Source organism: Aquibium pacificum, from assembly GCF_040839445.1.
Lineage (GTDB): Bacteria > Pseudomonadota > Alphaproteobacteria > Rhizobiales > Rhizobiaceae > Aquibium > Aquibium pacificus.
Window position 1 is genome coordinate 55,274 of the sequence record NZ_JBDPGJ010000003.1, and the last position, 114,887, is coordinate 170,160.

The 114,887-nt window shown below is 65.7% G+C and carries 100 protein-coding genes and 1 tRNA gene (2 of these 101 running past the window's edge); 61 read left to right on the top strand and 40 right to left on the bottom strand.

Annotation, left to right across the window (positions count from 1 at the left end; all coding sequences use genetic code 11):
* The 5 genes from ABGN05_RS12790 to ABGN05_RS12810 form a co-directional block, all read left to right on the top strand.
* On the top strand, positions 1–785 hold the 3' portion of the coding sequence (locus ABGN05_RS12790) for an aspartate carbamoyltransferase catalytic subunit (protein WP_367954437.1). 178 nt of this gene lie to the left of the window's left edge; only the last 785 of its 963 coding nucleotides appear in the window; its start codon lies beyond the left edge, outside the window; the stop codon is at positions 783–785.
* Positions 782–2,086: a dihydroorotase gene (locus ABGN05_RS12795; RefSeq protein ID WP_367954438.1), complete on the top strand. Its 1,305-nt coding sequence runs from the start codon at positions 782–784 to the stop codon at positions 2,084–2,086. Before ABGN05_RS12790 ends, ABGN05_RS12795 begins: the two co-directional genes overlap by 4 nt.
* Before the next feature lie 26 nt (positions 2,087–2,112).
* Complete coding sequence (plsY, locus tag ABGN05_RS12800; RefSeq protein ID WP_367954439.1) at positions 2,113–2,727, top strand: glycerol-3-phosphate 1-O-acyltransferase PlsY; 615 nt, start codon at positions 2,113–2,115, stop codon at positions 2,725–2,727.
* Positions 2,724–3,863, top strand: coding sequence for a DNA-processing protein DprA (gene dprA / locus ABGN05_RS12805; RefSeq protein ID WP_367954440.1), 1,140 nt, complete (start codon positions 2,724–2,726; stop codon positions 3,861–3,863). The genes plsY and dprA overlap by 4 nt, the downstream gene beginning before the upstream one ends.
* Positions 3,864–4,010: 147 nt before the next feature.
* A complete protein-coding gene (locus ABGN05_RS12810; RefSeq protein WP_367954441.1) occupies positions 4,011–4,508 on the top strand; it encodes a BA14K family protein in 498 nt (165 codons plus the stop codon).
* A 76-nt stretch (positions 4,509–4,584) separates the two neighbouring features.
* On the opposite strand, the gene ABGN05_RS12815 is transcribed toward ABGN05_RS12810, so the two are convergent.
* The gene (locus ABGN05_RS12815) at positions 4,585–5,631 is read right to left on the bottom strand and encodes a glutamine synthetase beta-grasp domain-containing protein (RefSeq protein WP_367954442.1); all 1,047 of its coding nucleotides are present in this window, start codon (positions 5,629–5,631) and stop codon (positions 4,585–4,587) included.
* Between the two features lie 472 nt (positions 5,632–6,103).
* On the opposite strand from ABGN05_RS12815, the gene ABGN05_RS12820 reads away from it, so the two are divergent.
* A complete protein-coding gene (locus ABGN05_RS12820; RefSeq protein WP_367954443.1) occupies positions 6,104–6,298 on the top strand; it encodes a DUF2735 domain-containing protein in 195 nt (64 codons plus the stop codon).
* 108 nt (positions 6,299–6,406) lie between these two features.
* Here the strand turns inward: ABGN05_RS12820 and ABGN05_RS12825 are convergent, their stop codons facing one another.
* Both ABGN05_RS12825 and ABGN05_RS12830 read right to left on the bottom strand, forming a co-directional pair.
* Positions 6,407–7,183: a GGDEF domain-containing protein gene (locus ABGN05_RS12825; protein ID WP_367954444.1), complete on the bottom strand. Its 777-nt coding sequence runs from the start codon at positions 7,181–7,183 to the stop codon at positions 6,407–6,409.
* Positions 7,184–7,408: 225 nt separating this feature from the next.
* Positions 7,409–7,855 carry a MarR family winged helix-turn-helix transcriptional regulator gene (locus tag ABGN05_RS12830; RefSeq protein ID WP_367954445.1) on the bottom strand — a complete coding sequence of 149 codons (447 nt, stop codon included), beginning with the start codon at positions 7,853–7,855 and terminating at the stop codon, positions 7,409–7,411.
* A gap of 146 nt (positions 7,856–8,001) precedes the next feature.
* Between ABGN05_RS12830 and ABGN05_RS12835 the strand changes: the two genes are divergently transcribed.
* The 8 genes from ABGN05_RS12835 (at position 8,002) to ABGN05_RS12870 (ending at position 19,456) form a co-directional block, all read left to right on the top strand.
* Positions 8,002–9,126, top strand: coding sequence for a substrate-binding domain-containing protein (locus ABGN05_RS12835; protein WP_367954446.1), 1,125 nt, complete (start codon positions 8,002–8,004; stop codon positions 9,124–9,126).
* A 166-nt stretch (positions 9,127–9,292) separates the two neighbouring features.
* On the top strand, positions 9,293–10,897 hold the full coding sequence (locus ABGN05_RS12840) for a flotillin family protein (RefSeq protein WP_367954447.1): 1,605 nt from the start codon (positions 9,293–9,295) through the stop codon (positions 10,895–10,897).
* 61 nt (positions 10,898–10,958) lie between these two features.
* On the top strand, positions 10,959–12,197 hold the full coding sequence (locus tag ABGN05_RS12845; protein ID WP_367954448.1) for an urea ABC transporter substrate-binding protein: 1,239 nt from the start codon (positions 10,959–10,961) through the stop codon (positions 12,195–12,197).
* Positions 12,198–12,453: 256 nt separating this feature from the next.
* Entirely contained in the window at positions 12,454–13,320 is an 867-nt protein-coding gene (locus ABGN05_RS12850; RefSeq protein WP_367954449.1) for an ABC transporter permease subunit, read from the top strand.
* Entirely contained in the window at positions 13,321–14,352 is a 1,032-nt protein-coding gene (locus ABGN05_RS12855; protein WP_367954450.1) for a branched-chain amino acid ABC transporter permease, read from the top strand.
* A complete protein-coding gene (locus ABGN05_RS12860; protein WP_367954451.1) occupies positions 14,345–15,061 on the top strand; it encodes an ABC transporter ATP-binding protein in 717 nt (238 codons plus the stop codon). The genes ABGN05_RS12855 and ABGN05_RS12860 overlap by 8 nt, the downstream gene beginning before the upstream one ends.
* Positions 15,061–17,589, top strand: a complete 2,529-nt coding sequence (locus ABGN05_RS12865; protein ID WP_367954452.1) for an amidase — start codon at positions 15,061–15,063, stop codon at positions 17,587–17,589. The genes ABGN05_RS12860 and ABGN05_RS12865 overlap by 1 nt, the downstream gene beginning before the upstream one ends.
* A gap of 82 nt (positions 17,590–17,671) precedes the next feature.
* Positions 17,672–19,456 carry an AMP-binding protein gene (locus tag ABGN05_RS12870; protein ID WP_367954453.1) on the top strand — a complete coding sequence of 595 codons (1,785 nt, stop codon included), beginning with the start codon at positions 17,672–17,674 and terminating at the stop codon, positions 19,454–19,456.
* A 38-nt stretch (positions 19,457–19,494) separates the two neighbouring features.
* On the opposite strand, the gene ABGN05_RS12875 is transcribed toward ABGN05_RS12870, so the two are convergent.
* On the bottom strand, positions 19,495–20,433 hold the full coding sequence (locus ABGN05_RS12875) for a LysR substrate-binding domain-containing protein (protein ID WP_367954454.1): 939 nt from the start codon (positions 20,431–20,433) through the stop codon (positions 19,495–19,497).
* 451 nt (positions 20,434–20,884) lie between these two features.
* On the bottom strand, positions 20,885–21,793 hold the full coding sequence (locus tag ABGN05_RS12880) for a TauD/TfdA dioxygenase family protein (protein WP_367954455.1): 909 nt from the start codon (positions 21,791–21,793) through the stop codon (positions 20,885–20,887).
* A 313-nt stretch (positions 21,794–22,106) separates the two neighbouring features.
* On the opposite strand from ABGN05_RS12880, the gene ABGN05_RS12885 reads away from it, so the two are divergent.
* The 4 genes from ABGN05_RS12885 to ABGN05_RS12900 all read left to right on the top strand — a co-directional run bounded on the left by ABGN05_RS12885 (position 22,107) and on the right by ABGN05_RS12900 (position 26,747).
* The gene (locus ABGN05_RS12885) at positions 22,107–23,102 is read left to right on the top strand and encodes a Bug family tripartite tricarboxylate transporter substrate binding protein (RefSeq protein ID WP_367954456.1); all 996 of its coding nucleotides are present in this window, start codon (positions 22,107–22,109) and stop codon (positions 23,100–23,102) included.
* Positions 23,103–23,187: 85 nt separating this feature from the next.
* Complete coding sequence (locus ABGN05_RS12890) at positions 23,188–24,786, top strand: thiamine pyrophosphate-binding protein (RefSeq protein ID WP_367954457.1); 1,599 nt, start codon at positions 23,188–23,190, stop codon at positions 24,784–24,786.
* 18 nt (positions 24,787–24,804) lie between these two features.
* Positions 24,805–26,307: a tripartite tricarboxylate transporter permease gene (locus ABGN05_RS12895; protein ID WP_367954458.1), complete on the top strand. Its 1,503-nt coding sequence runs from the start codon at positions 24,805–24,807 to the stop codon at positions 26,305–26,307.
* Positions 26,304–26,747: a tripartite tricarboxylate transporter TctB family protein gene (locus tag ABGN05_RS12900; RefSeq protein WP_367954459.1), complete on the top strand. Its 444-nt coding sequence runs from the start codon at positions 26,304–26,306 to the stop codon at positions 26,745–26,747. Before ABGN05_RS12895 ends, ABGN05_RS12900 begins: the two co-directional genes overlap by 4 nt.
* A gap of 190 nt (positions 26,748–26,937) precedes the next feature.
* Here ABGN05_RS12900 and ABGN05_RS12905 read toward each other — a convergent pair.
* Together ABGN05_RS12905 and ABGN05_RS12910 are read right to left on the bottom strand one after the other, a co-directional pair.
* Positions 26,938–27,013: transfer RNA gene (locus ABGN05_RS12905), tRNA-Lys, on the bottom strand.
* 104 nt (positions 27,014–27,117) lie between these two features.
* On the bottom strand, positions 27,118–28,038 hold the full coding sequence (locus ABGN05_RS12910; RefSeq protein WP_367954460.1) for a PhzF family phenazine biosynthesis protein: 921 nt from the start codon (positions 28,036–28,038) through the stop codon (positions 27,118–27,120).
* A 167-nt stretch (positions 28,039–28,205) separates the two neighbouring features.
* Between ABGN05_RS12910 and ABGN05_RS12915 the strand changes: the two genes are divergently transcribed.
* The 3 genes from ABGN05_RS12915 to ABGN05_RS12925 are packed head-to-tail and all read left to right on the top strand — an operon-like array spanning position 28,206 to position 31,425.
* The gene (locus tag ABGN05_RS12915) at positions 28,206–29,516 is read left to right on the top strand and encodes an efflux RND transporter periplasmic adaptor subunit (RefSeq protein ID WP_367954461.1); all 1,311 of its coding nucleotides are present in this window, start codon (positions 28,206–28,208) and stop codon (positions 29,514–29,516) included.
* Positions 29,516–30,217 carry an ABC transporter ATP-binding protein gene (locus ABGN05_RS12920; protein WP_367954462.1) on the top strand — a complete coding sequence of 234 codons (702 nt, stop codon included), beginning with the start codon at positions 29,516–29,518 and terminating at the stop codon, positions 30,215–30,217. Before ABGN05_RS12915 ends, ABGN05_RS12920 begins: the two co-directional genes overlap by 1 nt.
* Positions 30,217–31,425: an ABC transporter permease gene (locus tag ABGN05_RS12925; RefSeq protein WP_367954463.1), complete on the top strand. Its 1,209-nt coding sequence runs from the start codon at positions 30,217–30,219 to the stop codon at positions 31,423–31,425. Before ABGN05_RS12920 ends, ABGN05_RS12925 begins: the two co-directional genes overlap by 1 nt.
* A gap of 2 nt (positions 31,426–31,427) precedes the next feature.
* Here ABGN05_RS12925 and aztB read toward each other — a convergent pair whose 3' ends face one another.
* The 3 genes from aztB to ABGN05_RS12940 form a co-directional block, all read right to left on the bottom strand.
* Complete coding sequence (gene aztB, locus ABGN05_RS12930; RefSeq protein ID WP_367954464.1) at positions 31,428–32,291, bottom strand: zinc ABC transporter permease AztB; 864 nt, start codon at positions 32,289–32,291, stop codon at positions 31,428–31,430.
* Positions 32,292–32,299: 8 nt separating this feature from the next.
* Complete coding sequence (gene aztA, locus ABGN05_RS12935; RefSeq protein ID WP_367954465.1) at positions 32,300–33,148, bottom strand: zinc ABC transporter ATP-binding protein AztA; 849 nt, start codon at positions 33,146–33,148, stop codon at positions 32,300–32,302.
* A 555-nt stretch (positions 33,149–33,703) separates the two neighbouring features.
* Entirely contained in the window at positions 33,704–35,035 is a 1,332-nt protein-coding gene (locus ABGN05_RS12940) for a DNA polymerase IV (RefSeq protein ID WP_367954466.1), read from the bottom strand.
* A 66-nt stretch (positions 35,036–35,101) separates the two neighbouring features.
* On the opposite strand from ABGN05_RS12940, the gene ABGN05_RS12945 reads away from it, so the two are divergent.
* Positions 35,102–35,695, top strand: a complete 594-nt coding sequence (locus tag ABGN05_RS12945; RefSeq protein ID WP_367954467.1) for a GNAT family N-acetyltransferase — start codon at positions 35,102–35,104, stop codon at positions 35,693–35,695.
* A 15-nt stretch (positions 35,696–35,710) separates the two neighbouring features.
* On the opposite strand, the gene ABGN05_RS12950 is transcribed toward ABGN05_RS12945, so the two are convergent.
* Genes ABGN05_RS12950 through ABGN05_RS12960 form a run of 3 tightly spaced genes read right to left on the bottom strand, consistent with a single transcriptional unit; the run spans position 35,711 to position 38,934 of the window.
* Positions 35,711–36,364: a hypothetical protein gene (locus ABGN05_RS12950; protein WP_367954468.1), complete on the bottom strand. Its 654-nt coding sequence runs from the start codon at positions 36,362–36,364 to the stop codon at positions 35,711–35,713.
* A 58-nt stretch (positions 36,365–36,422) separates the two neighbouring features.
* On the bottom strand, positions 36,423–37,103 hold the full coding sequence (locus tag ABGN05_RS12955; RefSeq protein WP_367954469.1) for a DsbA family oxidoreductase: 681 nt from the start codon (positions 37,101–37,103) through the stop codon (positions 36,423–36,425).
* 25 nt (positions 37,104–37,128) lie between these two features.
* Positions 37,129–38,934, bottom strand: coding sequence for an extracellular solute-binding protein (locus ABGN05_RS12960; protein ID WP_367954470.1), 1,806 nt, complete (start codon positions 38,932–38,934; stop codon positions 37,129–37,131).
* 248 nt (positions 38,935–39,182) lie between these two features.
* Between ABGN05_RS12960 and ABGN05_RS12965 the strand changes: the two genes are divergently transcribed.
* Complete coding sequence (locus tag ABGN05_RS12965) at positions 39,183–39,818, top strand: invasion associated locus B family protein (protein ID WP_367954471.1); 636 nt, start codon at positions 39,183–39,185, stop codon at positions 39,816–39,818.
* Positions 39,819–39,845: 27 nt separating this feature from the next.
* On the opposite strand, the gene ABGN05_RS12970 is transcribed toward ABGN05_RS12965, so the two are convergent.
* The 5 genes from ABGN05_RS12970 to erpA all read right to left on the bottom strand — a co-directional run bounded on the left by ABGN05_RS12970 (position 39,846) and on the right by erpA (position 54,026).
* Positions 39,846–41,564 carry an adenylate/guanylate cyclase domain-containing protein gene (locus ABGN05_RS12970; RefSeq protein WP_367954472.1) on the bottom strand — a complete coding sequence of 573 codons (1,719 nt, stop codon included), beginning with the start codon at positions 41,562–41,564 and terminating at the stop codon, positions 39,846–39,848.
* 121 nt (positions 41,565–41,685) lie between these two features.
* The gene (locus ABGN05_RS12975) at positions 41,686–48,078 is read right to left on the bottom strand and encodes a PKD domain-containing protein (protein WP_367954473.1); all 6,393 of its coding nucleotides are present in this window, start codon (positions 48,076–48,078) and stop codon (positions 41,686–41,688) included.
* Positions 48,075–50,906, bottom strand: coding sequence for a PKD domain-containing protein (locus ABGN05_RS12980; protein ID WP_367954474.1), 2,832 nt, complete (start codon positions 50,904–50,906; stop codon positions 48,075–48,077). The genes ABGN05_RS12975 and ABGN05_RS12980 overlap by 4 nt, the downstream gene beginning before the upstream one ends.
* 26 nt (positions 50,907–50,932) lie before the next feature.
* Complete coding sequence (locus tag ABGN05_RS12985; protein WP_367954475.1) at positions 50,933–53,200, bottom strand: FecR domain-containing protein; 2,268 nt, start codon at positions 53,198–53,200, stop codon at positions 50,933–50,935.
* Between the two features lie 475 nt (positions 53,201–53,675).
* On the bottom strand, positions 53,676–54,026 hold the full coding sequence (gene erpA, locus ABGN05_RS12990) for an iron-sulfur cluster insertion protein ErpA (protein WP_367954476.1): 351 nt from the start codon (positions 54,024–54,026) through the stop codon (positions 53,676–53,678).
* A 69-nt stretch (positions 54,027–54,095) separates the two neighbouring features.
* On the opposite strand from erpA, the gene ABGN05_RS12995 reads away from it, so the two are divergent.
* The 10 genes from ABGN05_RS12995 (at position 54,096) to tatC (ending at position 66,182) form a co-directional block, all read left to right on the top strand.
* Entirely contained in the window at positions 54,096–55,316 is a 1,221-nt protein-coding gene (locus tag ABGN05_RS12995; RefSeq protein WP_367954477.1) for a deoxyguanosinetriphosphate triphosphohydrolase, read from the top strand.
* Between the two features lie 58 nt (positions 55,317–55,374).
* The gene (gene argS / locus ABGN05_RS13000) at positions 55,375–57,132 is read left to right on the top strand and encodes an arginine--tRNA ligase (RefSeq protein WP_367954478.1); all 1,758 of its coding nucleotides are present in this window, start codon (positions 55,375–55,377) and stop codon (positions 57,130–57,132) included.
* Between the two features lie 102 nt (positions 57,133–57,234).
* Positions 57,235–60,429, top strand: coding sequence for an SPOR domain-containing protein (locus ABGN05_RS13005; RefSeq protein WP_367954479.1), 3,195 nt, complete (start codon positions 57,235–57,237; stop codon positions 60,427–60,429).
* A gap of 142 nt (positions 60,430–60,571) precedes the next feature.
* A complete protein-coding gene (gene nagZ, locus ABGN05_RS13010; RefSeq protein ID WP_367954480.1) occupies positions 60,572–61,591 on the top strand; it encodes a beta-N-acetylhexosaminidase in 1,020 nt (339 codons plus the stop codon).
* A gap of 54 nt (positions 61,592–61,645) precedes the next feature.
* On the top strand, positions 61,646–62,443 hold the full coding sequence (locus ABGN05_RS13015; protein ID WP_367955126.1) for a segregation and condensation protein A: 798 nt from the start codon (positions 61,646–61,648) through the stop codon (positions 62,441–62,443).
* On the top strand, positions 62,436–63,194 hold the full coding sequence (scpB, locus tag ABGN05_RS13020; protein WP_367954481.1) for an SMC-Scp complex subunit ScpB: 759 nt from the start codon (positions 62,436–62,438) through the stop codon (positions 63,192–63,194). The genes ABGN05_RS13015 and scpB overlap by 8 nt, the downstream gene beginning before the upstream one ends.
* 57 nt (positions 63,195–63,251) lie before the next feature.
* Complete coding sequence (locus ABGN05_RS13025; RefSeq protein ID WP_367954482.1) at positions 63,252–64,379, top strand: ABC transporter ATP-binding protein; 1,128 nt, start codon at positions 63,252–63,254, stop codon at positions 64,377–64,379.
* Between the two features lie 35 nt (positions 64,380–64,414).
* Positions 64,415–64,636, top strand: a complete 222-nt coding sequence (locus ABGN05_RS13030; protein ID WP_367954483.1) for a twin-arginine translocase TatA/TatE family subunit — start codon at positions 64,415–64,417, stop codon at positions 64,634–64,636.
* Between the two features lie 44 nt (positions 64,637–64,680).
* Entirely contained in the window at positions 64,681–65,352 is a 672-nt protein-coding gene (tatB, locus tag ABGN05_RS13035) for a Sec-independent protein translocase protein TatB (RefSeq protein ID WP_367954484.1), read from the top strand.
* A complete protein-coding gene (gene tatC / locus ABGN05_RS13040; RefSeq protein WP_367954485.1) occupies positions 65,349–66,182 on the top strand; it encodes a twin-arginine translocase subunit TatC in 834 nt (277 codons plus the stop codon). Before tatB ends, tatC begins: the two co-directional genes overlap by 4 nt.
* A 214-nt stretch (positions 66,183–66,396) precedes the next feature.
* On the opposite strand, the gene ABGN05_RS13045 is transcribed toward tatC, so the two are convergent.
* Positions 66,397–66,729 carry a GIY-YIG nuclease family protein gene (locus ABGN05_RS13045; protein ID WP_367954486.1) on the bottom strand — a complete coding sequence of 111 codons (333 nt, stop codon included), beginning with the start codon at positions 66,727–66,729 and terminating at the stop codon, positions 66,397–66,399.
* Positions 66,730–67,312: 583 nt separating this feature from the next.
* Here ABGN05_RS13045 and serS point away from each other — a divergent pair.
* The 4 genes from serS (at position 67,313) to ABGN05_RS13065 (ending at position 71,919) form a co-directional block, all read left to right on the top strand.
* Positions 67,313–68,881: a serine--tRNA ligase gene (gene serS / locus ABGN05_RS13050; RefSeq protein ID WP_367954487.1), complete on the top strand. Its 1,569-nt coding sequence runs from the start codon at positions 67,313–67,315 to the stop codon at positions 68,879–68,881.
* Positions 68,881–69,639: a 5'/3'-nucleotidase SurE gene (surE, locus tag ABGN05_RS13055; protein ID WP_367954488.1), complete on the top strand. Its 759-nt coding sequence runs from the start codon at positions 68,881–68,883 to the stop codon at positions 69,637–69,639. The genes serS and surE overlap by 1 nt, the downstream gene beginning before the upstream one ends.
* Complete coding sequence (locus ABGN05_RS13060) at positions 69,636–70,289, top strand: protein-L-isoaspartate(D-aspartate) O-methyltransferase (protein WP_367954489.1); 654 nt, start codon at positions 69,636–69,638, stop codon at positions 70,287–70,289. The genes surE and ABGN05_RS13060 overlap by 4 nt, the downstream gene beginning before the upstream one ends.
* Before the next feature lie 106 nt (positions 70,290–70,395).
* Positions 70,396–71,919 (top strand): peptidoglycan DD-metalloendopeptidase family protein, encoded by a 1,524-nt coding sequence (locus ABGN05_RS13065; RefSeq protein WP_367954490.1) that lies wholly within the window; start codon positions 70,396–70,398, stop codon positions 71,917–71,919.
* Between the two features lie 25 nt (positions 71,920–71,944).
* Here the strand turns inward: ABGN05_RS13065 and ABGN05_RS13070 are convergent, their stop codons facing one another.
* On the bottom strand, positions 71,945–72,814 hold the full coding sequence (locus ABGN05_RS13070) for an ATP-binding protein (protein WP_367954491.1): 870 nt from the start codon (positions 72,812–72,814) through the stop codon (positions 71,945–71,947).
* 164 nt (positions 72,815–72,978) lie between these two features.
* Between ABGN05_RS13070 and yajC the strand changes: the two genes are divergently transcribed.
* The 6 genes from yajC to ABGN05_RS13100 all read left to right on the top strand — a co-directional run bounded on the left by yajC (position 72,979) and on the right by ABGN05_RS13100 (position 78,640).
* Positions 72,979–73,317 carry a preprotein translocase subunit YajC gene (gene yajC, locus ABGN05_RS13075; RefSeq protein ID WP_367954492.1) on the top strand — a complete coding sequence of 113 codons (339 nt, stop codon included), beginning with the start codon at positions 72,979–72,981 and terminating at the stop codon, positions 73,315–73,317.
* A 47-nt stretch (positions 73,318–73,364) separates the two neighbouring features.
* Complete coding sequence (secDF, locus tag ABGN05_RS13080) at positions 73,365–75,926, top strand: protein translocase subunit SecDF (protein ID WP_367954493.1); 2,562 nt, start codon at positions 73,365–73,367, stop codon at positions 75,924–75,926.
* 7 nt (positions 75,927–75,933) lie between these two features.
* Positions 75,934–76,323, top strand: a complete 390-nt coding sequence (locus ABGN05_RS13085) for an Mth938-like domain-containing protein (protein ID WP_367954494.1) — start codon at positions 75,934–75,936, stop codon at positions 76,321–76,323.
* A 1-nt stretch (position 76,324) separates the two neighbouring features.
* Entirely contained in the window at positions 76,325–77,149 is an 825-nt protein-coding gene (locus tag ABGN05_RS13090; protein ID WP_367954495.1) for a phytoene/squalene synthase family protein, read from the top strand.
* Between the two features lie 88 nt (positions 77,150–77,237).
* Positions 77,238–77,672, top strand: coding sequence for a hypothetical protein (locus ABGN05_RS13095; protein WP_367954496.1), 435 nt, complete (start codon positions 77,238–77,240; stop codon positions 77,670–77,672).
* The gene (locus tag ABGN05_RS13100; protein ID WP_367954497.1) at positions 77,672–78,640 is read left to right on the top strand and encodes a sterol desaturase family protein; all 969 of its coding nucleotides are present in this window, start codon (positions 77,672–77,674) and stop codon (positions 78,638–78,640) included. The genes ABGN05_RS13095 and ABGN05_RS13100 overlap by 1 nt, the downstream gene beginning before the upstream one ends.
* Before the next feature lie 76 nt (positions 78,641–78,716).
* On the opposite strand, the gene ABGN05_RS13105 is transcribed toward ABGN05_RS13100, so the two are convergent.
* The gene (locus ABGN05_RS13105) at positions 78,717–79,550 is read right to left on the bottom strand and encodes a crotonase/enoyl-CoA hydratase family protein (RefSeq protein ID WP_367954498.1); all 834 of its coding nucleotides are present in this window, start codon (positions 79,548–79,550) and stop codon (positions 78,717–78,719) included.
* Between the two features lie 100 nt (positions 79,551–79,650).
* On the opposite strand from ABGN05_RS13105, the gene ABGN05_RS13110 reads away from it, so the two are divergent.
* Positions 79,651–81,084, top strand: a complete 1,434-nt coding sequence (locus ABGN05_RS13110; RefSeq protein ID WP_367954499.1) for an HD-GYP domain-containing protein — start codon at positions 79,651–79,653, stop codon at positions 81,082–81,084.
* A gap of 16 nt (positions 81,085–81,100) precedes the next feature.
* On the opposite strand, the gene trmFO is transcribed toward ABGN05_RS13110, so the two are convergent.
* Complete coding sequence (trmFO, locus tag ABGN05_RS13115) at positions 81,101–82,522, bottom strand: methylenetetrahydrofolate--tRNA-(uracil(54)-C(5))-methyltransferase (FADH(2)-oxidizing) TrmFO (RefSeq protein ID WP_367954500.1); 1,422 nt, start codon at positions 82,520–82,522, stop codon at positions 81,101–81,103.
* 188 nt (positions 82,523–82,710) lie between these two features.
* Here trmFO and ABGN05_RS13120 point away from each other — a divergent pair, with 188 nt between their 5' ends.
* The 3 genes from ABGN05_RS13120 to ABGN05_RS13130 all read left to right on the top strand — a co-directional run bounded on the left by ABGN05_RS13120 (position 82,711) and on the right by ABGN05_RS13130 (position 86,711).
* Entirely contained in the window at positions 82,711–82,947 is a 237-nt protein-coding gene (locus tag ABGN05_RS13120; protein ID WP_367954501.1) for a hypothetical protein, read from the top strand.
* A gap of 174 nt (positions 82,948–83,121) precedes the next feature.
* Positions 83,122–84,387: a methionine adenosyltransferase gene (metK, locus tag ABGN05_RS13125; protein WP_367954502.1), complete on the top strand. Its 1,266-nt coding sequence runs from the start codon at positions 83,122–83,124 to the stop codon at positions 84,385–84,387.
* A gap of 203 nt (positions 84,388–84,590) precedes the next feature.
* On the top strand, positions 84,591–86,711 hold the full coding sequence (locus tag ABGN05_RS13130) for a UDP-N-acetylglucosamine 4,6-dehydratase (protein WP_367954503.1): 2,121 nt from the start codon (positions 84,591–84,593) through the stop codon (positions 86,709–86,711).
* A 4-nt stretch (positions 86,712–86,715) separates the two neighbouring features.
* Here ABGN05_RS13130 and ABGN05_RS13135 read toward each other — a convergent pair whose 3' ends face one another.
* The 4 genes from ABGN05_RS13135 to ABGN05_RS13150 all read right to left on the bottom strand — a co-directional run bounded on the left by ABGN05_RS13135 (position 86,716) and on the right by ABGN05_RS13150 (position 91,697).
* Complete coding sequence (locus tag ABGN05_RS13135) at positions 86,716–87,957, bottom strand: O-antigen ligase family protein (protein WP_367954504.1); 1,242 nt, start codon at positions 87,955–87,957, stop codon at positions 86,716–86,718.
* Positions 87,958–88,035: 78 nt separating this feature from the next.
* Complete coding sequence (locus tag ABGN05_RS13140; RefSeq protein WP_367954505.1) at positions 88,036–88,956, bottom strand: NAD-dependent epimerase/dehydratase family protein; 921 nt, start codon at positions 88,954–88,956, stop codon at positions 88,036–88,038.
* 45 nt (positions 88,957–89,001) lie between these two features.
* On the bottom strand, positions 89,002–90,135 hold the full coding sequence (locus ABGN05_RS13145; protein ID WP_367954506.1) for a DegT/DnrJ/EryC1/StrS family aminotransferase: 1,134 nt from the start codon (positions 90,133–90,135) through the stop codon (positions 89,002–89,004).
* 215 nt (positions 90,136–90,350) lie between these two features.
* On the bottom strand, positions 90,351–91,697 hold the full coding sequence (locus ABGN05_RS13150) for a nucleotide sugar dehydrogenase (RefSeq protein ID WP_367954507.1): 1,347 nt from the start codon (positions 91,695–91,697) through the stop codon (positions 90,351–90,353).
* Positions 91,698–91,890: 193 nt separating this feature from the next.
* On the opposite strand from ABGN05_RS13150, the gene ABGN05_RS13155 reads away from it, so the two are divergent.
* Positions 91,891–92,445, top strand: coding sequence for a sugar transferase (locus ABGN05_RS13155; RefSeq protein ID WP_367954508.1), 555 nt, complete (start codon positions 91,891–91,893; stop codon positions 92,443–92,445).
* 40 nt (positions 92,446–92,485) lie between these two features.
* Here ABGN05_RS13155 and ABGN05_RS13160 read toward each other — a convergent pair whose 3' ends face one another.
* From ABGN05_RS13160 to purC, 5 genes are all read right to left on the bottom strand, one after another.
* Complete coding sequence (locus ABGN05_RS13160; protein WP_367954509.1) at positions 92,486–93,238, bottom strand: ABC transporter ATP-binding protein; 753 nt, start codon at positions 93,236–93,238, stop codon at positions 92,486–92,488.
* Between the two features lie 20 nt (positions 93,239–93,258).
* Positions 93,259–94,155, bottom strand: a complete 897-nt coding sequence (locus ABGN05_RS13165; protein ID WP_367954510.1) for an ABC transporter permease — start codon at positions 94,153–94,155, stop codon at positions 93,259–93,261.
* Positions 94,156–94,178: 23 nt separating this feature from the next.
* Entirely contained in the window at positions 94,179–94,847 is a 669-nt protein-coding gene (gene purQ / locus ABGN05_RS13170; protein ID WP_367954511.1) for a phosphoribosylformylglycinamidine synthase subunit PurQ, read from the bottom strand.
* Between the two features lie 203 nt (positions 94,848–95,050).
* Positions 95,051–95,296, bottom strand: coding sequence for a phosphoribosylformylglycinamidine synthase subunit PurS (gene purS, locus ABGN05_RS13175; RefSeq protein WP_367954512.1), 246 nt, complete (start codon positions 95,294–95,296; stop codon positions 95,051–95,053).
* Positions 95,297–95,337: 41 nt separating this feature from the next.
* Positions 95,338–96,153 carry a phosphoribosylaminoimidazolesuccinocarboxamide synthase gene (gene purC / locus ABGN05_RS13180; protein ID WP_367954513.1) on the bottom strand — a complete coding sequence of 272 codons (816 nt, stop codon included), beginning with the start codon at positions 96,151–96,153 and terminating at the stop codon, positions 95,338–95,340.
* Between the two features lie 283 nt (positions 96,154–96,436).
* Between purC and ABGN05_RS13185 the strand changes: the two genes are divergently transcribed.
* Together ABGN05_RS13185 and ABGN05_RS13190 are read left to right on the top strand one after the other, a co-directional pair.
* Positions 96,437–96,757, top strand: a complete 321-nt coding sequence (locus ABGN05_RS13185) for a DUF1476 domain-containing protein (protein ID WP_367954514.1) — start codon at positions 96,437–96,439, stop codon at positions 96,755–96,757.
* Between the two features lie 110 nt (positions 96,758–96,867).
* Positions 96,868–97,641 carry an HpcH/HpaI aldolase family protein gene (locus ABGN05_RS13190; protein ID WP_367954515.1) on the top strand — a complete coding sequence of 258 codons (774 nt, stop codon included), beginning with the start codon at positions 96,868–96,870 and terminating at the stop codon, positions 97,639–97,641.
* 14 nt (positions 97,642–97,655) lie between these two features.
* Here ABGN05_RS13190 and ABGN05_RS13195 read toward each other — a convergent pair whose 3' ends face one another.
* From ABGN05_RS13195 to ABGN05_RS13225, 7 genes are all read right to left on the bottom strand, one after another.
* Positions 97,656–98,204, bottom strand: a complete 549-nt coding sequence (locus ABGN05_RS13195; protein ID WP_367954516.1) for an RBBP9/YdeN family alpha/beta hydrolase — start codon at positions 98,202–98,204, stop codon at positions 97,656–97,658.
* A gap of 59 nt (positions 98,205–98,263) precedes the next feature.
* Complete coding sequence (locus ABGN05_RS13200; RefSeq protein ID WP_367954517.1) at positions 98,264–98,437, bottom strand: hypothetical protein; 174 nt, start codon at positions 98,435–98,437, stop codon at positions 98,264–98,266.
* 65 nt (positions 98,438–98,502) lie between these two features.
* Entirely contained in the window at positions 98,503–99,810 is a 1,308-nt protein-coding gene (gene purB / locus ABGN05_RS13205; RefSeq protein WP_367954518.1) for an adenylosuccinate lyase, read from the bottom strand.
* Between the two features lie 59 nt (positions 99,811–99,869).
* Positions 99,870–100,358, bottom strand: coding sequence for a hypothetical protein (locus ABGN05_RS13210; RefSeq protein WP_367954519.1), 489 nt, complete (start codon positions 100,356–100,358; stop codon positions 99,870–99,872).
* A gap of 41 nt (positions 100,359–100,399) precedes the next feature.
* The gene (locus tag ABGN05_RS13215) at positions 100,400–101,122 is read right to left on the bottom strand and encodes a DUF2259 domain-containing protein (RefSeq protein WP_367954520.1); all 723 of its coding nucleotides are present in this window, start codon (positions 101,120–101,122) and stop codon (positions 100,400–100,402) included.
* Positions 101,123–101,170: 48 nt separating this feature from the next.
* The gene (locus tag ABGN05_RS13220) at positions 101,171–102,202 is read right to left on the bottom strand and encodes a P1 family peptidase (RefSeq protein ID WP_367954521.1); all 1,032 of its coding nucleotides are present in this window, start codon (positions 102,200–102,202) and stop codon (positions 101,171–101,173) included.
* 8 nt (positions 102,203–102,210) lie between these two features.
* Positions 102,211–103,269 carry a branched-chain amino acid ABC transporter substrate-binding protein gene (locus ABGN05_RS13225; RefSeq protein ID WP_367954522.1) on the bottom strand — a complete coding sequence of 353 codons (1,059 nt, stop codon included), beginning with the start codon at positions 103,267–103,269 and terminating at the stop codon, positions 102,211–102,213.
* A gap of 153 nt (positions 103,270–103,422) precedes the next feature.
* On the opposite strand from ABGN05_RS13225, the gene ABGN05_RS13230 reads away from it, so the two are divergent.
* From ABGN05_RS13230 to ABGN05_RS13265, 8 genes are read left to right on the top strand one after another with little or no spacing between them, the layout of a single operon-like run.
* The gene (locus ABGN05_RS13230; RefSeq protein WP_367954523.1) at positions 103,423–103,917 is read left to right on the top strand and encodes a flavin reductase; all 495 of its coding nucleotides are present in this window, start codon (positions 103,423–103,425) and stop codon (positions 103,915–103,917) included.
* Positions 103,918–103,941: 24 nt separating this feature from the next.
* Positions 103,942–104,871, top strand: a complete 930-nt coding sequence (locus ABGN05_RS13235) for an AAA family ATPase (protein WP_367954524.1) — start codon at positions 103,942–103,944, stop codon at positions 104,869–104,871.
* The gene (locus ABGN05_RS13240) at positions 104,861–106,126 is read left to right on the top strand and encodes a vWA domain-containing protein (RefSeq protein ID WP_373695942.1); all 1,266 of its coding nucleotides are present in this window, start codon (positions 104,861–104,863) and stop codon (positions 106,124–106,126) included. Before ABGN05_RS13235 ends, ABGN05_RS13240 begins: the two co-directional genes overlap by 11 nt.
* A gap of 25 nt (positions 106,127–106,151) precedes the next feature.
* The gene (locus ABGN05_RS13245) at positions 106,152–106,490 is read left to right on the top strand and encodes an XdhC family protein (protein ID WP_367954526.1); all 339 of its coding nucleotides are present in this window, start codon (positions 106,152–106,154) and stop codon (positions 106,488–106,490) included.
* A gap of 12 nt (positions 106,491–106,502) precedes the next feature.
* Positions 106,503–107,213, top strand: coding sequence for an XdhC family protein (locus ABGN05_RS13250; RefSeq protein WP_367954527.1), 711 nt, complete (start codon positions 106,503–106,505; stop codon positions 107,211–107,213).
* Positions 107,210–108,820 (top strand): NTP transferase domain-containing protein, encoded by a 1,611-nt coding sequence (locus tag ABGN05_RS13255; protein ID WP_367954528.1) that lies wholly within the window; start codon positions 107,210–107,212, stop codon positions 108,818–108,820. Before ABGN05_RS13250 ends, ABGN05_RS13255 begins: the two co-directional genes overlap by 4 nt.
* 60 nt (positions 108,821–108,880) lie before the next feature.
* Entirely contained in the window at positions 108,881–109,735 is an 855-nt protein-coding gene (locus ABGN05_RS13260) for an alpha/beta fold hydrolase (RefSeq protein WP_367954529.1), read from the top strand.
* Between the two features lie 22 nt (positions 109,736–109,757).
* Positions 109,758–110,177: a DUF1330 domain-containing protein gene (locus ABGN05_RS13265; RefSeq protein ID WP_367954530.1), complete on the top strand. Its 420-nt coding sequence runs from the start codon at positions 109,758–109,760 to the stop codon at positions 110,175–110,177.
* Positions 110,178–110,183: 6 nt separating this feature from the next.
* On the opposite strand, the gene ABGN05_RS13270 is transcribed toward ABGN05_RS13265, so the two are convergent.
* Entirely contained in the window at positions 110,184–111,236 is a 1,053-nt protein-coding gene (locus ABGN05_RS13270; RefSeq protein ID WP_367954531.1) for a DUF1176 domain-containing protein, read from the bottom strand.
* A 122-nt stretch (positions 111,237–111,358) separates the two neighbouring features.
* Positions 111,359–111,523, bottom strand: a complete 165-nt coding sequence (locus tag ABGN05_RS13275; RefSeq protein ID WP_367954532.1) for a hypothetical protein — start codon at positions 111,521–111,523, stop codon at positions 111,359–111,361.
* Between the two features lie 239 nt (positions 111,524–111,762).
* Between ABGN05_RS13275 and ABGN05_RS13280 the strand changes: the two genes are divergently transcribed.
* The 3 genes from ABGN05_RS13280 to ABGN05_RS13290 all read left to right on the top strand — a co-directional run.
* Positions 111,763–112,224: a hypothetical protein gene (locus ABGN05_RS13280; RefSeq protein WP_367954533.1), complete on the top strand. Its 462-nt coding sequence runs from the start codon at positions 111,763–111,765 to the stop codon at positions 112,222–112,224.
* A 166-nt stretch (positions 112,225–112,390) separates the two neighbouring features.
* On the top strand, positions 112,391–113,443 hold the full coding sequence (locus ABGN05_RS13285; RefSeq protein ID WP_367954534.1) for an aldo/keto reductase: 1,053 nt from the start codon (positions 112,391–112,393) through the stop codon (positions 113,441–113,443).
* 40 nt (positions 113,444–113,483) lie between these two features.
* Positions 113,484–114,887, top strand: the 5' portion of a protein-coding gene (locus ABGN05_RS13290) for an amidase (protein WP_367955127.1). It continues 42 nt past the right edge of the window; the window shows 1,404 of its 1,446 coding nt (coding positions 1–1,404); the start codon lies at positions 113,484–113,486; the stop codon falls past the right edge of the window.

Sequence of the window (114,887 nt, forward strand, 5' to 3'; positions counted from 1 at the left end):
ACGAAGCCTCGACCCGCACGCAGTCGTCCTTCGAGCTTGCGGGAAAGCGCCTCGGCGCCGACGTCATGAACATGTCGGTCGCGAGTTCGTCGGTGAAGAAGGGCGAGACGCTGATCGACACGGCGATGACGCTGAACGCCATGCGGCCGGATATCCTGATCATCCGGCATTCCTCGGCCGGCGCGGCGGCATTGCTGGCGCAGAAGGTCGGCTGTTCGGTGGTCAATGCAGGCGACGGCGCGCACGAGCATCCGACCCAGGCGCTGCTCGACGCGCTGACGATCCGCCGGGCGCGCGGCACCATCGCCGGCCTGACGGTGGCGATCTGCGGCGACATCCTGCATTCGCGCGTGGCGCGGTCCAACATCATTCTCCTCAACGCGCTCGGCGCGAGGGTGCGCGTCATAGCGCCTTCGACGCTGTTTCCCGCCGGGATCCGCGACATGGGGGTGGAGGTGTCCAACTCGATGACCGAGGGGCTGAAAGGCGTCGACGTCGTCATGATGCTGAGGCTGCAGCGCGAGCGCATGGAAGGCGCCATGGTGCCTTCGGTGCGCGAGTATTTCCGCTATTTCGGCCTCGACGCCGAGAAGCTGAAGCTCGCGAGGGAGGGCGCGCTGGTCATGCATCCCGGCCCGATGAACCGGGGCGTCGAGATCGCGTCCGAGATTGCGGACGGACCGCAGAGCGTCATCCAGGAACAGGTGGAAATGGGCGTGGCGGTGCGCATGGCCGTCATGGAGGCGTTGCTCGATCCTCGCCGAAACGAGGATCGCGCTGCATGAGGACGCCAGCGACCGGCACGACCGTCTTTGCCAATGCGCGCATCCTCGACCCCTCGCGTGGCCTGGACGAGCGCGGAGCGGTGATCGTGAAGGGCGGCCGGATCGCCGCGGCGGGCGCCGGCGCTTCGAACCAGGGCGTGCCGGACGGCGCCGAAGTGATCGACTGCGGGGGCAGGGCGATAATGCCCGGTCTGGTCGACGGACGGGTTTTCATCGGCGAGCCAGGCGCGGAACACCGCGAGACCATTGCGTCGGCCAGCGCCGCGGCGGCGGCGGGCGGTGTCACGTCGCTGGTAATGATGCCCGACACCAGCCCGGTGATCGACGAGGTGTCGCTTGTCGAGTTCGTGCTGCGCACCGCGCGCGATACGGCCGAAATCAACATCCACCCGGCCGCCGCGATCACCCGACGTCTAGAAGGGCATGAACTGACTGAGTTCGGGCTCTTGCGCGAGGCGGGCGCTGTCGCGTTCACGGAGGGGCGGCGCAGCGTGCGCAGCGCGCTCGTGATGCGCCGGGCGCTCACCTACGCCCGCGATTTCGGCGCCCTGGTGATGCACGAGACGCAGGATCCGGACCTCGCCTCCTCCGGCGTCATGAACGAAGGCCTGTTCGCGAGCTGGCTCGGATTGCCCGGCATCCCGCGCGAGGCTGAAGCGATCCCGCTCGAGCGCGACCTTCTTCTCGCCCGCCTCACGGGCAGCGCCTACCATGCCGCCAAGATTTCCACTGCGATATCCGCCTCGGCAATCGCCCGTGCCAAGAACGACGGCGCGAAGGTCTCGGCGGGCGTGTCTATCAACCACCTCTCTCTCAACGAGAACGATGTCGGCGAGTACCGCACCTTCTTCCGGCTGTCGCCGCCGCTGCGCTCCGAAGAGGACCGCCTGGCGATGGTGGAAGCGGTGCGCGACGGCACGATCGACATCATCGTCTCCTCGCATGACCCGCAGGACGTGGACACCAAGCGGCTTCCCTTCGCCGATGCCGCCGACGGCGCGATCGGGCTGGAAACGCTGCTCGGAGCCGCGTTGCGCCTTCATCATAACGGCGACCTGCCGCTCCTGCGCATCGTGGAACTGCTTTCCACGGCACCGGCCCGACTCTTCGGCCTGCCCGGCGGGACGCTCGCACCGGGAAGCCCGGCCGATCTGATCCTCGTCGATCTGGACGAGCCCTGGGTCGTGCGCGAGGCTGACATCCGCTCGCGTTCCAAGAACACCTGTTTCGAGGGCGCGCGCCTGCAGGGCCGGGTCTTGCAAACCATGGTAGCGGGCCGCACAATATTTTCGACCCGATAGCCGGTCGCGCTCGCACAGGACTTCAGATGCCCGATCCGATCAGCTGGCAGCTCGCTCTGCCATATCTCGTCGCCGCCCTGGTCTTCGGCTACCTTCTGGGTTCCATTCCCTTCGGGCTCCTGATCACCCGGGCCGCGGGCCTCGGCGATGTCCGCAAGATCGGCTCAGGCAACATCGGTGCGACCAATGTTCTGAGAACCGGAAACAAGAAGCTCGCCGCGCTGACGCTGCTCCTCGATGCTCTGAAAGGCACGGCGGCGGTGCTGATCGCTGGGCTCTACGGCCCGGACCAGGCCTTCGTCGCGGGGCTGGGGGCGTTTCTCGGACATCTCTTCCCCGTCTGGCTCGGCTTCAGGGGCGGGAAGGGCGTCGCCACCTATCTCGGCGTGCTGATCGCGGTCGCATGGCAGGCGGCGCTGGTTTTCGCGGTCGCCTGGCTGGCGGTCGCCTACCTCACGCGGTACTCCTCGCTTGCAGCACTGGTCTCCGCGGTCGCCGTTCCCGTGGCCCTCTATCTGCTCGGCCACGTGCAGGCAGCGGAACTCTTCGTGCTGATGAGCGTTATCGTCTTCGTCAAGCATCGGGCCAACATCGCGCGGCTGGTCGCCGGAACGGAATCCCGCATCGGGGCCAAGGGATGAACCCGCGGCCGGGCGCCGGCCCGCGGACGCTGAGCGACCGCCAGCGTCTGAACTGGCTGCGCCTCATCCGCACCGACAATGTCGGACCGGCAACCTTCCGCGACCTCGTCAACCGGTTCGGCTCGGCCGAGGCCGCACTCGCGCGGCTTCCCGAACTCGTTCGGGCCGGCGGCGCGGCGCGGCCCCCGAAGGTCTGTTCGGTCGAGGAGGCGCAGGGAGAACTCGACGGGATCGCCCGCGCAGGTGCGAGGCTGGTCGCACTTGGCGAGGTGGACTATCCTCCGCTCCTCAGAATGATGGACCAGCCGCCGCCGTTGGTGACCGTGCTTGGCGAGCCGGCCGTCTTCGCTCTGCCGCCGGTCGCGATCGTGGGCGCGCGAAACGCCTCGCTGTCGGGCATCAAGATCGCGCGATCCATTGCCGCCGAACTTGGGCGGGAGGGCTATGCTGTGGTTTCGGGCCTCGCGCGCGGCATCGATGCCGCGGCGCATGAGGGGAGCCTCTCCACCGGGACCGTCGCGGTCCTTGCCGGCGGGATCGACCGGCCCTATCCGCCCGAGAACGTCGAACTCTATCGCGCGATCGCCGGCAGTGCCGGTGCGGTCGTCACGGAAATGCCGCTGGGCTGGGAACCGCGGGCCCGCGACTTCCCGCGCCGGAACCGCATCATCGCCGGCCTGTCGCATGGACTTCTGGTCGTGGAGGCGGCCATGCGCTCCGGGTCGCTGATATCCGCGAGGCTTGCAGGCGAAATGGGTCGGCTGGTCTTTGCCGTTCCTGGCTCTCCCCTCGATCCGCGCTCGGCCGGTACCAACGGGCTCCTAAAGGACGGCGCGATCCTCGTGACGGAAGCCCGCGATATCCTGGAGCAGGTGGCGCCGCTCATAGGGGCGCCACTGCCGCCGGCGAGAACCCTGGAGGAACCCCCGGATTTTTCCGCCACGCCGCAGCCGGACGACAGCGACCGCTCGCGGGTCGTCGAGGCGCTGGGAGCGACGCCGACTGCGGTCGACGAGATCATCCGTCACACCGGCCTGCATCCGGCGCAGGTCTTCATGGTACTGCTCGAACTCGATCTTGCAGGTCGGCTTGAGCGCCATCCGGGCGGAATGGTTTCGCTTCTGTTCCTCGACTGATCCGCACTTGGGGCGTTCGTATTGGGCATCGGCCCGCCGACCCACGTTCACGGAAATGTTCCGGGTGCGTGGAGTTTGTGCGGAACCGCATGCTGCCGTGGTCGTTCCACCGCCAGAGGGACAGGACTGTCCAATCAGGAGGCAACCATGAAGAAGTTTTTGACAACGCTGTGTGCGGCGGCGATCAGCGTATCCTTCGCAGGAACGGCAGTGGCGCAGACCGCGGCTGGAGGCGTTCAGTTCGTGGCACCGCCGGCCTCTCAGGAGGCCCGCGCGATCCAAGTTCAGGGTCCAGGCGAAGGACCCCGATGGAAACGAGGTGGGGGCCGTCATTTCGATGGCCGTCGACACTTTCGTGACGACCGTCACTTCCGGGGCAGAATCCCGCACTATCGCGGTCATCGCGGTTATCACAGCCACCGGCCGGGTTATCGCCGCCACGGCGAGTTCTGGTATCCTGCGGCGGCTTTCATTGCCGGCGCGCTGATCACTGGTGCGATCAACAACAACCGCGGCAGTGTCTATCGCGGTGGAAGCGCGCATATCCAGTGGTGCTACGACCGCTACCGTTCGTATCGCTCGTCGGACAACACTTTCCAGCCGTACAACGGCCCGCGCCAGCAGTGCTATTCGCCCTACAGCTGATCGCGAAGCAGGCTGAACAAAGAAGAACCCCGCCGGACCGCCGGCGGGGTTCTTTGCATTCGACGTTGGGAGAACGTTAGGCTGCAGCAGAGACGGACCCTTCCGCGTCCGTGGGCACGGAGGCGATCGTCTTCAGCACTTGGCTGGCGATCTGGTAGGGGTCGCCCTGCGAGTTCGGCCGGCGATCCTCCAGATAGCCCCTATAATCGTTGCGGATGAACGAGTGCGGGACCCGGATCGAGGCACCACGGTCGGCGACGCCATATGAGAACTTGTTCCACGGCGCCGTCTCGTGCTTGCCGGTCAGGCGCTTGTCGTTGTCCGGACCGTAGACGGAAATGTGATCCATCAGGTTCTTCTCGAATGCCGCCATCAGCGCCTCGAAATACTCTTTGCCGCCCACTTCGCGCATATAGGTGGTCGAGAAGTTGCAGTGCATGCCGGAGCCGTTCCAGTCGGTGTCGCCAAGCGGCTTGCAGTGGTACTCGATGTCGATGCCGTATTTCTCGGTCAGCCGCTCCAGCAGGTAGCGGGCCATCCAGATCTGGTCGGCGGCCTTCTTGGAACCCTTTCCGAAGATCTGGAATTCCCACTGGCCCTTGGCCACCTCGGCGTTGATTCCTTCGTGGTTGATGCCGGCGGCGATGCACAGGTCGAGATGCTCCTCGACGATCTGGCGGGCGATGTCGCCGACGTTCTTGTAGCCGACGCCCGTGTAGTAGGGACCCTGAGGCGCCGGATAGCCGGCGGTCGGGAAGCCGAGCGGGCGGCCGTCCTTGTAGAAGAAGTACTCCTGCTCGAAACCGAACCAGGCGCCGTCGTCGTCCAGGATCGTGGCGCGCATGTTGCTCGGATGCGGCGTCTCGCCGTCGGGCATCATGACCTCGCACATGACGAGCACGCCATTGGCGCGCGCCGGATCCGGGTAGAGCGCCACCGGCTTCAGCACGCAGTCGGAATTGCGGCCTTCCGCCTGCATGGTTGAGCTTCCGTCGAAACCCCACAGCGGGAGCTCTTCCAGGGTCGGGAAGCCACTGAATTCTCTGACCTGCGTCTTGCCACGGAGGTTGGGAACCGGGGTGTAGCCGTCGAGCCAGATGTACTCCAGTTTATACTTGGTCATTTCGTTCTCTCTAGAATGTTGCGTCGGCCGAGACCCGGTCACCGCCGGCCTCGAAGGTCCGCGTTAACCCAAGCAATTCACATGCCAGACCTCGAAAAAAGCCCAGAACGCAACGAAGAGCCCGCCAAATCATTGATTCATGAGTGTTTCGGAGCGTGAGATCTCGGCATCGCGATGCGAGAAGACGACTGCGCGGTTAAGGAATCGGCGAACTGCCGAAAAATTGGGCGATGAGTTCGGATGCCGCGCCGGGACCAAATCTTCTCCGGACGAGATGGAAGCCGGGACCACAACCGGCCGGTCAGAAAGAGAATAAGCTGGTTGCTGCCAGCGCGAAGAGCAAGCGAAGCTGCTGCTTAACAGTTAAGCAAAGACAGATATTTTTTTAGGCACATTGCAAAAAATGCATGCAAGTATTAGATTCCCTTTCCCTGTCGCACGATGAGAGATCATCGAAGGAGAACAGAAAGCAATGGTTACGGATTTCGCACGGCCCTCGGCACGGATTTACCAGTTTCCGGTCAGCGCAGAGGCGCGGCGGGAGGTGAGGGAACGTCGCTCCGAGCGGAGCAAACCCCTTGCTGCGTCGCCCGCAGCACCGGCGTTCGGTGGAAGCTGGTATCACGAAGAAGCCATCCGCGAGACCGACGGCGCCACGAAGCGCTGATCCACCCATCCGTCCCGTTCGTCGGGGAGGATGGCGAATCAGGCTGATGAAACCCGTGCGGCCCCCGGTCTCTGATAGACCCAAACGCGAGCCCCACTCGAAGATCGCTCAGGATGCCAGCGCGGCCGGTGGCCTTTCGTATAGGGAGAGGTCGAATTCGAGCTGATTGCGGCCGTTCCGTTTGGCCTCGTACAGTCGCTTGTCAGCCCGTCGGTAGAGATCGGCGAACGTCGTCTTGAAGCGGAAGGCCGCGCCCCCGACGCTCACGCTCAAGGCATGCGGCTTGCCTTCCGGCACGAACTCCAGTTCGGTCACAGCGAGCCTTATGCGTTCCGCTACCAGTTTCATCAGCCCTGGTGGCGTCGCCGGCAGGAAGACGGAAAACTCCTCCCCGCCCATGCGGCCGACGATGTCGGTGTCCCTTACCGCCCCCTTGATGCCATCGGCGATGAGCTTTAGCGCTTCGTCGCCGCGGTCGTGTCCGTAGGTGTCGTTGACGGACTTGAAGTGGTCGACGTCGATGACGAGCAGGGCGCCCTCGCGCTCACGTCCTTCCAGCTTTTCGAGATAGCCGTCCACCAATGCCGTGAACGCCCGGCGATTGAAGCACGACGTCAGGCTGTCGGTGGCCGAGATCAACAGAAGCTCTTGGTGGGCGATCGCCAGTTCCCGCAGTTTGCTCAGGAGGACGAAGAACAGCGGTGGCGCCAGAACGAGCGGGATGATCACGTTGTTGATCGGGTTGCCGCCCCAGCGCCAGCCCTCTTCGAATGAATAGCTGTCGAATGCGAAGGCGACCGCTATGCAGACCAGCGTGCCGATGCTGGTAAGGAGGAACACCCGCGCGCGCCCCCGCGGCGAGAAGTCCGGTCTGCCGTTGAACATGTAGAAGTCGCTCCTTCCGCCCGCAGGGTAGAGGACCTTCGTTAAGGGGGGCTTTCGGAAATTTCGCCGATTCGATCGCGAGATCGTGGCGGTCGCTCTCCCATTGGAGTCCCGATGATCGTGGCGGGTGACCTGTTGCCGCACGACCATCGGGTCGATCGGCGACCACCGGTTCCGACGTTTATCATCGAGGCTGCCGCGGTGCGCGGCAAGGACCGGTCTTCCCTAGCGGCCCTGTTGGTCTACGCCGCCGGCCTCGATCACGCTTCCAAGCAGCTTGCGCAGCGCGGCGGAGCCCTTGTGGCCGAGATGCTCTTCCAGTGCCGAGTTCTGCTCCTCGACATGGCCGCGCACGCGGTCAAACAGGTCTTGCCCGCGGTTCGTCATATGGACGAGCACGCGCCGCTGGTCATGCGGGTCCGGCGCCCGATGGACAAGGCCGCGCGCTACCATCCTGTCCGTCATCTTCGTCAGCGCGGGATGGTTCATCAGCACGAGGTCCGCGATCTCACCCATGGATCGGCCGCTGCGGTCGCTCAGCACCTCCAGCATTCGCCACTGCTCTACGCTGACGCCCTCCGACTGCAGTTCGCGCTCGAGGTCGCCATGCAGCTTCCTGTGGGTCTGTGCCACCAGATAGGCGAGGTAATCGCTCAGCGATCGTACGGTCACGTTCCTCTCCCGGGAGGGTGGTCGGCTCTGATCCGCCACGAATCGCCGCGGCGCTGGCCGATTGCCATCATTGCCCGCTTCAGATACTTAATTCGGAAAGCAAAAACAACAATGCGGGAATGCAAATCACGGGAGATCGGGGTCTTATGATCCAGCGATCGATGTTGAGTGGCGGGGCGACCGGAGGCGGGTACGGACGTTCGTTCGGCATCGGCATGTCCGATCGACCGCATTTCGAGAGGTCGGGTCGAAGCCGCATCGCAATCATGGTGCCCATGAGCGGATCGGCCGGAATATGGGGTCCCTCCTGCATCTCCTGTGCCCAACTCGCTGCCGAGGAGATCAACCGGCATCGCGGTATAGGCGACCGGGAAGTCGAACTGGTCTTCCTCGACGCGGACGATTCGGTGGTCGACAGCGCCGTAGAGACGATCGGCGATCTGGTCGACGACGGCAGCGTCAGCGCCGTGGTCGGCATGCATGTCAGCTCGGTCCGGCAGCGGTTGAACGAAGTGCTGCGCGGGCGCATCCCCTACGTCTATACGCCGCTATACGAGGGCAACGAGCGCGCGCCGGGCTGCTTTGCGATCGGAGAGACGCCGGCCGAACAGCTCGCGCCGGCGATCCGCCGTCTCGCGGACACGCTCAGCGTCCGCCGCTGGGCGCTCGTCGGAAACGACTACGTATGGCCGCGCGCGTCCCACCGGTTCGCCAAGAACAGTATCGTGGAAGCGGGCGGGCAGGTGGTGTTCGAAACCTACGTTCCCTTCGGCCTCGAGGAGCCCGTCGAACTCGTCGAGAAGGTCGCGGCGGCCAAGCCCGACATCGTGCTCCTCTCGCTGATCGGCCAGGAGGCCGTCGAGTTCAACCGGGTCTTCGGCGCGATGCGGCTGGACCGCTCGATCGTGCGGTTCTCCACCGCGATCGAGGAAAACGTGCTCCTCGCGACCGGAGCCGACGGCACGCGCAGGCTCTATGGAGCGTCGGCGTACTTCTCGAGCTTGCGGAGCGACGCGAACCTCTCTTTCGTGGAGCGATACCGCACCCTCCACGGCGATCAGGCCCCGGTGCTCAACGCCCTGGGCCAGTCCATATACGAAGGTATGCATTTCTACGCTGCCCTCAAGGACGGCAAGCGCGCGCGACGTGCGCCGATTGTCTACCGCAGTGCCCGCGGCGGCACTTACTTCGGCAACGACCGCAAGGAAAACCCGATTTACCTCGCGCGCGCCGACGGCCACCTGTTCTCCGTCGTGGAACGCCTCGCCTGAGCGGCCGAGCGTCACTCCGCGGCGCGGATGCCCCTTTCGAAAAAGCTTAACTCGGAAAATAAAAAGCTTGAAAAGGAAAATGCCGTCGCGCTAGCTTCCTCTCCAAATCCAGGAGTCGGCGCGCCAGGCGTTCCGGTTCCGCTCCATCGGAAACGGAGGTTGCCGCGTGGCCTGGTTTCTCGCCCTCGTCGTGCTGGTCGTGGTCGTCGTGCTCGGCGTGCTGTTCCTCAACCGGTTCTATGCCAAGTCGACGCGAGAGACGGCGCTGGTACGCACCGGACTCGGGGGGCGGCGCATCCTGATGGACGGAGGCGCGGTGGCGCTGCCGATCCTGCACCGCATCGAGCGCATCAACATGCGCACGACGAGGCTCAGGATCGATCGCCAGGGACCCCAGGCGCTGATCTCGGAAGACCGGCTGCGCGTCGACGTGTCGATGGAATTCCACGTCCGGGTCGAGCCCACCGACGAGGGCATTGCGACCGCAGCGCAGGCGTTCGGCTCAAAGACCTTCCGCGAGGAGGAGATGCAGGGGCTGATCGAGGGCAAGCTGGTCGATGCGATCCAGTCCGCCGTTGCCAGCCGCTCCATGGACGAACTGCACGAGAAGCGTGACGTCTTCGTGGAAGCGGTCGCGCAGCGGCTTTCGGCCAATCTCGCCCGCTCGGGCCTGATGCTTGATTCGGCGTCGCTGGTGCGGCTCGACCAGACCCCGTTCAACGCTCTCGACGAGAACAACGCCTTCAATGCGGTGGGCATGCGCAAGCTTGCCGAACTGGTCAGCCACAACAAGAAGGCCCGCGTGCAGGTCGAGACCGAGACCGATATCGAGGTGCGGCGCAGGCATCTGGAGCAGACAAAGCAGCGGCTGATGATCGAGCGCGAGCAGGAGGAGGCCGAACTTGCCAAGCGGCTCGACCTCGAACGGCGGCGTATCGGCCTCGACACCGAGATCCACAACGCAAGGACGGAAGCCGAGCGCATCGCGGAAGAAGCCCGCATCGCCAAGGCCGGCGAAGTCAAGCGCGCGGAGATCGAACGCGACCTCGTGCTGCGCAAGCAGGAGATCGAGGCGCTTCTGGCGGTGGAGACCGCCAAGATCGACAATTCCATCCGCATCGCCGCCAAGCGCGGCGAGGAGCAGGCGGCGGAAGCCGGTTTCGAGACCGCGCGGACGAAGCTGGTCAAGGCCCAGGAAGCGGTGCAGACCGAGCGCGACATGGCCGCAGCCGAGCGCACGCGGCAGCTCGCGCTTCTGAAGGCGCGCGAGAATGCCGAAGTCGAGGACCAGAAGGTCAAGGCGCAGGTCGACACCATCCTCGAGCTCGCCAAGGCCGAGGGCAACGCCGTCCAGGTCAGGGCGGAGGCCGAGCGCCACCGCCTGATCTCCGAATCGGAAGGCAAGGCCGCCATGATCGAGGCGGAGAACGCGCAGAGCGAACAGATCCTGCGGCTGCGGCTCGAGATGCACAAGCTCGACATGCTGCCCGAGATCGCCGCCCAGATGGTGAAGCCGGCGGAAAAGATCGATTCGATCCGCATCAACCACATCTCTGGCCTCGGTTCCTTCGGCGGAGGCAATGGTTCCGGCGAGGGGGGTGGCGGCGGTGGCGGCGGCTTCCAGTCGGCGCTCGATTCCATCATGGGCATGGCGATCGGCTTTCCCGCGCTGAAGAAGCTCGGCGAGGAGATCGGCGTGGAGATGGACGCGAACCTCGGCGCGCGGGCGCTGGATGCGATCAACCGCACGCCGGTGCGCAAGAAGGACTGACCAGACGCAACCGATTTCGGCGCGCCGGGAGACGCGTCGCAGCAACGAAAGGGGAATTTCGATGACGATTACCAGACGCACCATTCTCAAGGCAGCCGCTGCCGCGGGCACCTCGGCGCTCGCAAGCCCGGCTTTCATCCGCAACGCCTTCGCCGAGGATCCGATCAAGCTCGGCACCGTCTTCGACATCTCGGGCATCTTCGACGCATACGGCAAGCCGATCGACATGGCCGTGAAGCTCGCGGTGAAGCAGCTCAACGACGGCGGCGGGCTTCTTGGCCGGCAGATCGAGCATATCGGCTACGATACGCAGTCGAACATGGCTCTCTATACGCAGTACGCCCAGCAGCTGACGCGCCAGGACAAGGTCGACGTCGTGCACGGCGGCATCCTGTCCGCCTCGCGCGAGGCGATCCGCCAGACGCTGCGCCGCGCCAACACGCTCTATTTCTACAACATCCAGTACGAGGGCGGCGTCTGCGACAGGAACTGCTTCGTCACCGGCGTCACGCCGGCGCAGACCACCGAGGTACAGATCCCCTACACCATGGAGAAGTGGGGCAAGAAGGTCTACATCCTCGCCGCCGATTACAATTACGGCCAGCTGATGGCCCGCTGGATCCAGAAGTATTTCAAGGACGGCGGCGGCGAGACCGTTGCGGTCGACTTTTTCCCGCTCGACGTCGCCGATTTCGGCTCGACCATCACCAAGATCCAGACTGCGGCGCCGGACATGGTTTATTCGGCGCTGGTCGGCGGCGCGCACCTGTCCTTCTACCGCCAGTGGGCGGCGGCGGGCATGAAGAGCCGCATTCCGCTCGCCTCCACCACGCTCGGCGTCGGCTCCGAACATCTCGTGCTGACGCCCGAGGAAGGCGACGGCATCGTGGTCTGCTACAATTATTCGCCGGAGCTCGACACGCCGGCCAATAAGGCCTTCACCACGGCCTGGGGCGAGATGCACGGCGCGGAAACCATCCCCAACATCCACGAACTCGCCGTATCCAACTACCAGGGCATCATGTTGTGGGCGGAGGCCGTCAAGCTGGCGGGTTCGGTCGAGCAAGCCAAGGTGATCGAGGCGCTGGATGGCGGTCTGGCCTACGAGGGCCCGGCCGGCATGGTGACCATCGACCCGAAGACGCACCACGCCACGCTCGACGTCCACCTGATGGAGATGCGCGGCCAGAAGCTCAACGTGTTGCAGAGCTTCGGCGCGCGCGCGCCGATCGACACGCAGCTCGTCTGCGACCTCGTCGCAAATCCCGACGACAACCAGCAGTACGAGATCAAGATCTGAGACCAGAAGGTGAGGCGGCGAGAAGCCTCCTCGCCGTCACGCTTCGCGTGCCACCTCTCCCCCTGCCCGGGGGAGAGGAACACAGGCTGGATTGGCGCAGCAGTTCTCCAGAAGCCGCAGCCCCAGCGGCAGCGGCTTTCCTCTCCCCCGGGCACGGGGAGAGGCGGCCCGAAGGGTCGGTGAGGGGGGTGTTTCCGCGCTGGCGCAATGAACTCGCACTGCATTCCGATTGGACATCTCCGCTCACAGGACCGGCATGGACCTCGCAGCCGTCTTCATCCTCGAAATCCTCTATTCCATCGCGCTCCTGGTGCTGATCAGCGCCGGGCTGGCGGTCGTCTTCGGGATGATGCGCGTCATCAATCTCGCCCATGGCGAGTTCATGATGATGGGCGGCTACGCGACCATCGTCGCTGTGCAGGCCGGGGTTAACGTCTATGTGGCGATGCTGATCGTGGCGCCGCTCGCCGTCGGCCTGATCGGGCTCGTCGTGGAACGGCTGGTGATCCGCTTCCTGTACGGGCGGCTTGTCGACACCATGCTCGCCACCTGGGGGCTGAGCCTCGCCTTTACCGGCGCGGCGGTCATGATCTTCGGCAACACGACCACCGGCGTCTCGACGCCGATCGCGGGTTTCACCCTCGGCGCCTACCAGATCAATGGCTACAACTTCTTCATCATCATCGTCTCGATCCTGCTTCTGGTCGCCTCCTATCTGGTTCTGCGCGGCACCCGGCTCGGCCTAGTAGCCCGTGGAACCATGCAGAGCGCCGACATGGCCGCGGCACTCGGCTACAGCCCGGACCGGGTCTACATGACGACCTTCTTCGTCGGCTCGGCGCTGACGGGACTTGCCGGCGGGGTGCTCGCGCCGCTGGTCGGCCTCGTGCCCACCTGGGGCACGCTCTACATCGCCAAGGCCTTCATCACGGTCATTTCCGGCGGCGCCTCGATCGTGCTCGGCCTTTTGTCGAGCGCGACCGTCTTCGGCCTCGTGTCGCAGACCTTCACCTTCCTTTCCGGACCGGTCATCGGCGAAGTGGCGCTGCTGGTCGCCGCCATCGTGCTGTTGCGCCTCCTGCCGCAGGGCATTACCGGACGCTTTTTCAAGGGACGCCTCTGAATGGACCGCAGCGCCCTTCGAGACGCGCCCTGGGTCGTGGCGGCGGGCATCGTCGTGATGTTCGCGGCACCGCTGATCCTGAACTTCTACACGCTCACGCTGCTGGTGATCTACGGAATGCTTGCGCTGAGCCTCGGCCTGATCTGGGGTTTCGGCGGCATCCTGTGTTTCGGCCAGGCGGCGTTCTACGGGCTGGGGGCCTATGCCTATGCCATCTCGGCCGCCAACATCGGCGAGAGCACGGTGCCGATGCTCCTGGCGATCGCCATTCCCTTCGTCTTTGCGTTCCTGCTCGGCGCGATGATGTTCTACGGCAGGCTGACCGACGTCTACATGGGCGTCATCACGCTGGTGGTGACGCTGATCTTCTTCCGCTTCATGAACACGACGGCGGGGCCGGAATACCAGATCGGGCAGGCCCGCCTCGGCGGCTACAACGGCATCCCCGGCTACCAGACCCTCAACGTCCCGGGCGACGCCTCCGCCTACATCTGGGACGAGAGCCTCTACTACACCTGCTTCGTCATCCTGCTCGTCGTCTACGTGCTGGTGCGGCTCTTGCTGGCGAGCCCGTTCGGCCGCATCGCCGTGGCGATCCGGGAGAACGAGAACCGCGTCGAGCTGATGGGCTACGACGCGCGGCTGCGCAAGAGCGTGCTCTTCGCGATCGGCGGCGCCATAGCGGGCCTGGCCGGCGCGCTCTATGCCTCCTGGGCCGAGATCGTGACGCCCGGCCTCTTCTCGCTCGGCCAGTCGGCCGAGATCATCATCTGGTGCATCGTCGGGGGCCTCGGAACGCTGGTCGGGCCGGTGCTCGGAGCGGCCGTTCTCGGCTACCTTAAATTCGCGCTCGGCCAGCAGACTGCGGTCGACAACGTGCTGGTCATGGGCCTGATCCTCGTCGTCGTCGTGCTCGTGCTGCCGCGCGGCGTGGTGCCCTCGCTGATCAGCGCCTTCAGGCACTCGTCGCGCCGCAGGGGGCCAGGGGGCCGCCGCCGTCGCGGGCCCAGGGGAGTGCGCGCGGATGGCTGACGTCGTCCTGGAGACCCGCAACCTCACCATGCGGTTCGGCGGCGTCACCGCCGTCGACAACGTCAACTTCAAGCTTCGCCGCGGCGAGCTCCGCTGCCTGATCGGGCCGAACGGCGCGGGCAAGACGACCTTCTTCCGCTGCCTGACCGGGATCCTGAAGCCGACCCACGGCGAAGTCTTCATCGACGACGTCGAGACCACCGGCTGGGACCCGCAGTTCGTCGCGCGCATGGGCATCGGCATCAAGACGCAGGTGCCGAGCGTGATGGACGGGCTATCGGTGCGCGAGAACGTCTGGCTGTCGGCCTATCGCCTGAGCGGCGCCCGGGAGGCGGATCGCATTGCCACCGAGGTGATCGAGCGGCTCGGCCTCGGCGACATCGCCCGTTCCACCGTCGGCCGGCTCGCCCACGGCGAACGACAGCGCGTCGAACTCGGCATCGTGGTCGCCGCGCGCCCCTGGCTCGTGCTTCTGGACGAGCCGGCCGCGGGCATGACGGGCGAGGAGGTGGAGCGCATGGTCGACATCATCCACGAGATCAATCGCGACGCGGCTCTGATCATCGTCGAGCATGACATGCAGTTCATCCGCTCCATCGCCGCGCAGATCACGGTCTTCTCGCAAGGGGCGGTGCTGATGGAGGACACCGTCGAGGCCGTCATGAGCGACCAGCGCGTCCGCGACGTCTACCTGGGCAAGAGAGGCTGATGACCGACACCCGCGCAGCCCTCGACATCCGCGGCCTGACGGCCGGCTACGGGCGCATCCCCGTCCTTCACGGCATCGATCTGACGGTCGCGGCGAACGAGTTCGTCGGCATCCTCGGCCACAACGGCATGGGCAAGTCGACGCTCCTGAAGACCGTCATGGGGTTCATTCCCGCGACGGGCGGCACGGTCAGGCTCGACGGCGAGGACGTTACGGGGCTTCCCCCGCACGAGCGTTCACGGCGCGGCATCGGTTACGTGCCGCAGGGCAGGGGCATTTTCCCGAAACTCTCGGTGCGCGACAACCTGCGCATGGCCTGGCATGCCGACACGGGGCTGGACGAGGGCGAAGCCGTCGACCGCGTGCTCGCCGATTTCCCCCGCGTGGAGCGCCTTCTCGAACGCGACGGCGGTGCGCTTTCGGGCGGCGAGCAGCAACTGCTGGCGCTCGCCCGCTGCCTCATGGCCAATCCCTGGCTCCTGCTTCTCGACGAACCGACCGAGGGTATCCAGCCCTCGATCATCGAGGAGATCGAGGACACTCTGACGAGACTGCGCAAAAGCCGCGGCCTGACCGTCGTGCTGGTCGAGCAGAACTTCGAGTTCATCGCTACGCTGTCCGACCGGGTCGTCGTCCTGGAGCGCGGCCGCGTCACCGGCGAGATCCATGCCGAGGCCCTGAAGGACCCCCGCCAGGTGGAGGAGTTCCTCGGCTTCGGTTCAGTCCGCCGCACCCGTGCCGGCGGCGGCCATGGCGCGACAGCACACTCGCCCGCGCGGCCCGCCGGCTCCGGCGCACCGGCGCAGACCCTGCCGGGCGTGCCGACCTTCGGGCCGGCCGGCAATCCCGCCATGCCCGCGCATGCGGTGCTCTCGCCCGCATCGGTGCGCCCCGCGCCGGCCGCGATGGCTGCGTCTTATCCATCATCCACTCATGCCGCGCCTCCCGCCGCAGCGCCTGCGATACCGCGCGGCCCGGAGCGTGCGCAAACCGATCTTCCGAGGGAGTATCCAATGAGCGTCAGGCGACCCACGCTGGAGCAGATGCGCAGTCTGGTCGGCGGCCTCCACATGTCCATGGGCGACCGCGAGATCATGGACTACATGGCCCTGATGGAAGCGACGTTCGAGGCCTACGATGTCGTCGCAGCCATGCCCGACAATCTTCCGCAGGTGAAGTATCCGCGCACGCCGGGCTATCGGCCGTCCGCTGCCGAGAACCCGATGAACGCCTGGTACGTGAAGTCGGAAGTGCGCGGCGCGCATTCGGGACCGCTCGCCGGGCGAAAGATCGTGCTCAAGGACAATGTCTGCCTGGCAGGCGTGCCGATGATGAACGGCGCCTCTACGCTGGAAGGCTACACGCCCGACGTCGACGCCACCGTCGTCACCCGCATCCTCGACGCGGGCGGCACCATCGTGGGCAAGGCGCATTGCGAATATTTCTGCCTTTCGGGCGGCAGCCACACCAACGCGACCGGGCCCGTCCATAACCCCTGGAAGAGGGGCTACATCGCCGGCGGCTCGTCCTCCGGCTCCGGGGCGCTGGTCGGGGCGGGCGAGGTCGACATGGCGATCGGCGGCGACCAGGGCGGCTCGATCCGCATGCCGGCCTCCTTCTCCGGCGCCTACGGCATGAAGGCCACCCACGGGCTGGTGCCCTATACCGGGATCATGCCGATCGAGCCGACGATCGACCATGCCGGACCGATCACCCAGAACGTGCGTGACAACGCGCTGCTGCTGGAAGTCATCGCCGGAGAGGACGGCCTCGACCCACGCCAGTACGCGCCGCGCATCGACCGCTATACCGATGCGCTCGGGCAGGGGGTTTCCGGAATGCGCATCGGCATCGTGCGCGAGGGGTTCGGCCGCCCTGAATCGGAAGCGGACGTTGACGAGAAGGTCCGCGTCGCCGCCCGGCGCTTTCGCGATCTCGGCGCGACCGTCGAGGACATCTCGGTGCCGATGCACACGCAGGGTCAGGCGATCTGGACGCCGATCGCTCTCGAAGGCCTGACCGACATCATGATGCACGGCAATGGCTTCGCCACCGGCTGGCGCGGACTCTACGTCACCAGCCTGCTCGACTATCATTCCAATTGGCGCGCACGCGCCGACGAACTGTCGAAGAGCCTGAAGATCTCGATGTTCGTGGGCGAGTACATGCTCAAGCACCATCGCGGGCACTACTACGCCAAGGCGCAGAACCTGTCGCGCCGGCTGCGCGCCGCCTACGACGCCGCGCTCGGCCAGTACGATCTGCTACTGATGCCGACCATGCCCATGAAGGCGCAGCCGATCCCGCCGGCCGACGCGCCGCTCGCCCTCTACATCCAGCGCGCCTTCGAGATGATCGGCAACACCTGTCCGTTCGACACGACAGGGCATCCGGCGATGACCATCCCCTGCGGCCTGTCGGAAGGGCTTCCGATCGGCATGATGCTGATCGGCCGGCACTACCAGGAGAGCACGATCTACCGGGCCGCCGCCGCCTTCGAACGGATCGGAGACTGGCGGGCGATGTGAGGGCGAGCGGCAGGCTTGGCCGCACGCGCCATTCCTGCCATCTTCACGCCGCGAGCAACGCATGCTCATCGGGAGGAGCATCATGAACCGATTGTCGGAACCTCTGGGAGGGGTGCTTTCAAAAAGCCTGCTGACGCGGGAGGCGGAGCCGGTAGTCGATCCTGCGGCGCTGAAACCGCGCGAAGACAAGTCCTGGGTCGTGGGCGACCGATCGGTTCCGCTCTTGCGCCAGACGATCCCGCAAGCGCTTGCGCAGACCGTGGCGCGGCTCGGGTACCGCCAGGCGGCGATCTTCTGCGAGGCGGGGCGGCGCTACACCTGGAGCGAGTTCGCACGCGAGGTGGATGCCGTGGCGGCGGGGCTCCTCGCGCTCGGGCTGGAGAAGGGGGACCGGATCGGCATCTGGTCGCCGAACCGGCCCGAATGGCTGGTCACGCAGTTCGCCACCGCGCGCGTCGGGCTGGTGCTGGTCACGATCAATCCGGCCTACCGCCTCTCCGAACTCGAATACGTGCTGAACAAAGTCGGCTGCAAGGCGCTGGTTACCGCGGCGCGCTTCAAGTCGAGCGACTATCTCGAAATGATCCGTTCGCTCGCGCCGGAACTGGAGACGGCGGAGCCGGGACGGCTGCAGGCCAGGCGCGTGCCTTCGCTTCGGGCAGTCATCCGCATGGGCGCGGAAAAATCCCCCGGCATGCTCTCCTTCGATGATCTCGCGCACCTCGCCGGCCCCGCGCAGATGCGCAGGGTCGATGCCGTCTCGGCCACGCTCGATCCCGACGAGGCGATCAACATCCAGTTCACAAGCGGCACCACCGGCGCGCCTAAGGGCGCGACGCTGACGCATGCCAACATCCTGAACAATGCCGACATGGTCACCCGCACGATCCGGCTGACCGAGGCCGACCGGCTGTGCATCCCCGTGCCGCTCTACCATTGCTTCGGCATGGTGATGGGTACTCTCGGATGCGTGACCAAGGGCGCGGCCATGGTCTTTCCGGGCGAGGGCTTCGACGCGACCTCCGCCCTGAAGGCCGTGGCGGGCGAGCGCTGCACCGGTTTCTACGGCGTGCCGACCATGTTCGTCGCCATGCTCGACCACCCCGACTTCAGGCGCTCCGACGTGACGTCGCTGCGCACCGGCATCATGGCCGGCGCCCCCTGTCCGATCGAGGTGATGAAGCGGGTCGTCTCGGATCTGCACATGCCTGAGGTGACGATCGCCTACGGGATGACGGAGACGAGCCCCGTCTCCTTCCAGAGCCATGTCGACGATCCCTTGGAAAAGCGCGTCTCGACCGTCGGGCGCATCCATCCGCATGTCGAGGTCAAGGTGATCGACGAGACCGGGCAGACCGTGCCGGTCGGCGTCTCCGGCGAACTCTGCACGCGCGGCTATTCCGTCATGAAGGGCTACTGGGACGACGCAGACAAGACGGCCGAGGCGATCGATGCGGACGGCTGGATGCACACCGGCGATCTGGCGACGATCGATGGCGACGGATACTGCAACATCGTCGGGCGCGTGAAGGACATGGTGATCCGCGGCGGCGAGAACGTCTATCCGCGCGAGGTCGAGGAGTTCCTCTACCGGCACCCCAAGGTCGCGCAGGTGCAGGTGTTCGGCGTGCCGGACGAGCGCTACGGCGAGGAACTGGCCGCCTGGATCGTGCTTCACCCGCACGAGGAAGCGACCGAGGAGGAGATCCGCGCCTTCTGCCGCGGCCAGATTGCGCACTACAAGGTGCCGCGCCACGTCCGCTTCAAGGATGCCCTGCCTATGACCGTCACCGGCAAGCCGCAGAAGTTCATCATGCGCGACGAGATGGTGGCCGAACTCGGGCTCACCGAGTCGAAGACCGCATGAATGGGCCGTAGCTTGCTGGGTGCAATCAAGTTTCCCGGCTACGAGGGATAGCCGCGATTCTTTTCTCGGCTTTCGTGAATTTTCTGCCGGGTCAGTCCGGGCGACAACTGCTTCATGAAATCGATCTCGATCTTGCGGAGGAACGAGCTCTTGCGAAACGTCACGTACGCGGTGGTGGACGGAAAGAGATCGCTCACGTCGCGCGAGACGAGGTTCCTGTCCCGTTCGGGATCGTAGACGATGGACGCCGTGATCGCGATCCCGAGTCCGATGCCGACATAGGTCTTTGCAACGTCGGAATGGATACCGGCAAACGGTAGGAGCGGCGTCAGCCCTTCCTTCGTGAAAGTGTCGATGATCGTCCGGCTGCCACTGCGATAGCTGTCGTGGCCGATCAGGGGGAATTTCGCGAGCTCTTCGAGCGTTATGGTTTCGAGCTTGGCGATCGGGTGATCTCTTGGAGCGATTACGACGCGCTTGATCTGCAGGATCGGCAGCCAGACCAGCCCCAGGAAGCTCTTTGGCGGTTGGGTGGTCACACCCAGTTCCGCGCGACCTTCCTGGACATTCTCGCAGGCCTCGTTCGGGACGGCCTGAAGCAGTCCTATCTGCACGTCTGGCTGCTTGCGAAGGAACTCCGCGACCACGTTGGGCAAAACGTATCGCGCGAAGGTGTGGGTCGTGGAGATCGTCAGGCGGCCCGCCTTTGCCTCGCTGTTGTCTCCGCGGATCCTCCGGATTTCCTCGACCTTGCGGATGATGCGCTCCGCGCTGCCGATGAACTCCCGCCCGGCGACGGTGACACTGACGATCCTGCTCCGGCTCCGCTCGAAAATATCGAAACCGAGCTCCGTCTCGAGCTGTCGTATCTGTCTGCTGATGCCAGGTTGCGAGGTGTTCAACGCCTCCGCGGCGGACGAGATATGATTGCCCCTGCGATACACTTCGAGAACGTATCTCAACTGATGAAGCTGCATGTCTGATCCGATCGCGACCGTCGGCGGCAGGGGCCAGTATGCCAGATTCCGGAAACGAGCATTAACTGCTGCTGCCGGCAATCGTCTGCGGTATGCACGCCGCCGCGAGAAATCGGAGGCACCTCGGCCGCTCCCTGCGATCCGGTTCCTGCCAGGAAGCGGACGGCGGTTCGTCTGCCGCCTCGGCACAATGCGCTGGCTCGGCACGATGCGCTGGAGGGCAATCCGTGCAGTTTACCCGCACATGTGGAATCAAACGCGGATTCCGCAATGAGAAGGTTCCACGCTCCCTGCGATGCCGCTCGCTTGGCCAGCATATCATGAGATAAGAGCGCGAGCGGCAGACACCTTCGCCGGTTGGAGCAGGGCAAATGTCCTGCTTCGATCGCGCCGGCTCGCCCGCCTGCTACCGGACCGTGGCTTCCTTGCGTCCAGGTGAATGTGCGGCTGTTCAGGCGGCCTGGCGTTGACGAGATTCCGTCAAGCGGCGCTTGGCATCTTCGCCAAGCAGCACGGTGGTCCGGTGCATGAGCCGGCGCTGAGGAAGTGCATAGTCACCGACGGCGAGGTGCTGCGTCGCGTAATTGTCCCAGATGATGAGGTCACCCGGGCGCCACTTGTGCCGGTAGACGAATCTTGGCTCGTTCAGGTATTCGAAGAGTTCGTTGAGCAGCGCCTGGCTTTCGCCTTCCGGCAGTTCGTTGATCTTCATCGTGTAGCCCGGATTGACATAGATCGCCTTGCGACCGGTGATCGGGTGCTTCATCACGACCGGGTGGTCGACGGGTGGGACCTCCTTCACCTGTTCCGAGGTGAGATCGGGCCTGGCGGAGCCCTCGGCCTGCTTGCGCTTGTAGTAGTGAATATAGGAATGGGGCGCCGTCAGTCGTTCGAGCTGCGCTTGGCGGTCGGCCGGGAGGGCATCGAAGGCGGCGCATGCGCTCCGGAAGATCGTGTCGCCAAACGTCCGGTCACCGTCTGGTTCCGGTATTTCGCGGCCGAGCAGCAGCGAACAACGGCAGGGCGTTTCGGTATATGAGGTGTCGGAGTGCCAGATCTGGCCCGCGTCGCCGATTCCGGCCGCCTGGCCCTTGTCCTTGATGTTCGACAGGACCAGCAGATCCGGGTGCGTGTTGGAAAGGTAGGGTTTCAGCACATGCGCCTGCAACTGTCCGAAGCGGCGGCTCAGCGCGACGTGGTCGTCTTCCGACAGCGTCTGCCCTCGAAAGAGCAGCAAGGACGTCGCGTCGAAAGCCTTTTCGATCGCGGAGAAGGTCGCGTCGTCGAGAGGCTTGGAGAGATCGATATCAAGCACTTCCGCGCCGAAGCTTTCACACAGTGGGCGAAGCTTTAGACTCATCGTTGGTTCCTCCCGGGACGAGCATTCCAGCCGAACTGCGCGGAAACGTAGGCGGCCGGATATCGAATGGAAGTGCTTATGAGCCATAGCAGCATTCCAGATGATTCTGGGCATGTTCATTCCCTACGCCGCTGCGCGGGACTAGGCTTTGCAGTGCCGAAGTGCACGTTTCCAGCAACGCCTTCAGTTTTCTTGGGAGGAGACTGACGTACACACTGAAGCGCTCGGCAGACAGCTCCCGGCCAGTTCCGGCGGGTCGGAAATGCTGCTTTGAAGTCCGGCAGGTCAACCTGCCGACAGTGGGAGGATACACATGAAAAAGAAGATTATGTCCTGGTTCGCCTCGGCCACCATGGCTTTCGCACTGGCAGTCCCCGTCGCATTGGGCGTCGTCGGCCAGGCGTATGCCGAATGGCCCGAAAAGCCGGTGAAAATCATCGTGCCATGGTCGCCGGGAGGTATCACCGACACGGTAGCGCGGATCCTGGCACAGGCCTATTCCGACGCCTTCGGCCAACAGTTCGTCGTCGAGAACCAGCCCGGGGCGTCGGGCAACATCGGTGCAGAAGCGGTCGCGAATGCCGAGCCCGACGGGTACACGCTGCTCATGACCAATCCCGGCGCCTTCGTGACCAATCACTTCCTCTACAAGAACATGGCCTTTTCGCCTGAGGATCTGGACGTGATCGTCACCGTGGCCAAGTTCCCCAACGCGCTTATCGTTCACAAGGACGTGCCGGCGAATACGGTCGCCGAGTTCATCGAATACGCAAAAGCCCATCCAGGGGAGCTGAGCGGCGCATCGTCAGGCGTCGGGTCATCCGGACACCTCTCGCTGGAACTCCTGAAATCGATGGCCGGGCTTGATATCGTGCACGTACCTTATCAGGGTGCCGCGCCGACGCGGGTCGACCTGTCCGCCGGGCGTGTGCAAGTGGTCGTCGACAACATTCCCGGCTACATGGCCTCGTTCGAGGACGGTTCGGTCAAGATGCTGGGTGTGGGTACGCGAGAGCGGCTGGAAGATTTTCCGGACGTTCCGACCATCGAGGAGGCCGGAAAGCTCGAAGGCTTCCAGGCGATCGTCTGGTACGCCCTGGCAGGACCCGCCGGGACGCCAGACGGCATCGCAAGCAAGCTAAACGCCGCCACGAACGAGATCATGGCGCGCGACGACATCGCGGGGAAGATGAAGAACCTCCATGCGATCCCGATGGGCGGCAGCCGGGAGGACGCGAAAGCGTTCATCGTCGAAGAGACGACACGCTGGAAGGCAATCATCGCAGCCGCAGGCGTCGAAGCGAAGTAGGCCGGGAACGGATAGCGCCGACCCGCCGCCGGCAAGCCGGTTGCGGGTCGGCCCCCCTTCATCTCTCAAAATTCGAGCAGGTTTCATGACCGAGCAAGGGCTGGGTGCACTCATCAGCGGCCTCAAAGACCGCGGCGTTCGACATATCTTCGGCATCCCCGGAGGCGATTGCGCGCTCGACATCATCGACGCCGCCGAGAAGGCGGGGATCCGGTATGTCCTGTGCCGGACCGAGAACGCGGGGGGTATTTCCGCCGCGGTCACGGCAGAGATCACCGGAGGCCTGGGCGTGATCATGACGACGCGCGGGCCGGGTCTCACCAGCGCTGTCAATGGGATGGCCTACGCCCACCTTGATCGCGCGGCTCTGTTGCTGATCGCCGATCACTTCGACCCCGACATGGATTTTTCCTCGCACCAGCGCATCGACCAGACGGCGATCCTTCAGCCGCTCCTGCGGGGCGCCGGTCGGCTCGACGGCGCCGGATTCCAGCCGGACCTGCCGGTACTTCTCGACCAGGCCTTCGGACAGCCGAACGGCCCGATCTATCTGGAAGTGACGAACAAAGGCATGACCGCTCCGGTGAGCGATGTTTCGGCTTCGACCCCGCGGGCCCCGACTCGTCCGGAGGGTGCCGCCATCGATGCCGCGTGCAAACGGCTGGCCGACGCCCGGCGCCCGGTGATCATCGTCGGCTCCCAGTCCTGCGACGACGCCTCGACGCGCGCGGTGCGTTCGCTGGCCGAAGCCTGGAACGTGCCCGTCTATACCACCTATCGCGCCAAGGGCGTGATGGCGGACAGCCACCCGCTGACCATGGGCCACTATATCGGCGGCGTGGCTGAGGAGGCGGCCTTGCGAGAGGCCGACCTCATGGTCATGATCGGCTTCGACGCCGTGGAGTTTCCCCCCTCGCGGTGGCGCTACAACGTGCCCGTGATCGAGGTCGCGCGCTATGTGGTTGATCGGCGGGTCGTGGAGCCGGAGGTCAGCCTGATCGGCGACATCGCTGCCAGCCTCGATGAACTTTCCGATGCAATCGTTTCGGCCGACTGGGATCCGGACGCATTGGCGGCCACCAAGAGGCAACTCCATGCGGCGGGTGATTCTTCGGGGGAGGGACCGATATCGCCGCAGATGGTGGTCGACGCCGCCCGGCGTGCCGCACCGTCCGACGCAAGGATCGCGCTGGACGCCGGAGCACACATGCTTCCGGTCCTGCATCACTGGGTCTGCGACGAACCCCGACAGACGTTGCTGTCGCGCGGTCTGGCGACGATGGGCTTCGCTCTGCCCGCAGCGCTGGGTTCCTGCCTCGTCGATCCTTCCCGTCGCGCCATCGCCTTCACCGGCGACGGCGGCCTCATGATGTGTGCCGGAGAGCTCGCGACGGCGGCGCAGCATGGTTGCCGTCCCGTGACCGTCGTTTTCAACGACTCCTCCCTGACGCTGATCAGCGCAAAGCAGGAGCGTCGGCAATTCGCCAGCAACGGCGTGGACTTTTCCCCCTCGAACTTCGCGAAGGTCGCCGAGGGTTACGGTTGTGCCGGGTTCCGCGTCGAGGTGCCCGACGAACTGGACGGTGCCTTCGAGGCGGCGTTCGCCAGCGACAGGCCCGCGGTGGTCGACATCGTGGTGAACCCGCATGGCTATCGCAAACAGCTTCTCTCGCTGCGCGGTTGAGCCGGGCCGATGGACAGCATGGCAAACATTGTGCTCGGCTTCCAGACGGCCCTGGGGCTAACGACACTACTGGCCTGCGCGGCCGGCGTCCTGCTCGGTACCTTCATCGGTGTCCTTCCCGGCATGGGCCCGATGGCGGCGATCTCCATCCTGCTTCCGCTGACCTTCTATCTCCAGCCGACCGACGCCCTGGTGATGCTTGCCGGCATCTACTACGGAACGCAGTACGGCGGTTCGACGGCGTCGATCCTGCTGAACCTGCCCGGTACGTCGACATCGGTTGTCACCTGTCTCGACGGCTATCCCATGGCGCAGCAGGGCCGCGCGGGGCTCGCCCTGTTCATCACCACGATAGCGTCCTTCTTCGGAGCGACCATCGCCATCATCGTGATGACCATCTGCGCTCCGGTTCTCGCCCGTGTGGCGCTGGGCTTCGGCTCTCCCGAGTACTTCTCGATGATGGTTCTCGGGCTGGTCGCGGCGTCCACCATATCAGCGGAGTCGCCCTTGCGGGGACTGGCAATGGTGGTGTTCGGGCTGTTGCTGGGCATGGTTGGAACCGACGTCATGTCCGGCGAGCGGCGGTTCGTCTTCGGCCTCCAGCCGCTTTTCGACGGCATCAGCCTGGTGCCGATCGCGATGGGACTGTTCGGCGTCGCCGAGGTCGTCGCGAACTATGCACGTCCGCGCGAAAGCGCGACAGCGCGCACGATTTCGTGGCGTTCGATGATGCCCAGCCGATCCGAGATGAGGTCGTCCGTGGGTCCCGCGCTCAGAGGCACTGCCGTGGGGGTGGGTTTCGGTATCCTTCCCGGCACCGGCTCCGCAATCGCCTCCTTCATCGCCTATGCGCTCGAGAAGCGGGTCTCGAAGGATCCGTCGCGTTTCGGCAGGGGCGCGATCGAAGGGGTTGTCGCACCAGAAGCGTCCAACAACGCTGCTGCGCAGGCTGCGTTCATCCCGACCATGACGCTCGGCATTCCGGGCGACGGGGTCATGGCTCTCATGCTTGCCGCGCTGATGATCCACGGCATCATCCCCGGGCCAGGCGTGATCACGTCCAATCCCGAGCTCTTTTGGGGCCTGATCGCGAGCTTCTGGATCGGGAACGTGCTGCTCCTGATCCTCAACATTCCGCTCATCGGCATCTGGGTCCGGATGCTGTCGATCCCCTACCACGTGCTGGCGCCGTCGATCCTCTTTTTCATGTGCATCGGCGCATTCAGCATCCGAAATCTTTCCTTCGACGTGTTCCTCGTCATCATCTTCGGTGCAGTCGGAGTGGCCATGACGCGCCTGCGCCTGCCGGCGGCACCGGTTCTGCTCGGATTCATCCTCGGCCCGCTCATCGAGGAGCATCTGCGCCGCGCCTTGCTGATCGCTCGAGGCGATCTGTCCGTCTTCCTCACGCAGCCGATCAGCGGCGCCTTTCTCTGCATGGCCATCTTCCTGACGATCTGGAGCCTGACGGCTGCGCCGCGGCAGCGGATGCGCGAGCGGCGTCTTGGAGCAGGAGCATGACGAAGCAGCGAAGTCAGAGCCTGGCGGCGGGCGCCTGTCTCGGAGCCATCGGACTCTTTGCCGCCGTCGAGGGCAGCCAATTCGAGTTCGGCAACCTCATGACCGTGGGACCGGGCATCCTGCCGCTGTTTCTTGGCCTGGTGATGATCGGCTTCGGCATTTTCATCGCAACCGAGAGGAGTTCGCCGGAAGGCGAACGTTCAGCGCCGCTGAAACCCTTGGTCGCAATATTCGGAAGCCTTTTTGCGTTTGCACTTCTCATTCGCAGCGCCGGCCTGGTGCCAGCCACGTTTTCCCTCGTGCTGGTCGCTGGCCTGGCAGAGGCGAGGTTCCGTCCGATACCGTTGCTTGCGACAGCCGCCTTGCTGGCGCTATTCAGCTACCTGGTCTTCATCAAGGCGCTCGGCCTTCCCTTCGTGCCTTTCGTATGGCTGGGTTGAAGCTGGGTCAGCGGACTGACGCGGGAGAGTTGTAGAGGGAGCGTGCCGCGTCACCCACGGCAAGGCTCAGGTTCTGCGCGAACATCGCGGATCACCTTGGTGGCTAAAGGCATTCTGATCAAACACGTGAAAGGCCCTAAGGCCCATTCACACAGCGCTTTAGGCCCATTCACACAGCGCTTTAGAAAATTGGTGGGTGATGTAGGGATCGAACCTACGACCCGCTGATTAAGAGTCAGCTGCTCTACCAACTGAGCTAATCACCCACGGCGCCGGTGTCGCGTTCCGACGCCGACGTGGCGGCTACATAGCGGCTCGCCCGCACCTATGCAACCCTTTCCGGGCCGACTCTTTTTGCCGGCCGGCGCGATCAGACGGACAGGGTGCCCTCGGCAACTTGGACCGCGTGTCCTCCGATCCGGGCGGCGCCGATGCGGCGATGTTCGACGTCGATCTCGAGCCGGATCGCAGACGGCCGTGCCATTTCGACCCCTTGTTCGATCCAGACCCGGTAGGCACCGTCCACCGGCTCGTCGTAACGCATGATCTGGCCCGCAAAGGCCGCCGCCGCGGCTCCGGTCGCCGGATCTTCGGGGATACCGTCATGCGGGGCGAACATCCGGGCATGGAAACCGCACGCGTGGTCGACCGTCTCTCGGCAGTAGAGATAGACATAGGACACCGTCGACCCGACGCGCGGGGCGATGTCGAGCCAGGCGGAGGCGTCGAGTCCTGCGCGGGCGGCGGCATCGAGCCCGCTGACGGGAACAGTCACGAACGGAACGCCTGCCGTCCATGTGGCCGGCCGGTGATTCTCGAAGCCGATGTCGCTTGGAGAAAGTCCCAGCGCGGCGGCGATCAGTTCGGGCTCGGCCGACAGCGACACCGGCTCCGGCAGTCGCGGCAGGTCGAATTCCGCGAATGCCGCGCCTCCTCCGGACCGGGTGACGGCACAGCGCACCGGGCCGACTTTTTCCTCCAGGACGAGGATTGCCGCCCCGCCCGTTCTCTCCTGCATCCCGTCGCGCTCGATGAGGGCGATGGCGGTGCCGACCGTGGGATGACCGGCGAAGGGCAGTTCCGAGCGCGGCGTGAAGATGCGGATCGCGGCGGTGTGGATGCCGTTGGCGGGCCGTCCGACGAAGACGGTCTCCGACAGGTTGAATTCGGCCGCGATCGCCTGCATTGCCTCTCCGGAAAGGCCCTCGACGTCATGGACGATCGCAAGCGGATTGCCAGCCAGGGTGCGATCCGTGAAGACGTCGTAGATCTCGTACCGCCGTCGCGTCATCCGCCGATCTCCTTTGTTGTCGCCCGGCTGACATAGCGCAAAGATGAGCAAAAATTAATTTGTAATATCCGCGCACTGGCCCAATCTGTGGCCGGAGGTGACATGCCAGAATGTCCGTTCGCGACCGCCGCGATGTGATCGGCTCTGGAAAGCGGAGAGGGTTCGGCATGGACCAGATCGTCGAGCGGCCGAAGCAGGCCGAAACCCAGGGACAATCGATCGAGAATGCGCTCGGCCTGGACGGCGGCTCCCGCCGCCGCGGGCGGCGCTGGATATGGCTCGTCCTTTTCCTTCTCGTGGCGGCGGGGGGGACTTACGCCTGGTGGTCGACGGCGGGCGGAACGGGGGACGTGGTGGCTTACCAGACGGTGCCCGCCGAGCGCGGCGACCTGACCGTCGAGATCACGGCGACCGGAACTTTGCAGCCGCTCACCCAGGTCGACGTTTCGAGCGAACTCTCCGGCGTCGTGCGCGCCGTTCCCGTCCAGGAGAACCAGACCGTCGCCAAGGGCGACGTGCTTGCCGAACTCGACACGACCCGGCTGGCCGCCCAGGTCGAGCGCGCCGAGGCCTCGCTGCAGGCAGCCGAGGCGAAGGTCAAGGAAGCGCAGACCACGCTGAAGGAGACGGAACAGACGCTGGCGCGCACGCAGAGCCTTTCCGGACGCGGCATGGTGACCGAACAGGCGCTGGAAGGCGCGGTCGCCTCCCGCGATCGTGCCGAGAGCGGCGTGGCGACGGCCGAAGCCAACCGGGCGATCGCGAGGGCGGATCTGAAGCTGCAGCGGGCCGACCTCGCCAAGAGCACCATCTACGCACCCATCGACGGCATCGTCCTGACCCGCGACGTCGATCCCGGCCAGACCGTGGCGTCGTCGCTGTCGGCGCCGGTGCTGTTCGTGATCGCGGAGAACCTCGAGACTATGATCGTGGAGGCGGCGATCGACGAGGCCGACATCGGCGCCGTGGCCAAGGGCCAGGACGCCCGTTTCACCGTCGATGCCTTTCCGAACCGCCGCTTCGACGCGACGATCTCCGATATTTCCTTCGCTTCGGTCACCACCGAGGGCGTCGTGACCTATGACGCCAGGCTGGCGGTCGACAACTCCGATCTGGCGCTGCGGCCGGGCATGACGGCGACCGTCTCGGTCGTGACACGCGAGGCCAACGACGTCGTGCTGGTGCCGAGCGCCGCCTTCCGTTTCCGTCCGCCGGCGACCGAGCGCAATTCCGGCGGCTTCGGCCTGCAGGATCTATTCGGCGGGCGCCGCATGGGCCGTATCTTCGAAAGGCGGGAGCCCACCGTCTCGACCGACGGTTCACGCACGCTTTACGTTCTGCGCGACGGCCAGCCGACGGCGACGCGGGTTCGCACCGGCTCGACGGACGGCGAGAACACGGAGATCGTCTCGGGCCTCGAGGAGGGTGACCTGGTGGTCACCGGCATCGGCCAGCCTGGCGGCCGGGACCGACGCTGATGCCGAAGCCGCTCCTGACATTTACCGACGTCTGGAAGACCTATGGCCACGGCGAGGCGCAGGTCCATGCGCTCGCCGGCGTGAACCTCGCCATCGAGCGGGGCGATTTCGTCGCCATCATGGGGCCTTCGGGATCGGGAAAGTCGACAGCGATGAACATCATTGGCTGCCTCGACACGCCGACGCGCGGCACCTACGCCTTCGATGGCGTGGATGCCGGCCGGCTGGACCGCAGCCGCCGCGCCATGCTGCGCAATCTCTACATCGGTTTCGTCTTCCAGGGCTACAACCTTCTGCCGCGAACCACGGCTGTCGAGAACGTCGAGTTGCCGCTCGTCTATCGCGGCGTGCCGCCGCGCGAAAGGCGGGGCAGGGCGCTTGCCGCGCTCGGCAGGGTCGGCCTCGAAGGACGCGAAAACCATACACCGGCAGAACTCTCCGGCGGTCAGCAGCAGCGCGTGGCGATCGCGCGGGCGATCGTCTCGGAACCGACCCTGCTCGTGGCGGACGAGCCGACCGGAAATCTCGACACCGCGCGCAGCCACGAGATCATGGAGCTTCTCACCGAACTGAACCGCGAGAAGAATCTGACCATCGCCATGGTCACGCACGAGTCCGACATCGCGACCTACGCCGAGCGCGTCGTGAAGTTCGTCGACGGCAGGATCGCGGCCGACAGCCGGGTCGAGGAGCTGGCCTGATGGTGTGGGAGACCATCCGCCTCGCCCTGATCTCCGTCCGCCGAAACGCCCTGCGGTCGTTCCTGACGCTGCTCGGCATCGTCATCGGCGTGGCGGCCGTCATTGCCATGATCACGATCGGCTCGGGCACGACAGAAAAGGTCAAGGCCGACATCTCAAAGCTCGGCTCGAACCTCCTCGTGGTGCGCTCGGGCAGCGGCGGCGGACCGGGCGGGCCTCGCGTCACCGCGCGTCCGCTGGCGGAAAGGGACTATGCGATCCTCGCCACCAAGCTCGACGGCGCGAAGGCGATCTCGGCGGCGTCGCAGTCGATGGCCCGCGTGGTGTTCGGTGCGGAGAGCATCACGACCGCGATCACCGGCACGGACACGCATTATTTCGAGGCGCGCGACTGGTCGTTGATCTACGGGCGCCCTTTCAACGAATCGGAGGTCCGTTCGGGCGCGAGCGTTTGCGTGATCGGCAAGACCGTCAGCGACCAGTTCTTCGGTACGGGCGATCCGACCGGCACGACGATCCGCGTCAAGCAGATGAGTTGCAAGGTCATCGGTCTCCTGGAATCCAAGGGCTTCTCCGGTTTCGGGCAGGACCAGGACAATCTGGTCATGATGCCGCTCGCTGCCTTCCAGCGGCGGATCGCCGGCAACCGCGAAATCGAGACGATCTACGTCGCCGGGCGCGACGATATTCCGACGTCGACCATCCAGGCGAACATGGAAGATCTGCTGCGCGAGAGCCGGCGCATCGCGCCCGACGCGGACGACGATTTTTCTGTGCGCGACATGACCCAGATCGCCGACGCGATGGCCAGCACGACGACGACGATGACCGGGATGCTCGGGGCTGTCGCGGGCGTCAGCCTGCTCGTCGGCGGCATCGGCATCATGAACATCATGCTGGTCTCGGTGACCGAACGCACGCGCGAGATCGGCATCCGGCTGGCGATCGGCGCGCACGAGAAGCACATATTGCTGCAGTTCCTGGTCGAGGCGACCGTGCTTTCGGCGATCGGCGGCTTGTCGGGGATTGCGCTCGGCCTCGGTATTGCGGGGGCGGTCTCGTCCCTGCTCGGCCTGCCGTTCAGCCCGTCATGGCTGATCGTACTGCTCGCCTTCGGCTTCTCGGCGCTCATCGGCATGGTCTTCGGCTTCTTCCCGGCGCTGCGCGGGGCCCGGCTCGACCCGATCGACGCGCTCCGGCACGAGTGAGCTCATGCGGTCCGGTGGCGGTGCCGCACGCGCTCGGCCAGCACGCCGCGGCTGCCGAACAGGATCGATGCGAGATAGATCGCGCCCGCCGACAGGATGATCGCCGGACCCGACGGCAGCGCGAAATGGTAGGACAGCAGGAGCCCGGCGACGCTGGCGATCATGCCGATTGCGACCGCGAGCAGGCACATCGGTCCGACCCGGATCGACCAGAAGCGCGCGGCCGCGGCCGGTAGCATCATCAGACCGACCGAAAGCAGCGTTCCGAGCGCCTGGAAACCGCCGACGAGATTGAGCACCACGAGCCCGAGGAAGGCGAAGTGGACTGGCGTGCCGATCCGGCTGACGGAGCGCAGGAAGAGCGGGTCCAGGCATTCGGCGATCAGGCCGCGCCACACGACGAAGAGGGTGACCAGCGTGATCGCGCAGATCGACCCGATCAGCGTCAGCGCCTCGTCGTTCAGCGCCAGGACGGTGCCGAAGAGCACCTGCATCAGGTCGACGCTGGAGCCGCGCATCGAGACGATCAGCACGCCGAGCGCCAGCGAGATCAGGTAGAAGGCGGCCATGGAGGCGTCCTCCTTCTGCAGCGTGAAGCGCGAGACCGCGCCCGCGCCCAGCGCCACCACGACGCCGGCAATCAGTCCGCCGACGGTCATCGGTACGATCTCCAGCCCGAACAGCAGGAAGCCGATCGCCGCACCCGGCAGGATGGCATGCGCCATGGCGTCTCCGGCCAGGCTCATGCGCCGCAGCATCAGGAAGACGCCGACCGGGCAGGAGGAGACGGACAGGAGCAGCGCCCCGAGCAGAGCGCGCTGCATGAACGAGAATTCGAGGAACGGAGAAACCAGAGCCTGGTACATGCCGCCGCTCACATGATCCCGCGGCGCCTGGCGGCGTCGCCGGCATGCGCATGGTGAGCATGACCATGATGGCTGTCCAAGCCATCAAGGACAATGGAACCGCCCTCGGCGTGACCATGCTCGTCGTCCGCCTCGCACCAGGGCGCGTCCTCGCTCCATGCCTCGTCGAAACCGCGGGCGCGCGAGAGGTTTTCCGGCAGGAGAACGTCCTGCGTCCTGCCCCAGGCAACGAGCCCGCGGGCAAGGATCAGCGTGTCGGGAAAATGACGCCGCACCAGGTCGAGGTCGTGGACCACCACGAGCACCGTGCGCCCTTCGCCGTGCCAGCGCCTGATCAAGGCGAGAAGATCGCCGACCGTCTGGGAATCGACGGCGTTGAACGGCTCGTCGAGCAGGATGATGTCGGCGTCCTGCACCAGCACGCGCGCGAAGAGGGCGCGTTGCAGCTGTCCGCCCGACAGGGTGTCGATCGGTCGCTCCTCGAAGCCCGTGAGCCCGACCGCCGTCAGCGCCGATCTGCACCTTTGGTGGTCCTCGGGGGTATAGCGGCCGAGCAGCCCGCGCCGCCGCCACAGCCCCAGCCGTACCAGATCGATGACGCGCGCCGGAAAGGAGCGGTCGATCTCGCTCTGCTGCGGCAGGTAGGCGATGCGGGCGCCGTCCGGCAGGCGCACCGCGCCGGCCATGGGCGGCAGCACGCCGACGATCCCCTTCATCAGTGTCGACTTGCCCGAACCATTCGGCCCGACGATCGCGGTCAGCGAACCGCGCGCGACGTGGCCGTCGAGGTGATGCACGGCCGGATGTCGGTTGTAGCCGAGCGTCAGGTCGGCGAAGGCGAGGGCGGGTTCGATCATGGGCGTTCCAGGGATGCGCCTAGCGGATGGCGACCGCGCCTCGATATGTGATGTTATTACATCCGTCAACGCGGATCGGGCGCTCCGGGAGCCTGTAAGATAGGCGCCGGGATCCCAACGGCTATTCTAGAGACCGTGCGATCTCGGTATCCAGCGCCTGTGAATTCTATCCCTGAATAAGCCAAGCCTGAGCTTCGGCCTCGCCAGGCCAAGCATGGTCCTCGGGAGTTTGTTTGCGAACGCCTTGCACATACACGAACCCAATACCGCGGTAGATTGTCGTCCATTGATTATCCGGTTGCCGGATTTCCGAGCGCCAGAGTTCGCGATCTCCGTTCGTGCCGATCAGTGTATGGTTTCGCTCCTGCATTCTTGTGCCTCCCATGGTTGAGTATGCCGCGTATGTGGAGGTTGTTGATGCCGTTTCAAGCAGCGATTCCAAAAACCTACAAGATTTGAGTAGATGCGCGAAGAGGCCATGTAGTTCAGTAGAAAAATTGGCGAGATGCAATGGACGCCGAATTGAGGCGAATATTACCCGCGCGCGCTCAATGCTCAGGAATCGCCGTCGCGCTGCGGGCGTGCATTGCGGCCCTTGCCGAAGGTGTAGCCGGTCTCGACGGCTGTCCTGCCGAACTTGTCGCGCAGATCGTCGATCGCGCCTTCTGCCAGCGCGCGCTTGCGCGCCTTCAGGTCGACGAGGTCGGGTGGATCGGCCCTGGCCGCGTCCGAGAGGTCGCTGACGCCGATTCCGATGAGCCGATAGCGGGTTCCGTCGGTTTCCTTTCGCAGGAGTTCGAGACCGGTGGAGAAGATCCGGTCCGCCAGCCGCGTCGGATCGGCAAGCTGCCGGTTGCGCGTGCGGATGCGGAAGTCGCTGGTCTTGAGCTTGAGCACCACCGTGCGCCCGGCAATCCCCGATTTCTTTAGCCGGGAGGAGACCTTCTCGGAGAGAGCGCGCAGCACCGGCACCAGATCCTCCGGGGAGGCGAGGTCAGTGTCGAATGTCGTCTCGGCCGAAACGCTCTTGGCCTCGTGGTCGGCATGCACGCGCCGCTCGTCCATGCCGCGCGACAGGTGGTAGAGCCGGTCGCCCATGGTGCCGTAGCGCTTCATCAGATCGCCGCGCTCCATCTTCTGGAGCTGGCCGACGGTGCGGATGCCGTCGCGTTCCAGCACCTCGTCGAAGGCCTTGCCGACTCCCCAGATCAGCGTCACCGGCTTGTCGGCGAGGAAGCCGACGGCCTCCTCTTCGCCGATGACGGCAAAGCCGCGCGGCTTCTGCGTGTCGGAGGCGATCTTGGCGAGGAACTTGCAATAGGACAGCCCCACCGAGGCGGAGATCCCGACCTCCTTCTCGAGGTTGCGCGCGAAGCGGGCGAGCACCAGCGCTGGCGGCATGCCGTGCAGCTTCTCGGTGCCGGCAAGATCGAGGAAGGCCTCGTCGATCGAGATCGGCTGCACCAGCGGCGTCAGCGCCTGCATCATCTCGCGTACCTGCCGCCCGACCCGGGCGTATTTTTCCATGTCCGGCTTGATCACCACGGCCTCCGGGCAGGCGGCGAGCGCCTTGAACATCGGCATCGCCGACCGCACGCCGTTGATCCGGGCTATGTAGCAGGCCGTCGAGACAACGCCGCGCTTTCCGCCGCCGATGATGACGGGCCTGTCGCGCAGTTCCGGGCGGTCCCTCTTCTCCACGGCGGCATAGAAGGCATCGCAGTCGATATGGGCGAGCGACAGCCGGTAGAGCTCCGGATGGCGCGCGAGCCGCGGGCTCCCGCACGCCTCGCAGCGGCGCGGTAACGCGTCAGCCTGGCGCGCGAGGCAATCGCGGCAGAAACCGGCAAGAGGATTGTTGACAGCAGGCGCCATGGCTGCGAACATAAAGAGAACAAATCGCATGATAGTCGAGGCACACCGCCGGGGCAAGGCAACCGGAAAGGAGACGTCATGTCCGCTGTTGAAAGCCACGCGACGGTCGTGCGGCCGCTGACGCCCGAGCTTTGGCCGGCGCTCGAAGAGCTGTTCGGGCCGCAGGGCGCCTGCTACGGCTGCTGGTGCACGCACTTCCGCCTGCCGCCGGCGAAGCGCCGCGAGAACAATCGCGAATCCAACAAGGCGCATCTGATGAACCGGGTGGAAGCCGGGCCGCCGCCGGGCCTGCTTGCCTTCGACGGCGACCGCGCACTCGGCTGGATGCAGATCGGACCACGCGCCGACGTTCCCGAGTGGAACAATGCCGGCCGGGTTTCGGCGCCGATCGATCCCGCCGAAACATTCGACCCAGGCGCATGGGCGATCTCGTGCTTCTTCATCCGGTCGAAGGCGCGCGGCCAGGGGTTGAGCCATCGGCTGGTCGCCGAAGGCATCCGCTATGCCCGCGACAATGGCGCACGCGTGCTGGACGCCTGTCCGATGGACCAGTCGAAGAGTTCCCGCTCCATCGGTCTGTTCGTCGGCTCGACGCGCGTGTTCGAGAAGGCCGGCTTCGAGAAGGTGGCCGGCCGCAAAGCGGGCCGTCCGCTCATGCGGTTGATCCTGTAGGAACGGGTTCGATCGTCAGACGCCGAGAGCCGCGGCGATTCGGGGGCCGGCGTCCTGCCAGTCTTCCACGACGACCACCCCGTCCGGAGGTGCGGGCAGAAGTTCGCGCAGCGAGTTGTCCGCCATCAGGTGAAACGCGTGCGTCTCCGGCACCGTCTCCAGCGCGGACAGAAGGTTGCGCGGCTGGTCGTCCACGAAGGCGACGGGCCGGCCGCTCGTGCCGCGCAGGCTGCGGATCGCCGGACCCTTCGCCATCTCGGTGGTGACCAGCGGGTAGGGCAATCCCAGGCTGTCGAGATAGGTCCGCCGCGTCTGGCGGTGGCGGTGTGGCATGGCCGTCAGCATGACGATCTCGACCCGGTCCGCGAAGCCCGTCATCGCGTCGGCCGCGCCTTCCAGCAAGGTCTGCCATTCGGCCTGCGCGACGAAGAAGGCGTCGATCAGTTCGGCGATCTGTGCCTGCTCGGCTGCAAGCCCCGTCTCGACGTGGTGGATGTTGCCGAGGAGGCGGAACGTGCGCAGGCGCAGTTCATAGCCGTGGCGCGCCAGGAAGCGCGGAAACGGCCCGATGAAGTCGAGCACGACGTCGTCGACGTCGAGCACCAGCAGCGGCCGCTCGTCCAGCGACAGCTCGGCTATCTGCCGCGCCGTTTCGGGATCGTCGCTCATGACCGTCCGGGAAGTTCGAGAAGAGGCCCGAACCTTTGGCTGTCGGCGGGAGAGGCTGTCAGGGCGCCGTCTCCAGTTCTCCCCGGGCCTTGAGATCGGCCACCTGCCGGATGGCGTCGGCGAGCACTTCCGGGTCCTGCGCGCCCATGACGGCATACTTGCCCTCGATGAGGAAGCAGGGCACGCCGCGCACGCCCATCCGGGCCGCTGTGGCGATCTCCTCTTGGACCGCATCGCGGTCGGCGTCGGTCGGCAGCAGCGCCTCGACGACCGCCGTGTCCATGCCGGCTTCGCGCGCTGCCTCGATCAGCACCGAAGCGTCGCCGATGTTCTGGCCTTCCTGGAAGTAGAGTTCGAACAGGCGCTTCGCCAGGCGGTCCTGCACGCCGGGACCCGCCGAGCCCGCCCAGCGCAACACGCGGTGGGCGTCGAGCGTGTTCGGCGAGACCTCGATCGCGTCGAGCGCGAACGCGATACCTTCCTGCGCTCCGGTTTCCTTCAGGCTCGTGTGCATCTGCCGGAGCCGCTCCTCGCTGCCGAACTTCGCCAGCATGTAGCTCCTGCGCTCGCGTCCCTCGGGCGGGATCGAAGGATCGAGCTGGTACGGTCGCCAGCGCACGTCGACCTCGACGCCGTCGACCATCTCCAGGGCGCGATCGAGGCGCTTCTGCCCGACGAAACACCAGGGGCAGACGACGTCGGAGATGATGTCCACGCTTACGCCGGTCCGGTTGTCCATGATCGCCTCCTTGCGGTCCGTGGCGTCAGTCCGGCTGGCGCCACCATGTCTGCAATTGATAGCCGTAGAGCGGCACCTTGTCAGGATGCGCGATCCGCTTCCAGCGCGCCAGCCATTGGTCGTCGCGATGATAGAGCGGAACGACATAGGCGCCGGAGAGAAGGGTACGGTCGAGAGCGCGCACCGCATCGACGAAGGCGCCGCGCTCGCGGGCTTTGAGCATCGCGTCGATCACGGAATCAACGGCCGGATCGGCCACGCCGGCGAAGTTCCATGTGCCGGGTGCATCCTTGGCGATGCTGCCCCAGCGGCCGACCTGCTCGACGCCGGGCGAGAGCGACGACGGATAGGCCGTCAGGATCATGTCGTAGTCGTAAGTGATCAGCCGCTGCTGGTATTGCGCGTCGTCGACGGACCGCAGCGTCACCGCGACGCCGAGGCTCGCGAGCGTGCGCTGCCAGGCGAGCGCGAGTTCCTCGCCGCCCCTGGCCTTCAGCATGATCTCGAATGAAAGCTGCTTGCCGTCCGGACCGATCATCTTGCGGTCCTTCATCTCGTATCCGGCCTTCTTAAGGGCCTCGAAGCCCTGTTTCAGGAATGCTCGGTCGCGGCCAGTGCCGTCCGACACCGGCGGCACCCATTCGCCAGCCATGATCTCGGGCGTGACGGCGTCGGGGAAGGGCGCCAGCAGCGCCTTCTCGGCTTCGCTCGCCGGGTGTCCGTAGGACGCGAGATCCGAGCCGTCGTAGTAGCTCTTGGTACGGGTATAGACGCCCGAAAACAGGTTCTGGTTTGCCCATTCGAAGTCGAAGAGCTGGGTGAGCGCCCGTCTGGTATCCTGGTTCTGGAACACGGTGCGCCGCGTGTTCATGACGAAGCCGTACATGCCGGACGGCAGCCCGCTGTCGAACGTCTCCTTCACCACGTCGCCGGAGGTGACGGCGGGAAAATCGTACTCCGAAGCCCAGCGTCCGCTGTTGTTCTCGATGTGGACGTCGATCAGGCCCTTCTTGAAGGCCTCGAACAATGCGTTCTCGTCGCGGAAATAGTTAATCCGGATCTCGTCGTAGTTGTCGAAGCCGCGCTTGGAAGGAATACCGCGCGCCCAGTAGTCGGGGTTGCGCTTCAGCACCACGCGCTCGCCCGGACGGACCTCGCTGACGGTGTAGGGGCCGCTGCCGATCATCGGTGTCAGGGTCGACTTGTCGAAAGTTTCCGCGTTCGTCGCGTGCTTGGGCAGGATCGGCATCAGCGCCAGGATGAGCGGCAGTTCCCGGTCGTCCTTCGCGAAGGTGAGGCGCACGCCATGCTCGCCGATCTTCTCCATTTTGGCGATCTTCTTGATCGTCGTGCCATAGCGCACATGCCCCTTGTCGCGCAGCAGTTCGAAGGTGAAGAGCACGTCCTCGGGCGTCACCGGCTCGCCGTCGGAGAATCGGGCACGCTCGTCCAGCGTGAATTCCACGAAGGTCCGCTCGTCATCCGTCTCGACCGACTTGGCGAGCAGGGGATACATCGTGAAGGGCTCGTCGTAGGAGCGCAGCATCATGCTGTCATAGACGTTGTAGCCGAACCTCAGGTCGAGGATCCCTTGTGCCGCGGACCCCTGAATGATGAACGGGTTGATGCTGTCGAAGGTGCCCTGGACGGCGTAGTTGATCGTTCCACCCTTCGGCGCCTCCGGGTCGGCATAGGTGAAATGCGCAAAATCCGGCGGGAGCGCCGGTTCACCGTGCATGGCGATGGCGTGGCTCGGCTCGGCTCCGGCTGCGATCGGGTTAAAGACGATCGCGCCGAGCGCGATGTGGAGGGCCAAAAGAAGTTTCTTCATTGCAAAAAGACGTCGGTTTCCGGATGATTCGGCGCAAGCCTATCATGGCCGGCCTGCAGGTCGCCCTTTTGGCTCGCGAAAGCGGCACAATTCCGGTCTGCGCACTGGATTCGCCGCAGTTGGCGGTGTAACACGCCGTCAGGCGAGAACATCGACCGTGGATCGGAGCCAGTCATCCTGTTGCCTCATTTGGCCAACATGGAGCGGTCAACCATTAAGGGCTCGGATTTCGAGAGGAAACGCAACCCATGCAAGTGAAAGCCAACAACATCGCGCGCAGTCTGGTCCTGGCCGCCGCCGGGACCGGCTTCGTGGCCGCCAGCGTGGTGCCAGTGAGCGCCCAGCAGCAGCCCCCGCAGCCGCCGCGCGGCTGGTTCAAGGCCTGTTCCAAGCAGGAAGACATCGACATCTGCAACGTCCAGAACGTCGTCCTGGCCGATTCCGGTCAGCTCATCACCGGCGTCAGCCTCATCGAGATCAAGGGCAAGGTGAACCGCAAGGTCTTTCAGGTGACCGTTCCGACCGGCCGCATGATGCAGCCGGGCATCGGCATGCAGGTGGACGGCGGCAAGGCGCAGAAGGTCGATTATGCCGTCTGCTTCCCCGACCGTTGCGTGGCCGAGGTTCCCTTGACCGACGCGCTCGTCGCCAGCTTCAAGAAGGGCACCGAACTCACGCTCACCTCCGTGAATTTCCAGAACCAGCCGAACCCGATCAAGGTTTCCCTGCAGGGCTTCACTGGTGCCTTCGATGGCGCGCCGCTTCAGCAGGCCGACATCGAGGACCGGCAGAAGAAGCTTCAGGATTTCGTCAGCAAGAACAACGAAGACTTCGCCAAGAAGCTCAAGGAAGAGCAGGACAAGGCCAAGGCGGCGGCCAACTGAGCCTTCCGCTTTCCCGTATGATCCGGATCATACGGGCTGCAGAACCGGTGCACTGAAGGCGAAGATTTCGATCGGCGCCTTTTTGCCCTTGACGGAAATAGGCGGCAGCACCCTTGCCGCCTTTTTCAGTTTATCGGGCAGGGCGTCCTGGACGTTGCGCGAGACGAGCGTCTGCGCCGGGTCCGCGGCCGAGCAGAGCCGCGCCGCCAGGTTCACGTGGTCGCCAAGCACCGTGAAGTCCTTTCGGTGGCTGCTACCCATGGCGCCCACGACCACTTCTCCGGAATTGATGCCGATCCCGATCTTGAGATCCGCGGCCGTGTCGTCGGCCATTGCGTCCATCGCCTTCATCATGTCGATGGCGCATTCCACCGCATGCTTGGACATCTTGGCGCCCGCGAATACCGCCATGATCTGGTCGCCGACGAACTTGTCGATGTCGCCGCCATGCGCCGTCACGATATCGGACAGCCTCTGGAAGTACTGGTTCAGAACGGTGACGACCTCTTCCGGCTCCCGGTTCTCCGAGAAGGCCGTGTAGCCGCGAATGTCGGCGAAGAGGATGGCGACGGTCCGGCGCTCCCCGCCGAGGGACACGGTCCTTTCGTCGCTCCCCTGGATCGCCTTCATCGTGCCGAGCGAGACGAATTTCTGCAGTTCGAAACGCTCGTTGAGCTGCACGATCATGTCGTTGAAGCGGTTTGCCAGATCGCCGATCTCGTCATGCGAGCGCACGTTCCGCACGCGGATGTCGAGATTGCCCTTGGCGATCTCGGACGCCGCTTCTCCGATCCGCAGGATCGGCCGCGAAATGCCCAGCGCGAACAGGGTGGCCCCGGCGAGCGCGGCGGCCAGCCCGATCGCCAGCCACTGCGCCAGGCTGCGGATCATGTCGGTCACGGGACGGTAGGCGTCCGCTTCCGCCTTCTCGGCCATGATCGCCCATGGGAATGCGCGTGCCACCGCGATTGCGCCGAGCGAGATGGTACCGTCGTCCAGTTCGAACGGTTCGACTGCGATCGTCGCGTTCTTCACCGAGAGCATGTCCTGCGCCTTCGCAAGCACGGTCGCGTGATCGTAGTCGCCCTGCGTGCTTGCGAACACGATGCGTCCCTCCCGGTCGACGACGCGGATCGACCCGGTCTTGGCGAAGGGATCGTTGATGACGACATTCTTCAACCGCGCCAGGTCGATGCGCGCGTAGAGCGTCGCGGCGCGGTTCTGGATGCCGTCCGGGATCGGCAGGGCAAGGGTGGCGAGCCAGTCCCCCGTCTCGGCGAGGTACGCCACCTGCGTTGCGGCGCGTGAGGCGGTCTCTTCGGGCAGCGTGTCCGCGTCCACGCGCAGGACGTCGAGCGGCGAGGAGAAATGCTGCTGCAGCTTCTTGAAGAAGCTTTCCTGGACCACCACGATCGGTCGCGGCAATCCCTCGACGTTCACCTGAAGTGACACGACGTCCGGAAGATCGGCGATGCCCTGCTTCAGCACGACGATCTTCTCGTCGAAGCCGAGCTTGTCGCCGCTCAGCGCGTTGCGGATCAGGTCGAGCGGCGTGAAGAGCGTGAACTCGAGAAAATCGTTGAACTCGTCGGTGACCTTGTTGACGGTCACGGCCAGCTGCTCGTTGGCGGCGCTCTTCAACTCGTCGCGGGCAACCCTGATCACCGACTGGCCGGCGACGATCAGCGGCAGCGCGGCGATGACCGCCGTGAAGATGAGCATTTTCGTCCTGAGATTGAGGCGCATGCTGCTCGTCCCGTCGGGGCTCCCCTCCCTTCACCGGGCAAGACTGGTCGAATCCGACCCTCTCCGGGCCACTCATGGCACAATGGAGCTCGGAATCAGCCCCCCGCCCGAGAAGCATCGGTCACTCTAGAGCATCTTGCCCCGGTTCGGAAAGCAGAGACGACTGCTGGCGCAGGCGCGCCCGGATCGTCACGGTGTCGGTGGCGACGCTGCAATCGAGGCCGTGCTCGTCGCTCGTCGTCAGTTCCGCGGTGACGGTGCCGGGCTCGGTGATTTCGACGCGCACCTTCTCGCCGTCGAGTTCGTACCCGTTTGACAGCGACCAGTAGTGGTCGAGGGCGTCCCCGTCGGGATCGCGCGACCCGCTCGCGTCGAGCACGTAGCTGTCGACCGCGCCGCCGACGTAGATGTCGCTGTCGGGCCCGGCATCTGCGACCGGCGGCGCGTTGACGAAGATGTCGACCGTCTCGATCACGGATGCGCAGGAGGACCCCGACCTGTCCGTCACCATCAGCCTGACCGGGTAGGTGCCGGGCGCCGAGAACGCGTGCGAGACCTTGTCTCCCACTGCCAGCTGGCCGTCGCCGAAGTCCCAGTCGTAGGTGGCGATCTCGCCGTCCGCGTCGAACGACCGGCTCGCGTCGAAGGAGACGACCGTCCCGGGGCAGGTCTTCCGCTCCGTGTCGACGATCGGCACCGGCGGACGGTTCACCTTCACGAGCCTGGCGATCGGGGTAAGCAGCATTTCGCCGGCGCGATCGAGCGGTCCGGTTACGCCGACCGAGTAGGTGCCGGGCTGGGCGAAGCTGTGTTCCGCCGTCTCGCCAAGAGCTTGCGAACCGTCGCCGAAGCTCCACCGGAGCGCCTGGGGGTCGTCGACCGCCGGCAGGTTCGAAAGCGAGAAGCGAAGAGATTCGCCCGCGCAGGCCGCCTCGGCCGTGACGATCTGCGTGCGCGGCGCGTCCGCCACCTCCACCAGGAACTCGGCCGTGTCCTCGGCATTGACCAGTCCCGTGCCGTCGCTGACCGTGAGGCTCGCCCGGTAGCGCCCGGGTTCGCGCCAGATATGACGGACCTCGACGCCGGCTGCCGTGCCGCCGTCGCCAAAATCCCACCGGTATTCGGCGATGCCGCCGTCTGGGTCACGCGAACCGGCGGCCGATAGTTCGAGCGGCTGGTCCACCTCGACCGCCCCGTTTCCGGCGACCACCGCGGTCGGCGCGGCGTTCACTGTCACGAGATGGATCGCGTCCGCGCTCGCGCAGCCGCTGGCATCCTGCCCCGACAGCGCCTTCAACTGGACGCGGTAGACGCCTGGCTCGGCAAAGGCGTGGCGCACGATGGCGCCGGAACCGGTCGAACCATCGCCGAAGTCCCATTCGTGGCCGGTCACCTGGCCGCCGTCGATGAAGGATGGCTGTCCGTCGAACACGACCTCCTCGCCAACCGCTGCCGCCTTCTGCGCGGCGATCACGGCGCGAGGGGCGCTCAGCACCGTCACCTGCAGGTCGTCGCTGGAGACGGGCGAGCAGAGGCCCAGATTGTCGCCCTCGATCTGCAAAGTGACGCGATATGTGCCGGGGTCGGTGTAGGCATGCTCGGGCTGGTCGCCGCCGCCGGTTTGGCCGTCGCCGAAATCCCAGCTGAAGCGGTTAACCACGCCATCGATATCGGTGGACTTGCGCCCGTCGAAACGGACCGTGGTGTTGGCGCAGACCTTGATGTCCTCGCCGGCATTCGCGACCGGTGCGGGCAGCACCGTCATCAGCGTCTCGTCCGCGTGCGAGCCGTTGGCAAGCCCCGATTCATCCGTCACCTTCAGCCGCACGCTGTAGGTGCCGGGCTCCGCGAACGTCTTGGTGGGATTGACGATGTCAGACGTGCCGCCGTCGTCGAAATCCCAGGAATAGCGCAGCAGGCCATTGTCGGGATCGGTCGATGAACTTCCGTCGAAGACGACGACGTCTCCGACGCAGGCCTGCCGGTTGTCTCCCGCGATCGCCTGCGGCGCGCGGTTGATGCGCACGGTCATGGCGTCGCTGTGCCGGGCGTTGGAGAGGTCGCTTCCGTCGTCGACCGTCAGCAGGACGGGATAGACGCCGCCGGTCGCATAGGTGTGCTCGACCATCGGCCCTTCCGCGAAATTCCCGTCGCCAAGGTCCCAGCGATAGGCCAGCCCGTCATTGTCGGCGTCGGCAGATGCGCTCGCGTCGAGCACGACCCGCAGGGTCTCGCTGAAGATGTCGCGGCCGGCCTCCGCGACCGGGGCATGGTTCACCCGGATCGTGACGTCGTCCTGTGCCGTCCGGTTTCCGGCGCTCGAATCGTCCGTCACCGTCAGCGTCATCGTATAGACGCCGGGCTCGTCGAACCGGTGTTCGATCCGGTCGCCTTCGAGCACGGTCTCGGTTCCGTTGACGTCCCAGCGCCAGGCAACGATCTCCCCGTCCGAATCGCTGGAGCGCTCGCCCGAGAGCGAAAACGCCTCGCCGGGCGCGACGCGGATGTCGGGGCCGGCGCTTGCCACCGGCGCCTGGTTGACCGTGACGCGGATCTGCGAGAAGTCGGTCGCGTTCTCGTGGCCGCTGTCGTCCGTGACGGTTAGTTCGACCGTGTAGATGCCGGGTTTAGCGAATGCATGAGTGACGACGTCGCCTTCCGCCTTCGTTCCGTCGCGGAAGTCCCACTGGTAGCGTGTGATCGCGCCGTCCGGATCGGCGGATCGGCGGCCGTCGAAGGTCAGCGTATCGCCAGGCGCCGCCACCATGTCGAAGCCGGCGTCGGCGACCGGCATCGCGTTGACCACGACGGTCATCTCGTCCGCCGCGTCGTTGCGGATCGTGCCGGAATCGTCGGCGATCGACAGGCGCACCCGATAGGTGCCGGGCGCCCGGTAGGTGTGGCTCACCCGTTCGCCGGACCCGGTATCCCCGTCGCCGAAATCCCACATGTACGACGCGATGGAGCCGTCGTCGTCGCGCGATGCCGAGGCGTCGAACTCCACCACCGACGCGGTGACGCTCTGGTCGGGACCCGCTTCCGCGACCGGCGGTTCATTGACGCGGATGACGCGTTCGGCGCTCGCCGTGTCGTTCGAAAGCCCGGAATCGTCCCGGATCGTCAGCCGCGCGACGTAGGTCCCGGACCGCGCGTAGGCATGGACGGTCTCGCGGCCGTCGGCGCTCGATCCGTCACCGAAGTCCCACCTGTAGGACAGGATGTTGCCGTCCGGATCTGCGGATCGTGCTCCGCTGAAGGCCACGGGCTCGTCGATGGCCGCGGGCCTGTTTTCGTCGACCCGCGCGACCGGCGTCTCGTTGGGGGCGTCCAGCACGGTCACCGTCGTCGTGTCGCTGGCGTCGGCATTGTCCTGTCCGGAACCGTCCGTGACGGTCAGTGTGACCGTGTAGGTGCCCGGCTGGAAATAGGTGATCGACCGCCGCTCGCCCTGCGCCTTCTTGCCGTTGCCGAAATCCCAGCGGTAGCCGACCAGGTTGTTGTCGGGATCGGTGGACTGGCCGGCGTCGAAATCGACACGCTGTCCGACGATGGCGCTGCGATCGGGACCGGCCTCGGCGACCGGCCGCGCGTTGCGCCGCTCCTCCACGAAAGCAACGAACTTCTTCTCGGTGATGCCGTTGTCCAGACCCGAATCGTCGACCAGCGTAAGCTTTCCGAAATAGGTCCCCGGCGCGGCGTAGGCGTGTTCGACAACCGCCTCGTCGGAACCGGACCCGTCGCCGAAATCCCACCGGATGCGCGTCACGAGCCCGTCCGGATCGGCGGCGCGCCGGGCGTCGAAGGCATGCGCCACCCCGGTCTCCAGCGACAGTTCGTTGTCGATCGCGATTTCCGGCGCCTGGTTGTAGGGATGCGTTACCCTCACCGTGAAGCGCGCATCGCTCTCCGAGCCGCGGCGGCCGGAATCGTCGCGCACCAGCACATGCACCTCGTAGTCCCCGGGCGCCGCGTAGGCGTGCCTTGCCTGGAAGCCCGAAGCGCGCGCGCCGTCGCCAAAATCCCACTCGACCGCGACGACGTTGCCGTCCGGATCGGTGGTGCCCGTCGCGTCGAACTCGACGAGTTCGTTGACGAAGGCAGCGCGGTCGCCGCCGACGCGCACCTCCGGCGACAGGTTCGCCCGATTGGCGACGATCACCTCGAATTCGGTCCCGGCCCGGTCGTTCGGCTTGCCCGAATCGTCGGTGACGGTAAGCGACGCCCGGTAAGTCCCGGGGGTATGGTAGACATGGTCGACGCTCATGCCGCTGCGAGTGACGCCGTCGCCGAAATCCCAGTCGTATGAGAGGATGGAGCCGTCCGGATCGCCGGAGAGCGCTCCGTCGAAGCGGACGGTCTCGCCGACGACTGCCTCCCGGTCGCCTCCCGCATCCGCGACCGGGGCTTCGTTGCCGGATTCCACGACAGTCACGGTATACTCCGCGCTCGTCGTCCCGTTCGCCAGCCCGGAATCGTCGGTGGCCTTGACCACGATCTTGTAGGTGCCGGGCGCGGCGAAGGAGTGCCGCACCACCGGCCTTCTGCCGTTCGCCCCGTCGCCGAAATCCCATTCCACGGCACTGATCGCGCCGTCGCCGTCGCGGGCGCCGGTGGCATCGAAGAGGCCCGGCATGCCGACGACCAGCCGGTCGGGAACCGCGACCGCGTCGAGTTCGGGCGCCGCGTTGACGAAGACTTGTACCTCGTCTTTGGCGACGCTGTTCTCGGCGCCACGACCGTCATCGACGGTCAGTTGTACGGTGAAGGTGCCGGATGTTTCGAACCTGTGCGAAGCTTTCGACCCGTTCCTCGTGCTGTCGTCACCAAACTCCCAGGCGAAGCCGTGACGGTCGCCATCCGCGCCGCTCTCCTCGCCGGCGTCGAACGCAATCGTCTCGCCGAGCGCGATGCGCCTGTCGCCGCCGGCATTGGCGACGGGCGGGGCGTTGACGGCGACGGTGGCGCTGGCGGTGGCCTGGTTGCAGGGGTTGTCGGAACTGTCGGTGACGGTGAGGCCGACCGTGTAGGTGCCGAACGTTGCATAACGGTGCGCCGGCCGCCCGAAATCGGCGTCGCCGGCTTCCTGCACCAGCTCGGTGCCGTCGCCGAAAGTCCAGTGGTAGCGCGCAATCCGCGTGCCTTCCGGCAGCGACGGGCTGGTCGAGGCGGTGCCGTCGAAGCGCACCTCCGCGCCCTCGGCCACCAGTTCGGGCGCGGTGAAGGCGGCGACCGGCGGCGGCTTGACGAAGAAGGAGAAGTCGCGCGCGGCACCCCCCGCCACCATGCCGGACGCGTCGAACACCTCCAGCCGGGCAGGGTGAACGCCATAGTCCTCGAAGGCCTGCTCGATCGTCGCCCCGTCCTGCCACTGCCCGTCCGCGCCGAAGCGCCAGCGCCAGGTCAGCGGCTCGCCGTCGGGATCGACGGAAGCGGCCGCGTCGAAGCGCATCGAGCGGCAGGCCAGCGGCGTCACGTTGAGCGCGATCTCGGGGCGCCGGTTGGGAGAGAACACGCGCACGGGAAGCTCGACCGCCACCGGCCGCAGGGCCGGGTCGGCGCCGGCTTCGCCGATCACGCCGACGAAGACGGTCAGGTCGTTGGGCATCTCGCCGCCGCCGGCCGCCGTGACCGATCCCGCTTCGCCCGGCTCGTCGTCGCGCAGCGCCACCTCGGCGCGTCGCCACTCGCTCTTGCCGGAGGCCGCCAGCCCGATGGAACGAAAGCGGCCCTCGTAGGCGATGCGCCCGCCGGCCGCGTCGAAGTTCTCGATGCCGAGGGCTTCGGCATCGGCCGGCACGGCGAAGCGCAATTCGGCGAGCTGGCGTCCCGCGGGCACCTGGATCGTCGGGATATAGGCGTAGAGCCGCGCGCCGTCGGGCCTGCGGTTCTCGCTCTCCGACGAACTCAGCGCCACGTCGAAGACGTTGCCGTCATTGCCCGACACGCCCTCGACCAGGAACACGAACTCGCGGCGGTTCTCTCCGGCATCGGCGCCGTCAGCCGCGTTTGCGGAAAACAGCGTCACCCAGCGCCCGTCGGCCTCCTCGTCGCGACCGAACTCGACCGTCCCGAGCGGTTCGCCGGTGACGCTCTCCTGCACCACCCCGGCCGCGTCGCGCCACAGCCGCGCTTCGCCGCCGGCGCCGAACAGGGCAAACCGGATCGAGGAGTTGAAGCCGCCCTTCGGCTCGTCGATCGTGCCCCCGGTGTCGGGATCGAAGACCCGCACGTGCACCCGTCCGGTATCCGCCGGCACCGACAGCCGGATCAACTGCCGGAAATCATGATCCCCTTCGTTGATGCGAGCATCCGGCCCGAACGTCACCAGGCGGGGGCTGGTGGGTTCCTCGCGGATGCCGGCGAAGGCGGCGAGCCGCGGCAGGTTCTCGCGGATCGCGTCGGCGTGGACCCAGGCCATCACCGGCGCCAATACCGAAACCATGCCGATGAGCATCAGTGCCAGCATGCGTCCGAGCGTGGTGCCGAGGAGGGCGGAAAGCAGCCGGCCGATCATTGGGCACCTCCCGCCGCATCCTGCGTCACCGTCACGGTCACCACGGTCTCGGCGCTCAGGGCGGGCGAGCCGTCATCCGTGACCGTCAGGCGGACCCGGAAGATGCCGGGATCGTGGAAGGCATGGCGCGGCGCGGCCTGCGCGGACGTGCCGCCGTCGCCGAAGTCCCAGGCATAGGCCATGACGTTGCCGTCCGGATCGTGCGAGCCGGTGCCGTCAAACGGAACGATCTGGCCGGTCTTGACCGTGATTTCCGAGCCCGCATCGGCAACGGGGGGCTGATTTCGCGCCGCCGCGACTGTGACGGTCAGCGTATCGGTGGCCGTCAGTTTCTCGTGCGGGCCATCGTCGGTGACCGTCAGCGTGATCGTGTAGGTGCCGGGGAACTGGTAGACGTGCCGGACCCTGATGCCGGAGGCGCGGTTGCCGTCGCCAAAGTCCCATTCGTGGGTCAGGATCGACCCGTCCGGATCGCGCGAGGCGCGGGCATCGAGCGCGATTTCCTCACCCGCGACCGTGGCGAGATCGGGACCGGCGTCTGCCTGCGGAGCGAGGTTGGCCTGGTTGGCGACGATCACTTCGAAATCGAAGCCGACCCGCGCCGGCTCCGGCAGGCCGTTGTCCAGGAGCTCGAGCCGGCCTTCATAGGTGCCCGGTGCACCGTAGAGATGCTCCACAACAGGGCCCGCGCCGCGCGTCCCGTCGCCGAAATCCCATTCATAGGCGATGATCGACCCGTCCCGGTCGTCGGCTGCCGACGCGTCGAATCGGATCGGGCGCCAGGTGGTGGCGGCGAACTCGGAGGGAAACTGCGCCACCGGCGGCCGGTTTTCCGCCGGCCTGACGGTGATCGTCGCCGAATCGATCGCCCGTTCCCCGCCGCGGGGGCCGTCGTCGCGCAGGTTGAGCGTCGCAACGTAGCTGCCGGGTTCCCAGTAGGTGTGCTCGATCGCCGGAATGTCGCCACCGGTCCCGTCGCCGAAATCCCAGGCGTACGAAAGGATCTCGCCGTCCGGATCGGAAGACGCCGCTGCATCGAAGCGCACGGCCTCGCCGGCATGGACGGTCCTGTCGCCGCCGGCATTTGCCGTTGGTCGCTGGTTGCCGGGTTCTTCCACGACCACCTCGATCGCGTCGATCCCCTTGGCGGTGTCGAACGGCGTGTCGTCGAGGACCGTCAGGCGCACCTCATAGACGCCGGGAAGATGGAAGGCATGGGGTACGGAGGGGCCGACCGCTCGCGCGCCGTCGCCGAAATCCCACAGAAAGGAGACGATCGATCCGTCCGGATCGCGCGAGAGCCCCGCGTCGAACACATGGATTTCGCCCGCCGTCAGCCGCCTGTCGCCGCCTGCATTGGCGACGGGCGGGGCGTTGACGGCGACGGTGGCGCTGGCGGAGGCCTGGTTGCAGGGATTGTCGGAACTGTCGGTGACGGTGAGGCCGACCGTGTAGGTGCCGAACCTTGCATAACGGTGCGCCGGCCGCCCGAAATCGGCGTCGCCGGCTTCTTGCACCAGCTCGGTGCCGTCGCCGAAAGTCCAGTGGTAGCGGGCAATCCGCGTTCCTTCCGGCAGCGACGGGCTGGTCGAGGCGGTGCCGTCGAAGCGCACCTCCGCACCCTCGGCCACCAGTTCGGGCGCGGTGAAGGCGGCGACCGGCGGCGGCTTGACGAAGAAGGAGAAGTCGCGCGCGGCACCCCCCGCCACCATGCCCGAGGCGTCGAATACCTCCAGCCGGGCAGGGTGAACGCCATAGTCCTCGAAGGCCTGCTCGATCGTCGCCCCGTCCTGCCACTGCCCGTCCGCGCCGAAGCGCCAGCGCCAGGTCAGCGGCTCGCCGTCCGGGTCGGCGGAGGCGGCCGCGTCGAAGCGCATGGAGCGGCAGGCGAGGGGCGTCACGTTGAGCGCGATCTCGGGGCGCCGGTTGGGAGAGAACACCCGCACGGGAAGCTCGACCGCCACCGGCCGCAGGGCCGGGTCGGCGCCGGCTTCGCCGATCACGCCGACGAAGACGGTCAGGTCGTTGGGCATCTCGCCGCCGCCGGCCGCCGTGACCGATCCCGCTTCGCCCGGCTCGTCGTCGCGCAGCGCCACCTCGGCGCGCCGCCACTCGCTCTTGCCGGAGGCCGCCAGACCCATGGAGCGGAAGCGGCCCTCGTAGGCGATGCGCCCGCCGGCCGCGTCGAAGTTCTCGATGCCGAGGGCTTCGGCATCCTCCGGAACGGCGAAGCGCAATTCGGCGAGCTGGCGTCCCGCGGGCACCTGGATCGTCGGGATATAGGCGTAGAGCCGCGCGCCGTCGGGCCTGCGGTTCTCGCTCTCCGACGAACTCAGGGCCACGTCGAAGACGTTGCCGTCATTGCCCGACACGCCCTCGACCAGAAGCACGAACTCGCGGCGGTTCTCTCCGGCATCGGCGCCGTCGGCCGCGTTTGCCGAAAACAGCGTCACCCAGCGCCCGTCGGCCTCCTCGTCGCGGCCGAACTCGACCGTCCCGAGCGGTTCGCCGGTGACGCTCTCCTGCACCACCCCGGCCGCGTCGCGCCACAGCCGCGTCTTGCCGCCGGCGCCGAACAGGGCAAACCGGATCGAGGAGTTGAAGCCGCCCTTCGGCTCGTCGATCGTGCCGCCGGTGTCGGGATCGAAGACCCGCACGTGCACCCGTCCGGTATCCGCCGGAACCGACAGCCGGATCATCTGCCGGAAATCATGATCCCCTTCGTTGATGCGAGCATCCGGCCCGAACGTCACCAGCCGCGGGCTGGGCTCGCGCTCCATGGACATCACCGGATCCGCCGTGCTGACAAGCAGGGCGAGCGCGGCCAACGCAACACTCCGGGTCGGATACGCCTTCACCGGACCAGCTCCACGCGGCTGACGTTTCCGGCGACGTCGAGAAGCTCGACCACCACCCTGACCGGTTCGTCGTCCGGGCGGCGCGGCAGTTCGACCGTCCCCTGGTAGGCCTTGCGGGCGCGGTTGTAGCGCAGAACCCCGTCCTTGCGGCCGCCGCTCGATGTCGCTGTGAAGCGGGAGGTCATCGCAAGGCCGGAGGCATCCCGCGCGCCGACCTTGATGGAGAGAAGATCGGTCGTACCCCGACCTTCCACCGTCAACTCCTGCGCCGTCACCTCGGGCCGTTCGGTGTCGAAAATGACTGTGCGCTTCTCGATCGTGACGAGGCCGACCTCGTTGGTGGCGACGATTTCGACCGTGTTCGGGCCCTGGGTCAGCGCAAGGTCCGCCTGGCCGATCCCGTCCCGTACGTCCATCGGGCTGCCGTTCACGGCAAGTGCGACGCCCGGATCGGTCTCGATCCGGATCTGCAGGGTTGGCTCGGCCGTCACCTGCGGCAATGGCTCCGGCAGGCGCACGCGCGGCGGCTGGTCGATAATCAGCGTCTCGATCCCTTCCTCATAGGAATAGCCCGAGACTGTCGCGATCCGAAGCTCGAACGTTTCGCTCGAGGCTGCGAGCGGGACGTTGAGCGCGAAGCGCCCATCGGCGTCGGCATAGGTTTCCGAACGCGCGCGCCCGGAGGGCTCCACGACCGACACCTTGGCGCCACCGATCACCGAGCCCGACAGCGACAACACGTCCCTTGCGCTGAGAAAGCGGCCCGCATCGTCGCGCGGTAGCGCCGGATCGTAGGCGACGTCCTTGCGCTGATCGGCCACGAAATCGAACTCGATCGTGCGCAAAGTCTCGTTCCCGGCCGTATCGCGCGCCATGACATCGACCCGGTTGCGGCCGTCGCCAGCCTCCACCGTGTGGAAGAAGCGCCCGTTCTGGTCGATGTCGGCGACTGTGCCGTCGATCAGCACGGCGGCGCCCGCTTCCGTCTCGCCCGATATCGTCACTTGGCGATCGCGCAGGATCGCGCCTGGCTCAGGTGTTCTGATCTGCAGGAAGGGCGGCGTGTTGTCGGATCTGAGTTCGAACTTTCGGACCGAACTCATCTGCCCGGGAAGCCCGAACGAATCGAGCGCCGCCACCCGCCAGTAGTAGGTCCCGGGCGCGAGAGGGTGATCCTCCATCCGGTTTTCTTCGAGGCCGAAGAGGCTGTCTGCCATGCGGTCGAAGCGGCCGTCGAAGGCGATCTCCAGCCAGTAGCCGCCGCCGTTCGGCATCTCCTCCCAGCCGAGATCGACGCTTTCGCCGTAGAGAACGGCGTCGTCCTCGGGCGCGTTGAGCGTGATGCGGCCGAAGACGTCGACCTTCTCCTCCGGTGCGGCGCCGTTACTCACCACGGCGCCTTCGTTGCGGCCGAGCACAAGCGTCTTGTCGCCGGCCTGGATCGACACCGGCTTGACGTCGTAGTTGGAAAACTTCGCCCCCTCCGCATCCTGGCTCACCCAGAAGCTGCCCGAATCGATTTTTGCGTCGACGTTGGGCAGGCTCACCTCAAGCTGGTTGCGGTCGCTCTCGGTCGCGAGCAAGGCGTAGAAATCGCCTTCGACCAGGCTGATCTTGGCCTCCTCGCGGCGCTTGAGCGGATCGACCCGCATGCGCTGGATGACAGCCTGTGAGTTGGCGTTGAGGCGTAGCCGGCTCGCATCCCGGAACACGACCTGCGCGGTCGAGCGCGACAGCGTGCGCAGCTTCTCCTGCTCGTTCAGGATGGCGTTGAGGTCCCGTTCGGTCCAGCCGTTCTCGATGGTCTTCTGGCCCTCGACCCAGCCTTGCCGGTCGCTGAGCCGCGCCTCGGCTTCGACGTCGCGCTGCTTCTCGCTGTGGGTGCGCGCCGATTCGGCCTGGCCGATCGACTTGGACGACAGCTCGATGCTCTCTGCGTAGACACCATTGAGGTTTTCGACCACGGCCTCGTCGCGAAACCTGATCGCATTGCGGATCAGGATCGGCGCGAAGAGTTGCGCACCGGCCTCGTTGGCCCGCTGGATCTCGCCCAGCGACGCATCGAGCGCGGTGGCCGCCAGACGCACCTGGTTGCCGGGCAGGAGCAGTTCCTGTCCCTCCGACAGTTCGGTGATGTCATCGAACCCGTTGGCGCGCAGGATGATCGGCCATAGGTCGGGATTGTCGAGGTACTTTTCGGCCAGCGAACGGATGCCGACGCCGGGTTCCAGCCGCACGCGGATGTACTCGTCGCTCGCCGCCACCGATTTTATTGCTTCCGCCGTACCTTGCGCAGTCGCGTGCTGGGGGGCAATCAGCGAAAGGAACGGCGCCGCTACCGTCAGGCAGCGCAGCAGGCTACGCCATCTCGATGGGTCTCTGGTCGCAATGACGATCGCCAATTTCCCACACCCCAAACAGTAGCGATCTCGCCGGGACTGCCCGCCCTTTCAAGGTTTACCTCGCGTTAACCATACGGAATTCCGGCGCACGAATCCAGCGGCAAAATCGATCGATTGTGCTCAACCTTGTCCCAATATGAAACGGATTTCAGTGACTTGCGGCAAAAACCGGGTGCGCGGTGGTAACAACGACCCGCGCCCGCATGAGGCGAATCCGCCGAGCCGCGATTCCCGCTGCCGCTTGTTCAGACGGTCGCAGGAGCTTCCCGCCGAGCGGACGGTGCGCGCGCAACGGTCCTCGATTTGGCTGGGATAGAGAAGCCGGTTCCGGCGCCGCTCAGACGGAGAAGCTCGTCCCGCAGCCGCAGGAAGCGACCGCGTTGGGGTTCCTGATCTGGAAGGACTGGCCGATGAGGTCATCAACGAAGTCGATCACCGAGCCGCCCATGTAGACGAGGGAGATATCGTCGACGAGCACGGTGGCACCGTCGCGCTCGATCGCGTTGTCGTCCTCGTTGCGGTCGCCGACGAGGTCGAACTTGTAGGAAAATCCGGAGCAGCCGCCGCCTTCGACGGAAACGCGCAGCGCGGTCTTGCCCGGTTCGCCGGCGACGATCGCGGCAATGCGCTTTGCCGCCGCCTCGGTCAGTTCCACGCCCTTCATCGTCGTCTTGGCGTCCGTGCCCATAGCGTCACCTTGCAATTGCAATTCACCGATAGGTATGAAGCGGCCAGGGCCAAGTCAACCGGTGGGAGCATGGGATCGCAAGGGGAACTCGGGGACATCGGTTTCGGCTACAGGCCGCGCGCTCCCTATGCCTGCGATCCGACAAGGACCCGCGGTCGCTTTTATCCCGAGCCGGAAAGCGCCACGCGCACGCCATTCCAGCGCGACCGCGATCGGATCATCCATTCCACCGCCTTCCGCCGCCTCAAGCACAAGACGCAGGTCTTCATAGCGCATGAGGCGGATCACTACCGCACCCGGCTGACGCATTCGATCGAGGTGGCGCAGATCGCACGCGCTCTGGCCAGGGCGCTTCGCCTCGACGAGGATCTGGCCGAGGCCGTGGCCCTCGTCCACGATTTCGGCCACACCCCGTTCGGCCACACGGGCGAGGATGCGCTGGACCGCAAGATGGCGGCGTGGGGCGGTTTCGATCACAATGAACAGTCGCTGCGCGTCGTTACCAAGCTGGAACGCCGCTACGCCGAGTTCGACGGTCTCAATCTGGTGTGGGAGACGCTCGAAGGCCTCGTGAAGCACAACGGGCCGCTGACCGATGCGGACGGGGAGGGACTGGACTGCCCCCTACGCAAGTCGATCCGGGACTTCGACGCGCTGTTTCCGCTCGAACTCGCGAGCTATGCCTCGCTCGAGGCGCAGTCGGCGGCGATCGCCGACGATATCGCCTACGACGCGCACGACATCGACGACGGTCTGCGCTCGGGCCTGCTGACCCTGCCGATGCTGGAGGACGCGCCGCTGGCCGGCTCGATCCTCGCCTCCGTCCGCGACCGCTATCCGGATCTGGACCCAGTGCGGACGGGCCACGAACTGATGCGGCGCCAGATCACCGCGATGGTCGAGGACGTCATCACCGAGGCGCAGTGCCGCATCGCCGAGGAACGGCCCGGCTCCCCCGAAGCTGTCCGGGCGGCGGGCCGGGCCATGGTGGGCTTCTCGGTGGCAATGCGCGAGAAGGAGAGAGACCTCAAGGCCTTCCTCTACGCCAATCTCTATCGCCATCCCGAGGTCATGGCGGTCCGCGCCGGGGCGGAGAAGGTGGTCGAGCAATTGTTCGATGCCTATTTCGCCGACCCGAAATTGATGCCCGAGGGCTGGCGCGGCGTGCTCGAACGCGCCGGGCCGGAAGTAAGGGCGCGGCACGTCGCCGATTTCCTCGCCGGCATGACGGACAGCTACGCGCTGAAGGAACACCGGCGCCTGTTTGACCGCTCGCCCGATATCGGATAGGCGGAGCGCGCGGCGTCCCGGGGGCAGCCCCAAACTCTTCCAAGCCAGAAGGCGAACAATGAACATTTTCGCCGATTTCCACGATCGGATCAGCGCAGCCATCCTGTCGATCGGCCTTAAGACCGTCGACGGCTCCGACCTCAATCTCTCGCGCATCACCGTCGAGCCGCCGCGCGACGCCGCGCACGGCGATCTCGCCACCAACGCGGCCATGGTCCTGTCCAAGGCGGTGGGGGAGAACCCGCGCGCGCTGGCGCAGAAGATCGCTGAACGGCTGCAGCAGGAACCCGAGGTCGCGCGCGTCGAGATCGCTGGTCCGGGCTTCATAAACCTGTCGCTGGACGACGCTTTCTGGCAGGCGCGGCTCCGGGAGATCCTGTCCGCGGGCCACGCCTACGGACGCTCGACCATCGGGCAGGGGCGCAAGGTCAACGTGGAATACGTCTCGGCCAACCCCACCGGTCCAATGCATGTCGGCCATTGCCGCGGCGCCGTGGTGGGCGACACGCTCGCCAACCTACTGGCCTTCGCGGGCTACGAGGTGACCAAGGAATACTACATCAACGACGCCGGCTCGCAGATCGACGTGCTCGGCCGGTCGGTGATGCTGCGCTATCGCGAAGCCCTCGGCGAGAACATCGGCGAGATCCCGGCTGGCCTCTATCCGGGCGAGTATCTCAAGCCGGTCGCCAAAGCCCTGCTGGACGAGTACGGCTCCGGGCTGCTCGGAATGTCCGAGGAGAAGGCCCTGGCCATCATCCGGGACGCCACCATCGATGCCATGATGGAGATGATCCGCGCCGACCTCGCCGCGCTCAACGTCCGGCACGACGTCTTCTTCTCCGAGCGCAGCCTCCACGCGGGCAATGGCGGCAAGATCCGCTCCGCGATCACCGACCTCACGCTCAGCGGCCATGTCTACAAGGGCAAGCTTCCCCCACCCAAGGGCCAGAAGCCGGAAGACTGGGAAGACCGCGAGCAGACGCTCTTCCGTTCCACCGAGGTCGGCGACGACATCGACCGGCCGCTCGTCAAGTCGGACGGCACCTTCACCTATTTCGCCGCCGACGTGGCATACATGAAGGACAAGTACGAACGAGGCTTCGAGGAGCTGATCTTCGTCCTGGGCGCCGACCACGGCGGCTATGTGAAGCGTCTCGAGGCGCTTGCGAAGGCTCTCTCGGGCGGCGATCTCAAGGTCGCGGTCCTGCTCTGCCAGCTCGTGAAGCTCTACCGCAACGGCGAGCCGGTGCGCATGTCGAAGCGGTCGGGCGAGTTCGTGACACTGCGCGATGTGGTCGACGAGGTCGGGCGGGACCCGATCCGATTCATGATGCTCTACCGCAAGAACGACGCGCCCCTCGACTTCGATTTCGCTAAAGTCACGGAGCAGTCGAAGGACAATCCGGTCTTCTACGTCCAGTACGCGACGGCCCGCTGCCACTCGGTCTTCCGCCAGGCGGCCGAACAGCTGGGCGGCGAGACGTTCGACCGCGAGACACTTGGTGCGGCGGCGTCGAATCTCTCCGATGAAGCAGAGATCGCGATGGTCAAGAAGCTTGCCGAATACCCCCGCCTGATCGAGGGTGCCGCGCTCGCCCACGAGCCGCACCGGATCGCATTTTACCTCTACGACGTGGCCAGCGCCTTCCATGCCTTGTGGAATCGCGGCACCGACAATTCGGACTTACGCTTTCTTAAGGTTAACGATCCAGTATTGACCAGAGCCAGACTTGGGCTGGTGCAGGCGGTTCTGGATGTTCTTAGGTCGGGCCTGACTTTGTTGGGCACGGATGCGCCCGAGGAGATGCGCTGAAGGCCGGAACTGCCTGACACCATTTGCCCACATTACGCTGGTACCGGCGAAAAAGTTCGCAACGCCTCGGCGTTCCGATAGAGTGTGAGTGCGGGAAAAGGCATGGCAGACCTGAAGCAACTCAAAGCCAAACCCCTGGTCGACTTCCGGGAGAGCGATCCTCTCGCGGAACTGACCCGGATCATGGGGCTTTCCTCCCAGTCGTCGGAGGACGGCGCCATGGATGATTTTGGCATCGATCTGGAACGCGAACTTCTCGGCGACTTCGGCGATGCCGAACCTGCCGCGATGAAGGATGCGCCGGCGACTCGGCCCGACGAGGACATGTTCATCGACGAAGATCACGTCGTCGCCGAGGTCACTCCCCATCATCCGGCGGTGACCAGGGCGGAACATTCGAGCGTCGAGGTCCGGCCGCGCGGAGAGGCCATCATGACCTCGCAGCCGGCCAGGCCGGCGTTACGTGTCGTCGATCATCCGGCGAACAGCCACGAAACCGGGTCTTCCTCCGGCGACCAGTCGCTCGAGGACGAGCTGGAGGCTCTTCTTTCCATGGACGCGGCGGGGGAGGTCACGTCCGGGCAGCCGGAGGCCGTGCCGGCGGATGTCGTGGAGCCGCAGGACCGGGACGATCCGCTCGACCGCCTGGAAGCCTTCTCGAAGGACTGGTTCGCCCGCCGTCGGGCCCAACATGAGGACCCGCGGCCGGAGCCTGAAAAGGCGGTCGCTGGCGACGATCTCTCCACACTCGACGAAATCGACGACCTTGCCTTGGCCGACGAGGATCTGACTGTCGAACCGCAAGACGCCCCGGTTTCGTATGTCGACGAGGTTCCGGTCGAAGCTGAAACATTTGTCGCGCACGACGTCGTGCGTCCGGAAGAATCCGAAGCCGAACTCGAAGCCGAAGCCGTGGCCATGGCACCCGCACCGCGGTCCGAACCCGAGCCGGACCTCGCCCCCGCTCCGGTGGCAGCCTCGCCACGGCCCGCTTTCGATCCCTCCGCCGATCCGTTCGCCGACCTGATGGCGATGGGTCGTCCGGCGCCCGCCGCGGACCAGCAAACTCCCGTCGACGTCGTGAAGTCCGAGCCGCCGGCGGCATCGGCTCCCGACGTTCGCCGTACCTGGGCCACGTCCCGGGAGGGGCCGCGCTACGTCGCGGCGGCCCCCATGCCCGAGGCGGAAGCCCCCGAACTCGAGGCGAACATTATCCCTGCGCCGGAGCAACCGGCCGCGGAAGCGGAGGCATCGGTCCGGCATTCTCCCGTTGCGCCCAGCCGGTTCAGCATCGGTCGCGTCGCCGCTCCCCGGATGCCGGTTGCGGCGCCCGTGGAGACGGCCCCCGCGGCACCGGCCGTGGAACCATTCGAAAGCATGGAGCCGGAACAGCGGGTCGAGGCGGACGAGCAGGAAGTCGCCGTCGGCGACGATACGTTCCAGGATGACGATTTCGACCTCGGCCACATGCTGGAAACGGAGCTGGCGGCCGAAGCCGAGCAGATCGCGCTTCGTGCAAATCCGGCACCGCAACCGGGACCGACCGAACCCGCCGCCCTTGGCCATGCCGCGCGTCAGCCCATATGGGGCGATTTCGGCGAACCCGACATCGATACGGTGGAGGTTCCGGTCACGCAGGTGGATGTCGCCCACGAGTTCGACATCCCCGATCTCGTCTTCGAGGATGAGCCGTCTCGACCGGGCGAGCAGGACGAACTCGATCTGGAGTTCGCCAGCGCGTTCGAGGATCTCTCGAGCGGCCGCCGCATCGAACCGGCGTCCTATGAGCCGCGCAAGGCATTCGCGGCCGCCGCGCCCGCCGATTTTTCGGCCGCGCCGGCAGCATCGCAAAACGACCGCATGCACGCCCGTACGGCCGTGGAAGCGGAATATCCCATCGATGATCTCGAAGGCTTCTGGGACGAGGCGCAGGAGACGGACGGCTATGCGATCGCCGAACCCGAGACCGGTCAGGTCTGGGCGGACGACGTCTACGGCGAGGCGCCCCATGACCCCGGTAACTTCCCGTCCGCCTTTTATGCCGATGGGCCGGCAGAAGCCGCGGAACCGGCGCCCAGGCGCCGCCGCGGCCTGGCTATAGCGGCCGTCGTCGCGGGCTTGGCGGTGGCCGGCGGTATCGGCGCCTTCATGCTGTCGTTCGGGAGCGGCGGGGACGACGCCGCGCCGGTCCTGGTTCAGGTCGATCCGACACCCGTCAAGGTACGGCCGGAAAAGCCCGGCGGCACCATCATCCCCAACGAGGACAAGGCGGTTTACGATCGTGTCGCCTCGGGAGGCGAGAATGCCGCCCCGGCGCAGGAGAAGCTGCTCTCGGCAAGCGAGGAACCGATCGACATCGCTCCGAAGGCGGCGGCCGTCGAAGCCGATACGTCGTTGCCGGGTGTCGAATCGCCGCTCGTCGAGGAAGGTGAACCCGTGGCCCGCGCCAAGGCCGAAGACAGGGTCGAGCAGGAGATCGTCGACGACACCGCGTCGCCCGCCGACGAGATCGCGAGCGTCGCGCCGCGCAAGGTGCGCACGCTGATCGTGCGTCCGGACGGAACGCTTGTTCCGCGCGAGGAACCGGTGGCAGCGGAGCCGCAGGAACCGGTCCGGCAGGCGAGCCTGTCGGAACCCGCAGCAGTGCCGGCGGCGACGTTCGAAAGCACCAGCGACAACCAGGCTGCCGCGCCGGCCGCCGAACCGGAGGCAACGCAACCGCCGCCGGCGGGCGTGATCGAGAAGCCGGCTTCGCAGGAGGTTGCAGCGCCCGCCGCTGCCGCTGCGCCGGAAACCGCTTCAAACGATGTGGCTGCCGAGCCGACGCCCGCCGCGGGCACGCCGGAAACCGCCCCCGTCCGGGTCGTGGAATCGAAATCCTTCAAGCCGGCCGGAGGTTCCACCCCCGATCGCGGACCCGTGGCGCCCGCCCGCCCATCCGACCAGCCCGTCGAGATTGTCGGCAGCGCCGGTGGAAATGCGCAGCGCGGGACCCAGGTCGCGGCGGCTGCTCCGGCAACCGCGCAACCCCCCGCCATTCCTGCCGCGCCGGCGGGCGGATGGTCCATGCAGATCGCCTCGCAGCCCTCGCCCGAGGGAGCCCAGAAGAGCTACGTCGACCTTGCGCAGCGCTACGGCTCGATCCTTGGCGGTCGCGGCGTCAACATCGTCAAGGCCGACATCGCCGGCAAGGGCACGTTCTGGCGCGTCCGCATCCCGGCACAATCGAAGGCCGAGGCGGTGGAGCTTTGCGAGCGCTTCAAGGCGGCCGGCGGAAGCTGCTTTATCGCCAAGTAAACATATCGCTCGCGCGAAACGGAATGGGCTGCCGACGGGCGGCCCATTTTCGTTTCAGGCGCAACGGTCGGAGCGGGACCGGCCGCGCCGAAGACAGGCACTGACAGGTGCGGCGTCGCAGCGATTCGTCTAGACTCCGGCCATGAGCGAATCAAAGGCGATCATCCTGGGCTGCGCCGGCAAGAGGCTGACGGATGAGGAGCGCGGCTTCTTCCGCGGCGAGAAGCCGTGGGGCTTCATCCTCTTCGCGCGCAACATCGGCGAAGCCGGCGAGATCCGCGACCTGGTAGTCGAACTCCGCGCGACGGTCGGGCGCGACGACGCGCCGGTGTTCATTGACCAGGAGGGCGGTCGCGTCCAGCGCATCCGTGCGCCGCTCGCTCCGGCCTATCCGACAGCCGCCGCGCTCGGCAATCTTCATCGGCGCGACGCGAAGGCGGGAGTGCGCGCGGCCTGGCTAATGTCGCGCCTGCATGCGTTCGATCTGATGCGGTTCGGCATCAATGCCGACTGCCTGCCGGTGCTCGACGTACCGGTAGAAGGCGCCCATGACGTCATCGGCGACCGTGCCTACTCGAGCGATCCGGCGGTGGTGGCTCGGATGGGACGTGCCGCCGCCGATGGCTTGATGGCCGGCGGGGTCCTGCCGGTGATGAAGCACATTCCCGGCCATGGCCGCGCCTTTTCAGACAGCCATCTGGCGTTGCCCGTGGTGGATGCCGGCCTGGAGGAACTGCGCGCCCGCGATTTCGCGCCCTTCCAGGCGCTGTCGGACCTGCCGATGGCGATGACCGCACATGTGGTCTACACCGCGCTCGATCCTGATAATCCGGCCACGACCTCGCCGAAGGTGATCTCCGAGATCATCCGCGGCGAGATCGGCTTCGACGGCCTGCTCATGAGCGACGACGTCTCCATGAAGGCGCTTTCTGGGGATTTCCGCCAGAAGACGCGCGCTATCCTTGCCGCGGGCTGCGATGTCGTCCTTCACTGCAACGGCGCGATGGACGAGATGCGCGCGGTGGCGGGCGAGGCGACGGTGCTTGCCGGAGCGGCGCTCGAACGTGCCGGGCGGGCGTTGTCCTTGCTCGGGCGGGACGACGGCGCCGAGGAACAGGCGCTGCGCGAGGAATTTGCCGCCCTGTTCGAGGCGGTTGCATGAGGAAGAAGCGGATTGGCTGAGGCCGGCAAGGGATCGAAGGGCACGCCCACGCCCCTGGAGCGCCTCTGGGCTCCGGACGAGGACACACGTGAACCGTCCGCGGCGCTGGTCATCGACGTCGCCGGTTTCGAGGGGCCGCTCGACTTGCTGCTGCATCTTGCCCGCAACCAGAAAGTCGATCTCGCGCGGATCTCAATCCTGGCGCTGGCCGAGCAGTACTTGGTCTTCGTCGATACCGCCCGCAAGCTGCGGCTGGAGATCGCTGCCGATTATCTGGTGATGGCGGCCTGGCTCGCCTACTTGAAGTCGAAGCTCCTGATACCGAAGCAGCCCGGCGACGAAGGTGAGAGCGGAGAGGAACTCGCTGCCGTGCTGCAGTTCCGGCTGAAGCGTCTCGAGGCCATGCGCGACGCCGCCTCCCGCCTCGTCAATCGCAACAGGCTCGGCCGCGACGTCATGGCGCGCGGCATGCCCGAGGTCGTCGTGCTCGAGAAGCAGACCCGCTATTCGGCTTCCCTCTACGATCTTCTCACCGCCTATGCGATCCAGCGCCAGCGCCAGGCGGTGACCAATGTCCGCATCGCCAGGCGAACCGTCTGGTCCTTGCAGGACGCGCGCGAACTTTTGACGCGTCTCGTCGGCCGAATGAAGGACTGGACCGCGCTCGATCGCTTTCTCGTCGAGTATCTCGCCCGTCCCGAGGAACGGGCGACCGCGATCGCGAGTTCCTTCGCGGCCTCGCTGGAACTCGTCCGCGAGGGCGCGCTGGAAATCCGCCAGCACGAAGCTTTCGCGCCGATCTATTTGCGGTCGCGTTCCAAGACGCCTGTCAGCGAGGTGAGCCATGCCTGAGCCAAAGCGTACGGCGGCGCCTTTTGCCGACGACCTCGACCAAGGATTTGACGACGACTTCGATCCGGTGGCGGAGAACGACAATCCGGCCGAACGCCTTCACATGGCCGAGGCGATCCGCATGGCGGAGGCCATCGTCTTCGCCTCGGCGGAACCGGTGAGCGAGAAGGCGCTTGCCGCGCGCCTGCCCGAAGGCATCGACGTGCCCGCCGTGATGGCCGAGATGCAGCGTCAGTACGAACGTCGTGGCGTCAACCTGGTCCGTGTCGCGGACGCCTGGGCATTTCGGACGGCCGGCGACCTCGGTTTCCTGATGAGCCGCGACGCGCCGCAGCAGAAGAAGCTTTCGCGCGCCGCGCTCGAGGTGCTTGCGATCATCGCCTATCACCAGCCGGTCACCCGTGCCGAGATCGAGGAGATCCGCGGGGTCGAGACGTCGAAGGGCACGCTCGACACGCTGATGGAAAGCACATGGGTCAGGATGCGCGGCCGCCGCCGCACGCCCGGCCGTCCGGTGACCTACGGCACGACCACCGCCTTCCTCGATCATTTCGGGTTGGCGGAACTGCGCGACCTGCCGGGCATTGACGAACTCAAGGGCGCGGGCCTGCTTTCGGCGCGCATGCCGTCCAACTTCTCCGTTCCCCTGCCGCCGGCCGATCCGGACGAACTGACCGAGGAAGAGGATCCGCTGACGGACATCGATCTGGAGGAACTCGGCCTGTTGACACCCCGCGGCGGGGATGATTGACGAAATCCTTCGTTGCGCGGGCAAGATTCCGCCGCGTTTCGCTCCGACGAAGGCATCATGACGCAAACGACGAGATCGCGGTCCGAGAGCGGGCGCGGCAGCCGCTCCCCGGCCGGGGTCAGCTTCGCCGCGCGGCTTGCGTTCGACGACATCTGGCACACCTTCGGCCCCGGCGCCGAAACGCTGCGCGGGGTCAGCGTGACGGCCGAACCCGGCGAGGTGCTGTGCCTGCTCGGGCCGTCCGGATCGGGCAAGACGACGCTCCTGAGGATCGCCGCCGGCATAGAGACGCAAACCCGGGGCAGGGTGCTCCTCAACGACCGCGAGATCGCCGGACCCGCCGTCTTCGTGCCGCCGGAAAAGCGCTCGATCGGCCTCGTTTTCCAGGATTTCGCGCTCTTTCCGCACTACACGATCCTCGACAACGTCCGCTTCGGCCTGACGGCCCTGTCCTCGTCCGAGGCGAAACGGGAAGCGATGACCGCCTTGTCGCGCGTCGGGCTCGAGCACCACGCGCGGTCGTTTCCGCACATCCTGTCGGGGGGCGAGCAGCAACGCGTGGCGCTGGCGCGGGCACTCGCGCCGCGTCCGGCCGTGCTTCTCCTCGACGAGCCCTTCTCGGGCCTCGATTCGCGCCTAAAGGACAGCGTGCGCGCCGAGACCCTGGCGATCCTGCGCCAGAGCCGCGCCACCGCCATCATCGTCACGCACGACGCGGAGGAAGCCATGCGCATGGGAGACCGCATCGCGCTCCTGCGCGACGGGGAACTCGTCCAGGTCGGCCCTGCGGAGGAACTCTACCAGCGTCCCGCCAATCTGTTCGTGGCGGGTTTCTTTTCCGAGTTGAACGTCTTCGACGGGCGCTGCGAAGACGGCAGCGTCGATACGCCGCTCGGCCGGTTCGAGGCTCCGGGTTTCGCTGAAGCGGAGGACGTCACCGTCGCGGTGCGTCCGACAGCGATCGAGGCGCACGAGCACGAAAGGGATGGCGCGACCGAGGCCAGGGTGATATCCCGGCGCTTCCTTGGCGACGAGGAAATCCTCGAAGCGGCGGTCGCGGGAGCCGAAATGCCGGTGCGGGGACGGATCAGGTGTGGCGCATTGTCCCCGGCCGCGCGCGATATCTGGCTCTCGGTCAGAAAGTCTGATGTGCTTGTGTTTGAAAGACGGGCCGAGAACGCTTAAGTCAGGGTACGAGTTTCTTTCGAAAGAGGATTGTCATGGGTTCCTTCTCGATCTGGCACTGGCTCATAGTGCTCGTGGTCGTGCTGCTTCTCTTCGGGCGCGGCAAGATCCCCGAACTGATGGGCGACATGGCCAAGGGTATCAAGAGCTTCAAGAAGGGTATGTCGGAAGAGGACGAGGCGGAGAAGGCTCGCACCGTCGAGCACCGCAACGACGAAACCGTCCCCACGCCGAAGGAAAAGGCCAGCAAGTCCTGATCCGGGCCTTGGTCCCGCAGAACTGCCTCGCCGGAATTTGAGCCATGTTCGATATCGGTTGGCCGGAGATGCTCGTGATCGCGGTCGTCCTGATCGTGGTCGTCGGGCCGAAGGATTTGCCGCGCATGCTGCGCCAGTTCGGCAAGACGTCGTCGCAGCTGCGCAAGATGGCCGGCGATTTCCGCAAGCAGTTCGACGAGGCCTTGAAGGAGGCCGATCTCGAAGATGTGAAGTCGACGATCGACAGCGCCCGCAAGCTGAACCCCGCCGCCGACATCCGCAAGGCGCTCAATCCGATGGAGAAGGCCGCCTCCGACGTGCGCGCCGGTCTCGACGGCCTGATGAAGCCGAAACCGGCCGACATCCCCGCGCCTGACGCGCCTGCCAGGGCGGAAGAACCCGCCAAGTCCGGTGCAACCGCCGGACCGGGTGACGAGGCAATCGGCAAGGTCGCCCCGCAGGAATCGGCTGCGACGTCCGCTCCTTCCGCGACCGCGCCGGCCAGCACCGCCAAACCCGCGGCCAAGCCGGCGACCGCAAAACAGGCCGCCGCGAAGGCGTCGACCGCGAAGGCTCCCCCCACGAAGGCGTCGGCCTCCAAGTCTCAGGCCGCCAAGTCTCCTCCGGCCGCCAAGGCCCGCGCCAAGACAGCCTCCGGCGATGCCGCGCCGCCTAGGAAGCCGGCGGGCAGGAAAACCACCGGGGCCTCTTCGTGAACGTCCACGACGACGACATCGACAAATCCTCCGCGCCGCTGATCGAGCATCTGATCGAGCTGCGCTCGCGCCTCATGTGGGCGATCGGCGGCTTCTTCGTCGCCTTTCTGGTCTGCTTCTTCTTCGCCAAGCAGCTCTTCATCCTCCTGGTCATCCCGTTCCAGTGGGCGACCGGCTGGGCGGGTCTCGATCCGACGAAGGTCGATCTCATCTACACCGCCCCGCAGGAATTCTTCTTCACGCAGATCAAGCTCGGCATGTTCGGCGGTCTCGTGCTCGCCTTCCCGCTGATCGCGGCGCAGATCTACAAGTTCGTCGCGCCGGGGCTGTACAAGAACGAGCGCGGCGCCTTCCTGCCTTTTCTGATCGCCTCGCCGATCCTGTTCCTGATCGGCGGAGCGCTGGTCTATTTCTTCTTTACCCCGATGGTGATGTGGTTCTTCCTGTCCATGCAGCAGATCGGGCCGGACAACGAGATCCAGATTTCGCTCCTGCCGCGCGTATCGGAGTATCTCGGGCTGATCATGACGCTGATCTTCTCCTTCGGCCTCGTCTTCCAGCTTCCCGTCGTCACCACGCTGATGGCGCGAGTCGGGCTGCTCACGGCGGCGGGCCTGGCCGACAAGCGCAAATACGCCATCGTCATCGCCTTCATCGTCGCGGCCGTGCTGACCCCGCCCGACCCTGTCAGCCAGCTCGGCCTCGCCATCCCCACGATCATTCTCTACGAGGTCTCCATCTGGCTCGCCCGCCGCGTGGAGAAAAATCGCAGCAGGGAAACGGCGGCGAAGGAAAAGCGCGAAGCCGAAGAGGCCGCCGGGACTTCCTGATCGGAGCTTCCTTATGGTGCGTGGTTCGACAAGCTCACCATGAGGGACATCGGGGCTGCATTCCGAACACGAGAGGCATTTTTGGCTGAGCGAACTCTTCAAGAGTAGCTATTGGGCAGCGCCTCAAATGATCATCATGATGAGGGCCACAAAAGCCCCTCATGGTGAGCTTGTCGAACCACGCACCATCCCCGACGAGCCTCCCACGTAGCCCTCACGATTCCGTCGAACCCACCGGCGGCCACACCTTCACATAAGCCGTGCCCTGCCGGTTCCGAGAAAGCTCCGGCAGCCTCTCGTAGTCCAGCGCGATCAGCGCTTCCTTCTTGGCGCGGCTCCAGCCCTTGATCTGGCGTTCCCGCTCGATGGCGTCGATGATGCGGTCGTAGGTTTCGGTGAACACCAGCTCCACCGGCCGGCGCTGCCGCGTGTAGCCGTCATAGACACCCTCGTTGTGCTCCCACACCCTTGCTTCGATCTCCTGCTTGGTCAGGCCGGTGTAATAGGAGCCGTCGGCGCATCGCAGGATGTAGACGGTGACTTCCATGGCGATTGTTCCAGTATGTCGGGACATCCTATGCGTGTCTCGGCTTCGGGTGCAATCGTATACGTGTCTGCGGCCTCATGGTGCGTGGTTCGACAAGCTTACCATGAGGGACATCGGTGGTTGCGTTCCGAACGATATTGGCTTTGCGAGACAAGCGACCTACTTGGGAACATCATTGCGGATAGCAACTAGATCTCCTCTCGGAGAGCGTGTCGATCACACACCATTGTCGAGCCCGCGGAGCCACCAACGTCCTACATGGTGAGCTTGTCGAACCATGCACGATGCAGGAGAGCGGTGAGCCACAGATTCCCTCATGGTGAGCCTGTCGAACCACGCACCACGGTTGAGCCCGCGGAGCCACCAAAAGCCCCTCATGGTGAGCTTGTCGAACCACGCACAAAGCCGAAGCGCCCCGTGAAGCCACCCCGCGATCCGCGTTGCGCCCTTGCGAACTCCCGGATTGCGGTTTACGCCCTCACCGCCTCGCATCGCTTCGGCATCGCATTAATGCAACGCTGCCGGGGCGAGGGGGTGGAAGGGGCGGCCGGACGCCCCTAAAGCAAGGGAAAAGTCTCACGCCATGCTCGACATCAGATGGATACGCGAAAACCCGCAGGCCCTCGCCACAGCGCTGGAAAAGCGCGGCTGGTCGGCGGAGAAGTCGCGGTCCACGGTCGACGACCTGATTTCGAAGGACGAGGCGCGGCGCGACCACGTCACCGAACTCCAGCAGAAGCAGGAGCGCCGCAATCAGGCTTCGAAGGAGATCGGCAACGCCATGCGCTCCGGCGACATGGCGTTGGCCGAGCGGCTGAAGGGCGAGGTCGGCGAGATCAAGGCCTTCGTCCAGAACGGCGAAGCGCGCGAGCGCGAACTCGACAAGGTGTTGGACGATGCACTCGCCGTCCTCCCCAACGTGCCGCTCGACGACGTGCCTGTCGGCCGCGACGAGCACGACAATGTCGAGGTGCGCCGCGTCGGCGAACCGCGCCGCATCAACTCGGCGAAGGAACACTGGCAGATCGGCGAGGCCATGGGCCTCATGGATTCTGAACGCGCGGCGAAGCTTTCGGGCTCGCGCTTCACGGTTTTGAAGGGGCAACTAGCGCGGCTAGAGCGGGCGCTCGGTCAGTTCATGCTCGACTTGCATACGACAGAACACGACTACATGGAGGTGCAGCCACCGCTGCTCGTACGCGACGATGCGATGTTCGGGACAGGGCAACTGCCGAAGTTCGGGACTGATTTGTTTTTTAGCACTGAAAGGCGAGAAGTTGACCGAATCGAGAACTTATCCAAAACACTAACGATGGAATTAATTAATAATGTTATAGATAGTTTTCATTTTTCTGACATTCAGAAATATTTAGAAAAAGAACTACCAAACACAAATCTCTCGGAAAGAGATACTTATAGGAAATATATTGAACAATACATAAATGGAGTGGAAGGGAATCCAGTTAATAATAGGTGGTTCTCCTACATTTCTGGGATTGACCAAGGGCCTCTTGCAGAAGCGGCAAAACGCCTTTGGCTCATCCCCACCGCCGAAGTCCCCCTCACGAACCTCGTCGCCAAGGAAATCCTCGAAGCCAAAAACCTCCCCCTGCGCTACACCGCGCTGACCCCCTGCTTCCGCTCCGAGGCCGGTTCGGCCGGCAAGGACACGCGCGGCATGCTGCGCCAGCACCAGTTCTACAAGGTCGAACTGGTCTCGATCACCGACGAGAACTCCTCGATCGACGAGCACGAGCGCATGACCGCCTGCGCGGAGGAGGTCCTGAAGCGGCTCGGCCTGCCGTTCCGCACCGTGGTGCTGTGCACCGGCGACATGGGTTTCGGCGCGCGCAAGACCTACGACATCGAGGTCTGGCTGCCTGGGCAGAATGCCTACCGCGAGATCTCGTCCTGCTCGGTCTGCGGCGATTTCCAGGCGCGGCGCATGGACGCGCGCTACCGGCCAATCCCCGAGGAAGGCCAGGGCAGGGTGCTGCCGCGCTTCGTCCATACGCTCAACGGCTCCGGCGTGGCCGTCGGCCGGGCGCTCATCGCGGTCATGGAGAACTACCAGAACGAGGACGGCTCGGTCACGATTCCTGAAGTTTTGCGCCCCTATATGGGTGGGCTCGACAGGATCGGAGCCCGGTGATGCGCATTCTCCTGACCAACGACGACGGCATCCACGCCGAGGGCCTGGCGGTTCTCGAACGGATCGCGCGCACCCTGTCGGACGACGTCTGGGTCGTCGCGCCCGAGACCGACCAGTCCGGTTTCGCGCACTCCCTGTCGCTGTCGGAGCCGCTGCGGATGCGCAAGATGGACGACCGGCACTACGCGCTGCGCGGCACGCCGACGGACTGCGTCATCATGGGCGTGCGCAAGATCATTGGCGGACTCCCCGATCTCGTGCTGTCCGGCGTCAACTCCGGATCGAACGTCGCCGACGACGTCACCTATTCGGGCACGGTCGCGGGCGCGATGGAGGGGGCTCTGCTCGGCATCCGCTCGCTGGCGCTGAGCCAGGCCTACAATGTCACCGGGGACGGCCGCATCGTCCCGTGGCACGTCGCCGAGACGCTGGCGCCGCCGCTCCTGAGGAAGCTCATCGAGACGGACATGCCGCTGGGAAGCTTCGTCAACGTCAATTTCCCGAACTGCGAGCCGGAGGACGTCGCCGGCAACCGCGTCACCACGCAAGGCAAGCGCGTGCATGGTCTGTGGATCGACGAGCGCAAGGACGGCCGCAACTTCCCCTACTACTGGCTGCGCTTCGGCCGGGAACCGGTCGAGGTACGCGAGGGTACCGATCTCGCCGCATTGCGCGACAACTACGTCTCGGTGACGCCCATGCAGCTCGACCTCACGGCGCAGGACCTGATCGCGCCGATGGAGCAGGCGATCGCATGAGCGTGGCGGTGGAGGATCGGGAAGGCTTCGCGGCCTTCCTGCTTCGCATGCGCGGCAGGGGCATCACGCGCAAGGAATTCATCTCGGCCGTTGAGTCCGTCCCGCGGCGCAACTTCGTTTCCGGGCAGTGGCATGAGGCAGCGTGGTCGGACCGGATGATCCCGATCGCCTGCGGCGAGGCGCTGGAAGGTCTCGATCTCCAGGCGCAGATCATCCACACCCTGGCGCTCGAGCCGCATCACAAGGTGCTCGAGATCGGCACGGGCTCCGGCTTCACCGCCGCCCTGATGTCGCGCCTCGCCTCCCGAATCGTCAGCGTCGACCGCTACAGGACCCTTGTCGACCAGGCGCGGCAGCGCCTCGACGCGCTGGGAATCGGCAACGTCATCGTCAGGCAGGCGGATGCGACGAAGGGCCTGCCCGGCGAAGGCCCGTTCGACCGCATCATCGCCTGGGTCGCGTTCGAAAGCCTGCCGCGCACCTTCGTCGACCAGTTGACCTCGGGCGGGGTAATGATTGCCCCGATCGGACCCGGCGACGACGTGCAGGCGCTTGCCCGACTCTCGAAGGTCGGAAGCCGCTTCGATCGCGAGGACATCGGCAAGGTGCGGCTGCAGCCCATCGTGTCCGGGATCGCCGCGAAAATCTGATCTCCCCGACGTTGAGATACTGCTCTTTTATTCGGCTTTAACCGGCCAGTAACATTAACGCGCTTTAATCCTGCTAGATTCTGTAACGGGTTACGCGAGTAAAGCGATGCGGCTAAGGGTTTCGGGGACGAGCGGGCGCCAATATTCCCGGTTTGCAGCAATTCTGGCTGCCACCACCTTCCTCGCGGGATGCAGTTCCGGCGTCACGCGCTTCAGCGAAGGCATCTTCACCGACGACATATTCACCGGATCGACGTCCAACCAGCGCGCCATCATCCGCGATCAGGTGGATCAGCCCTATCCGGGCGAGGCCCAGTCGGTCGCTGCCGCGGCGCCGGTCTCCATGTCGCGCAGCGCGGTGGAGCCGGTCACCACCGGCAACGTCGAGCGCGGTTCCCTGCCGCCCGCCGGGTCCGCCCCGGTGCGCAGCGCCAGCGCCGAACCCTCTCCGGTCGACCGGACCGTCACGAACACCACCACGGCGCAACCGGTCGCCGCCGCGCCTGCGCCGCGGGCTGCTCCCGCCACCGGCGAGAAGGGCTGGTCGAGCGCCGGCGGCACCGAGGTCACCGTGCGCCCGGGCGAGACGGTCCACAATCTCTCCAAGCGCTTCGGAGTCCCGAGTGCGGAAATCCTGAAGGCGAACGGCATGGCGTCGGGCGACCAGCTGGCCGCCGGTCAGAAGGTCGTGATCCCGACCTATGCCTATTCGCGCAAGGCTGGCGTTTCGGCGCCGGATGCCAACCCGAAGGTGGCCGAGGCAAAATCCTCCAGCGGCACCCGTTTCGACGTGCCCGCCGACAAGACGCCGCTGCCGAAGCCGGCTCCGGTCCAAGCTGCGGTGCTTCCGCAGACGCCGAAGCCAAAGGAACAGCAGGCGGGCGATCGTCAGACGGCGTCGAACACCGGTTCGACGTCGAGCGCCGGAAACGTCTATACCGTCGTGGCGGGCGATTCGCTCTATGCGATCGCCAAGAAGACCGGTGTGAGCGCAACCGACCTGAAGGCGGCGAACGGTCTCTCCGACGGCCATCTGCAGATCGGCCAGAAGCTGACCATCCCGGCAGGAGGCAGCACGCGCGTCGCCACGGCGACACCTGCAAAGGTCGATCCGGTCGTCACCAGCGCGACGAAGAACGCCGCCAAGGAGGCGACCGCAAGTCCGGTCACCGCCTATACGCCTCCCCAGCCGTCCGAGAACGCGATCAGGAAGGTCACCACCGAGACCGCCGCGATCGCGCCGGACGCGACGGGCATCGGGCGCATGCGCTGGCCGGCGCGCGGCCGCATCATCGAGGGGTACGGCCGCGCCGCCGGCGGCAAGGTCAATGATGGCATCGACATCGCCGTGCCGGAAGGGACCCCCGTGAAGGCGGCTGAGAACGGCGTCGTGATCTACGCCGGCGACGGGCTGAAGGAATTCGGCAACACCGTGCTGGTGCGCCACGAGGACGGCCTCGTCACCGTCTACGGACATACCAGCGAACTGAAGGTCTCCCGCGGCGACACCGTCCGCCGGGGCCAGGAGATCGCGATCTCTGGCATGAGCGGCTCGGCCGATCGTCCAAAACTCCACTTCGAGGTCCGTAAGGATTCCACGCCGGTGAACCCGACCGAATTCCTGGAATAGCCGGGAGATTCGAGCGCGAAAGCCGCTAGCTTTCCAGCCTCTGTCCCAGTCGACCGGCAAGATCCTGGACGAACTGCCACGCGACGCGTCCCGAACGGGCGCCGCGCGTGGTCGCCCATTCGAGCGCTTCGGCGCGCACGGTCTCCGGCTCCGCCTCCAGGCCGAAGTGGCGCACGTATCCCGTCACCATCTCCAGGTAGTCGTCCTGGGAGCACTTGTGGAAGCCCAGCCACAAGCCAAAGCGATCCGATAAGGACACCTTCTCCTCGACCGCTTCTCCGGGATTGATCGCTGTCGAACGCTCGTTCTCGATCATGTCGCGCGGCAGCAGGTGCCGGCGATTGGACGTGGCGTAGAAGATCACGTTGCCCGGCCGCCCCTCGACGCCGCCTTCGAGCGCCGCCTTCAGCGACTTGTAGGAGGTGTCGTCGTGATCGAAGGAGAGGTCGTCGCAGAACAGGACGAAGGCGTGCGGCGCCGCCTTGAGCATGCCGAGCAGCGCCGGCAGCGTATCGATGTCCTCGCGGTGGATTTCGACCAGCTTCAGCGTGTTCCCGCCCTCGGCGTTGACCGCCGCGTGCGCGGCCTTGACCAGCGACGACTTGCCCATCCCCCGTGCGCCCCAAAGGAGCACGTTGTTTGCAGGCAGGCCGGCCGCGAAGCGCTCCGTGTTGTCGACGAGGATGTCGCGGACGCGGTCGACGCCCTTGATGAGCGAGATGTCGACGCGGTTGACCTTCGCAATCGGCTCCAGCGTGGCGGTCTCGGCATGCCACACGAAACACTCGGCAGCCGAAAAGTCCGCCGGCCGGGGAGGGGGTGGGGCAAGCCTCTCCACGGCCCGGATCAGGCGGTCGAGCTTTTCACCCAGGTTTTCCATCGTCTCGTTCGCCATTGCGCGGTCTGGTATCCAAGGCCTCGGGGAACGGCGCCTCTAGCACGGAGAGGCCAGCCGCAAAAGCGCCAGCATGTCGGTTGCATTGGCGGTCCGAGCGACTATATTCCGCGCACCTTTCGCCGGGGTGCGTTGCGCCCCGGCTCGTTCCGCAGGAGATATTGATGTTCGTCACACCGGCATATGCGCAATCGGCAGCGGGGGCGCCGGATATGCTGATCAGCATTTTGCCGTTCGTGCTGATCTTCGTCATCATGTATTTTCTGATCATCCGTCCCCAGCGCCAGCAGATGAAGCGGCGCCAGGAGATGCTGGCGGCCGTGCGCCGGGGCGATTCCGTGGTCACCGGCGGCGGTCTGGTCGGCAAGGTCACCAAGGTGATCAACGACAATGAACTCGAGATCGATCTCGGCGGCGGCATGAAGGTCACGGCCCTGCGCTCGACCATCGCCGACGTACGGGTCAAGGGCGAACCGGTCGCCAACCAGAACGCCCAGAAATAAACAAGATGCGGGCGGACGCGTAGCGCCTTCGCCTGACAGGACAGCACATGCTCTATTTCTCGCGCTGGAAGACCATCCTCATTTGGCTGGCGGTGCTGTTAGGCGTCGTCTTCTCCGCGCCCAACCTCGTTTCGCAATCGACACTCGCCAACCTGCCGGACTGGCTTCCCAAGCGCCAGATGACACTGGGTCTCGACCTCCAGGGCGGATCGCACATCCTCTTGCAGATCGAGCGCCAGGACCTCATCGACGAGCGACTGGAAACCACGCGCGACGATATCCGGCGCCTGCTGCGCGACGAGCGCATCGGCTATACGGGGTTGTCGGGCACTGGCCGTACGGTGCAGGTGCGTGTCCGCGAGCAGGCTGACATCGAAAAGGCGAAGGAAGCGCTCTCGTCCCTGACCGATCCGATTTCGGCGGGCCTCTTTGCCGGCGGTACCGTGTCGGAACTGGAACTGTCCGAGCCCGAGCCGGGCTTGCTGCGCTACACGCTCACCGACCAGGGCATCACCTACCGGCTGAATTCGGCGCTGTCGCAGTCGATCGAGGTGGTGGGCCGCCGCGTCAACGAACTCGGCACGACCGAGCCGGTGATCCAGCGTCAGGGCGACGACCGCATCCTCGTGCAGGTTCCCGGGCTGCAGGACCCGCAGCGCCTGAAGGACATTCTCGGACAGACGGCGAAGCTGACCTTCCAGATGGTCGACAGCACCGTGCCCGTGCAGGAAGCGATCGAAGGTCGCCCGCCCGCCGGCTCGACCGTGATGTATTCCACCGACGATCCGCCGGTACCCTACCTGATCGAGAACCGCGTCATCGTTTCGGGCGAGAACCTCGTCGACGCGCAGGCCTCGTTCGACCAGCGCACCAACGAGCCGGTGGTTTCCTTCCGCTTCGACACCAAGGGCGCCTCGCGCTTCGGCCAGGCGACCCAGCAGAACGTCGGACGCCTGTTCGCCATCATCCTCGACGACCAGGTGATCTCGGCGCCGCAGATCCGCGAACCCATCCTGGGCGGTACCGGTCAGATTTCTGGCAATTTCGACGTCCAGAGTGCCAACGATCTCGCCGTACTGCTGCGGGCGGGCGCGCTGCCGGCAAACCTGACCATCATCGAGGAACGCACCGTCGGCCCCGGCCTCGGCCAGGATTCGATCGATGCCGGCAAGCTGGCAGGGATGATCGGCGCGGTGCTCGTTGTCATCTTCATGTTCGCCGCCTACGGCTTCCTTGGCCTCATCGCCAACCTCGCGCTCATCGCCAACGTCGGCATGATCGTCGCGATCTTGTCCGTCCTGGGAGCCACGCTGACGCTGCCCGGCATCGCCGGCATCGTGCTCACCATGGGCATGGCGGTCGATTCGAACGTCCTGATCTACGAGCGCATCCGCGAGGAACGGCGAAACGGACGGTCGCTTATCCAGGCGATCGACGCCGGCTTCTCCCGCGCCCTGGCCACCATCGTGGATGCCAACCTGACGACGCTGATCGCGGCGGTGGTGCTTTTCTATCTCGGTAGCGGCCCCGTGAAGGGTTTCGCCGTGACGCTGGCCATCGGCATCGTGACGACGGTCTTCACCGCCTTCACCTTTACTCGCTGGATGGTCGCCACGTGGGTCCGCCGTGCGAGGCCGAAGGAACTGCCGCGTTCCTTCGTCACGCTCATCAGGCCCGGAACGAAGATCCCGTTCATGGGCATGCGCCGCTGGATGTTCGGCCTGTCCTCGGTCCTCTCGATTGGCGCGGTCGTGCTGTTCATGACGGTCGGCATGAACTACGGCATCGATTTCAAGGGCGGTTCACTGATCGAGGTGCAGTCCCGCGAGGGACCCGCCGACGTCGGCGAAATTCGCGGGAGGCTCTCCGAACTCAACCTGGGCGAGGTGCAGGTCCAGCAGTTCGGACCCGATACCGACGTGCTGATCCGCGTACAGGCGCAGGATGGCGGCGAGAACGCCCAGCAGAGCGCCGTCGCCAAGGTTCAGGCGGAACTGGGCGACGATTTCGACATGCGCCGCGTCGAGACCGTGGGCCCGACCGTTTCCAGCGAACTGGCCACGCAGGGCACGATCGGCGTGCTCGTCGCGCTTGCCCTGATCCTCGTCTACGTCTGGTTCCGGTTCGAGTGGCAGTTCGCCGTGGGCGCCATCGTCGCCACCGTGCACGACATCGTCATCACGATCGGCTTCTTCGTGGTCAGCGGGATCGAGTTCAACCAGTCCTCGATCGCGGCGATCCTGACCATCGTCGGCTATTCGCTCAACGATACGGTGGTCGTCTACGACCGCGTGCGCGAGGAACTGCGGCGATACAAGAAGATGCCGCTGCCGCAACTGCTGAACCTCGCGATCAACGAGACGCTGTCGCGTACGACGATGACGTCGCTGACGACGATACTGGCGCTGCTCGCGCTGTTCCTGTTCGGCGGCGAGGTGATACGCTCGTTCACGGCGGCGATGCTGTTTGGCGTGATCTTCGGTACCTACTCGTCGATCTTCATCGCGGCGCCGCTCCTGATCCTGTTCAAGCTGCGTCCCGGCGCGCTTTCGCAGGAGACGGACGACAAGGCGTCAGGAACGATGCCGACGCAGGCCTCGAAGGCCTGACCACGGGATGACCGGCGGCATGATCATCCGCGATGCCCATTTTCCGGGCCGCGCCCCGATCGACGCCTATGGCAATGGCGGGTTTCGCTTCGCCGGCATGTCGCACCGCGGATCGATCCTCTGCCTGCCGTCCGGCATCCATGGCTGGGAGCCTGCCGATCCGGAGAACCTCGGCGAGGAGGATTTTGCCAGGGTGATCGCGGAAGCCGCCGAGGTCGAGGTCCTGCTGGTCGGCATGGGCCGCGACCTCCGCCGTCTGCCGGCAGCACTGCGGCAGGCCCTGCGGGACGCCGGCCTCTCGTCGGATCCGATGTCGACGGGGTCGGCGGTGCGCACCTACAACGTGCTGCTGGCCGAGGACAGGGCAGTGGCGGCCGCGCTCGTCGCTGTCGAATGACATGGAATCCGATGCCGGCCACGTGACGGAGATCGTCCGCAAGGGCGACCCGGACCGGTACCTGTCGGTGCTCTACGCGCCCGAAGACAAGCGGACGGCCCTTCTCGCGCTCTATGCGTTCAACGTCGAGGTTTCGCGGGTGCGCGACGCCATAAGCGAGCCGCTGCCGGGGGAAATTCGGCTGCAATGGTGGCGGGACATGGTCGCCGCTCCGACCGAAACGGTCACGGGCAACCCCGTCGCCGACGGCCTGCGGCGCGCGATAGACGAATACGAGCTCCCGCGCGCCGCCTTCGACAACATGCTCGAAGCGCGCATCTTCGATCTCTACAACGATCCGATGCCCGATCGCACGAGCCTCGAAGGCTACTGCGGTGAGACCGCGGGTGCGCTGATCCAGCTTGCCTCTCTTCTGCTCGAACCGGAAGCCGCAGTCGCTCATGCCTCGTTGGCGGGCCACGCAGGCTGCGCACAGGCGATCGCCGGCATGCTGCGCCTTCTGCCGCTGCACCGGGCCCGGGGCCAGTGCTACGTGCCGGCCGACATCCTCGCTGCCGCCGGCACCGATCGCGAGGCGCTGCTCGGCGCAGGCGAGGGCGCCGAGCGGGCGGTGGCGGCAATGATCGCGCTCGGGCGGGAGCATCTCGGGCAGTTCGAAGCAGGCGCTGGAGGCATGCCTCCATCGTTGCGGCCCGCCTATCTGCCGGCCGCGCTTGCCGGCGCGCAACTCGACCGCGTCGCGGTTGCGCCGCTGGAGGGCGGCAAGCCGGTCCCGGTCGCGCGCAAGCACTGGATCATGCTGCGTCGCGCGGCCCGCGGCTGGTGACGACGTCGGGCTTTGAGGTCGACGTCAAGGATGATAATTCTGGGTGTCGCCGGTCCGCAGAGGCTGGCGGCGGGAGGAAGACCAAGGCATGAGCCTGCCCGTACTCGTCGTGATGGTGGTGGTCGGTATCGCCGCGATCGTGCTCTCCGTGCATCTCACCGGCGGGACGCGCAATGCCGTCCTGCCCGACGCGGAAGCCGCGCGGCAGAGATTCGCAACGGATTTCCCCGGCGAGAAGACGGGCGCGGTGGTGCTTTCAAGCGACCGCGGGACCGCTTTCCTGGAACTCTCCGGCGACCGCACTGGGATCGTGCAGGCCTTCGGCGGGCATTTCCTCACGCGCATCGTCACGCCCGCGGACATCCTGCGGGTGGAACCGGCCGGCTCGGCGGCGCTCCACCTGACGCTGAACGACTACACCTGGCGCGGGGGGCGGTTCGAATTCGCCGATCAGGGCGAAACCTGGCGGCTTGCCGGCCGGCTTGCTCCTAAGGACAGCCAGGAAGCGAGAAGGAGCGCCTGATGGACGGATACGATTTTCCAAAGGTCACCGAACTGGCGATCCCGTTCTTCGTCGGAGCGATCCTGCTCGAACTGTGGCTGGTGCGCACCGGCCGCGCCAAGGGCGATTTCGAAACCCGCGACACGCTGACCAGCCTGATGATGGGCACCGGCAACGTGGTCGCAGGCATCCTGCTCGGCTTCGTCGCCTACACCGCGCTGCTCTGGGTCTGGCAGTTTCGCCTCTTCGACCTCGGGCTGCACTGGTGGGTCTTCGTCGTCGCATTCCCGCTCGATGACCTGCGCTACTACTGGTACCACCGCATCGCGCACCGGGTGCGCTGGGTCTGGGCCGAGCACGTCAACCACCATTCGAGCCAACACTACAATCTCTCGACCGCGCTGAGGCAATCCTGGACAGGCACCTTCACGGGCATGTTCGTCCTGCAGGCGCCGATCGTGCTTTTGGGCTTCCACCCGGCTGTGATTGCCTTCGTCTTCGGCTTCAACCTCGTCTGGCAGTTCTGGATCCACACCGAGGCGGTAGGCAGGTTGCCCGGCTGGTTCGAGGCGGTCTTCAACACCCCGTCGCACCACCGCGTGCACCACGCCACGAACCCGCGCTACCTCGACGCCAACTATGCCGGCACGCTGATCGTGTGGGACCGCCTGTTCGGCACCTTCGTGCCCGAACTGGACGAGGACCGGCCGCGCTACGGCATCGTCAAGAACCTCGGCACCTTCAATCCGGTCAAGGTCGCGTTCCACGAATGGTGGGGGATGCTGAAGGACGCATTCTCGCCGGGGCTGACCCTGAAGCAGCGCCTCGGCTACCTCTTCCTGCCCCCAGGATGGAGCCACGACGGCTCGCGCCAGACCTCGGAAAGCATCAAGGCAGACTATGTGCGCAGAAATCCGGCGGAGGCGGGGAGGCCGGGATTGCCGGGCGAGCCGGCGCGGACGAATGGTGTGGTTCAGGCGGCGGAGTAGAGGTCGGCGCGCGATACCGCCGGTGTCAATCCTCCTCCACGCGGCGTTGAAACGTCTCGTCGTAAGCGCCGTTTCGTCACCCCTTCGGCAATAGGTCCGGAAACGCCGCGTCCCGCTTCGCCATCTTCGCCTGCACCGCCGCCATCAGGTCGCCGGGCCGCAGCATGCCGGCGTTCCAGGCGGCGATGTAGTCGAGGCCGTCCGCGACCGAATGATCGCGCGCGTAGGCGAGGTTCCGTTTGATGCCGGCGATGGCCAGTGGTGACTTCGCCGCAATGGAGCGCGCGAGATCGAAGGCCGCCGCGACCGTCGCCTCCCGGTCCGCGTGGACGGCGGACACGAGGCCGAAGCCTTTCGCCTCGTCCGCCGAGAAGCGCCGCCCGGTATAGGCGAGTTCGGCCGCGACTGCCGGTGCGATCAGCTTCGGCAGCCGCTGCAGCGTGCCGACGTCGGCCGCCATGCCGATGTGGATCTCCTCGATCGCGAAGAAGGCGTCGGAAGACGCGATCCGCATGTCGCAGGCCGTGATCAGGTCGACGCCGGCCCCGATGCAGGCGCCATGAATGGCCGCGATGACCGGAAAGCGGGCGCGCTCGATGGCGTTGAACGCGTCCTGCAGGTTCAGGATCACGTCGCGCATGGCATAGGCGGCGCGTCCCGGTTCGTTGTCGTAGAGCCTGGCGATATCGGCGAAGGCCGAAAGGTCCATTCCACCGGTGAAATTGCGGCCTTCGCCCGATATGATGGCGCAACGAACGGTCTCGTCTCTTCCGAGGGCATCCAGGTGTCGCGGCAGGCCGCTCCAGAAGTCGGGCGACATGGCGTTCGAGCGGTCGGGGCGGTCCATGATCAGGTGCACGACGGCGCTGTCACGCTCGACGCGGAAAAACTCGTTGCTCTGCTCAGGCATCTCGCATCCTCACGCTTCGACGGTTCTGGCTTGGTCCAGCCGCTTCCGCAAGGCCACGGCGCTTGCGAGTTGTTAATGATCGATCGGCTACGAATGGCACATGATCTCGCCGTTTGCCACGGTCTCCCTCCAGCCGAACCCTCCTGCCGCGCAGCATTCGCGCGCCAATGCATTGAGCCTCGCCGAGCTTCTTGGTGCGCTCAGCCACGCGCTTGATCTCACGGAAGGTCAGCCGGTCGGCCATTGCAAGCGCGCCTGCTGGATCGGCACCCAGATCGGCATCGAGATGGCGCTCGACGACGCGGCGCTGTCGGATCTCTATTTCACCGTGCTGTTGAAGGATCTCGGTTGCTCCAGCAACGCCGCGCGCATCTGCGAGCTCTATCTGGCCGACGACATTTCGTTCAAGCGCGACTTCAAGACGATCGACGGCAGCCTCGCCGCGGCCTTGCGGTTCGTCTTCGACAAAACCGGCTTCGAGTCCGGCTTCGCAGAGCGTGTGCGCGCCATCCTCAACATCCTGCGCAACGGCGGCCAGATCGCCCGCGAACTGATCGAGACCCGCTGCCACCGGGGCGCCGACATCGCCGCCAAGATGCGGTTTTCGGAAACGGTGCAGGAAGGCATCCGCTGGCTCGACGAACACTGGGACGGGTCGGGCAAGCCGGAGGGGAGGGCGGGCGCCGTCATTCCGCTCGCCTCACGCATCGCGCTTGTCTCCCAGGTGGCCGATATCTTCCATTCCGATGGCGGGCGCATGGCGGCCCGCGCCGAAGTCCTGGCCCGGCGGAACACTTGGTTCGATCCCGCCGTCGTCGATGCATTCGCCGCCGCCGAGCAGCGTCCAGGCTTCTGGGAGGCGCTCGAGGACGGGAACTTCGAAGACCATCTCTTCGCCTTGCCGCCGGCACGCGCGAGCGCCGTCGTCACGGAAGACTATGTCGAGGACATCGCGGCGGCCTTCGCCGACGTCATCGACGCCAAGAGCCCCTTCACCGCCGGCCACAGCCACCGCGTCACGCTCTTCACCGACATGATCGCGGAGGAGATGGGATTGGACGCGGCGCACCGGCGCTGGTTGCGACGCGCTGCGCTGCTGCACGACATCGGCAAGCTTGCCGTCTCGAACCAGATCCTCGACAAGCCGGGAAAGCCCGCCGAGGCGGAGTGGCGTTCGATCCGCAGCCATCCCGCCCACAGCGCGGAAATCCTGCACAAGGTGGCAATCTTCCGCGACTTCGCCGACATCGCGGGCGCCCATCACGAGCGTCTGGACGGAAAAGGCTATCCGTACGGGCTGAAGGGCGACGAGATCGTGCCGGAGGTTCGCATGCTGACCGTCGCCGACGTATTCGATGCCCTGACGGCGGACCGTCCCTATCGTGCGGCGATGACGGTGGAGGAAGCCTTCGCCATTCTCGATCGCGACACCGGTGCAGCCTTCGACGGAGAATGCGTTGCGGCCCTGAAGTGTGCCGTCGGCCGGCTTGCCGCGTCGGACGATATGGACGCACCTGCCCTGCAATGGGCCTGACAGGCGCAGACGCGGGCTATTCCGCCGCCTGGCTCATTTCCAGTCCGAGCCACGTCCTGCAGTCGGCGAGCGCCCGGGCCGTCGTGGCGCGCTTCTTGGCGGATGCCTTGTCCTTGCCGCGGAAGCGGCCCTCGAAACCTTGCGGCTTCAGGCTCGTCCCCGGCTCCAGCGGCGGGAACAAGCCGAAATTTACGTTCATCGGCTGGAAGGACCGCTTGCCCGGCTCGTCGTCCGAAACGATATGGCCGCCGGTGATGTGGTTGAGCAGCGCCCCGAAGGCCGTCGTTGCAGGTGGCGGCGATGGAGACCGCCCCAGGCGCTCCGCCGCGGCGAAACGGCCCGCAAGAAGGCCGATCGCGGCAGATTCGACATAACCCTCGCAGCCGGTGATCTGTCCGGCGAAACGCAGCCCCGGCCGCGACTTCAGCTGCAGCGAGCCGTCGAGCAGAACCGGCGAGTTGATGTAGGTGTTGCGGTGCAGGCCGCCGAGCCGCGCGAATTCGGCATTCTCCAGTCCGGGGATCAACCGGAAGATGCGCACCTGCTCGCCGTGCTTCAGCTTGGTCTGGAAACCGACCATGTTGAACAGCGTGCCGAGCGCGTTGTCCTGCCGGAGCTGGACCACGGCATAGGGCTTTACGGCCGGATCATGCGCGTTGGTCAGCCCCATCGGCTTCATCGGGCCGTGGCGCAGCGTCTCCACGCCGCGCTCCGCCATCACCTCGATCGGCAGGCAGCCGTCGAAATAGGGCGTGCCTTCCCACTCCTTGAACTCGGTCTTGCCGCCGTCGATCAACGCCTGGACGAAGGCGAGATAGCGGTCCTTGTCCATCGGGCAGTTGATGTAGTCCTTTCCCGTGCCGCCTGGACCCACCTTGTCGTAGCGCGACTGGAACCAGGCGGTGTCCATGTCGATCGTCTCGAAATGCACGATCGGCGCAATGGCGTCGAAGAAGGCCAGCGCGTCGGCGCCCGTCTCGGCGCGGATCGCATCGGCCAGCGACGGGGCGGTCAGCGGGCCCGTCGCGATGATGGCCTGATCCCAGTCGGCGGGCGGCAGGTCGGATATCTCCTCGCGCACGATCGTGACGAGGGGATGCGCTTCCAGTCTGGCGGTCACCGCGGCAGAGAAGCCATCGCGATCCACCGCGAGCGCACCGCCGGCCGGAACCTGGTGCGCATCGCCCGACGCCATGATCAGCGAGTTCGCGAGCCTCATCTCGGCATGCAGGAGACCGACGGCGTTGTTCTCGGCATCGTCGGAGCGGAAGGAATTGGAGCAGACGAGTTCGGCCAGCCCGTCCGTCTTGTGCGCCTCCGTGCCGCGCACGCCGCGCATTTCGTGGAGCACGACCGGAACGCCCGCCGAGGCGATCTGCCAGGTGGCCTCCGAGCCGGCGAGCCCGCCGCCGACGACATGGATGGGGGCTGTTTTCATAATCAAGCAGATAGTCCCGGCCAGAGGCGAATGCAATTGCGACATGAGGGTGACAGGGTCCCCTCCCGGTTGCAGGCGGTGAGCTGCCGCGCCGACGACAATCTCCTGCGAGGGGAACTTTCATACCATGACGAAGGCTGCGCCAAAGAGGTCGGCACCATTACTTCTTGCACGTATTCCCTCAGGATATGCTTGGCTTCGTCGATGATATCGAGGGCAACGGAAAAACTGCATATCCGATAGATCACTTGTCGAAATATCCCGCGAAACACTGCGATCACACGAGGTTTTTCAAAGTAGGCTTGGCTGGGGAGAACGTTCGTGCCGCCTGTAGTTTCGGGACGCGTTTGTCGATCGCGTGCGATGCTTTCGGGCGCCGCAAGCTCGTCGATCTCGTCAAGGCGCTGGGCGACGAGGAGGCCTGATCCGCTCCGGGGGGTGGGTTTTTCCGGGCCGGGGTGCGTCCGGCCGCTCTTCACGGAACCTGATGTCGTGGCTGCGTGGGGCCTGCGCGCTTGACGCATGGCGGCGGGCTCCGCTAACAGACGCGCGCGCGAAGCGGCATCGGGCCGTTTCGCGCTTTTCTCGAGGGGACACCCGTGGCGCGCCAGAACTACCTCTTCACCAGCGAATCCGTTTCCGAAGGCCACCCCGACAAGGTCTGCGACCGCATCTCGGACGAGATCGTGGATCTGGTCTACCGCGAGGCGAAGAAGGCCGGCATGGACCCCTGGGACGTGCGGGTCGCCTGCGAGACGCTGGCCACCACCAACCGGGTGGTGATCGCCGGCGAGGTGCGCGTGCCGAAGTCGCTGCTCAAGCAGGACAAGGACGGCAAGGTGCTCGAGGACGCCAAGGAATTCCCGATCATCAACCCGTCGAAGTTCAAGTCGGCGGCGCGCAAGGCGATCCGCGCCATCGGCTACGAGCAGGACGGCTTCCACTGGAAGAAGGCGCGCATCGACGTTCTGCTGCACGGCCAGTCGGCCGACATCGCGCAAGGGGTCGACAACGCGTCGGACCGGCAGGGCGAGGAGGGGGCGGGCGACCAGGGCATCATGTTCGGCTATGCCTGCCGCGAGACGCCGGACCTGATGCCGGCGCCGATCTACTACAGCCACAAGATCCTGGAGCTTCTGGCCGCCGCCCGCCACAAGGGCGAGGGCGAGGCGGCCCGGCTGGGGCCCGACGCCAAGAGCCAGGTGACGGTGCGCTACGTCGACGGCAAGCCGGCGGAGGTGACGCAGATCGTGCTGTCGACGCAGCACCTGGACGCGAGCTGGGATTCGAAGAAGGTGCGCCAGGTGGTCGAGCCCTATATCCGCGAGGCGCTGGGCGACCTGCCGATCGCCAAGGACTGCAACTGGTACGTCAACCCGACCGGCAAGTTCGTCATCGGCGGGCCTGACGGCGACGCCGGCCTGACGGGCCGCAAGATCATCGTCGACACCTATGGCGGGGCTGCCCCGCACGGCGGCGGGGCGTTTTCGGGCAAGGACACGACCAAGGTCGACCGCTCGGCGGCCTACGCGGCGCGCTATCTGGCCAAGAACGTGGTGGCGGCAAAACTCGCCGAGCGCTGCACCATCCAGCTCTCCTACGCCATCGGCGTGGCCCAGCCGCTGTCGATCTATGTCGACCTGCACGACACGGGCACGGTGGAGGAGGCGGCGGTGGAAGAGGCGCTGCGCAAGGTGATGGACCTGTCGCCGTCCGGCATCCGCCGCCATCTCGACCTGAACCGCCCGATCTACGCCCGCACCGCCGCCTACGGCCATTTCGGCCGCAAGCCCGGCCGCGACGGCGCCTTCTCCTGGGAAAAGACCGACCTCGTCAAGGCCATCAAGGACGCCGTCGCCGGCTGAGGAACGACGGCCGCGTCGTGTTGGAAAGAGCCGGCTGACGAAAGCATCGTTTCGGGCCGCGGCGTTGGTCGTCTCGTGGGTGGGGGAGCCTAGCGGCAGGCGGCGAAACGCTCTATAAGGCTCTTTTGGGGCTGCTGCACCTTCGGAGAGTGGGACAGCGCATGCATCGTATTCTCGCGCACATTCGCGCGATACAGCCTAGCGTGAGAAGACTGATCATCGTCGCGATGGATGTCGCGATGGTTCTGGCGGCGGTACCGCTCAGCCTGGCGCTGTCGGGTTCGAACCTTTCGATCGATCCCTATTCCGGATCCGCGCTGATGGCGTGGCTGTCGGTCGGCGTGTTCGGCCATCTCCTGTTTCGCTACAGCGGTCTCTATCGCATGATGTGGCGGTTCGCCTCGACCCCCGACTTCTTCGGAATTTTCCGGAACTGTCTCATCCTCACGATCTCGCTCTATCTCACGGCGATCTCGATCAGGATGTTCTACCCGATCGCGGGACTGAACGAACGGCAGTTCATCGTCTTCTTCATGATGTCGTTCGTCTTCATCTCTTCGCCGCGTCTCATGTACCGCTACTTGCGCGAAGGGTCCGGCTGGAGCATGGGCGAGCTGGGGTTCCGGAAGCGGCCGAGCACTCGGGCGCTCTTCTTCGGGCGCCTCAACGATGCGGACATGATCATCAACTACGGGCGCAGCGCCGCGGACGATGCCATCGACATCATCGGGATCATCTCGCCCGAGGAAACCGACGTCATGGGCAGCCGGGTCCAAAACGTGCCTGTCGTCGGACGCAAGGAACAGGCCCGGCATGTTCTCTATGAATACCTGAAGGACAGCGAGAAGATCGCCATGATCATCTTCGGGCAACATGCCGACAAGGAGTTCGCGGAGTTTCCCGAACTGGTTCGAATCGCCCGGCAGCACGGCGTCGATGTCGATCAGTTTTCGGGCGTGTTGCAGTCTCGCCGGGCCGGCAAGCTTGTCCTGGAGCGGGTGGAGATGGAAACCATCCTCCGAAGGACGACGGTCACGCCGGACGAGCAGATGCTCGCGAGCATCCTGCGCGACAAGAGGATACTCGTGACGGGTGGCGCCGGATCCATCGGCCGGACCCTGGTCAAGAGGGCGCTCGACATGCAGGCGCAGGCCGTCCTCGTGGCCGACATCTCCGAGTTCAACATCTTCCAGCTCCAGTCCGATCTCGCCCGCATCCATGAAGAGCGGCTGATCGCCCGTCTGGTGGACATCTGCGACAGGCAGGCATTTGCGCGCGTGGTGAAGGATTTCCGCCCGGACGTGATCTTCCACGCCGCGGCGCTTAAGCATGTGCCGATCCTCGAGGAAAACTGGATATCCGCCGTCGGTACGAACGTGTTCGGAACTCGAAATTGTGTGGAAGTGGCGGCCGAGTGCAAGGTCCCGCATTTCGTCCTCATATCGAGCGACAAGGCCGCAGATCCGTCGTCGGTGCTCGGCTTCACCAAGCGGGTCGCCGAACAGATCGTCAATTCCATGCACTACATGCAGACCATGAGGACCGCAGCGTTCGGTCGCGCGACGAATTTCATCGGCGTCAGGTTCGGCAACGTGTTCGGCAGCGATGGCTCCGTGTCGACCATCTTCCAGCGCCAGATCGATGCCGGTGGCCCAGTCACGATCACCGATCCGGCCATGACGCGCTATCTCATGACGATCGGGGAAGCGGTCGATCTCGTCATCCTGTCCGCGGCCGATTCTGCCCAGCGCAGACCCGAGGACGGACCCGGCATATACATGCTCGACATGGGCGAGCCCGTCTCGATCATGGCGGTGGCCGACATCATGATCCGCCTAGCCGGCAAGGAACCCAACCGCGACATCCCCATCGTGGTGACCGGACGCCGACCGGGCGAGAAGGTCCATGAAATCCTGAGCGCGCCCGGCGAGGATATCGCCGACATCGGCGTCCCGAGCGTCTTCGGTCTGAGGACCGGCGTGTTCGATTGGAAAGAGATAGCGGCGGCGCTGGAGCGGCTGTCGAATGCCGTCGAGAGAGACGACAAGGATGACGCAATGGCGATCATGAAGGCGCTCTACAAGCCCGCGATCAGCCATCGTGCCGAAGGCGGTCCCGCCGAAGTTCCGCAGAACGGTGCGGGTTCGGACACGGCCGCCCATTCGGCCGAATACAAGAACGGCAAGCCTGCGTTCGAACCCCTCGCGGGGAAGAGCGTGGTCGCAAAGGAGGCGAGGGGGGATCGCCCCGTCCAGGGCCTTCCGAAGGTGGTCCATTTCCCGGCCCGCCTTCCTCCCTCCGAACTCGAGGCGGCGAAATCCTGAGCCGTCAGGTTTCGCGGGCGCCGATCTCGGGAGAGATCGAACCCGCTTCGGATCCGGCCGGCCGATCCTCGCCGCATGCCAGGAAAGCCGCCACGATCGTTCCGTAGACGAAGAGCGCGTCGAGGATGTCGTGTCCGAACATGATCCCGACCGTTCCGCTGACGAGGTAGCTCGTCGAAAGCAGGAGCGAGAGTGCGAAGCCGAATTTCCGCAGGTCGCCGCCGGGTCTTCGCGCGAGCACGATGACGGGAACCACCAGGATGCCAAGCACTGCGACCACTCCGAATATCCCTGACATCACCCAGGCGTTCATCACGAAATTGTGGAAGTGCGTGTATCCACCGATCAACTCGTCGGCCGCGTCGGGTCCATGTCCCAGAAGCGGGCGTTCGAGGATGAGCCGGTAGCCGGTTTCCCAGACGCGCAGCCTCGTGCCGAGGGAATTGTCGAGATCCCCCTCGGCAAAAACCCGATCGTAGTCGGAAAGGAAGTTGTCGATCCTGGCTTCCGCCAGAGGATACGCCAGCACACCTATGACCAGGGCGAGTGCTCCGGCGATCGCCGCGCGCCGCGGTGAAAAGAGCCGCCGCATTTCCGCAGGATAGAGGAAAGCCAGCACGACCGGCGCGATGAGGATGATCGGCCACAGCGACCGCGTCCCGGACATCAGGATCGACCCCGCCGCCAGGACGGCCGCTACGAGACTGGCCAGTCCCACCGTTCCGCCGTTCCTGAGGGCGACGATGATGCAGCCTCCATAGATCACCGTGTTCACCAGCGCGAACGGACCTTGGTTGCCGGCCAGCCCCTCCGCCCTGACCGCTCCCATCCAGAAGACCTCGACTGCGGCGTAGATGAAGCCGGCGAAAGCGCCGATGACGAAGCCCGCCTCCAGAGCGGTCGCGATCGCCGCTCTCCTTGAAATCTCCAGCCTGGCGTAGATCAGCGGAAAGGCCAGGAACGGGACGTTCTGCACCAGCGGCCAGAGCGATTTCAGGTGGCTGTAGTGGATTAGGCTGGAGAAGGCCTCCACCAGGTAGAAGAAGGCGAACGCCATGGTGATCGCCCGCACGTCGCGGTCCTTCGTGAACGACAGGCGCCCGCGCATGGCGTGATACAGATTGGCATAGACCGCGCCGCCGACCAGGATGCTTATTCCGCTGCCGATGACACCACCGCCACCCATCACGGCGGCGGTGAACAGCTTGTTGTTCCGGTCGAGGGCTGGCGGCAGCGAAGGATTCATGAGGTGCTCAAACCGGTTCTTGTTGTCTGCCGGCTGTCTCGGCCGGCAGGAATGGACCAGATGCCGGTCCGGATCAGTTCATTTAGCGGGCAAGCCGCGCCGTGCATATCGGCTAATTCGCTCCGCGGTGTCGGCGACCGGTTGCCACCCGGTGGTAGCAAGCCGGGAAGGATCCACGAGAAGGGGCTCGCTTAGCCTCCGCCAGAGACCTTCCTGCCCGCTCGCCCTGGCGATCAGGCGCAGCAGGGACGGTGAAACGCTGAAGACGCCAGGCCCGCGCCCGAGCCCCTTGCGAACCGCGGCGACGATCTCCGGCACCGTCAGCGGATTCAGGTCCGCGACCATGTAGACGCCCGGCGGGGCGAGGGGAGACCGGAGCACGTGCCGCGCTGCCTCGGCGAGGCTCTCCACGTCCACGAGAGAGCGTCGCGTGGTCAGACCCGATAAGGGCAGCGGCAGGGGGAGGGACGCCAACCGGGTGAGAACGCGGAAGCTGCCGCGAGACCCCGGACCGTAGACCGGCGCCGGTCGCAGGATGAAACACCGGTCCGCCGGCCCGAGCGCCGCCTGGACGCGCTTCTCGCCTTCGAGCTTCGATCGTCCGTAATCGTCCAATGGGGCTTCGGCGGACGATTCCGAGATCGATTCGCCGGAGGCCCCGTCGGAGACGGCGCGCACGGAGGAGAGCAGGACGAAACGGCCCGGCAGCACGTCTGCGGCCGCGCGGGCGAGCCGTCCGGGAAGCGCCACGTTGGGCTCGTGGCAGAGTTCATAGGCAAGGGCCCTGTTCTCTCCCGCGCAGTGAACGACGTGCGTGACACCGGCGAGCAGCGGCTTCCATCCGCTCGTGCCGCTGTCCGGGTCAGGAAGCCTGGCCGTTTCGGCATACTCCGCGCCGAGTTTCGCAGGCTCCCGGGAAACCGCCCGGATCCCGTAGCCGCAGGCCATGAGGGTTCGTCCGACGACGCCGCCGATGAACCCGCTCGCTCCAGTCAGCAACACCATCTCCGGCATGGCAGGCTCACCATCTCATGCTGACGGAACTCAGGGGGTCAGGCTCTCGTTCCCGGCGAATTCCCGCACGGCCCGGACGATCCGGTCGACAGATTCGGGCTCAAGGTAAGGGTGCATGGGAAGGCACAATATCCGCTGCGGCACGGCCTCGCTCACCGGCAGGCCGTCGGGCGCGGTCGGGAAATGCCGGTAGGCCTCCTGCGCATGCAACGGCTTGGGATAGTAGATGACGCTCGGAATGCCCCTTTCGGCGAGATGTGCCTTCAGGGCATCCCTGCGCCGGGTCTCGATGGCGAACTGCGCCCATGCCGAGCGTGTCCCCTCCGTCAGGTCGGGCACTCGGACCACGCCGGCAAGGCCATCGACATAATTCTTCGCGACGGTCTGGCGCGCGTCCATTTCTTCCTCGAGAATCTCGAGCTTCTCGATCAGGACGGCCGCCTGGATCGTGTCGAGCCGGGAGTTCAAGCCGACGCGTACGTTGTCGTACTGGGTCTTGCCCTTGCCGTGGAACGCCAGCGACCGAAGCACCTCGGCCAGTGCGTCGTCGTTCGTGAACATCGCCCCTCCGTCGCCGTAGCAGCCGAGAGGTTTCGCCGGATAGAAACTCGTGCCGGCAACATTCCCGTACGAACCGCATTTGCGCGAGCCGACGGTCCCGCCGATCGATTGCGCCGCGTCCTCAATGACCATGAGGCCTTCACGAGCGGCGATCGCCTCGATCGCCGCGTAGTCGGCCGCCCGGCCGAACAGGTCGACGGGTATGATCGCCCGGGGCCGGAGCCGGCCATGCTCCTTGATGAACCGGATCGCCGCTTCCAGGCTGTCGATCGAGATGTTGTAGTCGCTCGGGTTCACGTCGACGAAAACCGGTTCGGCGCCGGCTAGCGCCACCACTTCGGCGGTCGCGGCGAAAGTGAAGGAGGGAACGAAGACGGCGTCCCCCGCGCCGATGCCGGCCGCCATCAGCGGTATCAGCAGCGCGTCGGTGCCGTTGGCGCAGCCTATCGCATGCTTTGTCCCAATGTATTGCGCCATCCGCGCTTCGAATTCGGCGACTTCGGGACCGAAGATGTAGGCGCCGCTTTCGACAACCCGGTTGATCGCGCGGGGCAGTCTTTCCCCAAGGCGCTTCCGTTGGGCGGCGAGATCGATGAACTGCAAGAAGCACCTCCAGGGGTTTGGAAGGTAGGTCGACCCGCGGAAAACGAGAGACGGGTGGCCCATGTGTACACGTAGCGGCTGGAATGCGCACGGATGCGCTGCCGGTGAAGCACTCCGCGCGCGAGGGTCCCTCCTATTTCGCGGCCGTCGCGATGGCAAGCGCTCGATGCACCGGCAGTCCCTTCGCTTCCATGTGCCGCCTTCCTTAGGAATGCTCAGGCCTTGAAGGTGGATGGCGTCGCAAACCCGCGTTTATCGATTGCGTTCCTCGTGTCGACGACCAGTCGTGCATGGGCGGACAGCAGCGCGTAGTCGATGTCATCGTGATCCGTCGCGATCAGGATCGCGTCGAACCGTTCGATTTCAAGCGGCGTCAATCCGGTGGACACCCGGCCCGCCATTTCGGGGAACCTGCGCATGGTCGGAACGGTCTCCACCAGGGGATCGTGGAATTCGACGCTCGCGCCCCTCTGTTCAAGCAGCCGGATGATCTCGAAGGATGCGCTCTCCCGCACGTCGGACACGTTCTTCTTGTACGCGATGCCGACGACAAGGATGCGCGAGGAACCGAGCGATTTCTTCTGCATGCGGTCGAGCAGCCGTTCCAGCTTCGCGACCACGTAGGACGGCATCGACGTGTTGATTTCGCCCGCCAGTTCGATGAAGCGCGTCCGAAGGCCGTATTCCTGCGATTTCCACGTCAGGTAGAACGGGTCGATCGGGATGCAATGTCCTCCCAGTCCCGGTCCGGGATAGAACGGCATGTAGCCGAACGGCTTCGTCGAGGCGGCATCGATCACCTCCCAGATGTCGATACCCATCGCGTCGTAGATGACCTTCAGTTCGTTGACGAGCGCGATGTTCACCGCCCGGAATATGTTCTCGGTGATCTTCACCGCTTCCGCGACGCGCGGAGCCGAGACCGCGACCACCTCGTTGAAGACCGCCTCGTAGAAGGTGGCGACGAGTTTCGACGCCGCCTCGCCGTCCCCCGACGTCACCTTGGGAATGACGGTGGTGGTGTATCTCTTGTTCCCCGGATCCTCTCGCTCGGGGGAAAACCCCAGAAAGAAGTCTTTCCCGCTGAGCAGCCCGGATTGCTCCAGGATCGGCCGGACGATCTCTTCGGTCGTACCGGGGTAGGTGGTGGATTCGAGCACCACGATCTGATCCGCCTTCAGGAAGCGCGCGATGGTACGTGCGGTGTTCTCCACGTACTGGAGATCGGGCTCACGATGCACGCCGAGCGGCGTCGGCACGCAGATGACGATGATGTCGCAAGAGGAGAGTTCCTCAAAGGCGGTCGTCGCGCGGAACGACCCCTCGGCGACGAGCCGCTCCAGTTCCCGCGGCTCGACGGCATCGATGTAGGATCGTCCCGCGCCGATCGCGTCTATCTTCGTTTTGTCGATGTCGAACCCGACCGTGGGAAAACGCGCGCGGGCGCAGGCGGCCGCGAGCGGCAGTCCGACATAGCCGAGCCCGATGATCCCGACCGTCGCGCCGCGAGACGATATTTTCGACGCAAGATCGTGCTGCGTCCCGATTGCTGGATGATCCATTCGTGTCTCACACGTGGCGGCATGGCCTCCCGGTCGGGCGGCGCATGCTTGTAGCGCAGCCGCGGCCCGGCGTTAAGCCGCGATCGGGCCGGCGTCATGCTCCATCGCTTTTCGCGATTGGCCGCCTTCGACAAAAGACGGTAGAGACGAAGATCGTGCACTATCATGGCGCGGACCGTGAGCCGGATCATACATGCTGAAGCGACTGTTCGACGCCTGCTGCGCTGCCATAGGGCTCGTCTTTGCCGGTCCCGTGATTGTCTGTCTGGCGCTCGCCATTCGCCGCGAGAGCGATGGCCCCGGCATCTTCGTCCAGGAGAGGGTCGGGCGAAATGGCAGGATTTTTCGCTGCTACAAGCTCAGAAGCATGTATGGCGGCGTGCCGAGCGTGCCGACCCATCAGGCGCTGGCTTCCCAGGTCACGCCGATCGGGCGCAGGCTCAGACGCTGGAAGCTCGACGAACTGCCGCAATTGTGGAACGTGCTGCGCGGCGACATGAGCCTGGTCGGGCCGCGCCCGTGTCTACCGACCCAGGCCGAACTCATCGAGGAGCGTCTCAAGCGCGGGGTCCTGTCGGTCCGCCCCGGAATCACCGGCCTCTCCCAGATCAACGGTATCGACATGTCGGATCCGGCGAGGCTTGCCGAAAAGGATGCTCAGTATGTGCGCGACCGCTCGCTCCTTCTCGATCTGCGGATATTGTTCCTAACGTTCTTCGGTAGAACCGGAACCGGGGTCAGGATCTAGGAAAGTCGCATCGAAGCGGAGTTCAGCGACCGCATGGAGCCTAGGCGGCTTCCAGTACCTCTTCGGCCGGGCCGAAGGCGACGAGCCTGCCGTGCTCGAGCCTAAGCGCCTTGTTGCATGTCTTTTTCAGTAGCGCATGATTGTGGCTTGCCAGGACGATGATGCCGGCCTTTTCGGCGAGGTCGTTCATGCGCTTACGCGCCTTCTCCTGGAAGGAGGCGTCGCCCGCGCCGATCCATTCGTCCATCAGCAGGATTTCCGGTTCGAGGCTCGTCGCCACCGCGAAGGCGAGGCGGGCGGCCATGCCCTGGCTGTAGGTCTTGAAGGGCATGTCGATGAACTCTTCCAGCTCGCTGAAGGCGATGATCTCGTCCATCTTGGCTTTGATCAGTTCGGGTTCCCACCCGTTGAGCAGGCCGCGCAGGTAGACGTTCCTGCGCCCTGTCGCCTCGCGGCGAAAGCCGAGATTGATGTTGAACAGGGCATCGACGCGGCCCTGGATGGACAGCGTTCCGCTCGTCGGCGGGTAGATGCCGTAGAGCACCTTGAGCAGCGTCGTCTTGCCCGAGCCATTGGCGCCGACGAGCCCGAGCCTGTCGCCGGCTTCGACAGACAGGGTGATGTCGTTCAGCGCCTCGACGTAGCGGCGCGTGGACTTGCGGTCGACACGGCCGCCGACGCTCGTCGGCAGGGCTCCGGATGCCGCTCTCGGCCCCTGCCGCAGGCTCTCCAGCGACAGCTTGCGGGTGATCGGGTAGCGGAGACCGAGGTTTTCGATGCGGATCGAGACCATCGTTGACTTGGGTCCAATCGCTAGATCATGAACACGATGCGGCGCCGGTAGTAGCCGAGCGCCAGGATGGCCGCGATCCACAGCCCTCCCGACATCAGCCCCACCATGGCCCACGAATGCAGCGCAATCGTATCGAAGATGATCGGGGTGCGCACGATGTCGAGATAGTAGGTGAAGGGATTCCACTGGTAGAGCAGCGCCCGCAGGCCGGATTCGCTCGGCTTGGACCAGAAGATCGGTGTGACGAAGAAGCCGACGCGAATGATGTTTCCCATGAAGAACTGGATGTCGGGAAAGATTACGCCAAGGATGCCGAGCAGGATGATGACGGCCGGCGCCGTGAGGACGAGCACCAGAATTCCGCCGAGTGAGGTCAGCCACAGCGTCGTCGGTATGGCACCGGTCCACAGGAGCACGATCGCGGCACCGGCGACCATGTAGCCGCCGCGGATGACGGAGCGCATTGTCTGGCGCAGGACATAGATGGAGAGCGGCAACACCGTTCCCTTGATGAAGCCCTCTTCGCGGGTGAATATCCCGCAGCCTTCCACGAGGATCTCCGAGATATAGAGCCAGACCAGCAGGCCACTGGCGATATAGGCTGGATAGTTCGGAACGTCGGCGAAACGCCCCATCACCACGATGAGAATGCCGAGGAACAGCAGGTAGTTGATCAGAAGCCAGAGCGGCCCGAGGGTGGTACGCCGGAAACCCTCGCCGATGTCCTCCGAGGCAAGCGCCACCCAGACGCGGCGACGCTTCAGCGCGGCGACGATGTCGGCGAAGGCCTCGGAAACGAGGCCCTGCCTTGGCGGACGCTTCGGAAGCGGGGGACGCGTGATCGCGACCTCGTCCCGCCCGGCATCGGCGGCGCCCGCGCCGGAGGCGCTCGATGTTTCGTCTGGAATCCGCATCATTCCTCTGCCGCCGTCTGGATCGATCACGCGGCGATACCGAGCGCGCTTTCGAACATCCCGCGACCGTCCACACCGCCATGGGCGGCTTCGATCAGGTTTTCGGGATGCGGCATGAGGCCAAGCACGTTGCCGCGCGCGTCGATGATGCCGGCGATGTCGTTGATGGAACCGTTCGGATTGGTGCCTTCGGCATAGCGGAAGACCACCTGGCCTTGGCCTTCGATCCGGGCGAGCGTCTCGGCATCGGCGAAATAATTGCCGTCGTGATGCGCGACCGGGCAGCGGATGACCTGGCCGGGTCGGTAGGCGCGGGTGAAGGGCGTGTTGGCGTTCGCCACCTCGAGCTTGACCTCACGGCAGACAAACTTCAGCGACGTGTTGCGCATCAGCGCGCCCGGAAGCAGGCCGGCCTCCAGCAGGATCTGGAAGCCGTTGCAGACGCCCATTACCATCACGCCCTGCCGGGCCTTCTCGGCCACGGCCCGCATGACCGGCATGCGTGCGGCGATCGCCCCGCAGCGCAGGTAGTCGCCATAGGAGAACCCGCCGGGGATGACGATCAGGTCGACGTCCGGGATTTCGGTGTCGGTCTGCCACACGGTGACGGGCGGCGATCCGGAGACCTTGGTCAGCGCCGCAATCATGTCGCGGTCGCGGTTGAGGCCGGGAAGGAGGACGACGGCTGATTTCATGTGCTGGGTTCGAATGGTCTCTGGGGTTCGGCCAGTTCGCGTAGATCGAGACGCCGTTCGATGCGGTCGAACCGCTGTTCGTGGGGGACAAGGACGCCGTAGATGTTGTCAGTCTGGATCGAAATCATGGGGCCGCGCATGGCATTCTGCCCGGGACTTCGTCCACCAACTTGTTTGTAACGTCCGCCACGGAAGCCTCCGCGTCATGAACCGAGTGCGATACTATAGTTCTCGATCACCGTGTTCGCCAGAAGCTTGTCGCACATGGCCTTGAGGTCCGCCTCGGCCTTGGCGGGGTCGGAGCCTTCAAGTTCGACGTCGAAGACCTTTCCCTGCCGCACATGGCCGACGCCCTCGAAGCCAAGGGCGCCGAGCGCGCCTTCGATCGCCTTGCCCTGTGGGTCGAGCACGCCGTTCTTCAGCGTGACGGTGATTCGCGCCTTGATCACGGCCCCGGATCCTTATCCTGGCGGATTTCCAATGCCGCGGATCAGTGCGGCTTGCCCCGGCCCTTGCCGTTGCCGTTGCTGGCCCCGGCGCCGGACGAGACGAGAACCGGCCCGCTCGGGCGCGGCGGCTCGTTCTCGTTCATGATGCCGAGACGCCGCGCGACTTCCTGATAGGCCTCGACGAGGCCGCCCATGTCGCGGCGGAACCTGTCCTTATCGAGCTTCTCGTTGGTTGCGACGTCCCACAGGCGGCAGGAGTCCGGCGAGATCTCGTCGGCGACCACGATGCGCATCATGTCGCCTTCGAAGAGCCGGCCGCATTCCATCTTGAAGTCGACGAGCTGGATGCCAACCCCGAGGAAGAGACCGGAGAGGAAGTCGTTGACGCGGATGGCGAGCGCCATAACGTCGTCGATCTCCTGCGGGGATGCCCATCCGAAGGCGGTAATGTGCTCTTCCGACACCATCGGGTCGTCGAGGGCGTCGGCCTTGTAGTAGAATTCGATTATCGAGCGCGGCAGTACGGTTCCTTCCTCGATGCCGAGCCGCTTCGAAAGCGATCCCGCCGCGATATTGCGCACGACGATCTCGAGCGGAATGATCTCGACTTCCTTGATCAGCTGCTCGCGCATGTTGAGCCGGCGGATGAAGTGCGTCGGAATGCCCATGCGGTTCAGATGCGTGAAGATGTGCTCGGAAATGCGGTTGTTGAGCACGCCCTTCCCGTCGACCACTTCATGCTTCTTCTTGTTGAAGGCGGTCGCGTCGTCCTTGAAGAACTGGACGAGCGTTCCCGGCTCCGGGCCCTCATAGAGTATCTTGGCCTTGCCTTCGTATATGCGGCGGCGACGGTTCATGTGGTTTGCTCTGGTCCTTCTGGTGGAACGGGGACCGGTCGTGGGGCGGGGAATTCGCCAATACGGTATCTTGAAGCCGGTCTCTAGCGCACTTGCGCCTGCTTCTCAATGCGCAATTGCTCCGGCCCCCCTCCGTGCACAGGCAGGACCGGACGCGGGGGCCATATGCCTCGTCCCCGTTAGGCGGGCGCGGCGATCGGCCCGACCGATTCCTTTTGATTTGTGGTTCGGCTCGCCATATTGGAACCGGACGAGAATCGATCCCTGGCCGGAGGCATGCACCATGGACAATCTGAAAAGCCGCAAGGATGCGTTCGAGAACAAGTTCGCGCACGACGAGGAACTGAAGTTCAAGTCGATGGCCCGCCGCAACAAGCTGCTCGGGCTGTGGGCCGCCGAGAAGCTCGGCAAGTCCGGCGACGACGCCGAAACATACGCCCGCGAGGTCGTGAAGGCCGACTTCGAGGAAGCCGGCGACGACGACGTGTTCCGCAAGGTCCGCAGGGATTTCGATGCCGCTGGCGTCGCCCAGTCTGACCACCAGATTCGCCGCACGATGGACGAATTGCTGGTCGTCGCGGCCGAGCAGATCAGCAAGGCCTGAGCACCCGCGCTCTGGTGATACCGGAAAACCGCCCGCCCGGGCGGTTTTTGCTTTTTCGGCCGGCGCTGCTCTGCTTTGATGCCGGCCGATCTCAGGGAGAGACCATACCGATGAAGACCCTACTGGAGCGGCTCAACGAATGGGAAACGGTGTTCACGGCATGGTCGGGCGTTCCCGACCCGCTGACCGTCGAGATCATGGCGGGCCAGGGCTTCGATGCGGTCACGCTCGACATGCAGCATGGCGGGCATCACGAGGACAGCGTCCTGAGGAGCATTCCCGCCATCCTGCGAGCCAACAGCCATCCCCTGGTCAGGATCCCGGTCGGACGATTCGACATGGCGAGCCGCGCGCTCGATTTCGGCGCGGAAGGCGTCATCGCGCCGATGGTCAACTCGGTCGCGGATGCAAGGGCTTTCGCCGGGGCGATGAAGTACCCGCCGCTCGGCGAGCGGTCCTGGGGTCCCACCTTCGCGCTTCCGCGCAGCGCCGTCAGGAACGCCCAGGAATGGCTGCTCAACGCGAACGCCCGCACCATCGCCTTCGCCATGGTCGAGACGCGCCAGGCGCTCGACTGCCTCGACGGCATTCTCGAAACGCCGGGCATCGACGGCATCTTCGTCGGTCCGTCCGATTTCTCCATCGCCTGGACCAGGGGTGCGGCGATCGACCCGACCCGGGAGGACATGATGGAGACGCTGGCCGACATCGGACGGCGCACGACGGCCGCCGGCAAGGTGGCGGCGATCTACATCACCAGTACCAACACGGTCGGCCGCTTCTCGCAGATGGGTTTCCGCTTCCAGGCGATCGCATCCGAGCACCGCGTCATCGCCGCAGGATCGGCGAGCCTGATCAAGGAAGCGCGCGACAGCCTCGGGTAGCGTTCAGCCACCCCTCAAAGCCGCGACAGGAACCGCGCGAAAACCATGGATCCCTCCGGCCATGGCCCGAAGCCGGCTTCGGCATTGATGTGGCCGGCCGCGCCTGCGTCTACGAAGAGCGATCCCCAGGCCGCCGCGATGTCTTCCGCCACGTCGAAATCGCAAAACGCATCGTTGCGGCTGGCGATCACGACCGAAGGAAAGGGCAGGGGATCGCGCGGGTAGGGCCCGAACGTCATCAGGTGCTTCGGTCGGATATTCGCGTTGGCCACGTCGGGAGGTGCCACGAAGAACCCGCCCGCCACCGGCTTGCGGATTTCGGAAAGTGCATGGATCGCGGTGGGAATGCCGAGCGAATGCGCGACCAGCACAACCGGCTTGTCGGCCGCGTTTGCGGCCGCTGCGACCACCGCCGCCCAGTCCTCGCGCACCGGCTTCGACCATTCCGCCTGTTCCACGCGTCGGGCCGTCGAGAGCTTGGTTTCCCAGCGGCTCTGCCAGTGGTCAGGGCCGGAATTGGTATAGCCGGGAATGATGAGAATGTCGGCGTCCTTGGCTTTCATGGGCGCCCATGTAGCGGCCCGCCTTGCCGCCTGCAAGAAGCGCGGCGCCGGGCGGGACTTCAGCCCGCCCCTGTAGGGACGTTCGGCGCTTCCGTCGTTTGCTCCACGATCTTCTCGAAATATCCGTCGGCATAGAGAAAGCCGCCGACCGCGAGGGAGACCGCCAGCGCCCACACCACGTAGCGCGTGATGCTGGGTCGGCGCTCCTCGAAACCATAATCGTACTTCGCCATCGATGGCCTCCGTGGCCGCTCCCGATGGGCGCAAAACGCCGGCTCGCGCGTTCCGTTCCGCCGCGTCAGGCGGAGCCGAATACGCGGCGGAAGATCGTGTCCACGTGCTTGGTGTGGTAGCCGAGATCGAATTTTTCCCGGATGTCGCTTTCCGACAGCGCCGCGCGCACATCCTGGTCCGCGAGCAACTCCTCCAGAAAATCCTTGCCTTCCTCCCACACCTTCATCGCATTGCGCTGGACGAGGCGGTAGGAATCCTCCCGCGAGACCCCGGCCTGGGTGAGCGCCAGCAACACCCGCTGCGAGTGGACGAGTCCGCTGAACTTGTTCATGTTCTTCAACATGTTGTCGGGATAGACGACGAGCTTTTCCACCACATTGCTCAGCCGCGCCAGCGCGAAGTCAAGCGTGATCGTCGCGTCCGGTCCGATCATGCGCTCGACCGAGGAATGCGAGATGTCGCGCTCGTGCCACAGCGCCACGTTCTCCATCGCCGGCAGGGCATAGGAGCGCACCATGCGGGCGAGCCCCGTCAGGTTCTCCGTCAGCACGGGATTGCGCTTGTGCGGCATGGCGGAGGAGCCCTTCTGGCCCGGCGAGAAATATTCCTCGGCCTCTAGGACCTCGGTCCGCTGCAGGTGCCTGATCTCGATCGCCAGCCGCTCGATGGAAGAGGCGATCACGCCGAGCGTGGCGAAGAACATGGCGTGGCGATCGCGCGGCACGACCTGCGTCGAGACCGGCTCGGGCTTCAGCCCCATCTTCTCGGCCACATGTTCCTCGACGCGCGGATCGATGTTGGCGAAGGTGCCGACCGCGCCCGAGATCGCGCAGGTGGCGATCTCCTCGCGCGCCGCCACGAGGCGGGAGCGGCAGCGGTCGAACTCGGCATAGGCCTGCGCCAGCTTCACCCCGAACGTGGTCGGTTCGGCATGGATGCCGTGCGACCGGCCGATCGTGACCGTGTCCTTGTGCTCGAAGGCGCGCTTCTTCAGTGCCGCGAGCAGGCCGTCGATGTCGGCCAGGAGGATGTCGGAGGCGCGCGTGAGCTGCACGTTGAAGCAGGTGTCGAGCACGTCCGACGAAGTCATGCCCTGATGGACGAAGCGGGCATCCGGCCCGACGATTTCGGCGAGGTGCGTCAGGAATGCGATGACGTCGTGCCGGGTCTCGCGCTCGATCTCGTCGATCCGCGCCACGTCGAACTCGGCGCTGCCGCCCTTTTCCCAGATCGTGCGGGCAGCCTCCTCGGGAATGACGCCGATCTCGGCAAGGGCGTCGCAGGCATGCGCCTCGATCTCGAACCAGATCCTGAATTTCGTCTCGGGGGACCAGAGAGCGACCATTTCGGGCCGCGAATAGCGCGGGATCATGCGTTCATTCCCAGTTTTTCAGGAGGCACGCGCCGCTCTAGCAGACGATCGCGGTACGCTCAACGCACACGGGTCCCATGCCACAGGGAAACGGCCAATAAGGCCGGAAATCCGATGGGAATGAACAGCCTGATGCCCAGCACGCAGAAATGGTAGACGGCGGCGGCCACCGTGAAGACGAACTGGTACGTCCATTCGATCGAGAAGGCGGGTCCATGCCAGGCCGCGTAGTAGGCGCGGTAGTAGAGCCCGAAGAGCAACGCCGTCGCGCCGATGGTGGCCGTGGCAAGGGCAACGACAAAGGTGGCGAAGCGGGTTTCGCGCCGCCGGTTGCCGGTGACGAACCCCGCCGCTATGACGCCGGGTGCGTAGGCGAACACCCCGCCGAGGGCAAAAAGCAGCGCGACCGCGAGCATCGCCATGCCGTCCTGCCAGGCATATCGCCAAATCGAGAGTGCCGCGCTCGCCGCCATGAGGCCGCCCCAGACGATCGATTCGATAAGGAGACGAAGGGCTGCTGTGGTCCTCGGCCTGGGCGCAGGAGGCACGGCGAACTCCGGAAGCGCGGGCGCGGAAATTCTTCTCGCTCTCAAAGCCGTCCGGTGACCGCGATCCAGTGATAGTCCGGTCCTTCGAACCCGAAGCTCTCGATGGCGATCAGCACGGCATAGGACGGCTCTCCCGTGGCTGGATGGACGGTCTGGACGGCGCCGAGCCGGTATCCGAGGGGACAGTTTCGACTGCGGGGGATCGAATCGTCCTCATGCACGAGCGATACGGAACCGTTCTCCGTCAGATCGATACGAAGCAGCCGGAAACCCATGGTTGGCCCGAGGTTCTCGCACCCCTGCGCATCGAGCGTGAATTCCTCCAGGCGGAACTCGATCGGATCGTCGACGGGCGGGATGACCGGACGAGGGTTCACCGCCATCCGGAACGGGTCGGCCGAAAGCTCCGTGATCGCGTTGGCGCCGGCTGTATGTCCCCGGTTCGCCGCGAATTCGGCGTCCGAAACGATCGACTGGCCGGGTGCCCGCGCCTGCGCACGCGCGTCGCCTAAAGAGGCGTTCTCGTCCTGCAGCACGATGCGGATCGGCGTTCCTGGCACGAAGCCGTCGGATGCGATATCGATGTAGAACCTGTTCGCGTAAGGAAAGCCCGAGCCGTCCTGGACGCCATATTCCTCGAAGGCGAAGATCGACCCGTCGGCGCTGAAGCCGAGGATTTCGAGCTCCGAGACATTTCCCGCCCGCGCGGGACCGCCGGCGAGCATCGGGAGGAGAAGGAAAATCGCTGTCAGCAGTTTGGTCATCGTCGAACTCCGGAAGGGCAGCCGATCCCGGCGCGGTTCTTCAGCCTATCAGGATTCGCCGCGGCTTGCCCGCATGCGCTGCGACCAGGCTGGAAACAGATCGCCCTCGGACGCGGTTGCGTCGTGCACCGCGCGTGCGATCGCGCGCGCCATGGTCGACGCCGCGGTCGCGCAAAGGTCGACCATCCGGTCTCCTGCCGGGGTCTTCCCGGCGGCACCGGTGGACAGCGCGAACACGAGGTCGCCGTCGGCCGGGGTGTGTGCCGGCCAGAGCGCCCGGGCAAATCCGTCATGCGCGGCCATCGCCAGGCGTTTCGCGGCCGCCTTGGTCAGCACGGCATCCGTCGCGATCACCGCGATCGTGGTGTTTGCGGCGGGGGCGTTGCCGTCGCGGAACTTCAGCCGCACCTCGGCCGCGTCGGCGGGCATCGGCGCTGGCAGGCCGATACCGCCGAACTCGCCGCCGATCTCGAACGGCGCGGCCCAGAAGTTCGGCGTATTCCCGACCGTTGCCGACCCGACGGCGTTCACCGCGACGAGCGCCGCGATGGTGATGCCATCTTCCGTCAGCGAAGAGGCGGTGCCGAGCCCGCCCTTCAGCCCGGCGGTGAGCGCACCGTATCCCGCGCCGGCCGTGCCGGTGCCAAACGCCTCGGCGGCGACGTTCGCCGCCTCGTAGCCGAGTTCGCGATAGGGCGGGTATCGCCCCCAGTCCTTGTCACCGCCGTTCACGAGATCGAACAGGATGGCGGCCGGCACGATCGGGATCGAAAGCCCGCGAACCTTGATGCCGATGCCCCCCTCGCGCAGCAATGCCTGCACCCCGGAGGCGGCGTCCAGCCCAAAGGCGGAGCCGCCGGAGAGCACGATCGCGTCCACCGTCTCGACCGCATTGTGGGGCTCGAGCAGGTCGGTTTCCCGCGTGCCCGGCGCGCCGCCGAGCACCTGGACCGCCGCGACCGTCGGCCGGTCGCACAGCACCGCCGTGACGCCGGAGCGCAGTAGAGGATCATGTGCGTTTCCGACGCGCAGCCCGGCTACGTCGGTCAGGGCGTTGCGCGGGCCGATCCGATGAACCATTCTGCCACTCATTCCACGGGTACGAAGTCGTTGCCGTCATAACTGAACAGTCGATACGGGTTTCCGGCCCAGTCGCCCTTCTGGTCGAACCGGACTTCGCCGAGGACCGTCGAAAACGTGCCGGCGGCGAGCGCTTCGGCGGTGGTAGCGTCCGATCCTTCCGCCGCAGCCGCCAATGCGATCTGGACTGCGGCATAGGACGGCAGGAAGTAGCCTTCCGGCTCGACGCCGCCAGCCCGAACCCTCGCCACCACCTCCCCGTCGGCGGTCTCGGCCCAGTCGGGAAGCCCGATCATGAGCGTTCCGGGCACGAGGTCGACCTCGTCACGCGCCGCCCGCAGCGCCTCGCCGCCGGCGATCACCAGCTCGTAGCCGAGTTCGGCCGCGTCCCGGCCGAGGATCGCGACATCGGCCCGGTCGCCGCCGGCAAAGACGTGCGTCGCGCCGGCCTTGCGCAGCCGGCCCGCCAGCGCGATCTGGTTTTCGAGCTGCGGGCGGAAAGTGTCGGTGAACACGGGCTTCAGCCCCGACTGCTCCGCCGCGAGGCGAAATCCCTCCGCCAGTTCGCGGCCGTAGATCGTGCCGTCATCGATCACCGCGAAGAGTTCGGTGCGCCATCGGTCGGTCAGGATCTGCGAAACCGCCGCCAGTTCCTCGTCCGTGCGGGGGGCAAGTCGGAAGACGGGCCAGCCGGTCTTTTCGCGCCGGTCGGTGAGGCTGTCGACCCGCACGCCCGTCGTGATCACCGGGATGCCGGCCGCGGCCAGGATCGGCATCGCGGCCTCGATCGCCTCCACGCACAGGAAGCCGGTGACCGCTAACACCTTGGCCTCCACGAAGTGTCTTGCGGCGGCAGCGCCACCTTCGGCAGTGCACGCAGTGTCCCGGACGTCGAGTGCTGCGTCCGCGCTCGCCGCCTCGATCGCGGCCGCGGCGCCGGCCCGCATCTGTTCGCCGAGCAGGTCCGCGGTGCCCGACAGCGGCGCGGCGAGGCCGAGCTCCGCGGCCGGGGCCGAGCCGGCCGACAGGCCGAGCAGCAGGAATGCCGGAAGGATGTGCTTGGACATCGGATCGTTTTTCGTTCTCGCCCAGCGGGTCGTGAAAGCTGGTAAAGAAGGTTCCGCGGCGACGCAATGCGGTCCGGTGTGGCGGCTTGTGGCTTTTCCGCATAACCCTATATTGGCGCTCATGCCCCATCGCTCCCCCGAAAGCCCTGCCTCGTGCTGAAGAAGAGCCAGATCGAACCCGGCCACTACCGCGATGCCATGGCGAACTTCGCCGGGGCGGTTCACATCGTGACCACGGACGGTGCTGCCGGAAGACGCGGCGCAACCGTCATCGCCACCTGTTCCGTCTCCGACAACCCGCCGACGATCCTCGTCTGTCTCAACCGGGAGAACGAGGAGAACGACCGCTTCCGCGACAATGGTGTCTTCGCGCTGAATACCCTGGCCGCCAAACACGAGCCCCTGGCGTCCGATTTTTCCGGTCTGACGGGGAAGTCCAGGGACGAACGGTTCGCCGGCGGCCGGTGGGAGACGCTCGCGACCGGCGCGCCGACGCTGAGCGACGCGCTCGCGGTTTTCGACTGCGAGATCGTCGAAGCGAAGGATTTCGCGACTCACCGCGTGCTTTTCGGACGCGTGGCGGCGGTCCACGTCGGCGACGATTCGCGCCCGCTCCTTTATCATCGCCGCTCCTATCATGTTCTCTAGCGGCCCGCTCTGGATGGAGACTTCATGAGCAGTACGGACAGCCACCCGCTTCCGCAGTCGATCGACGAGACGATGGCGCTGCTCGAAAGCGCCGACTATGTCGCGGACAGGTCCTTGGCGACGGTGCTGTTCCTCAGCCTGCGCATGAAGCGCCCGCTTTTCCTCGAAGGGGAGGCCGGCGTCGGCAAGACCGAGATCGCCAAGGTGCTGGCGAGCGCACTCGGGCGGCGGCTCATCCGCCTCCAGTGCTACGAAGGGCTGGACGTCTCTTCCGCCGTCTACGAGTGGAACTACGCCGCCCAGATGATCGAGATCCGCATGGACGAGGCTGCCGGCCAGACCGACCGCAACCTGATGGAGAAGAACGTCTTCTCAGAAAAATACCTGATCCGCCGGCCGATCCTGGATGCGCTGTCCGGCACGGGCGGCCGCGCTCCGGTGCTGCTCATCGACGAACTCGACCGCACCGACGAGGCCTTCGAGGCGTTCCTGCTCGAAATCCTCTCGGACTTCCAGGTCACCGTTCCGGAGATCGGGACGATCAAGGCGGAAGAGCCGCCCATCGTCGTCATCACCACCAACCGTACCCGCGAGATCCACGACGCCCTGAAGCGGCGCTGCCTCTACCACTGGGTCGACTATCCGGACGCGGCGCGTGAACTGGACATCGTGCACCGGAAGGTTCCCGGCGCAAATCGAAAACTGTCGGCCGAACTGGTCCGCTTCATCCAGAAACTGCGCGAACTCGACCTCTTCAAGTCGCCCGGCGTTGCCGAGACGATCGACTGGGCGAGCGCCCTGACGGAACTCGACAAGATCGCGCTCGATCCCGAGACGGTCTCCGACACGATCGGCGTGATTCTGAAGTACCAGGACGACATCGCCCGCATCGAGCAGGGCGAAGGCCGGCGCCTGCTGAAGGAAGTCCAGGCCGAGATGGCCGCTGCGGAGTAGCAAGGTGGACGATCCCGCTGTCCCGAACGCCGCCAAGCCCGACGGCAGGCTCGCCGACAACATCGTCTATTTCGCCCGTGCCCTACGCAAGGCCGGCATGCGGGTCGGGCCGGCGGCGGTGAAGGATGCCATCGAGGCGGTGCTCGCCGCGGGCATCGGAACGCGCGACGATTTCTATTGGGTCCTGCATTCCGTGCTGGTGACGCGCCGTGAAGACCACGCCACCTTCGACGAGGCGTTCCGCCTCTACTGGAAGTCGCGCGAGCTGGTCGAAAAGATGCTCGCCATGTTCTCCCCCGTGGCCCCGGACACGCGGGAGCGCCAGAAGCCGCGGGCAGCGGAGAGCCGGGTGGCGGACGCCATGTTCGAAGGCCACGAGAAAAATCGCAAGCCGCAGGAAATCCCGGAGGTCGAGGTCGACGCCCGCTTCACCTTTTCGGGCAACGAGGTGCTGCGCGGCAAGGATTTCGCGCAGATGACGGCGCGCGAGATCTCAGACGCCAAGCGCGAGATCGCCAATCTCCGCCTGCCGTTCGACCTGGTGAAGACGCGCCGCTACAAGTCCGATCCGCGCGGCCGGCGCACCGACGCACGCGCCATGCTGCGGACCGGTCTGCGGACGGGGGGAGACCTGATCCTCCCGAAATTCCGCTCGCAGCGCGAAATCCACCCGCCGCTGGTCGTGCTCGCCGACATTTCCGGCTCGATGAGCCAGTACACACGTATCTTCCTGCATTTCCTCCACGCGCTGACGGAAAAGCGCCGCCGTGTGCACACCTTCGTCTTCGGCACGCGGCTGACCAACCTGACGCGCCAGATGCGCCACCGCGATCCCGACGAGGCGCTGGCGGACTGTTCGCTCGCCGTGCGCGACTGGTCCGGCGGGACGCGGATCGGCCAGACGCTGCACGAGTTCAACCGCGTCTGGTCGCGTCGCGTGCTGAGCCAGGGCGCCGTGGTGCTGCTCATCACCGATGGGCTGGAACGCGACGATGTCGGCATTCTGGAGACCGAGATCGACCGGCTGCACAAGTCCTGCCGCCGGCTGATCTGGCTCAATCCGCTGCTGCGGTTCGACGGGTTCGAGCCGAAGGCGAGGGGGGTGCGCACCATGCTGCCGCATGTCGACGAGTTCCGGCCGGTCCACACCCTCGATGCGCTGGAGGACCTTTGCGCGTCGCTATCGCAGACCCGGTCCCGCGATGCCGATCCGCGGCGTTATTTCTCGCTGCTTGGCAATCGGCAGGCGGCGTGACCATATCTTGTCGGGGAGAACCGCCATGGACCAATCCGCAGCATTAGACGATGCCATCGACCCGCTGATCGTCGCCGAGACCTGGAAGAACGAGGGCCGTAACGTCGCCATCGCCACCGTGGTCGAGACATGGGGCTCCGCGCCGCGCCCGGTCGGCAGCCATCTCGTCATCGACGCCGAAGGCAATTTCCAGGGCTCCGTCTCGGGCGGATGCGTGGAGGGCGCGGTGGTCGCCGAAGCGATCGACATCCTCGAAAGCGGTAAGCCCCGCCTGCTGGAATTCGGCGTCGCCGACGAGACGGCCTGGCAGGTGGGCCTGTCCTGCGGCGGCCGGATCAGCGTCTATGTAGAGCGGCTGGGCTGACGGGAGGCTCTGATGGATGCGAAGTCGCTGAAGGAGATCAACGAGGCGCGCCGCGCCCGCCGCGCCGTCATCTTGGTCACCGACCTGACCGACGGGAGTGATCGCGTGGTGCGCGAGAACGATCGGGTCTCCGGCGGCCTCGCCGAGCCGGTCGCCAGGGCTTTTAGGTCTGGCAAGTCCGGCACCGTCGAGGCGGACGGCCGCAAGCATTTCCTCAACGTCCATCTGCCGCCGCCGCGGCTTGTGGTCATCGGTGCGGTCCACATCAGCCAGGCGCTGGCCCCCATGGCCCGGATCGCCGGGTACGACATCGAAATCATCGATCCGCGCACCGCTTTCGCCACGCCGGACCGCTTTCCCGACGTCCCGCTCCACGCCGACTGGCCGGAGACCGTGTTGAAGGAGCGGCCCTTCGATCCTTATACCGCCGTCGCCGCCGTCACCCACGATCCCAAGATCGACGACATTCCGCTCAAGGCCGCGCTCGATGCCGGATGTTTCTATATTGGCGCGCTCGGCAGCCGCAAGACGCACGGCAAGCGCGTCGAGCGGCTGATGGCGATGGGCGTGGCGCGCGAGGCAATCGATCGCATCCATGCGCCTATCGGTCTCGACATCGGAGCGGCGAGCCCGGCAGAAATTGCGGTCGCCGTGCTCGCGCAGGTCATCTCGGCCTTCCGCTCGCGCGGGCTGGCGGAAGAGGAAAAGAGCCGCGCCGCATGAGGTTCGGTCCGGTTCCAATTGAGATGGCGCGGGGCACGATCCTTGCCCACGCCACGTCTTTGCCCGGCCGAAAGCTCAAGAAGGGTCATCCGCTCACCGCCGAGGACGTTTCCGCACTGGCCGCGGCCGGACACGGTCAGGTCGTCGCCGCCGTCCTTGATCCGGGCGATCTCGGCGAGGACGAAGCCGCGCGCCGGATCGCCGCCGCGCTGAGAACGCGTTCCATCGACGTGAAACCACCCGCCACCGGCCGGGTGAACCTGCACGGGGAAGCGGCGGGCGTCTTCACCGTCGACCGCGCGCTCATCGACGCCATCAACGCGGTGGACCCCTCCATCACCATCGCCACCCTCGCCGAGCATTCCGCCGTCGAGAGCGGCCAGATGGTCGCGACGGTGAAGATCATCCCCTTTGCCGTCGCGGGCGAACTCGTGGAGCGCGTGGTCGCCCTGTGCGCCGGCGTCGATGCCTTCGCCGTCAATCCCTACGTTCCCAGGCGCGTTGGTCTCATCCAGACGACCCTTCCAGGGATGAAGGCGAGCGTTCTCGACAAGACCGCGCGCATCACGCAGGATCGGCTCCAGCGTCTGAATGGCACGCTCCTTGTCGAACGGCGCACCGCGCACGACGAAGCCCAGCTGTCCGCCGCAATCGGGGAAACCGCATCATCCGCGGACATCGTCCTGATCTTCGGCGCCTCCGCCGTCAGCGACATCGACGACATCATCCCGGCCGCGATCCGGCGCGCGGGTGGCACGGTCGAGCGATTCGGCATGCCCGTCGACCCGGGAAACCTGCTGGTGCTGGGCCGCGTCGGCGATGTCCACGTGCTGGGCGCGCCGGGCTGCGCCCGCAGCCCCAAGACCAACGGTTTCGACTGGGTCCTGGAGCGCATCGTCGCGGGCATCCCGGTGGGCTCCGGCGATATCGCGCGCATGGGCGTTGGCGGGCTTCTGATGGAGATCCCGACCCGCCCGCAGCCGCGCGAGAAGATCGTTCCCGCGCCACGTCCCAGTGTCTGCGCCATCATCCTCGCGGCCGGCCGATCGAGCCGTATGGGTGGACCCAACAAGCTGCTGGCGGGCTTTCAGGGCCACCCGCTCGTACGCCGCACCGCAAGCCGTGTCACGGCGAGCCGGGCCATATCCACGATCGTCGTGCTCGGGCATCAGGCGGACCGGGTCTCGAAAACGCTCGAAGGTCTCCAGGTCGAAACGATCGAGAACCCTGATTTCGCTTCCGGCCTTTCCTCTTCGCTGAAAGCCGGTATCCGCTCCGTCCCGGCCGGCGCCCAGGGCGCACTCGTCGTGCTCGGGGACATGCCGGAGGTGACCACCGCCGACCTCGACCGCATGATCGCGGCCTTCGAGAAATCCGGCGGAACGTCGATCGTCCGCGCCACGCATGATGGCAAGCGCGGCAACCCCGTCATCCTGCCGCGCAGCCTCTTCCCCTTCGTCGAAGGTCTGGAGGGCGACACGGGCGCCCGCCACATCGTGGAGGGCGGCGCAGCCGACGTCGTCGATGTCGAGATCGGCAAGGGCGCTTCGGTCGACGTCGATACGCCCGAAGCGATGCGCGACGCCGGCGGCGTTCTCCAGGACTGACCTTGCCTTGACCGCCGCGCGGCGTCTATTCAGCGGCGCATGATGTTTCTCCGGACCCTCATGCGCGCTGCGGCCTTCAGCCTCGTCATGGCCTCCTTCGCCGCTTCGGCGGCCGACTTGCGGCTGAAACCGTTCAAGGACGATCTCTTTGCCTATCCGACCCTTCGGTCGTCCTCCGACAATGGCGCCTACCGGGTCGTGGATTATCGCGAGATGCGTGACATCAACCAGCGCGACGAGATCCCCGAGCGCCGGGCACACGGCCGCTACGTCTCGCTCGGCGTGCGGCGCCAGCAGCAGGACCTGTCGCTCGAAGGCATTGGGCACGTTGCCGTCGGCGCGACATCGGGCGCGAGGATCATCACCGTCTACCTGCACGGGCAGGGGGGCAGCCGCAAGCAGGGCATCGACGACTTCACCTTCGGCGGCAACTTCAACCGTATCAAGAACCTCATGGCCGACAATGGCGGGCTCTATCTCTCCCCGGATTTTCCCGATTTCGGCGAGGCCGGCGCCGACGCGGTGGCGCGACTGATCGGCCACTATGCGGAGCGCTCGCCCGGAGCGCCGGTCTTCGTCGCCTGCGGATCGATGGGCGGCGCGCTCTGCTACCAACTGGCCGACGACCCCCGGATCGTGCCGCGCCTCGGCGGCCTGCTTCTGCTGGGCTCGATGTGGAACGACGGGTACGTGAAGAGCGCCGCTTTCAAGGCGCGCGTGCCGCTGTTCCTGGGGCAGGGCAGCCGCGACACCGTGTTCCCGGTCGAAAGCCAGGAAGCCTTCTTCCGCTCCGTCCTCGCCGCCGCGCCGAATTATCCCGTGCGCATGGTGCGCTTCGAGACCGGCACACACGGCACCCCGATCCGTATGACCGACTGGCGCGAGACGCTCAACTGGATGCTGTCGGCCCGCTGAACCACCTCGAGGAATGCTGACGATGACCGGCCACATCGACCCCACGCGCGAAAAGTTCGGCGAGTTCCGCGGTCTTGCGGAGGAAGGTCCGATCCACATGCTCAACCTCGTTCGTCTGCGCGACGAGGCGGCCTATCCGGACGGGCGCAAGGCGACCGGCGCGGAAGCTTATGCAGCCTATGGCCGCGAGAGCGGCCCGGTCTTCCGCCGCGTCGGCGGCCGCATCGCCTGGGCGGGCGACTTCCGGCTGATGCTGATCGGACCCGAAGACGAGACCTGGCACCACTGCTTCATCGCCGAGTATCCTTCGGGTGCGGCCTTCGTCGAGATGGTCAAGGATCCCGACTACCGGAAGGCCGTCATTCACCGCCAGGCCGCCGTGCTGGATTCCCGCCTCATCCGGCTCGCGCCGAAGAAGGCGGGCGCAGGCTTCGGCGAATAGGCGTCCTCAGGGCGCAGTGTAGTAGTCCAGCACCGGCTCCGGATTTATCTCTCCGTCATAGGTGGCGTCGACCTCGTAGCGCACCAGCGTGAAGCGCCCGTCGCGGAAGAGCCACAGGCCCGAGGACGAGGCATCGCCCAACCCGCGCCATTTCGCGTGCGACGAGATCGTGTGCTCCTCGGGGGAATAGAACGAGTTCACGAGCTGGTCCTGGACCGCGTATCCGGTGATCCGGATGTCTTCGACGGGACTTTCCGAATCGTCGTCGTTCTCGCGGCGGATCTGCACGTCCGGCTCGGCGAACTGAAGCTGGCGCAGTCCGTCGAGTTCGGTCGAGATGTAGTAGACGTGGCTCTCGTTGTAGGAGCCCATCCCGCAGAAGAAGCGGAAGAGATGGGCTTCCCGGGCGGGCTCCTCGGGTCCGTCATAGGTCGCCCGATAGCTGATCGTGTGGACTTCCGTCGCGTTTGCCGGGTCGTCCCCACCGGCGCCCGCGCCGCAGATGTCCGCATAGGCGGTCCGGAATAGCCGCTCTGCGCGACGCAGCAGCGCGTCCTGTTCGGAAGGCGGAGGCCCGTCTCCGCACGCGGCCGGCACGGCGTCCTCGAGCGGCTCCTCGGCTATGGAGAACGACCAGTCGGAAATGTGCAGGGGCTGGAACGGAACGCCCTGGATCTGGGGATTGGCGAGCCGCGCCGTATAGCAGCCGGAAAACACCTGCTCGCTGCCGTCCGTGTTCGTGGCGCGGATCGCGATCGGGATGTTGAAGAAACGGCTTCCGGCCGCGCCTTCCTCACCGACGGCGCCCGTGACGAGTTCGACCCGCTCGGTCTCGGCATAACCGTCGGAGAACGCCTCGAAATCGGCTGCAGGTTTCTTCTCGGCGTAATAGCTCCAGGCGCGGGCGAATTCTCGCCGGTTGACGGCGTTGTAGTAGGACTCGATCAGGGCGGCGGCATCCGACCGGTCGTCCTTGTAGGGGAGGTCCTGTCCCAGCGCGGCCTCGGCGTGGAGGATCGATGCGCCGAGTGCAAGCAGTGCGAGTAAGCGAATCGGCATGGCGAACCTCCATTGGAAGCCCGCAGTTTAGGCGGCGTTTGCGGCGCGTCTGTGAAACTGCCGACTTTCAGCGCCGCCTCGCCAACGGCTCGGCGACCCGCCTCAACGCGGTCGCCCCGGACTCAACGCGACGCCATCCGCCGCGCGATCCGGGGAAAGTCCGCCGGCTTGATGCCGATGTCCGCACGCTCGGCATTGCTCATGCCGTTGAGCAGGACCATGGCACTGCGATAGCGCTGCTCTTCGTTCGGGCGAGGACGGGTGAAAAGTTCGGTAAGGAAACCCATGGAATATACTCCTGATCGGCTCCTCCCGGCTGTCTACATAATGGTGATTCGTGACGTTTTTGTGCACTGCAACATAACGCATGGCTGCCATGCATTCTTCCTGTCCCCTCCATCCGGGCCGACCCGTTCGGTGTCGATGTCTCGAATGCGACCGGATATTCCGCCGGAAAATTAAGTGATTTCAAATAGAGTACGGAGCAGTTTTCATCCACCCGCGTTGTAGGCGCGGAGGATCGGTGATGACCGCGTTTACGACTAGTGAATTCACATCATTGCTCGACGAGCTCCTCGACAAATCGGAGCGCGAGAAGGACGGCTCCGGCCGCCCGTCGGTTCCGTTCGGCTACGTTGCTCCGAAGGACGCCGTTGAGGAACTCTGGGCGAGCATGCCGAGCGATTTCGTTACCAGCGTCTATCGCGATACCGGGGATCGCGAGACGGTGCGGGAAACGCCGGGCATGGAGACGCCCGAGGCTTCCGAGCCGCCGCTGCCCTCCATCGAACCCGACGCGATCGCCGCCGAACTGCGCATGGCGAACGCGCGCTGGCCGCGCGATTTCGATCGCATCCGGCGCGAATTCGCGATGGCCAACCATCCCGACCGCGCCGAGCCGCGGCTGCGCGACCGCGCGGTTATCCGCATGCAGATCGCCAACATGCTGATCGATCAGGAAAAACGCCGCCTCGCTGGCCGACGCTGAGCGGAAAAAGCCTCTATTTGCCAAGAGGGTCGAACCGCGCGCTGCCGTGAATGGCGCGCGAGGGTAGGCTGCGCCATTGCGCGTTTGAGCTCCGCGCCGGGTTGGCTATAAGGGGTCTCCCGCCCGCATCCGATGCGCCAGTCCACGTCCTGACGGAGTTCCAACATTGCACAAGCGCCCACTCGGCCGCACCGGCCTTTCCGTGTCCGCGATCTGTCTGGGAAGCATGACCTGGGGCGAGCAGAACAGCGAGACCGAGGCGCACGCCCAGATCGCCATGGCTCTCGACCGCGGCGTCAACTTCGTCGACACCGCCGAACTCTATCCCATCCCGCCAAAGCCTGAGACCCAGGGCCGCACTGAATCCATCATCGGGAACTGGTTCGCGAAGAACGGCGGACGCGAGCGCGTCGTGCTCGCCTCGAAGGTGGTGGGCCGCACCGACAACGAGTGGTTCCGCGGCGGCCGACCCTCCAAGCTGGTGCGTGCCGACATCTTCGATGCGATCGAGAAATCGCTGGCCAAGCTTCAGACTGATTATCTCGACCTCTACCAGATCCACTTCCCCGACCGGCCGGTCCCCTGGGGCGCCAATCCGACCCGTGTCGACAACGATTCGGAGACCATTCTTGAAGACGAGACTCCGATCGCCGAAACGCTCGCCGTCTTCGATGAACTGGTGAAGCAGGGCAAGATCAGGCACTTCGGCCTGTCCAACGAAAGCTCCTGGGGCGTCATGCGGTATCTCGCCGAGAGCGACAATGGCGTGGGCCCCCGTCCCGCATCGCTTCAGAACGCCTACAGCCTCGTCAACCGCACCTTCGAGGTGAACCTTGCCGAAGTCTGCCGGCGCGAGACCGTGAGCCTGCTCGCCTACTCACCGCTGGCGCAGGGCTATCTCTCGGGCAAGTATGATAACGGCGCGCTGCCGAAGGGCTCGCGCAAGCAGCTGTTCAACCGCCTGCAGCGCTACGAGAAACCCTACGCTCTCGACGCACACCGCGCCTACAGTGACCTCGCGCGCTCTTTCGGCATGGAGCCGGCGCTGTTCGCCAACGCCTTCGTCACCCAGCGTCCCTTCATGACCTCCAATATCGTGGGCGCCACAACCCTCGACCAGCTCGCGCTTGCGCTTGACTCGGCGGACGTAAAGTGGACGGAGGAGATGCAGAAGGCCGTGGACGACATCCACCAGCGGGTCGGAAATCCCTGCCCCTGAGCCCGGCGGCCCGAGGGAGGACGCAGCGTTGAACCAGACCATGCCCGTGCCCGGTAAGGGCCGCTTCCCGCCGCCGGACGACATCTGCCGCCTGGGCGCGGCTGATCTGGCCGGCGCGATCCGCGACCGCACGTACTCGGCCATCGACGTCATGAAGGCGGTGCTTGCCCGCATCGATGAGGTCAATTCGCACGTGAACGCGATCGTATCGCTGCGCGACCGCGAGGAACTCCTTCGCGAGGCTGGCGATGCCGATCTGGCATTGGCGAAAGGCGGAGCGGCCGGCCCGCTCTTCGGGGTGCCCATGGCGGTCAAGGACCTGGCGCAGACGAAGGGCCTGCGCACCACCTTCGGCTCGCCGATCTTTTCCAACAACGTGCCGGACGTGGACGATTTCTTCGTCGAGCGCCTTCGCGCGGTCGGGGCGATCATCATCGGCAAGACCAACGTCCCCGAGTTCGGTCTCGGCTCCAACACCTACAATCCGGTGTACGGCCCGACGCTGAATGCGTTCGACCATGGCCTGACGGCGGGCGGGTCGAGCGGCGGCGCGGCGGTCGCACTGGCACTCCACATGCTGCCAGTGGCGGACGGGAGCGATATGGGCGGCTCCCTGCGCAACCCCGCCGCGTACAACGGCATCTACGGTTTCCGCCCGTCGCAGGGCAGGGTGGCCGCCGGCCCGCAGCCGGAGGCCTTCGTCACCCAGATGGGCGTCGAAGGGCCGATGGGGCGCAGCGTCCGCGACATGGCGCTGCTGCTGTCGGTGCAAAGCGGCTACGACGTCCGCTCGCCTTTGTCCCTCGACGGAGAGATCGATTTCGCAAAGGCCTTGCGGCCGAAAGCGAAGGGAACCCGCATCGCCTGGCTCGGCGACCTCGGCGGGCACCTTGCCATGGAGCCCGGAATCCTCGACCTCTGCGCCGCCGGCCTGAACAAGCTGGAAGACGCCGGGGCCGTGGTCGAGCCGTTCGTGCCGGCCTTCGATTTTGAATCGCTCTGGCAGGCCTTCGTGACCTTGCGCCACTTCACCTCCGGTAGCGCGCTGAAGGTCCACTACGACGATCCCGAACGGCGCTACATGCTGAAGCCGGAAGCAATCTTTGAAGTCGAGGGCGGCCTCGACCTGCTGGCGGCGAAAATTCATGCCGCCTCGGCCATGCGCACGGCCTGGTTCCGGCATGTCGTCGGCCTGTTCGACCGCTTCGATTTCCTCGTGGTGCCGACCGCGCAGGTCTTCCCGTTCCCGATCGACCGGCACTGGCCGGACGAGATCGCAGGCCGGAAGATGGACAGCTACCACCGCTGGATGGAGGTCTGCGCGCTCGCCACCATGGCCGGCTGTCCCGCCGTCAACGTGCCAGTGGGCTTCGACGCCGGCGGCCGTCCGATGGGCATGCAGGTGATCGGCCGCCCGCGCGGCGACCAGGCCGTCCTGAATCTC

Bases quoted from the DNA above. Each gene is read 5' to 3' on its own strand.
- ABGN05_RS12795 (WP_367954438.1), top strand. From the start codon at position 782: ATGAGGACGCCAGCGACCGGCACGACCGTCTTTGCCAATGCGCGCATC.
- plsY (WP_367954439.1), top strand. From the start codon at position 2,113: ATGCCCGATCCGATCAGCTGGCAGCTCGCTCTGCCATATCTCGTCGCC.
- dprA (WP_367954440.1), top strand. From the start codon at position 2,724: ATGAACCCGCGGCCGGGCGCCGGCCCGCGGACGCTGAGCGACCGCCAG.
- ABGN05_RS12810 (WP_367954441.1), top strand. From the start codon at position 4,011: ATGAAGAAGTTTTTGACAACGCTGTGTGCGGCGGCGATCAGCGTATCC.
- ABGN05_RS12815 (WP_367954442.1), bottom strand. From the start codon at position 5,631: ATGACCAAGTATAAACTGGAGTACATCTGGCTCGACGGCTACACCCCG.
- ABGN05_RS12820 (WP_367954443.1), top strand. From the start codon at position 6,104: ATGGTTACGGATTTCGCACGGCCCTCGGCACGGATTTACCAGTTTCCG.
- ABGN05_RS12825 (WP_367954444.1), bottom strand. From the start codon at position 7,183: ATGTTCAACGGCAGACCGGACTTCTCGCCGCGGGGGCGCGCGCGGGTG.
- ABGN05_RS12835 (WP_367954446.1), top strand. From the start codon at position 8,002: ATGATCCAGCGATCGATGTTGAGTGGCGGGGCGACCGGAGGCGGGTAC.
- ABGN05_RS12845 (WP_367954448.1), top strand. From the start codon at position 10,959: ATGACGATTACCAGACGCACCATTCTCAAGGCAGCCGCTGCCGCGGGC.
- ABGN05_RS12850 (WP_367954449.1), top strand. From the start codon at position 12,454: ATGGACCTCGCAGCCGTCTTCATCCTCGAAATCCTCTATTCCATCGCG.
- ABGN05_RS12855 (WP_367954450.1), top strand. From the start codon at position 13,321: ATGGACCGCAGCGCCCTTCGAGACGCGCCCTGGGTCGTGGCGGCGGGC.
- ABGN05_RS12860 (WP_367954451.1), top strand. From the start codon at position 14,345: ATGGCTGACGTCGTCCTGGAGACCCGCAACCTCACCATGCGGTTCGGC.
- ABGN05_RS12865 (WP_367954452.1), top strand. From the start codon at position 15,061: ATGACCGACACCCGCGCAGCCCTCGACATCCGCGGCCTGACGGCCGGC.
- ABGN05_RS12870 (WP_367954453.1), top strand. From the start codon at position 17,672: ATGAACCGATTGTCGGAACCTCTGGGAGGGGTGCTTTCAAAAAGCCTG.
- ABGN05_RS12875 (WP_367954454.1), bottom strand. From the start codon at position 20,433: ATGCAGCTTCATCAGTTGAGATACGTTCTCGAAGTGTATCGCAGGGGC.
- ABGN05_RS12880 (WP_367954455.1), bottom strand. From the start codon at position 21,793: ATGAGTCTAAAGCTTCGCCCACTGTGTGAAAGCTTCGGCGCGGAAGTG.
- ABGN05_RS12885 (WP_367954456.1), top strand. From the start codon at position 22,107: ATGAAAAAGAAGATTATGTCCTGGTTCGCCTCGGCCACCATGGCTTTC.
- ABGN05_RS12890 (WP_367954457.1), top strand. From the start codon at position 23,188: ATGACCGAGCAAGGGCTGGGTGCACTCATCAGCGGCCTCAAAGACCGC.
- ABGN05_RS12895 (WP_367954458.1), top strand. From the start codon at position 24,805: ATGGCAAACATTGTGCTCGGCTTCCAGACGGCCCTGGGGCTAACGACA.
- ABGN05_RS12900 (WP_367954459.1), top strand. From the start codon at position 26,304: ATGACGAAGCAGCGAAGTCAGAGCCTGGCGGCGGGCGCCTGTCTCGGA.
- ABGN05_RS12910 (WP_367954460.1), bottom strand. From the start codon at position 28,038: ATGACGCGACGGCGGTACGAGATCTACGACGTCTTCACGGATCGCACC.
- ABGN05_RS12915 (WP_367954461.1), top strand. From the start codon at position 28,206: ATGGACCAGATCGTCGAGCGGCCGAAGCAGGCCGAAACCCAGGGACAA.
- ABGN05_RS12920 (WP_367954462.1), top strand. From the start codon at position 29,516: ATGCCGAAGCCGCTCCTGACATTTACCGACGTCTGGAAGACCTATGGC.
- ABGN05_RS12925 (WP_367954463.1), top strand. From the start codon at position 30,217: ATGGTGTGGGAGACCATCCGCCTCGCCCTGATCTCCGTCCGCCGAAAC.
- aztB (WP_367954464.1), bottom strand. From the start codon at position 32,291: ATGTACCAGGCTCTGGTTTCTCCGTTCCTCGAATTCTCGTTCATGCAG.
- aztA (WP_367954465.1), bottom strand. From the start codon at position 33,148: ATGATCGAACCCGCCCTCGCCTTCGCCGACCTGACGCTCGGCTACAAC.
- ABGN05_RS12940 (WP_367954466.1), bottom strand. From the start codon at position 35,035: ATGTTCGCAGCCATGGCGCCTGCTGTCAACAATCCTCTTGCCGGTTTC.
- ABGN05_RS12945 (WP_367954467.1), top strand. From the start codon at position 35,102: ATGTCCGCTGTTGAAAGCCACGCGACGGTCGTGCGGCCGCTGACGCCC.
- ABGN05_RS12950 (WP_367954468.1), bottom strand. From the start codon at position 36,364: ATGAGCGACGATCCCGAAACGGCGCGGCAGATAGCCGAGCTGTCGCTG.
- ABGN05_RS12955 (WP_367954469.1), bottom strand. From the start codon at position 37,103: ATGGACAACCGGACCGGCGTAAGCGTGGACATCATCTCCGACGTCGTC.
- ABGN05_RS12960 (WP_367954470.1), bottom strand. From the start codon at position 38,934: ATGAAGAAACTTCTTTTGGCCCTCCACATCGCGCTCGGCGCGATCGTC.
- ABGN05_RS12965 (WP_367954471.1), top strand. From the start codon at position 39,183: ATGCAAGTGAAAGCCAACAACATCGCGCGCAGTCTGGTCCTGGCCGCC.
- ABGN05_RS12970 (WP_367954472.1), bottom strand. From the start codon at position 41,564: ATGCGCCTCAATCTCAGGACGAAAATGCTCATCTTCACGGCGGTCATC.
- ABGN05_RS12975 (WP_367954473.1), bottom strand. From the start codon at position 48,078: ATGATCGGCCGGCTGCTTTCCGCCCTCCTCGGCACCACGCTCGGACGC.
- erpA (WP_367954476.1), bottom strand. From the start codon at position 54,026: ATGGGCACGGACGCCAAGACGACGATGAAGGGCGTGGAACTGACCGAG.
- ABGN05_RS12995 (WP_367954477.1), top strand. From the start codon at position 54,096: ATGGGATCGCAAGGGGAACTCGGGGACATCGGTTTCGGCTACAGGCCG.
- argS (WP_367954478.1), top strand. From the start codon at position 55,375: ATGAACATTTTCGCCGATTTCCACGATCGGATCAGCGCAGCCATCCTG.
- ABGN05_RS13005 (WP_367954479.1), top strand. From the start codon at position 57,235: ATGGCAGACCTGAAGCAACTCAAAGCCAAACCCCTGGTCGACTTCCGG.
- nagZ (WP_367954480.1), top strand. From the start codon at position 60,572: ATGAGCGAATCAAAGGCGATCATCCTGGGCTGCGCCGGCAAGAGGCTG.
- scpB (WP_367954481.1), top strand. From the start codon at position 62,436: ATGCCTGAGCCAAAGCGTACGGCGGCGCCTTTTGCCGACGACCTCGAC.
- ABGN05_RS13025 (WP_367954482.1), top strand. From the start codon at position 63,252: ATGACGCAAACGACGAGATCGCGGTCCGAGAGCGGGCGCGGCAGCCGC.
- ABGN05_RS13030 (WP_367954483.1), top strand. From the start codon at position 64,415: ATGGGTTCCTTCTCGATCTGGCACTGGCTCATAGTGCTCGTGGTCGTG.
- tatB (WP_367954484.1), top strand. From the start codon at position 64,681: ATGTTCGATATCGGTTGGCCGGAGATGCTCGTGATCGCGGTCGTCCTG.
- ABGN05_RS13045 (WP_367954486.1), bottom strand. From the start codon at position 66,729: ATGGAAGTCACCGTCTACATCCTGCGATGCGCCGACGGCTCCTATTAC.
- serS (WP_367954487.1), top strand. From the start codon at position 67,313: ATGCTCGACATCAGATGGATACGCGAAAACCCGCAGGCCCTCGCCACA.
- surE (WP_367954488.1), top strand. From the start codon at position 68,881: ATGCGCATTCTCCTGACCAACGACGACGGCATCCACGCCGAGGGCCTG.
- ABGN05_RS13060 (WP_367954489.1), top strand. From the start codon at position 69,636: ATGAGCGTGGCGGTGGAGGATCGGGAAGGCTTCGCGGCCTTCCTGCTT.
- ABGN05_RS13065 (WP_367954490.1), top strand. From the start codon at position 70,396: ATGCGGCTAAGGGTTTCGGGGACGAGCGGGCGCCAATATTCCCGGTTT.
- ABGN05_RS13070 (WP_367954491.1), bottom strand. From the start codon at position 72,814: ATGGCGAACGAGACGATGGAAAACCTGGGTGAAAAGCTCGACCGCCTG.
- yajC (WP_367954492.1), top strand. From the start codon at position 72,979: ATGTTCGTCACACCGGCATATGCGCAATCGGCAGCGGGGGCGCCGGAT.
- secDF (WP_367954493.1), top strand. From the start codon at position 73,365: ATGCTCTATTTCTCGCGCTGGAAGACCATCCTCATTTGGCTGGCGGTG.
- ABGN05_RS13085 (WP_367954494.1), top strand. From the start codon at position 75,934: ATGACCGGCGGCATGATCATCCGCGATGCCCATTTTCCGGGCCGCGCC.
- ABGN05_RS13090 (WP_367954495.1), top strand. From the start codon at position 76,325: ATGGAATCCGATGCCGGCCACGTGACGGAGATCGTCCGCAAGGGCGAC.
- ABGN05_RS13095 (WP_367954496.1), top strand. From the start codon at position 77,238: ATGAGCCTGCCCGTACTCGTCGTGATGGTGGTGGTCGGTATCGCCGCG.
- ABGN05_RS13100 (WP_367954497.1), top strand. From the start codon at position 77,672: ATGGACGGATACGATTTTCCAAAGGTCACCGAACTGGCGATCCCGTTC.
- ABGN05_RS13105 (WP_367954498.1), bottom strand. From the start codon at position 79,550: ATGCCTGAGCAGAGCAACGAGTTTTTCCGCGTCGAGCGTGACAGCGCC.
- ABGN05_RS13110 (WP_367954499.1), top strand. From the start codon at position 79,651: ATGATCTCGCCGTTTGCCACGGTCTCCCTCCAGCCGAACCCTCCTGCC.
- trmFO (WP_367954500.1), bottom strand. From the start codon at position 82,522: ATGAAAACAGCCCCCATCCATGTCGTCGGCGGCGGGCTCGCCGGCTCG.
- ABGN05_RS13120 (WP_367954501.1), top strand. From the start codon at position 82,711: ATGCTTGGCTTCGTCGATGATATCGAGGGCAACGGAAAAACTGCATAT.
- ABGN05_RS13135 (WP_367954504.1), bottom strand. From the start codon at position 87,957: ATGAATCCTTCGCTGCCGCCAGCCCTCGACCGGAACAACAAGCTGTTC.
- ABGN05_RS13150 (WP_367954507.1), bottom strand. From the start codon at position 91,697: ATGGATCATCCAGCAATCGGGACGCAGCACGATCTTGCGTCGAAAATA.
- ABGN05_RS13155 (WP_367954508.1), top strand. From the start codon at position 91,891: ATGCTGAAGCGACTGTTCGACGCCTGCTGCGCTGCCATAGGGCTCGTC.
- ABGN05_RS13160 (WP_367954509.1), bottom strand. From the start codon at position 93,238: ATGGTCTCGATCCGCATCGAAAACCTCGGTCTCCGCTACCCGATCACC.
- ABGN05_RS13165 (WP_367954510.1), bottom strand. From the start codon at position 94,155: ATGATGCGGATTCCAGACGAAACATCGAGCGCCTCCGGCGCGGGCGCC.
- purQ (WP_367954511.1), bottom strand. From the start codon at position 94,847: ATGAAATCAGCCGTCGTCCTCCTTCCCGGCCTCAACCGCGACCGCGAC.
- purC (WP_367954513.1), bottom strand. From the start codon at position 96,153: ATGAACCGTCGCCGCCGCATATACGAAGGCAAGGCCAAGATACTCTAT.
- ABGN05_RS13185 (WP_367954514.1), top strand. From the start codon at position 96,437: ATGGACAATCTGAAAAGCCGCAAGGATGCGTTCGAGAACAAGTTCGCG.
- ABGN05_RS13190 (WP_367954515.1), top strand. From the start codon at position 96,868: ATGAAGACCCTACTGGAGCGGCTCAACGAATGGGAAACGGTGTTCACG.
- ABGN05_RS13195 (WP_367954516.1), bottom strand. From the start codon at position 98,204: ATGAAAGCCAAGGACGCCGACATTCTCATCATTCCCGGCTATACCAAT.
- ABGN05_RS13200 (WP_367954517.1), bottom strand. From the start codon at position 98,437: ATGGCGAAGTACGATTATGGTTTCGAGGAGCGCCGACCCAGCATCACG.
- purB (WP_367954518.1), bottom strand. From the start codon at position 99,810: ATGATCCCGCGCTATTCGCGGCCCGAAATGGTCGCTCTCTGGTCCCCC.
- ABGN05_RS13215 (WP_367954520.1), bottom strand. From the start codon at position 101,122: ATGACCAAACTGCTGACAGCGATTTTCCTTCTCCTCCCGATGCTCGCC.
- ABGN05_RS13220 (WP_367954521.1), bottom strand. From the start codon at position 102,202: ATGGTTCATCGGATCGGCCCGCGCAACGCCCTGACCGACGTAGCCGGG.
- ABGN05_RS13225 (WP_367954522.1), bottom strand. From the start codon at position 103,269: ATGTCCAAGCACATCCTTCCGGCATTCCTGCTGCTCGGCCTGTCGGCC.
- ABGN05_RS13235 (WP_367954524.1), top strand. From the start codon at position 103,942: ATGAGCAGTACGGACAGCCACCCGCTTCCGCAGTCGATCGACGAGACG.
- ABGN05_RS13245 (WP_367954526.1), top strand. From the start codon at position 106,152: ATGGACCAATCCGCAGCATTAGACGATGCCATCGACCCGCTGATCGTC.
- ABGN05_RS13250 (WP_367954527.1), top strand. From the start codon at position 106,503: ATGGATGCGAAGTCGCTGAAGGAGATCAACGAGGCGCGCCGCGCCCGC.
- ABGN05_RS13255 (WP_367954528.1), top strand. From the start codon at position 107,210: ATGAGGTTCGGTCCGGTTCCAATTGAGATGGCGCGGGGCACGATCCTT.
- ABGN05_RS13260 (WP_367954529.1), top strand. From the start codon at position 108,881: ATGCGCGCTGCGGCCTTCAGCCTCGTCATGGCCTCCTTCGCCGCTTCG.
- ABGN05_RS13265 (WP_367954530.1), top strand. From the start codon at position 109,758: ATGACCGGCCACATCGACCCCACGCGCGAAAAGTTCGGCGAGTTCCGC.
- ABGN05_RS13270 (WP_367954531.1), bottom strand. From the start codon at position 111,236: ATGCCGATTCGCTTACTCGCACTGCTTGCACTCGGCGCATCGATCCTC.
- ABGN05_RS13275 (WP_367954532.1), bottom strand. From the start codon at position 111,523: ATGGGTTTCCTTACCGAACTTTTCACCCGTCCTCGCCCGAACGAAGAG.
- ABGN05_RS13280 (WP_367954533.1), top strand. From the start codon at position 111,763: ATGACCGCGTTTACGACTAGTGAATTCACATCATTGCTCGACGAGCTC.